General features: G+C 54.8%; 119 protein-coding genes, 4 tRNA genes and 6 pseudogenes (2 of these 129 running past the window's edge). 76 read left to right on the top strand and 53 right to left on the bottom strand.

Features of this window, described 5'->3' with window-relative positions:
• Positions 1-510, bottom strand: the 5' end (the start) of a protein-coding gene (gene dctP / locus ACZ1HF_RS18755; protein ID WP_472658933.1) for a TRAP transporter substrate-binding protein DctP. It extends 714 nt beyond the left edge of the window; 510 of the gene's 1224 nt are visible here — the first part of the coding sequence; the start codon lies at positions 508-510; its stop codon lies off the left edge, out of view.
• A gap of 206 nt (positions 511-716) precedes the next feature.
• Between dctP and ACZ1HF_RS18750 the strand changes: the two genes are divergently transcribed.
• The 3 genes and pseudogenes from ACZ1HF_RS18750 to ACZ1HF_RS18740 all read left to right on the top strand — a co-directional run bounded on the left by ACZ1HF_RS18750 (position 717) and on the right by ACZ1HF_RS18740 (position 2701).
• Positions 717-851 carry a hypothetical protein gene (locus ACZ1HF_RS18750; protein ID WP_472658932.1) on the top strand — a complete coding sequence of 45 codons (135 nt, stop codon included), beginning with the start codon at positions 717-719 and terminating at the stop codon, positions 849-851.
• A 26-nt stretch (positions 852-877) separates the two neighbouring features.
• A complete protein-coding gene (locus ACZ1HF_RS18745) occupies positions 878-1366 on the top strand; it encodes a RidA family protein (protein ID WP_472658931.1) in 489 nt (162 codons plus the stop codon).
• Between the two features lie 367 nt (positions 1367-1733).
• Positions 1734-2701 (top strand): annotated as a pseudogene (locus ACZ1HF_RS18740) (IS481 family transposase).
• On the opposite strand, the gene ACZ1HF_RS18735 reads toward ACZ1HF_RS18740, so the two are convergent.
• The 5 genes from ACZ1HF_RS18735 to ACZ1HF_RS18715 all read right to left on the bottom strand — a co-directional run bounded on the left by ACZ1HF_RS18735 (position 2698) and on the right by ACZ1HF_RS18715 (position 5479).
• On the bottom strand, positions 2698-3051 hold the full coding sequence (locus ACZ1HF_RS18735; protein ID WP_472659090.1) for an EexN family lipoprotein: 354 nt from the start codon (positions 3049-3051) through the stop codon (positions 2698-2700). The pseudogene ACZ1HF_RS18740 and the gene ACZ1HF_RS18735 sit on opposite strands and share 4 nt — an antisense overlap.
• Complete coding sequence (locus ACZ1HF_RS18730; protein WP_472658930.1) at positions 3026-3241, bottom strand: MerR family transcriptional regulator; 216 nt, start codon at positions 3239-3241, stop codon at positions 3026-3028. The genes ACZ1HF_RS18735 and ACZ1HF_RS18730 overlap by 26 nt, the downstream gene beginning before the upstream one ends.
• A 50-nt stretch (positions 3242-3291) precedes the next feature.
• Positions 3292-4068, bottom strand: a complete 777-nt coding sequence (locus ACZ1HF_RS18725) for a hypothetical protein (RefSeq protein ID WP_472658929.1) — start codon at positions 4066-4068, stop codon at positions 3292-3294.
• Positions 4065-5243 carry a tyrosine-type recombinase/integrase gene (locus tag ACZ1HF_RS18720; protein WP_472658928.1) on the bottom strand — a complete coding sequence of 393 codons (1179 nt, stop codon included), beginning with the start codon at positions 5241-5243 and terminating at the stop codon, positions 4065-4067. The genes ACZ1HF_RS18725 and ACZ1HF_RS18720 overlap by 4 nt, the downstream gene beginning before the upstream one ends.
• A 146-nt stretch (positions 5244-5389) precedes the next feature.
• Positions 5390-5479: transfer RNA gene (locus ACZ1HF_RS18715), tRNA-Ser, on the bottom strand.
• A 455-nt stretch (positions 5480-5934) separates the two neighbouring features.
• Between ACZ1HF_RS18715 and sucC the strand changes: the two genes are divergently transcribed.
• From sucC to ACZ1HF_RS18635, 16 genes and pseudogenes are all read left to right on the top strand, one after another.
• Positions 5935-7128, top strand: coding sequence for an ADP-forming succinate--CoA ligase subunit beta (gene sucC, locus ACZ1HF_RS18710; protein WP_472658927.1), 1194 nt, complete (start codon positions 5935-5937; stop codon positions 7126-7128).
• Positions 7125-7655 carry a hypothetical protein gene (locus ACZ1HF_RS18705; protein WP_472658926.1) on the top strand — a complete coding sequence of 177 codons (531 nt, stop codon included), beginning with the start codon at positions 7125-7127 and terminating at the stop codon, positions 7653-7655. Before sucC ends, ACZ1HF_RS18705 begins: the two co-directional genes overlap by 4 nt.
• 200 nt (positions 7656-7855) lie before the next feature.
• Positions 7856-9136 (top strand): glycosyltransferase family 87 protein, encoded by a 1281-nt coding sequence (locus ACZ1HF_RS18700; RefSeq protein ID WP_472658925.1) that lies wholly within the window; start codon positions 7856-7858, stop codon positions 9134-9136.
• Positions 9133-9978 carry a glycosyltransferase family 25 protein gene (locus ACZ1HF_RS18695; RefSeq protein WP_472658924.1) on the top strand — a complete coding sequence of 282 codons (846 nt, stop codon included), beginning with the start codon at positions 9133-9135 and terminating at the stop codon, positions 9976-9978. The genes ACZ1HF_RS18700 and ACZ1HF_RS18695 overlap by 4 nt, the downstream gene beginning before the upstream one ends.
• A gap of 136 nt (positions 9979-10114) precedes the next feature.
• Complete coding sequence (gene sucD / locus ACZ1HF_RS18690; protein ID WP_472658923.1) at positions 10115-10996, top strand: succinate--CoA ligase subunit alpha; 882 nt, start codon at positions 10115-10117, stop codon at positions 10994-10996.
• Between the two features lie 35 nt (positions 10997-11031).
• Positions 11032-11724 carry a hypothetical protein gene (locus ACZ1HF_RS18685; RefSeq protein ID WP_472658922.1) on the top strand — a complete coding sequence of 231 codons (693 nt, stop codon included), beginning with the start codon at positions 11032-11034 and terminating at the stop codon, positions 11722-11724.
• Between the two features lie 50 nt (positions 11725-11774).
• A complete protein-coding gene (locus ACZ1HF_RS18680) occupies positions 11775-12239 on the top strand; it encodes a DUF805 domain-containing protein (RefSeq protein WP_472658921.1) in 465 nt (154 codons plus the stop codon).
• A complete protein-coding gene (locus ACZ1HF_RS18675) occupies positions 12236-15187 on the top strand; it encodes a 2-oxoglutarate dehydrogenase E1 component (RefSeq protein WP_472658920.1) in 2952 nt (983 codons plus the stop codon). Before ACZ1HF_RS18680 ends, ACZ1HF_RS18675 begins: the two co-directional genes overlap by 4 nt.
• Before the next feature lie 3 nt (positions 15188-15190).
• A pseudogene (gene odhB / locus ACZ1HF_RS18670) lies at positions 15191-16715 on the top strand (2-oxoglutarate dehydrogenase complex dihydrolipoyllysine-residue succinyltransferase).
• A gap of 28 nt (positions 16716-16743) precedes the next feature.
• On the top strand, positions 16744-17184 hold the full coding sequence (locus ACZ1HF_RS18665) for a hypothetical protein (protein ID WP_472658919.1): 441 nt from the start codon (positions 16744-16746) through the stop codon (positions 17182-17184).
• Positions 17181-17573, top strand: a complete 393-nt coding sequence (locus ACZ1HF_RS18660; protein WP_472658918.1) for a hypothetical protein — start codon at positions 17181-17183, stop codon at positions 17571-17573. The genes ACZ1HF_RS18665 and ACZ1HF_RS18660 overlap by 4 nt, the downstream gene beginning before the upstream one ends.
• Positions 17570-18115: a L,D-transpeptidase family protein gene (locus ACZ1HF_RS18655; protein ID WP_472658917.1), complete on the top strand. Its 546-nt coding sequence runs from the start codon at positions 17570-17572 to the stop codon at positions 18113-18115. The genes ACZ1HF_RS18660 and ACZ1HF_RS18655 overlap by 4 nt, the downstream gene beginning before the upstream one ends.
• A 6-nt stretch (positions 18116-18121) precedes the next feature.
• Positions 18122-18511, top strand: coding sequence for an MAPEG family protein (locus tag ACZ1HF_RS18650; protein WP_472658916.1), 390 nt, complete (start codon positions 18122-18124; stop codon positions 18509-18511).
• 72 nt (positions 18512-18583) lie between these two features.
• Positions 18584-19972: a dihydrolipoyl dehydrogenase gene (gene lpdA, locus ACZ1HF_RS18645; protein WP_472658915.1), complete on the top strand. Its 1389-nt coding sequence runs from the start codon at positions 18584-18586 to the stop codon at positions 19970-19972.
• A gap of 96 nt (positions 19973-20068) precedes the next feature.
• Complete coding sequence (locus ACZ1HF_RS18640) at positions 20069-20572, top strand: hypothetical protein (protein ID WP_472658914.1); 504 nt, start codon at positions 20069-20071, stop codon at positions 20570-20572.
• On the top strand, positions 20542-20901 hold the full coding sequence (locus tag ACZ1HF_RS18635; RefSeq protein WP_472658913.1) for a hypothetical protein: 360 nt from the start codon (positions 20542-20544) through the stop codon (positions 20899-20901). The genes ACZ1HF_RS18640 and ACZ1HF_RS18635 overlap by 31 nt, the downstream gene beginning before the upstream one ends.
• A gap of 18 nt (positions 20902-20919) precedes the next feature.
• Here the strand turns inward: ACZ1HF_RS18635 and ACZ1HF_RS18630 are convergent, their stop codons facing one another.
• Together ACZ1HF_RS18630 and ACZ1HF_RS18625 are read right to left on the bottom strand one after the other, a co-directional pair.
• Positions 20920-21585, bottom strand: coding sequence for a GntR family transcriptional regulator (locus ACZ1HF_RS18630; protein ID WP_472658912.1), 666 nt, complete (start codon positions 21583-21585; stop codon positions 20920-20922).
• A 41-nt stretch (positions 21586-21626) separates the two neighbouring features.
• Positions 21627-22313, bottom strand: a complete 687-nt coding sequence (locus ACZ1HF_RS18625) for a M48 family metallopeptidase (RefSeq protein WP_472658911.1) — start codon at positions 22311-22313, stop codon at positions 21627-21629.
• 167 nt (positions 22314-22480) lie between these two features.
• On the opposite strand from ACZ1HF_RS18625, the gene ACZ1HF_RS18620 reads away from it, so the two are divergent.
• Both ACZ1HF_RS18620 and ACZ1HF_RS18615 read left to right on the top strand, forming a co-directional pair.
• Positions 22481-22816, top strand: coding sequence for a TIGR02300 family protein (locus tag ACZ1HF_RS18620; protein ID WP_472658910.1), 336 nt, complete (start codon positions 22481-22483; stop codon positions 22814-22816).
• A gap of 90 nt (positions 22817-22906) precedes the next feature.
• Positions 22907-22982: transfer RNA gene (locus tag ACZ1HF_RS18615), tRNA-Ala, on the top strand.
• Positions 22983-23152: 170 nt separating this feature from the next.
• On the opposite strand, the gene ACZ1HF_RS18610 is transcribed toward ACZ1HF_RS18615, so the two are convergent.
• Positions 23153-24598, bottom strand: coding sequence for a M35 family metallo-endopeptidase (locus ACZ1HF_RS18610; protein ID WP_472658909.1), 1446 nt, complete (start codon positions 24596-24598; stop codon positions 23153-23155).
• Positions 24599-24928: 330 nt separating this feature from the next.
• On the opposite strand from ACZ1HF_RS18610, the gene ACZ1HF_RS18605 reads away from it, so the two are divergent.
• Positions 24929-25291 carry an Arm DNA-binding domain-containing protein gene (locus tag ACZ1HF_RS18605; RefSeq protein ID WP_472658908.1) on the top strand — a complete coding sequence of 121 codons (363 nt, stop codon included), beginning with the start codon at positions 24929-24931 and terminating at the stop codon, positions 25289-25291.
• Positions 25292-25423: 132 nt separating this feature from the next.
• On the opposite strand, the gene ACZ1HF_RS18600 is transcribed toward ACZ1HF_RS18605, so the two are convergent.
• Positions 25424-25499, bottom strand: a tRNA-Thr gene (locus tag ACZ1HF_RS18600).
• A gap of 130 nt (positions 25500-25629) precedes the next feature.
• Between ACZ1HF_RS18600 and ACZ1HF_RS18595 the strand changes: the two genes are divergently transcribed.
• The gene (locus ACZ1HF_RS18595; RefSeq protein ID WP_472658907.1) at positions 25630-25935 is read left to right on the top strand and encodes a hypothetical protein; all 306 of its coding nucleotides are present in this window, start codon (positions 25630-25632) and stop codon (positions 25933-25935) included.
• 104 nt (positions 25936-26039) lie between these two features.
• Complete coding sequence (locus ACZ1HF_RS18590; protein WP_472658906.1) at positions 26040-26696, top strand: hypothetical protein; 657 nt, start codon at positions 26040-26042, stop codon at positions 26694-26696.
• Positions 26697-26851: 155 nt separating this feature from the next.
• Here ACZ1HF_RS18590 and ACZ1HF_RS18585 read toward each other — a convergent pair whose 3' ends face one another.
• The 3 genes and pseudogenes from ACZ1HF_RS18585 to ACZ1HF_RS18575 form a co-directional block, all read right to left on the bottom strand.
• Positions 26852-27634, bottom strand: a complete 783-nt coding sequence (locus tag ACZ1HF_RS18585; protein WP_472659089.1) for an ATP-binding cassette domain-containing protein — start codon at positions 27632-27634, stop codon at positions 26852-26854.
• Positions 27634-28700: pseudogene (locus tag ACZ1HF_RS18580) on the bottom strand (ABC transporter permease). The gene ACZ1HF_RS18585 and the pseudogene ACZ1HF_RS18580 overlap by 1 nt, the downstream one beginning before the upstream one ends.
• Positions 28701-28805: 105 nt before the next feature.
• A complete protein-coding gene (locus ACZ1HF_RS18575) occupies positions 28806-29825 on the bottom strand; it encodes a substrate-binding domain-containing protein (protein ID WP_472658905.1) in 1020 nt (339 codons plus the stop codon).
• 182 nt (positions 29826-30007) lie between these two features.
• Here ACZ1HF_RS18575 and ACZ1HF_RS18570 point away from each other — a divergent pair, with 182 nt between their 5' ends.
• Entirely contained in the window at positions 30008-31207 is a 1200-nt protein-coding gene (locus ACZ1HF_RS18570; RefSeq protein WP_472659088.1) for an ROK family transcriptional regulator, read from the top strand.
• A gap of 96 nt (positions 31208-31303) precedes the next feature.
• On the opposite strand, the gene ACZ1HF_RS18565 is transcribed toward ACZ1HF_RS18570, so the two are convergent.
• Positions 31304-31756, bottom strand: coding sequence for a phage regulatory CII family protein (locus ACZ1HF_RS18565; protein ID WP_472658904.1), 453 nt, complete (start codon positions 31754-31756; stop codon positions 31304-31306).
• Between the two features lie 268 nt (positions 31757-32024).
• Here ACZ1HF_RS18565 and ACZ1HF_RS18560 point away from each other — a divergent pair, with 268 nt between their 5' ends.
• Positions 32025-32615, top strand: coding sequence for a thymidine kinase (locus ACZ1HF_RS18560; RefSeq protein WP_472658903.1), 591 nt, complete (start codon positions 32025-32027; stop codon positions 32613-32615).
• Positions 32616-32664: 49 nt separating this feature from the next.
• On the opposite strand, the gene ACZ1HF_RS18555 is transcribed toward ACZ1HF_RS18560, so the two are convergent.
• The 9 genes and pseudogenes from ACZ1HF_RS18555 to ACZ1HF_RS18515 form a co-directional block, all read right to left on the bottom strand.
• Complete coding sequence (locus ACZ1HF_RS18555; protein ID WP_472658902.1) at positions 32665-33612, bottom strand: 2-hydroxyacid dehydrogenase; 948 nt, start codon at positions 33610-33612, stop codon at positions 32665-32667.
• Entirely contained in the window at positions 33612-33950 is a 339-nt protein-coding gene (locus tag ACZ1HF_RS18550) for a tRNA-binding protein (RefSeq protein ID WP_472658901.1), read from the bottom strand. Before ACZ1HF_RS18550 ends, ACZ1HF_RS18555 begins: the two co-directional genes overlap by 1 nt.
• Positions 33947-34765 (bottom strand): pyrroline-5-carboxylate reductase, encoded by an 819-nt coding sequence (proC, locus tag ACZ1HF_RS18545; protein WP_472658900.1) that lies wholly within the window; start codon positions 34763-34765, stop codon positions 33947-33949. Before proC ends, ACZ1HF_RS18550 begins: the two co-directional genes overlap by 4 nt.
• Positions 34766-34800: 35 nt before the next feature.
• Positions 34801-35304, bottom strand: a complete 504-nt coding sequence (locus ACZ1HF_RS18540; protein WP_472658899.1) for a type III secretion system chaperone family protein — start codon at positions 35302-35304, stop codon at positions 34801-34803.
• A 175-nt stretch (positions 35305-35479) separates the two neighbouring features.
• Entirely contained in the window at positions 35480-36526 is a 1047-nt protein-coding gene (locus ACZ1HF_RS18535) for a HesA/MoeB/ThiF family protein (protein ID WP_472658898.1), read from the bottom strand.
• Positions 36526-36984, bottom strand: a complete 459-nt coding sequence (gene dut / locus ACZ1HF_RS18530; RefSeq protein ID WP_472658897.1) for a dUTP diphosphatase — start codon at positions 36982-36984, stop codon at positions 36526-36528. The genes ACZ1HF_RS18535 and dut overlap by 1 nt, the downstream gene beginning before the upstream one ends.
• Positions 36981-38173, bottom strand: a pseudogene (coaBC, locus tag ACZ1HF_RS18525) (bifunctional phosphopantothenoylcysteine decarboxylase/phosphopantothenate--cysteine ligase CoaBC). The gene dut and the pseudogene coaBC overlap by 4 nt, the downstream one beginning before the upstream one ends.
• A gap of 57 nt (positions 38174-38230) precedes the next feature.
• A complete protein-coding gene (locus tag ACZ1HF_RS18520; RefSeq protein WP_472658896.1) occupies positions 38231-39031 on the bottom strand; it encodes a ChaN family lipoprotein in 801 nt (266 codons plus the stop codon).
• A gap of 17 nt (positions 39032-39048) precedes the next feature.
• Positions 39049-39930: an RNA polymerase factor sigma-32 gene (locus tag ACZ1HF_RS18515; RefSeq protein WP_472658895.1), complete on the bottom strand. Its 882-nt coding sequence runs from the start codon at positions 39928-39930 to the stop codon at positions 39049-39051.
• Between the two features lie 93 nt (positions 39931-40023).
• Here ACZ1HF_RS18515 and cobU point away from each other — a divergent pair, with 93 nt between their 5' ends.
• From cobU to ACZ1HF_RS18490, 5 genes and pseudogenes are all read left to right on the top strand, one after another.
• A complete protein-coding gene (gene cobU, locus ACZ1HF_RS18510; protein ID WP_472658894.1) occupies positions 40024-40554 on the top strand; it encodes a bifunctional adenosylcobinamide kinase/adenosylcobinamide-phosphate guanylyltransferase in 531 nt (176 codons plus the stop codon).
• A complete protein-coding gene (locus ACZ1HF_RS18505; RefSeq protein ID WP_472658893.1) occupies positions 40554-41126 on the top strand; it encodes a histidine phosphatase family protein in 573 nt (190 codons plus the stop codon). The genes cobU and ACZ1HF_RS18505 overlap by 1 nt, the downstream gene beginning before the upstream one ends.
• 59 nt (positions 41127-41185) lie before the next feature.
• Positions 41186-41866: a glutathione S-transferase gene (locus tag ACZ1HF_RS18500; protein WP_472658892.1), complete on the top strand. Its 681-nt coding sequence runs from the start codon at positions 41186-41188 to the stop codon at positions 41864-41866.
• 68 nt (positions 41867-41934) lie between these two features.
• Positions 41935-43436 (top strand): annotated as a pseudogene (locus tag ACZ1HF_RS18495) (YifB family Mg chelatase-like AAA ATPase).
• 126 nt (positions 43437-43562) lie between these two features.
• Positions 43563-44567, top strand: a complete 1005-nt coding sequence (locus ACZ1HF_RS18490; protein WP_472658891.1) for an SUR7/PalI family protein — start codon at positions 43563-43565, stop codon at positions 44565-44567.
• Positions 44568-44598: 31 nt separating this feature from the next.
• Here the strand turns inward: ACZ1HF_RS18490 and gshB are convergent, their stop codons facing one another.
• From gshB to rsmI, 3 genes are all read right to left on the bottom strand, one after another.
• Positions 44599-45534 carry a glutathione synthase gene (gene gshB, locus ACZ1HF_RS18485; protein WP_472659087.1) on the bottom strand — a complete coding sequence of 312 codons (936 nt, stop codon included), beginning with the start codon at positions 45532-45534 and terminating at the stop codon, positions 44599-44601.
• Between the two features lie 111 nt (positions 45535-45645).
• Positions 45646-45999: a YraN family protein gene (locus ACZ1HF_RS18480; RefSeq protein ID WP_472658890.1), complete on the bottom strand. Its 354-nt coding sequence runs from the start codon at positions 45997-45999 to the stop codon at positions 45646-45648.
• Entirely contained in the window at positions 45996-46859 is an 864-nt protein-coding gene (rsmI, locus tag ACZ1HF_RS18475) for a 16S rRNA (cytidine(1402)-2'-O)-methyltransferase (RefSeq protein ID WP_472658889.1), read from the bottom strand. The genes ACZ1HF_RS18480 and rsmI overlap by 4 nt, the downstream gene beginning before the upstream one ends.
• Positions 46860-46957: 98 nt before the next feature.
• On the opposite strand from rsmI, the gene ACZ1HF_RS18470 reads away from it, so the two are divergent.
• Genes ACZ1HF_RS18470 through ACZ1HF_RS18455 form a run of 4 tightly spaced genes read left to right on the top strand, consistent with a single transcriptional unit; the run spans position 46958 to position 52998 of the window.
• Positions 46958-48142: a penicillin-binding protein activator gene (locus ACZ1HF_RS18470; RefSeq protein ID WP_472658888.1), complete on the top strand. Its 1185-nt coding sequence runs from the start codon at positions 46958-46960 to the stop codon at positions 48140-48142.
• The gene (locus ACZ1HF_RS18465) at positions 48102-50924 is read left to right on the top strand and encodes a [protein-PII] uridylyltransferase (RefSeq protein ID WP_472658887.1); all 2823 of its coding nucleotides are present in this window, start codon (positions 48102-48104) and stop codon (positions 50922-50924) included. The genes ACZ1HF_RS18470 and ACZ1HF_RS18465 overlap by 41 nt, the downstream gene beginning before the upstream one ends.
• The gene (murJ, locus tag ACZ1HF_RS18460) at positions 50921-52462 is read left to right on the top strand and encodes a murein biosynthesis integral membrane protein MurJ (RefSeq protein ID WP_472658886.1); all 1542 of its coding nucleotides are present in this window, start codon (positions 50921-50923) and stop codon (positions 52460-52462) included. The genes ACZ1HF_RS18465 and murJ overlap by 4 nt, the downstream gene beginning before the upstream one ends.
• A gap of 5 nt (positions 52463-52467) precedes the next feature.
• The gene (locus ACZ1HF_RS18455) at positions 52468-52998 is read left to right on the top strand and encodes a hypothetical protein (RefSeq protein ID WP_472658885.1); all 531 of its coding nucleotides are present in this window, start codon (positions 52468-52470) and stop codon (positions 52996-52998) included.
• A 29-nt stretch (positions 52999-53027) separates the two neighbouring features.
• On the opposite strand, the gene ACZ1HF_RS18450 is transcribed toward ACZ1HF_RS18455, so the two are convergent.
• On the bottom strand, positions 53028-53720 hold the full coding sequence (locus ACZ1HF_RS18450) for a rhomboid family intramembrane serine protease (RefSeq protein WP_472658884.1): 693 nt from the start codon (positions 53718-53720) through the stop codon (positions 53028-53030).
• 75 nt (positions 53721-53795) lie between these two features.
• Here ACZ1HF_RS18450 and trpS point away from each other — a divergent pair, with 75 nt between their 5' ends.
• The 3 genes from trpS (at position 53796) to ACZ1HF_RS18435 (ending at position 56927) form a co-directional block, all read left to right on the top strand.
• Positions 53796-54833, top strand: coding sequence for a tryptophan--tRNA ligase (gene trpS / locus ACZ1HF_RS18445; protein WP_472658883.1), 1038 nt, complete (start codon positions 53796-53798; stop codon positions 54831-54833).
• A 220-nt stretch (positions 54834-55053) separates the two neighbouring features.
• Positions 55054-55485, top strand: coding sequence for a hypothetical protein (locus ACZ1HF_RS18440; protein ID WP_472658882.1), 432 nt, complete (start codon positions 55054-55056; stop codon positions 55483-55485).
• A 575-nt stretch (positions 55486-56060) separates the two neighbouring features.
• Entirely contained in the window at positions 56061-56927 is an 867-nt protein-coding gene (locus ACZ1HF_RS18435) for a branched-chain amino acid aminotransferase (RefSeq protein ID WP_472658881.1), read from the top strand.
• Positions 56928-56952: 25 nt separating this feature from the next.
• Here the strand turns inward: ACZ1HF_RS18435 and ACZ1HF_RS18430 are convergent, their stop codons facing one another.
• Positions 56953-57915, bottom strand: coding sequence for an MBL fold metallo-hydrolase (locus ACZ1HF_RS18430; RefSeq protein WP_472658880.1), 963 nt, complete (start codon positions 57913-57915; stop codon positions 56953-56955).
• A gap of 148 nt (positions 57916-58063) precedes the next feature.
• Here ACZ1HF_RS18430 and ACZ1HF_RS18425 point away from each other — a divergent pair, with 148 nt between their 5' ends.
• The 4 genes from ACZ1HF_RS18425 to rimI all read left to right on the top strand — a co-directional run bounded on the left by ACZ1HF_RS18425 (position 58064) and on the right by rimI (position 60227).
• Positions 58064-58519, top strand: a complete 456-nt coding sequence (locus ACZ1HF_RS18425; protein WP_472658879.1) for a universal stress protein — start codon at positions 58064-58066, stop codon at positions 58517-58519.
• 82 nt (positions 58520-58601) lie between these two features.
• Positions 58602-59162: a NifU family protein gene (locus ACZ1HF_RS18420; RefSeq protein ID WP_472658878.1), complete on the top strand. Its 561-nt coding sequence runs from the start codon at positions 58602-58604 to the stop codon at positions 59160-59162.
• Positions 59152-59805 carry a tRNA (adenosine(37)-N6)-threonylcarbamoyltransferase complex dimerization subunit type 1 TsaB gene (gene tsaB, locus ACZ1HF_RS18415; RefSeq protein ID WP_472658877.1) on the top strand — a complete coding sequence of 218 codons (654 nt, stop codon included), beginning with the start codon at positions 59152-59154 and terminating at the stop codon, positions 59803-59805. Before ACZ1HF_RS18420 ends, tsaB begins: the two co-directional genes overlap by 11 nt.
• On the top strand, positions 59802-60227 hold the full coding sequence (gene rimI / locus ACZ1HF_RS18410) for a ribosomal protein S18-alanine N-acetyltransferase (protein WP_472658876.1): 426 nt from the start codon (positions 59802-59804) through the stop codon (positions 60225-60227). Before tsaB ends, rimI begins: the two co-directional genes overlap by 4 nt.
• A 166-nt stretch (positions 60228-60393) precedes the next feature.
• Here the strand turns inward: rimI and ACZ1HF_RS18405 are convergent, their stop codons facing one another.
• The 4 genes from ACZ1HF_RS18405 to ACZ1HF_RS18390 all read right to left on the bottom strand — a co-directional run bounded on the left by ACZ1HF_RS18405 (position 60394) and on the right by ACZ1HF_RS18390 (position 62910).
• Positions 60394-60861 carry a hypothetical protein gene (locus tag ACZ1HF_RS18405; RefSeq protein ID WP_472658875.1) on the bottom strand — a complete coding sequence of 156 codons (468 nt, stop codon included), beginning with the start codon at positions 60859-60861 and terminating at the stop codon, positions 60394-60396.
• Positions 60848-61537, bottom strand: coding sequence for a transglutaminase-like domain-containing protein (locus ACZ1HF_RS18400; RefSeq protein ID WP_472658874.1), 690 nt, complete (start codon positions 61535-61537; stop codon positions 60848-60850). The genes ACZ1HF_RS18405 and ACZ1HF_RS18400 overlap by 14 nt, the downstream gene beginning before the upstream one ends.
• 277 nt (positions 61538-61814) lie before the next feature.
• Positions 61815-62165, bottom strand: a complete 351-nt coding sequence (locus ACZ1HF_RS18395; RefSeq protein WP_472658873.1) for a hypothetical protein — start codon at positions 62163-62165, stop codon at positions 61815-61817.
• A gap of 37 nt (positions 62166-62202) precedes the next feature.
• Positions 62203-62910: a DUF599 domain-containing protein gene (locus ACZ1HF_RS18390; protein WP_472658872.1), complete on the bottom strand. Its 708-nt coding sequence runs from the start codon at positions 62908-62910 to the stop codon at positions 62203-62205.
• Between the two features lie 89 nt (positions 62911-62999).
• Between ACZ1HF_RS18390 and ACZ1HF_RS18385 the strand changes: the two genes are divergently transcribed.
• The 4 genes from ACZ1HF_RS18385 (at position 63000) to ACZ1HF_RS18370 (ending at position 67836) form a co-directional block, all read left to right on the top strand.
• A complete protein-coding gene (locus ACZ1HF_RS18385; RefSeq protein ID WP_472658871.1) occupies positions 63000-64433 on the top strand; it encodes an FAD-linked oxidase C-terminal domain-containing protein in 1434 nt (477 codons plus the stop codon).
• A 68-nt stretch (positions 64434-64501) separates the two neighbouring features.
• Complete coding sequence (locus ACZ1HF_RS18380; RefSeq protein ID WP_472659086.1) at positions 64502-65587, top strand: FAD-binding protein; 1086 nt, start codon at positions 64502-64504, stop codon at positions 65585-65587.
• A gap of 4 nt (positions 65588-65591) precedes the next feature.
• Positions 65592-66908, top strand: a complete 1317-nt coding sequence (glcF, locus tag ACZ1HF_RS18375; RefSeq protein WP_472658870.1) for a glycolate oxidase subunit GlcF — start codon at positions 65592-65594, stop codon at positions 66906-66908.
• A gap of 88 nt (positions 66909-66996) precedes the next feature.
• Positions 66997-67836, top strand: a complete 840-nt coding sequence (locus ACZ1HF_RS18370; protein WP_472658869.1) for a trypsin-like serine peptidase — start codon at positions 66997-66999, stop codon at positions 67834-67836.
• A gap of 1 nt (position 67837) precedes the next feature.
• Here ACZ1HF_RS18370 and ACZ1HF_RS18365 read toward each other — a convergent pair whose 3' ends face one another.
• Positions 67838-68203, bottom strand: a complete 366-nt coding sequence (locus ACZ1HF_RS18365; protein WP_472658868.1) for a hypothetical protein — start codon at positions 68201-68203, stop codon at positions 67838-67840.
• 277 nt (positions 68204-68480) lie between these two features.
• On the opposite strand from ACZ1HF_RS18365, the gene ACZ1HF_RS18360 reads away from it, so the two are divergent.
• A complete protein-coding gene (locus ACZ1HF_RS18360; protein ID WP_472658867.1) occupies positions 68481-68951 on the top strand; it encodes an Hsp20 family protein in 471 nt (156 codons plus the stop codon).
• A 78-nt stretch (positions 68952-69029) separates the two neighbouring features.
• Here the strand turns inward: ACZ1HF_RS18360 and ACZ1HF_RS18355 are convergent, their stop codons facing one another.
• Positions 69030-69881: a hypothetical protein gene (locus ACZ1HF_RS18355; RefSeq protein WP_472658866.1), complete on the bottom strand. Its 852-nt coding sequence runs from the start codon at positions 69879-69881 to the stop codon at positions 69030-69032.
• A gap of 109 nt (positions 69882-69990) precedes the next feature.
• Here ACZ1HF_RS18355 and miaB point away from each other — a divergent pair, with 109 nt between their 5' ends.
• From miaB to ACZ1HF_RS18330, 5 genes are all read left to right on the top strand, one after another.
• Positions 69991-71298 carry a tRNA (N6-isopentenyl adenosine(37)-C2)-methylthiotransferase MiaB gene (gene miaB, locus ACZ1HF_RS18350; protein WP_472658865.1) on the top strand — a complete coding sequence of 436 codons (1308 nt, stop codon included), beginning with the start codon at positions 69991-69993 and terminating at the stop codon, positions 71296-71298.
• A 216-nt stretch (positions 71299-71514) separates the two neighbouring features.
• Complete coding sequence (locus ACZ1HF_RS18345; RefSeq protein ID WP_472658864.1) at positions 71515-72066, top strand: OmpA family protein; 552 nt, start codon at positions 71515-71517, stop codon at positions 72064-72066.
• Positions 72067-72080: 14 nt separating this feature from the next.
• Positions 72081-72392, top strand: a complete 312-nt coding sequence (locus tag ACZ1HF_RS18340) for a hypothetical protein (RefSeq protein ID WP_472658863.1) — start codon at positions 72081-72083, stop codon at positions 72390-72392.
• Positions 72393-72534: 142 nt separating this feature from the next.
• Complete coding sequence (locus ACZ1HF_RS18335; protein ID WP_472658862.1) at positions 72535-73545, top strand: PhoH family protein; 1011 nt, start codon at positions 72535-72537, stop codon at positions 73543-73545.
• A gap of 154 nt (positions 73546-73699) precedes the next feature.
• Positions 73700-75178, top strand: a complete 1479-nt coding sequence (locus ACZ1HF_RS18330; RefSeq protein WP_472658861.1) for a hypothetical protein — start codon at positions 73700-73702, stop codon at positions 75176-75178.
• Between the two features lie 72 nt (positions 75179-75250).
• Here ACZ1HF_RS18330 and ACZ1HF_RS18325 read toward each other — a convergent pair.
• Positions 75251-75327, bottom strand: a tRNA-Arg gene (locus ACZ1HF_RS18325).
• A gap of 111 nt (positions 75328-75438) precedes the next feature.
• Here ACZ1HF_RS18325 and ACZ1HF_RS18320 point away from each other — a divergent pair.
• The 8 genes from ACZ1HF_RS18320 to ACZ1HF_RS18285 all read left to right on the top strand — a co-directional run bounded on the left by ACZ1HF_RS18320 (position 75439) and on the right by ACZ1HF_RS18285 (position 79847).
• Positions 75439-76032, top strand: a complete 594-nt coding sequence (locus ACZ1HF_RS18320; protein WP_472658860.1) for a TetR/AcrR family transcriptional regulator — start codon at positions 75439-75441, stop codon at positions 76030-76032.
• Positions 76033-76139: 107 nt separating this feature from the next.
• Positions 76140-76817: a PspA/IM30 family protein gene (locus ACZ1HF_RS18315; protein WP_472658859.1), complete on the top strand. Its 678-nt coding sequence runs from the start codon at positions 76140-76142 to the stop codon at positions 76815-76817.
• A 31-nt stretch (positions 76818-76848) separates the two neighbouring features.
• Positions 76849-77133: a hypothetical protein gene (locus tag ACZ1HF_RS18310; protein WP_472658858.1), complete on the top strand. Its 285-nt coding sequence runs from the start codon at positions 76849-76851 to the stop codon at positions 77131-77133.
• A 108-nt stretch (positions 77134-77241) separates the two neighbouring features.
• Positions 77242-77514 (top strand): hypothetical protein, encoded by a 273-nt coding sequence (locus tag ACZ1HF_RS18305; protein WP_472658857.1) that lies wholly within the window; start codon positions 77242-77244, stop codon positions 77512-77514.
• Complete coding sequence (locus ACZ1HF_RS18300) at positions 77397-77882, top strand: lysophospholipid acyltransferase family protein (RefSeq protein WP_472659085.1); 486 nt, start codon at positions 77397-77399, stop codon at positions 77880-77882. The genes ACZ1HF_RS18305 and ACZ1HF_RS18300 overlap by 118 nt, the downstream gene beginning before the upstream one ends.
• Entirely contained in the window at positions 77879-78826 is a 948-nt protein-coding gene (locus tag ACZ1HF_RS18295) for a phosphatidate cytidylyltransferase (RefSeq protein WP_472658856.1), read from the top strand. Before ACZ1HF_RS18300 ends, ACZ1HF_RS18295 begins: the two co-directional genes overlap by 4 nt.
• Complete coding sequence (locus ACZ1HF_RS18290; protein ID WP_472658855.1) at positions 78826-79209, top strand: hypothetical protein; 384 nt, start codon at positions 78826-78828, stop codon at positions 79207-79209. The genes ACZ1HF_RS18295 and ACZ1HF_RS18290 overlap by 1 nt, the downstream gene beginning before the upstream one ends.
• Positions 79206-79847: a CDP-alcohol phosphatidyltransferase family protein gene (locus ACZ1HF_RS18285; RefSeq protein ID WP_472658854.1), complete on the top strand. Its 642-nt coding sequence runs from the start codon at positions 79206-79208 to the stop codon at positions 79845-79847. The genes ACZ1HF_RS18290 and ACZ1HF_RS18285 overlap by 4 nt, the downstream gene beginning before the upstream one ends.
• On the opposite strand, the gene ACZ1HF_RS18280 is transcribed toward ACZ1HF_RS18285, so the two are convergent.
• Entirely contained in the window at positions 79841-80152 is a 312-nt protein-coding gene (locus tag ACZ1HF_RS18280; RefSeq protein WP_472658853.1) for an ETC complex I subunit, read from the bottom strand. The two genes, ACZ1HF_RS18285 and ACZ1HF_RS18280, sit on opposite strands and share 7 nt — an antisense overlap.
• A 125-nt stretch (positions 80153-80277) precedes the next feature.
• Between ACZ1HF_RS18280 and uvrB the strand changes: the two genes are divergently transcribed.
• The 4 genes from uvrB to ACZ1HF_RS18260 all read left to right on the top strand — a co-directional run bounded on the left by uvrB (position 80278) and on the right by ACZ1HF_RS18260 (position 84110).
• Positions 80278-82461 (top strand): excinuclease ABC subunit UvrB, encoded by a 2184-nt coding sequence (gene uvrB / locus ACZ1HF_RS18275; protein ID WP_472658852.1) that lies wholly within the window; start codon positions 80278-80280, stop codon positions 82459-82461.
• A gap of 82 nt (positions 82462-82543) precedes the next feature.
• The gene (locus ACZ1HF_RS18270) at positions 82544-83242 is read left to right on the top strand and encodes a hypothetical protein (protein WP_472658851.1); all 699 of its coding nucleotides are present in this window, start codon (positions 82544-82546) and stop codon (positions 83240-83242) included.
• A gap of 7 nt (positions 83243-83249) precedes the next feature.
• The gene (locus ACZ1HF_RS18265; protein WP_472658850.1) at positions 83250-83618 is read left to right on the top strand and encodes a PIN-like domain-containing protein; all 369 of its coding nucleotides are present in this window, start codon (positions 83250-83252) and stop codon (positions 83616-83618) included.
• Positions 83619-83777: 159 nt separating this feature from the next.
• The gene (locus tag ACZ1HF_RS18260) at positions 83778-84110 is read left to right on the top strand and encodes a hypothetical protein (protein ID WP_472658849.1); all 333 of its coding nucleotides are present in this window, start codon (positions 83778-83780) and stop codon (positions 84108-84110) included.
• Here ACZ1HF_RS18260 and ACZ1HF_RS18255 read toward each other — a convergent pair.
• From ACZ1HF_RS18255 to ACZ1HF_RS18235, 5 genes are all read right to left on the bottom strand, one after another.
• On the bottom strand, positions 84107-84388 hold the full coding sequence (locus ACZ1HF_RS18255) for a TFIIB-type zinc ribbon-containing protein (protein ID WP_472658848.1): 282 nt from the start codon (positions 84386-84388) through the stop codon (positions 84107-84109). The genes ACZ1HF_RS18260 and ACZ1HF_RS18255 overlap by 4 nt on opposite strands.
• A 95-nt stretch (positions 84389-84483) precedes the next feature.
• Positions 84484-84891 carry a universal stress protein gene (locus ACZ1HF_RS18250; protein WP_472658847.1) on the bottom strand — a complete coding sequence of 136 codons (408 nt, stop codon included), beginning with the start codon at positions 84889-84891 and terminating at the stop codon, positions 84484-84486.
• A 103-nt stretch (positions 84892-84994) separates the two neighbouring features.
• Positions 84995-87274 carry a glycosyl hydrolase family 28-related protein gene (locus tag ACZ1HF_RS18245; protein WP_472658846.1) on the bottom strand — a complete coding sequence of 760 codons (2280 nt, stop codon included), beginning with the start codon at positions 87272-87274 and terminating at the stop codon, positions 84995-84997.
• A 188-nt stretch (positions 87275-87462) separates the two neighbouring features.
• The gene (locus ACZ1HF_RS18240; protein WP_472658845.1) at positions 87463-87867 is read right to left on the bottom strand and encodes a DUF4864 domain-containing protein; all 405 of its coding nucleotides are present in this window, start codon (positions 87865-87867) and stop codon (positions 87463-87465) included.
• A 59-nt stretch (positions 87868-87926) separates the two neighbouring features.
• Positions 87927-89507, bottom strand: a complete 1581-nt coding sequence (locus ACZ1HF_RS18235) for a lysine--tRNA ligase (protein WP_472658844.1) — start codon at positions 89505-89507, stop codon at positions 87927-87929.
• A 119-nt stretch (positions 89508-89626) separates the two neighbouring features.
• Between ACZ1HF_RS18235 and ACZ1HF_RS18230 the strand changes: the two genes are divergently transcribed.
• Both ACZ1HF_RS18230 and ACZ1HF_RS18225 read left to right on the top strand, forming a co-directional pair.
• Positions 89627-90049 (top strand): tellurite resistance TerB family protein, encoded by a 423-nt coding sequence (locus ACZ1HF_RS18230; protein WP_472658843.1) that lies wholly within the window; start codon positions 89627-89629, stop codon positions 90047-90049.
• A gap of 87 nt (positions 90050-90136) precedes the next feature.
• Positions 90137-90670 carry a hypothetical protein gene (locus ACZ1HF_RS18225; RefSeq protein ID WP_472658842.1) on the top strand — a complete coding sequence of 178 codons (534 nt, stop codon included), beginning with the start codon at positions 90137-90139 and terminating at the stop codon, positions 90668-90670.
• A 3-nt stretch (positions 90671-90673) separates the two neighbouring features.
• Here the strand turns inward: ACZ1HF_RS18225 and ACZ1HF_RS18220 are convergent, their stop codons facing one another.
• Together ACZ1HF_RS18220 and ACZ1HF_RS18215 are read right to left on the bottom strand one after the other, a co-directional pair.
• Positions 90674-91654: an NAD(P)H-quinone oxidoreductase gene (locus ACZ1HF_RS18220; protein WP_472659084.1), complete on the bottom strand. Its 981-nt coding sequence runs from the start codon at positions 91652-91654 to the stop codon at positions 90674-90676.
• 2 nt (positions 91655-91656) lie between these two features.
• The gene (locus ACZ1HF_RS18215; protein ID WP_472658841.1) at positions 91657-92349 is read right to left on the bottom strand and encodes a COQ9 family protein; all 693 of its coding nucleotides are present in this window, start codon (positions 92347-92349) and stop codon (positions 91657-91659) included.
• Positions 92350-92452: 103 nt separating this feature from the next.
• On the opposite strand from ACZ1HF_RS18215, the gene rpsU reads away from it, so the two are divergent.
• Both rpsU and ACZ1HF_RS18205 read left to right on the top strand, forming a co-directional pair.
• Entirely contained in the window at positions 92453-92659 is a 207-nt protein-coding gene (gene rpsU / locus ACZ1HF_RS18210) for a 30S ribosomal protein S21 (protein ID WP_472658840.1), read from the top strand.
• 226 nt (positions 92660-92885) lie between these two features.
• A protein-coding gene (locus ACZ1HF_RS18205; RefSeq protein WP_472656335.1) for an IS630 family transposase occupies positions 92886-93846 on the top strand; the annotation gives its coding sequence in 2 pieces (ribosomal slippage) (positions 92886-93230 and positions 93232-93846; 960 coding nt in all).
• A 128-nt stretch (positions 93847-93974) separates the two neighbouring features.
• Here the strand turns inward: ACZ1HF_RS18205 and ACZ1HF_RS18200 are convergent.
• The 3 genes from ACZ1HF_RS18200 to ACZ1HF_RS18190 all read right to left on the bottom strand — a co-directional run bounded on the left by ACZ1HF_RS18200 (position 93975) and on the right by ACZ1HF_RS18190 (position 95118).
• Positions 93975-94109, bottom strand: coding sequence for an aa3-type cytochrome c oxidase subunit IV (locus ACZ1HF_RS18200; protein WP_472658839.1), 135 nt, complete (start codon positions 94107-94109; stop codon positions 93975-93977).
• 65 nt (positions 94110-94174) lie between these two features.
• Positions 94175-94633, bottom strand: a complete 459-nt coding sequence (locus ACZ1HF_RS18195; RefSeq protein WP_472658838.1) for a DUF6173 family protein — start codon at positions 94631-94633, stop codon at positions 94175-94177.
• A 23-nt stretch (positions 94634-94656) separates the two neighbouring features.
• Positions 94657-95118, bottom strand: coding sequence for an Lrp/AsnC family transcriptional regulator (locus ACZ1HF_RS18190; RefSeq protein WP_472658837.1), 462 nt, complete (start codon positions 95116-95118; stop codon positions 94657-94659).
• Positions 95119-95224: 106 nt separating this feature from the next.
• Here ACZ1HF_RS18190 and ACZ1HF_RS18185 point away from each other — a divergent pair, with 106 nt between their 5' ends.
• Both ACZ1HF_RS18185 and ACZ1HF_RS18180 read left to right on the top strand, forming a co-directional pair.
• A complete protein-coding gene (locus ACZ1HF_RS18185) occupies positions 95225-95473 on the top strand; it encodes a DUF6356 family protein (protein WP_472658836.1) in 249 nt (82 codons plus the stop codon).
• Positions 95474-95596: 123 nt separating this feature from the next.
• Positions 95597-96256, top strand: a complete 660-nt coding sequence (locus tag ACZ1HF_RS18180) for a class II glutamine amidotransferase (RefSeq protein WP_472658835.1) — start codon at positions 95597-95599, stop codon at positions 96254-96256.
• Here ACZ1HF_RS18180 and ACZ1HF_RS18175 read toward each other — a convergent pair.
• Both ACZ1HF_RS18175 and ACZ1HF_RS18170 read right to left on the bottom strand, forming a co-directional pair.
• Positions 96242-97276 (bottom strand): MBL fold metallo-hydrolase, encoded by a 1035-nt coding sequence (locus ACZ1HF_RS18175; protein ID WP_472658834.1) that lies wholly within the window; start codon positions 97274-97276, stop codon positions 96242-96244. The genes ACZ1HF_RS18180 and ACZ1HF_RS18175 overlap by 15 nt on opposite strands.
• The gene (locus tag ACZ1HF_RS18170; protein WP_472659083.1) at positions 97273-98979 is read right to left on the bottom strand and encodes an acyl-CoA dehydrogenase; all 1707 of its coding nucleotides are present in this window, start codon (positions 98977-98979) and stop codon (positions 97273-97275) included. The genes ACZ1HF_RS18175 and ACZ1HF_RS18170 overlap by 4 nt, the downstream gene beginning before the upstream one ends.
• A 136-nt stretch (positions 98980-99115) precedes the next feature.
• On the opposite strand from ACZ1HF_RS18170, the gene ACZ1HF_RS18165 reads away from it, so the two are divergent.
• Complete coding sequence (locus tag ACZ1HF_RS18165; RefSeq protein WP_472658833.1) at positions 99116-100057, top strand: L-threonylcarbamoyladenylate synthase; 942 nt, start codon at positions 99116-99118, stop codon at positions 100055-100057.
• Here the strand turns inward: ACZ1HF_RS18165 and ACZ1HF_RS18160 are convergent.
• Complete coding sequence (locus tag ACZ1HF_RS18160) at positions 100054-100629, bottom strand: YqgE/AlgH family protein (protein ID WP_472658832.1); 576 nt, start codon at positions 100627-100629, stop codon at positions 100054-100056. The genes ACZ1HF_RS18165 and ACZ1HF_RS18160 overlap by 4 nt on opposite strands.
• 114 nt (positions 100630-100743) lie before the next feature.
• On the opposite strand from ACZ1HF_RS18160, the gene ACZ1HF_RS18155 reads away from it, so the two are divergent.
• A complete protein-coding gene (locus ACZ1HF_RS18155) occupies positions 100744-101559 on the top strand; it encodes a protein-disulfide reductase DsbD domain-containing protein (protein WP_472658831.1) in 816 nt (271 codons plus the stop codon).
• On the opposite strand, the gene ACZ1HF_RS18150 is transcribed toward ACZ1HF_RS18155, so the two are convergent.
• The 4 genes from ACZ1HF_RS18150 to ACZ1HF_RS18135 form a co-directional block, all read right to left on the bottom strand.
• Positions 101556-104954, bottom strand: a complete 3399-nt coding sequence (locus tag ACZ1HF_RS18150) for an efflux RND transporter permease subunit (RefSeq protein ID WP_472658830.1) — start codon at positions 104952-104954, stop codon at positions 101556-101558. The two genes, ACZ1HF_RS18155 and ACZ1HF_RS18150, sit on opposite strands and share 4 nt — an antisense overlap.
• Before the next feature lie 3 nt (positions 104955-104957).
• Positions 104958-106412: an efflux RND transporter periplasmic adaptor subunit gene (locus ACZ1HF_RS18145; RefSeq protein ID WP_472658829.1), complete on the bottom strand. Its 1455-nt coding sequence runs from the start codon at positions 106410-106412 to the stop codon at positions 104958-104960.
• An 88-nt stretch (positions 106413-106500) separates the two neighbouring features.
• Positions 106501-107043 (bottom strand): molybdenum cofactor biosynthesis protein B, encoded by a 543-nt coding sequence (moaB, locus tag ACZ1HF_RS18140; RefSeq protein WP_472658828.1) that lies wholly within the window; start codon positions 107041-107043, stop codon positions 106501-106503.
• Positions 107044-107298: 255 nt separating this feature from the next.
• Positions 107299-108081, bottom strand: a complete 783-nt coding sequence (locus ACZ1HF_RS18135; RefSeq protein WP_472658827.1) for a uracil-DNA glycosylase — start codon at positions 108079-108081, stop codon at positions 107299-107301.
• Between the two features lie 156 nt (positions 108082-108237).
• Here ACZ1HF_RS18135 and ACZ1HF_RS18130 point away from each other — a divergent pair.
• From ACZ1HF_RS18130 to plsY, 4 genes and pseudogenes are all read left to right on the top strand, one after another.
• A pseudogene (locus ACZ1HF_RS18130) lies at positions 108238-109189 on the top strand (aspartate carbamoyltransferase catalytic subunit).
• A 110-nt stretch (positions 109190-109299) separates the two neighbouring features.
• Positions 109300-109782, top strand: coding sequence for a hypothetical protein (locus ACZ1HF_RS18125; RefSeq protein WP_472658826.1), 483 nt, complete (start codon positions 109300-109302; stop codon positions 109780-109782).
• A gap of 79 nt (positions 109783-109861) precedes the next feature.
• The gene (gene pyrC, locus ACZ1HF_RS18120) at positions 109862-111166 is read left to right on the top strand and encodes a dihydroorotase (protein ID WP_472658825.1); all 1305 of its coding nucleotides are present in this window, start codon (positions 109862-109864) and stop codon (positions 111164-111166) included.
• Positions 111159-111366: the start of a glycerol-3-phosphate 1-O-acyltransferase PlsY gene (gene plsY, locus ACZ1HF_RS18115; protein WP_472658824.1), read on the top strand. Its footprint extends 410 nt past the window's final position; 208 of the gene's 618 nt are visible here — the first part of the coding sequence; it begins with the start codon at positions 111159-111161; its stop codon lies off the right edge, out of view. The genes pyrC and plsY overlap by 8 nt, the downstream gene beginning before the upstream one ends.

The following is a 111366-nucleotide window of genomic DNA, read 5'->3' as shown; positions in this document are numbered from 1 at the left end:
TTCTAAGGGGTCACGCAGCAATCGGTTCGATTCCGGGCTATATAGGAAATGATACTGCGCAGCCCGACTTGGAAACATGTAGGCATAATCAAGCACATTCAGATAGGGCGCACCGCCAGCAGAGTTCTGCGTGGAGGCTGTGTAAATATCAGTAATCCCAAGCTGCGTTGTATCTACACAAGACAATTGATCGCACGCCTGGTTATTTCCAATAAATTCAATGCGGATCTCGCCCTCTGTGCGCTCTTCAAGATCGCGTGCAAATTCAAGACTTCCGGCGCGTTCAATGAGAAGAGTGTCAGCGTTGAACTCCGCGGCACCAAATCGCAATGTATGTTTGGCCGGTTTTGCATATCGTTTCTCGTAAGTCGTCTCAGTCGCTTTTGCCAGAGAGACAAGGCTGACAGTGCCACCCAATGTCGTCGCTGCCATCATGGTAGAGGAAAGCCCATACTGCTTGGCCAACCTCATAAAATCGCGGCGAGATATCTGGTTTGAGTTTATGGGCATATGATTTTCTCCAATTCGGTCGCAAGTCTATTACAAGCAGCACAATTAATAATTAATGAGACTTTTTGGCTCAATAATTGAATTTCAAGTCACTAAGCTTTCTAAGTGAATTCCCGGTGCGCATAACCGATAATTCTGCATATCAGGTATGCAGAACTTACATATCGGCTAAGCCCAGCTTCTACGTGATTGCGGGCGAAGACTACATGACGCCCACTGAGCTGCAGCGCCAGTTCGCCGAAAAGATCGGCGCGACAGCCCGCGAAGTTGATGCCAGCCACGCGGTCGCCGTCTCCCAACCCAAATTCGTCGCCGACATGATCATCGAAGCCGCGAAATAGAACACATTCAACAGAGAGGACTGACAATGAAAAAGCATCTGATTGCAGCAACCGCCGCGTTCGTAACTCTGACCGGCGGCATGGCACTGGCCGATGAGGCGCGTACCGGTATTTATCCGCAAGGCAACGTTCCAATCGCCCCATACACGCCAGGCATCAAGACAGCCAATGGCTTTCTATACGTCGCCGGGCAAATCCCCTATGTGAACGGTGCCGTGCCAGCCCATGCGGCTGATGGCGAAAACGACATGCAGGATCAGGCCAAGATCGTGATGGAAAACATCAAGGCCGTACTGGATGAGGCGGGATATGATTTTAACGATACGGTGCGGGCGACGGTCTATCTCTCCGATATCTCCCTCTATGGGGCGTTTAACGAAGTTTACGGCACCTATTGGGGCGAAGGTGATATGCCGCCTTCCCGCGCCGCCATGGCTGTAAAGGAGCTTCCGGGCGGCAAACCCGGTGCACCTATTCTCGTCGAGGTGTCCATGGTTGCCTATAAGGCAGACTAAACCGGGCCAGTGGCGCTGCCGATCCCGGGCGGCGCCACAAATTGCCTCGATATGCAACGGCCACATTGGCAATTTGATCAGAGCTGCAAGTCACTAGCTACTCATAAGCTGAGCCTTTGCACCGTCTATCGATTGTGCCAGAGCCTCGATCTCATTTACGACATCAACAATATCCCGATCGGGACTATTGCATTAAGGCCCAGCAGGCCCGAAGCTGCAAAAGTGGCCACACTGCTGATAACCTATATTTTGTCCGAAAAACGAACGTTTGATGGCCCTAACTAGGTTGTCCCAACTCACTGTTTGCTAGGTGTTTAGTCCCGGCATGTGGTGGTCTACTGATTTGTGACCATCAGAAGGGTGAACTATGGGACAAATTCTTCACGGGAGCGCCAAGACCACGCACGCCGTCCGAGCTCTCATACAGCGATCGCAAGCTTCGAACGCGGCGCTGAGTCGGGAACTGGGCATCAACGTCAAGACCGTCGCAAAGTGGCGCAAGCGTGACAGCGTTCAAGACGCTGCTATGGGGCCGAAGGAAGCCCATTCCACGGTTCTCAGCATCGAAGAGGAAGCCGTCATCGTCGCGTTCCGGCGGCACACGCTGCTGCCTCTGGATGATTGTCTCTATGCGCTGCAGCCCAGCATTCCGCATCTCACCCGATCATCATTGCATCGGTGCTTGCAGCGGCATGGGATCAGCCGTCTTCCAGATGTCGAGGGCGACAAGCCGAAGAAGAGGGCGACAAGCCGAAGAAGAAGTTCAAACGTTACCCGATTGGCTATTTCCACATTGACATCGCAGAAGTACGCACTGGAGAGGGGAAGATCCGTTTGTTCGTGGCCATCGACCGAACCTCCAAGTTTGCCTATGTCGAGCTGCATGAGAAGGCGGGCAAGATGATTGCCGCCCAATTCCTGCGCAATCTAATTGCCGCCGTGCCATACAGGATCCACACGATCCTGACGGATAACGGCATCCAGTTCACCAATCGCAAACAGGACACATCCGCATTCGAGCACATCTTTGATCGCGTTTGTCGCGAGCACGAGATCGACCACCGCCTGACAAAGGTGAACCATCCGTGGACGAACGGCCAGGTTGAACGCATGAACCGGACAATCAAAGAGGCGACGGTCAAGCGATATCACTATGACACACATTCACAGCTTGAAACGCACGTCACCGACTTCATTGCAGCCTACAATTACGCACGCCGATTGAAGACGCTGCAAGGCCTCACACCATTCGAATACATCTGCAAAATCTGGACAACCGAACCGGAACGCTTCAATGTCGATCCGACCCACCACATGCCGGGACTAAACAACTAGTCTCCGAATAATCGGTCGGCGGCATCAAGATTTTGATCTCGTGTCGCTTGGTTAATTGCTAGGCGAGCGTTCACGCAATTTGCCTCATCCTCCGAGGCGTCTCGCACTTCGCATTCTTTCAACATTATCGCCCGTTCTTCGGGGTTATCGACGTAGTATTGCACTGATTTGTTCTCTTCGTCCTTGCAGCCGGTAAGAATCAAAGCGGTAGCGATATGCACGCATGTATCCTCCGCCCAGTGCGAAACACGCCGGGTTCTCTTGCAAAATGTTTTGTTATTTGGTGCGTTAGCAACTGCGTTGATTTGTGACCGACCGCACGGCTTAACCGAAGCCCTGCAACGGTTCATTGGTCTGAACACGATTGGCATCAATCCAAGTGTTTAGATCAGCACCATGATATTTTACGCGACGGCCAAATTTTACGAACGGAGGGCCAACGCGTTTGTGTCGCCACTGCGCACGCTTGGCACGGGTGGCAATAACATCCAGTTCACAATCGCTGTCATCATAAAGTCGTTCATTGTCAAAGATTCTCATTGTGCAATATCCAACTCCTGATGATGTTCGCTTTGTTTGACTATTGCACGCTAGGTTTCGTCTGTCCTTACGTAGGTTAAACTGAGCTCGCAGAATTTCATCATGTGCTCAGTTTCATCAGTGAATTTCTGCTTGAGTTTCGTCACAGCACCCGAATAATCAGGATCCCTCAAATTGCAGCTCACAGCTGCGCGTGCAGGCTCAAAATAGTCGGTTTTTAGGCCGATAGATTCAAAAATTTGCATTAAAGCATCGCAATAGTGAGATGTTGGTCCCTCACAGTCTTTCGAAGCGGTTACCGTTATGTCAGTGTAGTGTTCAAACGTTGCTCTTAATGCTTTTGCGACATAAATCGCCCTCGTATTTTGCCGATCGGATTGCAAGTCTAGCAATGAGCGGTAGTGTTTTGCTATATGCTTGACATCAGCCAGTTCCAGTTCGAGGCGCTGCTTGGTTGATAACATTCTTTTATCAACGGGTGGCGGTAGATTTGAAAGCGTATTTTGCGCTTTGAGAATAGCCATTTCTGCTGCGCCTAGACCCTTGATTGTCTGTCGTAATTTAGAGCTGTCAACCTCGCGTGGTTCAAGTTGAAAAAGAGGAAGATTGGTATCGTAAATCAGACTCGCGGCCTTGTGGCGCTCATCAAACAACAGTTCGATGCCTAGAATTTTTTCAAGTAAGTTATTCAAACGATTTATTATTTGAATATTTCGATGGTCATATTCATTGTCTGCGTGCAACGTCCTACACGTGATGAGGCCGTCTTCAATCCAACTTGTAGGCTCTTCAAAACCAATTGGTATGGGAAACTTTCTATCGGTCATCTTTGACTTCTGGCCACAAATTGCGACCATTCAACCATTAGAGTTCTACGCTTTGCCAATAGGTCTGACCGCGCATATGCTCTCTCGACATCAGAGCCTATTTTGTGTGCTAAACATAGCTCTGCGACTTCTCTTGCTACATTAGGTTGCTCTGAGGCCCAATCCCTGAATGTCGAGCGAAAGCCATGAACGGTGATACCTTCGACGTCCATCCGACGTAGCAGCATCAGCATTGCCATATTACTCATTGGTCTATGGCGCTTTTGGCCCTCGAAGACGACCTTGGAACGCAAGGCTTTTAATGGTTCCACTACCGCCAACATTTGCGGGGTTAGGGGTACACGATGTTCTTGGTCTGCCTTCATCCGTGACGCGGGAACAGTCCATAGCTGTTGCTCAAAGTCGAACTCATCCCAAGTGGCGTTCAATGCTTCACTTGTACGACTTGCAGTCAAGCAGGTGAACATGAGCGCTTTCGCTGCCATCGCGTCCTTGGTGGACAGCTCGGCATAAAAGGCAGGCACGTCTTTCCAATGCATGGCTTTGTGATGCTGCACCTTCTGCTTGACTTGCGGCAGTACGCGGGCGTCACGGATCGTCGTGACGGGGTTCTCGCCATCCCTGAAGCCCTTTGACTTGGCGACATCAAGCACTGCCTTCATCCGCTGTGCGAGACGCTTGGCCGTCTCATGCTTTCCAGTCCATACTGGCAGCAACACTTGTAACACTTCGGGCTGGCCAATTTCCGACACCGGCAACCGCCCAATCTTGGGGAAGGCGTATTCCGCCAAAGTATTGATCCACTGCTGGCCGTGCTTTGGGTTCTTCCACGTCGGCAAGCGTTCGATATGGACCTGACGTGCGATCTCCTCAAAGCAAGGTATCTCCTGCCGCCCGTTGTAACGCGGATTGATTCCCCGCTTCGCCAACCGCCGATATTCCAACGCCCGGTCACGCGCCTCATTCAACGTAACGACATCAGCACCACCAAGGCCAAAGTCGGTACGCAGGGGCTTGCCTTCACGATTGCGTTGGCCCTTCACAGTGACACGGACAATCCAGCGCCGCGCGCCAGATGGATCGACCACAAGGTACAAGCCGCTTCCGTCGCCGTGGCGACCGGGGCCGAGGGTCCGGACCAAATTTTTCGTCAGCTTTCCGCTAAGTGCAGCCATGAAAATACCACGATTTCTACCACGCAATGAATAGAAACGAGTCTAATCGAAGAGAAATGAAAAGCAAAATGAATGCGAATATATCAACAACAACAGCCCCATAAGGGGTTGAGTGACTACCAACAGAACTGAATGAAAATGGTGGGTGGCGGAGACGAAGGGATTCGAACCCTCGAGACCCTTCCGGGCCTACTCCCTTAGCAGGGGAGCGCCTTCGACCACTCGGCCACGTCTCCACGGGCGGGTCTATCAGTAAAAAGAATGTAAGAACAAGCAAAAATCTGTAGCTTACGACGTTAAGCAATCGGGTCTCTATGATGCGAACAGTACAGGAAGAGGGCATCATCTGTGTACTGCAATGCATACTGATCTGAACCATGGTCAATTCTGGCAAAAAGCATCGCCTAAAAGTCTCGAACACAAACTGGCCAGATGCTCCCTGGCAGGTCGGCAAACTACTAAGCAAGCAGCAGGTCAGCGAATGACTTGTCTGGCTATCTAAATTTACCGAGCAGGTTAGTTTCAACTTTAAATAAAACGCAAATCACAGTGAATACCTTTATTTTGTGATCACACAAAATTTTACTGTGATCACAAATGTTGGATTTCTTGCATACCTTGTGAAAAACCCCTTTGTCTCAAGTCTGTAACATGGCACGAAGTGTTAACTGCCTCAAACAGGAGACCTCCCTTGAACATACATGAATATCAGGCGAAGGCTCTTCTTCGCAGCTATGGCGCCCCTATATCCGATGGCCGCGCCGTTCTTAAAGCAGAGGATGCCAAAACTGCCGCTGGTGAACTTGACGGACCTTTATGGGTCGTCAAAGCACAAATTCATGCAGGCGGGCGCGGCAAAGGTACGTTCAAAGAGGCCGATGCAGGTGAAAAAGGCGGTGTGCGCTTGACCAAATCCGTCGAGGAAGCCGCTGATGAAGCCAAGAAAATGCTGGGGCGCACGCTGGTCACGCATCAAACCGGCCCTGCAGGCAAGCAGGTCAACCGCATCTATATTGAAGATGGATCAGGGATCGAGACCGAGCTTTACCTTGCCCTTCTGGTTGACCGCCAAACCTCGCGCATCAGCTTTGTCTGCTCCACCGAAGGTGGCATGGATATTGAAGAAGTCGCGGCCAGCACGCCTGAGAAAATCCTGAGCTTCTCTGTTGACCCGGCCACAGGATACCAGCCTTTCCACGGTCGTCGTATCGCCTTTTCGCTTGGCCTTAAGAGCGCGCAGATCAAGCAATGCGTCGCGCTGATGGGCACGCTTTATAAGCTCTTTACCGAAAAAGATATGGAAATGCTGGAGATCAACCCGCTGATCGTAACCGATGCGGGTGATCTGAAATGCCTTGATGCCAAAATGGGTTTTGATGGCAACGCCATCTACCGCCATGCGGACATCGCAGCCCTGCGCGACGAGACCGAGGAAGACCCCAAAGAGCTTGCCGCCTCCAAATTCGACCTGAACTACATCGCGCTGGATGGCGAGATCGGCTGCATGGTCAACGGCGCGGGTCTTGCGATGGCGACGATGGACATAATCAAGCTTTATGGCGCGGAGCCTGCCAACTTCCTTGATGTCGGTGGCGGTGCCACAAAAGAGAAAGTGACCGAGGCTTTCAAGATCATCACGTCGGACCCGAACGTCAAAGGCATTTTGGTGAACATCTTCGGCGGCATCATGCGCTGCGATGTCATTGCCGAAGGCGTGGTGTCAGCGGTGAAAGAGGTCGGCCTGAAAGTGCCGCTGGTGGTCCGTCTGGAGGGCACGAATGTCGAAGAGGGTAAAGCGATCATCAACAACTCTGACGTGGATGTAATCGCGGCGGATGACCTGAAGGATGGAGCACAAAAGATTGTGAAGGCGGTTAAAGGGTGATTGCCATAAAACACTCAGCCGTCACTTTGTTGGTCGCGCTAAGCATCTCGGGCTGCAATACAACGACTGAGACTTCTCAAGTAGTTGATAGCAATGAAGTGCTCAGAGCATTTACTTACGAAAGTGAGCTGCCGAGAGTTGCACGTACTTGTGTTGATGCAATCAGCAATGGCCCTCGCTCAATTGCCAAACTAAGCAGCCATGGCTACTCGAAAATATCCAGCGCAGATAATGACATAACCTACGCTTTGGTTTCGCAAGCTACCGGACCTTTTTCACAAGGCCAAAAGATCGCTGTCGGACACAGGAAAACGACCTCCCGATCCCAATGTACGATCACCTTTTCAGGCAGGGCCGGTTACATCCTCTACAAGCAATTCATTTCTGAGATCAAAAAACTTGGGTTTGAATCTCAGACATCTGAGGATGGCCCGACGCTCAAACGCGGCAACCAGTATTTAAGAATTAGCGGTGGAGGCCGCAACAAAGACAGAGAACCGCAATTCCTACTGTGGCAAGAATTGTAGTCTTTCGACTTTTCAAAAGTCTACAGGACGCAAAAAAGGAACCAACAACATGCCCATTCTCATAAACGAAAACCGCAAAGCCATCTGTCAGGCCTCCGCCTGCCTCGAACTACCTAGAGAACCACAATAAGGATTATCGCAAAGCGCAACTGACCAGAGCTACTTTTCCCCAAACAACCGCAAGACAGGTCAAATACCAAGTGAGTGATATCTTACAAAAACGATTTGGGCAGCTGGTTATCGCTGGCTCTGTTGTGCTGATCTCACTTCAGCTTTTTGCGGTCGCGCGCGGATGGCAGTTTTACCAATATGACTTCCGTGCTTTCTATCTGGGTGGCTTATTGTTCCTTGAAGGGCGTGATCCCTACGATTTTGCTGCACTGGTAGCCAAGTCGACGCAACTTGGTCTGGCAGATAACAATCATCCGTACCTCTACCACCCTCTCATGTTGCGTGTTTTTGCCCCCTTTGCATTGCTGCCGTATCCTGTCGCCTTTGGTCTTTGGCTTGGTCTGCAAGTGTTGTCACTTGGGGTGATCATCTGGGCTTGCCTGCGGTATCTCGCGATACCTGCCGCGATCCTTTTCCCGCTGCTTGCTGTGGGACTTAACGGAACGGTCGCAGCCGACCTGCGGGCTGGGCAGTTATCCTTGATCCTGACCGCATTGATCTGCCTTGCCTTTTGCGCAATGCAGGCTGGACGTCCATGGCGCGCTGCATCGCTTGTTGCTATAGCAACGGTACCAAAATTCTGGATTGCACCAATGCTTGGTCTGCTTGTAAACCGCCTGTCGGGCCGTGCCGTGACCGTCTTGATCTTTGCTATTGCCCTTGTTTCGGCCCTTATGGCCCTGTCATACATGCTTTCGCCCGCACAATTTGCCACAGCCACCAACGCAGCGCGCCAAATCATGTCCACTGAAGGGCCGGATATGATGCAACACGGCTCGGCGCTTAATGCGCTGCACAGCCTTGGTGCAGTTCTGGGGCTCTCCCCTGCAGTATCCCGCGCCATCTGGTATGGCTTTGTTGCTGTCGTCATCGTGATAAGCCTAACGGTCTGGCTGCGTGTATTGCGCGCAAACGCGCCTATATCCGGTGAAATTTTTGCGCTGATTACCCTGAGCACCTGTCTGGTGGCACCACGCCTGATTGTCTATCAATGGGTCGTTGCGCTGCCCGGCCTTGCCTTCTGTGTGGCCAGACTTGGTCTGAAAGCACGCCTCGCATTACTTGGCTGCGCACTGGTGCCGACCCTCTATATCGGGCGCTATGCGCTGGACCATTCACTAGAGGCACCTGCAACAACACTTTTCGATGTTGTTTTCTACTTCAGCAACCTTTGGATTATATTCGCAGCTTGGCTGATAGCAGTAACAGCAACATTGAACTCTGGCAGAACCGAACCCCATGCCGTTAAAACGCCCTTTGAGGACAACAACTCCGTTATGACGAACCGGACGGCGGCGGGGGTGTTATGATGCTGCACGCCGAAATGATCAACCTAGCCCGCGCGGATGAGCGCCGCGCACGGATGCGTGAAACGCTTGCCGAGGCTGGCGTTGACGCAGCCTTTCACCCTGCCTTCGATCTTGACGAGCATAATCACGAGGACATGCTGCACCACTGTCAGCCGGACGGCCCGTGGGGGATTTTTCACGACAGCAACATGGCCATTACCATTAGTCACGCGCAGGTATGGGAGCGTTTTCTGTCTACTGACGCGGACTTCTGCCTCGTGATGGAAGATGACGTCTTTCTTTCGCCTGATCTCGGAGCCTGGCTTGATGACCTCAGCTGGTGGCCGCAGGACGCCGACATCGTCAAGCTGGAACGCTGGCGGGCGCAGCAACTGCGCATTCTGCTACAAGACAAAGGCATCATGCATCGCAGACGTCACATAAAGCGCCTTTTGTCGCGCCATGTAGGGGCTGCTGGCTATATACTTACGCGGCAGGCAGCAACGGTGCTTCTCGCGCAACGTCCCTTCGCGCTGACCATCGACAACTTGCTGTTCAACTTCAACGCTTCGCCCGCAGCCCGACGGATGACGGTTTACCAGATTGATCCGGCTTTGGTTGTGCAAGGCAATGAGCCTGCGCAGCGACAACCCAACACTGCGCATCGCCCGCGACCCACCGGCATGGCACTGCTACGCCAGAAACTCAAACGCGGTTACTATGAAATCGCCTATCCGCCCTCCACTCTGATCAAGGCTGCCACCGGTCGCGCCCGTCTGCAGCAGGTAGCCTATCTCGCCGAGGTCACGGATGAACAGAGCACCCATATCTGTCCAGAGCAAATCGCCAGAAGGAGCGCCTGATATGATGCGCTTTCACCCGACTCTCGCCTCTCAGCAGCGTTTCAACATCACTCATTCCGCTACCGAAAGCAGCGGCAACTGTCTCAGAGATGGCATCGTTGCCATCATCATCAAGAAATAAGTCAAAGGAAGCATTATGGCCATTCTCATCGACGAAACCACAAAAGTCATCTGTCAGGGCTTCACCGGCTCGCAAGGGACGTTCCACTCGGAACAGGCCATTGCCTACGGCACGCAAATGGTGGGCGGCGTGACACCCGGCAAAGGCGGGCAGACGCATCTGGAACTGCCGGTGTTTGACAGCTGCCATGAAGCCGTTGAGAAGACCGGCGCCAATGCCACCGTCATCTACGTCCCGCCGCCCTTCGCAGCGGATTCTATCCTTGAGGCAATCGACGCCGAAATCCCCTTCATCTGCTGCATCACCGAAGGTATCCCCGTGCTCGACATGATGAAAGTCAAGCGCGCTTTGGAAGGGTCATCCAGCCGCCTCATTGGCCCCAACTGCCCCGGAGTCATCACGCCGGATGCCTGCAAAATCGGCATCATGCCCGGCCATATTCACAAACGCGGCAGCGTGGGTGTCGTGTCGCGCTCCGGCACCTTAACTTATGAGGCTGTGAAGCAGACCACAGATAGCGGTCTTGGCCAATCGACCGCTGTAGGGATCGGCGGCGACCCCATCAAGGGAACCGAGCATATTGACGTCTTGGAAATGTTCCTGGCCGATGACGAAACGCAAAGCATCATCATGATTGGCGAGATCGGCGGCTCTGCCGAAGAAGAAGCAGCGCAATTCCTGGCCGATGAGAAAAAGAAAGGCCGCTGGAAGCCGACCGCCGGGTTCATCGCAGGCCGCACGGCCCCTCCCGGTCGTCGCATGGGCCACGCCGGTGCCATCGTTGCGGGCGGCAAGGGCGATGCGGAAAGCAAGATCGAAGCTATGAAGGCCGCAGGCATCGTTGTCGCCGAAAGCCCCGCTGGGTTGGGCGAGGCAGTGCTTGAAGCGATTGGGTGATGCAGCACGTGCACATATTGGTAGGATAAGCTGAGGTGCTGAGAGACATAGAGACCATAAGCACCCGGTTGCGCCAGTCTGTGGCGTTGGCTCTTTGCGTTGTTTTCATGACGTTGGTGGCATCTTTGGCCGTCGCTGCGTCGCCCGCCGAAGATATTCGGCAAGCCTGCGCGCTTGACCGGGATCATGATGCGCGGGTGGCGTATTTGACGGGTGCTGGCTGGACCCAGCTGACCAGCGCAAATGATCAAAAAGCCGCAGCCAAGCATCTGTCCCTGATCCGTATTGCACGCCAATTAGGCACCATTTCCGAAGGGGCAAGCCTGCCGGTTCAGGACAGCATTGATCTGGCCTTGTCCCAAACCATCGAACTGATCAGCCATATCACGAACCCCGAAACAGGTATTCGGGCGGCTATTCTGACCAAGGACACCGCCCATGCCCTGTTGTTTGAACTGACCATCGCGGGAACCCCCAGTAATCTGGATTGCGAATTCGTGGGCTCCACCATGGACAATGAAGGGCTCGTCACGAGCCTGACAACCGACGCGCCCCAGATCATGGGCACCACGCTGACCCGCCATGTGGTCGAGGACACTACTCCAAACGCTCCGCTGCCCCGCAGCTATGGCTATATGGACCTGATCACCACCCCGCTGCCCGGCACCCTGCCAGACGCCGCCAAGACATCTGACCTGATCTTCACTCTCACAACTTTCCTGGAATAGACACGCAGCGCCATGATTGACCAAACCCGAAAACCAACATCAAGGGCACCATGCTAACCCCGGTCCAAGCCATAAAAATCTGCCTGCGTAAATACGCGACCTTTTCCGGAAGGGCTTCGCGCAGTGAGTATTGGTGGTGGACCGCAGCAGTTATACTTGCCTCGATTTTCGCAATTTCGCTTGATAGATTACTGTTTCCCGCAACCCTTGAAGCGGAAGTCGCGTATTATCCGATCTGGGACACGTTCTTTCTTGCCATCTTGCTGCCCGACATGGCCGTTACATCAAGACGCCTGCAGGATTTCGACACATTCGGCGAATGGTATCCGATACTCGCAATACCTGCCGCAGCACTTTCGATCATCGGCAATGACGGTAGCTTTCCGTATCAAGCTCTTGCGCAGATCAACTACGGACTAATCGCGGTACAACTGGCGATTGCTCTCATCTGCATACGCCCCTCCCAACCCGGCCCCAACGAATACGGTCCCAACCCAAATGAGGTCCCACAATGACCGAACATAGCCCCAACGACCAATTCCATGCCTCAAGCTTTATGCAAGGGCATAACGCGGAATATCTCGAACAACTCTACGCCCGCTACGCCAATGATCCAAACGCAGTTGACGATGGCTGGCGCGCCTTCTTCAAAGAACTTGGCGACACAGAGATGGACGTCAAACGGGAAGCAACCGGGCCGTCCTGGGCACGCACCGACTGGCCGCCGCAGCCCAATGACGATCTGACCTCTGCACTGGACGGGCAATGGGCAGAACCATCTGCTGTTGCCGAGAAAATCACTGCCAAGGCGAAGACGCTTGATGCAAATGTCTCGGACGATCAAATCCGCCATGCGGTGCTGGACAGCATCCGGGCCATCATGATCATCCGGGCCTATCGTATCCGTGGCCATCTGGTAGCCGATCTGGACCCGCTGGGTATGCGCGATGACACGCCGCATCCTGAACTGGACCCCAAGAATTATGGCTTCACCGAAGCCGATATGGATCGGCCAATCTTTATCGATAACGTGTTGGGGCTGGAAACCGCCTCGATGCGCGAAATCATCGCCATCGTCAAACGCACTTATTGTGGCACGTTCGCGCTGCAATACATGCATATCTCTAACCCTGAAGAGGCCGGCTGGCTGAAGGAACGTATCGAAGGGTTCGGCAAGGAAATCGCGTTCACTCGCGAAGGTCGCAAAGCCATCCTGAACAAACTGGTCGAGGCGGAAGGGTTCGAGAAGTTCCTGCATGTCAAATACATGGGCACAAAACGCTTTGGTCTTGATGGCGGCGAAAGCCTTGTTCCGGCAATGGAGCAAATCATCAAGCGCGGCGGTAGTCTTGGGGTGCAGGATATCGTCATCGGCATGCCTCACCGGGGCCGTTTGTCGGTGTTGGCCAATGTGATGGCCAAACCTTACAAGGCGATTTTCAATGAATTTCAGGGCGGCAGCTTCAAGCCCGAAGATGTGGACGGCTCTGGCGATGTGAAATATCACCTCGGCGCCTCATCGGATCGGACATTTGACGGCAACACCGTCCATCTCAGCCTGACGGCCAACCCATCCCACCTTGAAGCGGTCAACCCGGTTGTTCTTGGGAAAGCCCGCGCCAAGCAGGATCAGAATAACGACCCGGATCGCACGTCGGTTTTGCCGATCTTGCTGCACGGTGATGCGGCATTCGCCGGTCAGGGTGTTGTCGCCGAGGGCTTCGGTCTTTCGGGTCTCAAGGGCCACCGCACCGCTGGGACGATACATATCATCGTCAATAACCAGATCGGCTTTACGACGGCTCCGCATTTCAGCCGCTCTTCACCCTACCCCACCGATATTGCGCTGATGGTTGAGGCCCCGATCTTCCACGTTAATGGCGATGACCCGGAGGCTGTGGTTCACGCCGCCAAGGTCGCCACCGAATTCCGCCAGAAATTCCGTAAGGATGTGGTGATCGACATAATCTGTTATCGCCGTTTCGGCCATAACGAAGGTGATGAACCTATGTTCACCAACCCTTTGATGTACAAGAAGATCAAGGGCCACAAGACAACACTGAGCCTTTATACCGAACGGCTGGTCAGGGATGGGCTTATCCCCGAGGGCGAGATTGAGGATATGAAAGCGGCGTTTCAGGCTTATCTGAATGATGAGTTCGACGCCGGCAAGGATTACAGGCCTAACAAAGCCGATTGGCTGGACGGGAAATGGTCCCATCTCGACAAACGCGGTGAGGAATATCAACGCGGTGCCACGGCGATTTCTTCGGACACATTGGTCGAGGTTGGCAAGGCACTCACGACGACGCCAAAGGATTTTCCGCTGCACAAGACGGTCGGCCGCCTTCTGGACGCCAAGACCAAGATGTTTGAGACCGGCACAGGCTTTGACTGGGCAACCGCTGAAGCCCTGGCGTTCGGCTCCTTGTTGACCGAAGGCTACCCGGTACGTCTTGCAGGGCAAGATTCGACCCGTGGCACGTTCAGCCACCGCCACTCGGCGTTCATCAATCAGGACACCGAGGAACGCTATTACCCGCTGAACAACATCCGCGCGGGCCAGTCGCAATACGAGGTCATAGACTCGATGCTCTCGGAATATGCGGTGCTTGGGTTTGAATATGGCTACTCGCTGGCCGAGCCCAACGCGCTGGTGCTGTGGGAAGCCCAGTTCGGCGATTTCGCCAATGGCGCGCAGATCATGTTCGACCAATTCATCAGTTCTGGCGAAAGCAAATGGCTGCGGATGTCCGGCCTCGTCTGCCTGCTGCCCCATGGGTATGAGGGTCAGGGACCCGAACACTCGTCAGCGCGCCTTGAACGGTTCCTGACCATGTGCGGCGGCGACAACTGGATTGTGGCCAACTGCACGACCCCCGCAAACTACTTCCACATCCTGCGCCGCCAGATTCACCGGTCATTTCGTAAACCGCTGATCATGATGACGCCCAAATCACTGCTTCGCCACAAAATGGCGGTCTCTAGGGCCGAGGAATTTACCGAAGGCTCCTCGTTCCACCGCGTCCTTTGGGACGATGCGCAACAAGGCAATTCCGACACAAAACTGGTGAAGGACAACAAGATCAGGCGGGTCGTCATGTGCTCGGGCAAGGTTTACTATGACCTGCTCGAAGAGCGCGACGCACGCGGCATCGATGACATCTACCTGATGCGCGTCGAGCAATACTACCCCTTCCCGGCACAATCAGTCGTCAAGGAACTGGAGCGTTTCAAACAGGCCGAAATGGTCTGGTGTCAGGAAGAGCCGAAAAACCAGGGTGCATGGACCTTTATCGAGCCCAATATCGAATGGGTTCTCACCCGCATCAAGGCCAAACACCACCGCCCCACCTATGCCGGACGTCCCGCCGCAGCCTCGCCTGCGACGGGTCTTGCCAGCCAACACAAAGCCCAACAATCCGCGCTCATTGATGACGCGCTTACCATCGAAGGAAAGTAACCCATGTCCGAGATCCGCGTTCCCACTCTGGGTGAATCCGTTACCGAGGCCACCGTCGCCACATGGTTCAAGAAACCCGGCGATACAGTCGCCGTTGATGAAATGCTGTGTGAGCTGGAAACCGACAAAGTCACCGTCGAAGTTCCTTCGCCAGTCGCAGGCACCCTGACCGAAATCGTCGCCGCCGAGGGGGAAACCGTTGGCGTTGATGCACTTCTGGCGCAAGTCAGTGAAGGCGACGCCGGCTCCGACGCAGCCCCCAAAGCCAAAGAGGCCGCGCAGGACGACAAAGCCACTTCTGCCGGGGCGCGCACCGCTGATGCACCAGAGAAAAAAGCGGGGGCCCTTGTCGACATCATGGTGCCGACCTTGGGCGAAAGCGTGACCGAGGCCACTGTATCCACTTGGTTCAAACAACCCGGTGAGGCGGTGCAGGCCGATGAAATGCTGTGTGAGCTGGAAACCGACAAAGTGTCGGTGGAGGTCCCAGCCCCTGCCGCTGGCACCCTGCAGGAAATCATCGCCAGCGAAGGCGACACGGTTGCCGCAGGCGGCAAGCTTGCCACTATGACCTCTGGCGGGGGCTGCTGCGGCCACTGCCCCGCAGTCTGACGCGCCCGTCCCTGCCTCGACCCCGGTGTCAAAGGACATCGAAAATGCACCGTCGGCCAACAAGATCATGGCCGAGAAGGGCGTTGACCCGGCTTCCGTCACTGGCACCGGTCGTGATGGGCGCATCATGAAAGAAGATGCGCTGAAAGCTGCAACCGCGCCAGCCCCTGCCCCTGCAGCGCAAGCCCCTCGCGCGCCTGTATCTGCGGATGACGCGTCGCGCGAAGAACGGGTGAAGATGACCCGCCTGCGCCAAACCATCGCGCGCCGCCTGAAAGACAGCCAGAACACCGCCGCCATGCTGACCACCTATAACGAGGTCGACATGGGCGCCGTCATGGACCTGCGCAACGAATACAAAGAGCTGTTCCTAAAGAAACACGGCGTCAAGCTGGGCTTCATGTCTTTCTTCACCAAGGCCTGCTGCCATGCCCTGAAAGAAGTGCCCGAGGTCAATGCCGAGATTGACGGCACCGACATCGTCTACAAGAACTACGTCCATATGGGTATCGCCGCAGGCACACCAACGGGCCTTGTGGTGCCAGTGATCCGCGACGCGGATTCAATGTCCTTCGCGGCTATCGAAAAAGCCATCGCCGAAAAGGGCGCCCGAGCGCGGGACGGCAAACTGTCCATGGCCGAGATGCAGGGCGGCAGCTTTACCATCTCCAACGGCGGCGTCTACGGCTCGCTGATGAGTTCCCCCATTCTGAACCCGCCCCAGTCCGGCATCCTCGGCATGCACAAAATCCAGGACCGCCCGATGGCCATCGGCGGCCAGGTGATGATCCGCCCGATGATGTATCTGGCTTTGAGCTACGACCACCGGATTGTGGACGGCAAAGGCGCGGTGACGTTCCTGGTGCGGGTTAAGGAAGCGTTGGAAGATCCACGGCGGCTGTTGATGGATTTGTGAGGCCAGTTAGTCACCGATGAAAAACCGCATGTATTTCGGGCTTTTTGGCTTCTTACTGGGAGCTTATCTTGGGGCATCGACAGGAATTGCCTCAGGCGGCAGCGCAAGAAATGGGTGGCTGGTTTTTGGATGTCTTGGGGCAATAGTATTTTTCTTCATGACTTTTGCTTTCAGCGGGTCGGGTGACAAAGACGTAACGTCAGAACCTCATTTAGCTGAGCCGGTTGGAGGAACTCCTAAACCCCAAACCTTTTCCAATTTGGACGAAATGGCGCGGGCGTTGGATGGGTATCTATCAAAATTTGAGGGGATCGATCGGGAAGTCGCCCTCTATCAATTTGTGTTCAACAATCAACTGGCAATGAAAAGCTTTAGTTATGAAGAGATTATTGAGAAACTTCGTAGTCCCGTGTCAATTTCAGAACTGGAGAAGTCTATTTTGCTAGCTGATCGTATTACGCGTCAATGACCACCCGCATCCCCCTTTCGACCTGGCTCTACCGGATCATCATCGTTTTACTGATCGCGGCGGCCGTCAAGGGCGGGCAATTTATATGGGAGCAGACCGCGTTGCTTTCCGACCAAACCAACGCCGCTATCCTATGGACCGCCCGTTTCACCACTATGTCCGAGCCTATAACGCTCGCTGTGTGCGCGGTCGCGATGCTTGTGCGGTCGGGCGCAGTAGTCTGGCTTCTGACGTTACAACTCTTCTCATCGGCTGTCCCGCTGCTGATCACAAGTTGGGCAGACACAGCCGTTTTCACAATGATCCTCATCACCCTGCTTGCCCTCATCGTCATTGGCGTCATAGTCTTCACTTACCTTATCCGAAAAGGGGAGCTTCGACGCCCATGATCCGCCTCCTCAAACTTGCCGCGCTCCTGCTGCTTATCGCCTTTGGCACCGCAGCCTATACGCAAGTCATGCAACATGTTGCCGCTGGCCCGCCGCCGCCCTTGGCCCCTGTTGCACAACAAGCTGACGCTATCTTCGTGGACAAAAGCGATCGGCGGTTGGACCTGCTCAAAAATGGTAAGGTGATCCGCACTTACAAAGTTTCCATGGGCCGCAACGCTTTGGGCCACAAGACGCAGGAAGGTGATCATCGCACCCCGGTCGGCACGTATACAATCGACTGGCGCAACCCTAATTCAATCGCGCATCTCAGCCTGCATATTTCATACCCCAACGCACAGGATATTGCTGCCGCACAAGCCAAAGGCGTCTCGCCCGGCGGCGACATCATGATCCACGGCATCCTCAATGGCTGGGGTTTCGTTGGCCCCTTGCAACGCCTTGTGAACTGGACCCAGGGCTGTATTGCCGTGACAGATGCCGAAATGCGCGAAATCTGGTCGCTGGTTCCAGATGGCACACCGATTACCATTCAGGATTGATCCCACATGACCCCAGAACTCTATGTCCTTACCCTTGCGGGTCTGTTGCAGGCGGTGCAATTCATGCTCATGGCAATCCCTGCAAACCTTCAGCTTGGCGCATCAAAGACCGCTGGGCCCCGCGACACGCCGCTAGAGTTGACGGGGGCAGCAGCCCGCCTGAAACGCGCCATGGACAACCATTTCGAAGCGTTGATCCTGTTCACCATGGCCGTGGTCGTTGTGACCTATAGCGACCAGACAAGCTGGGTCACGGCCACCTGCGCGCATCTCTATCTGATCGCGCGCATTCTCTATGTGCCCGCCTATGTCAGCGGCATCCCCTATCTGCGTTCCGCGATTTGGATGGTTGGGTTTGCCGCGACAATAACTATGTTCATCGCAGCTTTGGTGTGACGACAGTCTTACAAAAGTCCTATAAAAGTCCGACACAATTCCGATGCTCAAATTTCCCTTAAGGAGACCCCAATGTCCAACTATGACGTCATCGTAATCGGCTCTGGCCCCGGCGGCTATGTCTGCGCTATTCGCTGTGCACAGCTTGGACTCAAGACCGCATGTGTCGAAGGGCGTGAGACCTTGGGCGGGACATGTTTGAACATCGGGTGCATCCCCTCCAAGGCGTTGCTCCATGCCAGCCATCAGTTGCACGAGGCCGAGCATAATTTTGCGAAGATGGGCCTGAAAGGCAAAGCGCCGTCTGTCGATTGGAAACAGATGTTGACCTACAAAGATGAGGTGATCGCGCAAAATACCTCGGGCATCGAATTCCTGTTCAAAAAGAACAAAATTGATTGGATCAAAGGTTGGGCCTCGGTCCCGGAAACGGGCAAGGTCAAGGTTGGCGATGATATCCACGAGGCCAAACATATCGTCATCGCCAGCGGGTCTGAGCCGTCCTCTCTGCCGGGGATCGAGATCGATGAGAAGGTCATCGTGACCTCTACCGGCGCGCTGGAATTGCCGAAAGTGCCAAAGAAGCTGGTGGTGATTGGTGCAGGCGTCATCGGGCTGGAACTCGGCTCGGTCTATGCCCGCCTGGGCGCAGAGGTGCAGGTGATCGAATTCCTCGACGCCATCACCCCTGGCATGGATGCCGAAGTGCAGCGCCAATTCCAGAGGTTGCTGACCAAACAGGGACTTAGCTTCACCCTTGGCGCCGCCGTGCAAAGCGCACAGAAGAAGGGTGCCAAGGCAAAGGTGGTCTATAAACTGCGTAAAGATGACAGCGAACACACTGTTGATGCAGATGTGGTTCTGGTCGCCACAGGCCGCAAACCGTTCACCGACGGGTTGGGCCTTGATGCGCTTGGCGTCGAGATGTCCGAACGCGGTCAAGTCAAAACCGACGCGCATTGGGCCACGAATGTCAAAGGTATTTATGCCATTGGCGACGCTATCACCGGCCCCATGCTGGCCCATAAGGCCGAGGATGAGGGCATGGCCGTGGCCGAAGTCATTGCGGGCCAAAAAGGTCATGTGAATTACGACGTCATCCCCGGCGTGATCTATACCCACCCCGAGGTCGCCAATGTCGGCCTCACCGAAGAACAGCTGAAACAGGCAGGCCGCAACTACAAGGTCGGCAAGTTTTCCTTCATGGGCAACGGTCGCGCAAAGGCCAATTTCGCCGCTGATGGCTTTGTCAAAATCCTTGCGGATAAGGATACTGACCGCATCCTTGGGGCGCATATCATCGGACCAATGGCAGGTGATCTGATCCACGAGATTTGCGTCGCAATGGAATTCGGTGCAGCCGCCGAAGATCTGGCGCGCACTTGTCATGCGCATCCGACCTATTCAGAGGCCGTGCGTGAAGCTGCGCTGGCCTGCGGAGACGGCCCAATTCATTCTTAAACCCTGAATTCGCCCAGATTTCGCCTTTCTGACGCCAAGTCCCGCCTGTTTGTTCACACGAGGGGACATGACGTCTAACAAAGGGGAGATCCGGGCGTGAGAGCGGCAGGTTTTGCCATAGCTTTAAGCGTTATCGCCATGTTGGCGAACCCGGCACATGCTTTGGTGCGTGTCGGTCAGGAAAGCATGTCCTTTGTTACCGAGACCAAAAACCTCAACAAAATGCAGCTATGCCATCTGTATCAGCAAAGCTCTGCGTTTGGGTTGGGTATATGGATGACATCCAAAACTTACACATTATCGAATGGTTGTGACAGTAGCACATATCTTGAAGTAACATCTGACAAACTGGCTGCAGCCAAGCTGGCCGGGTGGATTCCGCAAGACATACCGGACAAGCCACAGTTTACTGTCCTACAAACGATAAAAGGCCACCTTGGGTTAATTCTGGCAATTCTGGCTGGAATAGTTCTGCTGCAACGCCTCACAGCCTCCAAATCCAAAGAAAAGATGAGCCAGAGTGTTTTCCGAAAAGATACACCAATCGAAGAACGCATCGGGTGGGTCATATGTCAGGCAGTCAACGACGGGGGGAACTGATCCCGGACCACGTAGAAACCGTGCGGCAGGCCTATCGGCAAATGACGCTTGAATACCTGCGAACTGAAGACGCCGTTCATATGATGGTACAAAACGATGGTGTGCCTACCAAACGCCAGTTTCGCATGCTGGCCAAAGGTTTGAGCAGGGAAGAACGTGAAAATATCATGCTGTCAGCCTTCCTGATCCTCGGTAACAGCGGCAATTATTCCCGTCGGGAAGAGATATTCTTGCGCAACCTCGCCCAAAGCATGAGCCTGAGCACCGATGAGGTCTACGATCTTGCGCAATCTACTGAAATGCCAAGCAGCAATTGGGCCCCGACCTGAGCCTTGCCGAACTGATCTTTACTGGGCTAGCATCCGCAAACCTTGCGTCACATCCGCCCGCACGGCCACACGCAACCCCGGTTCATCCCCGGCTTTCAAGGCCGCAAGAATAAGCCTGTGATGCTGCGGCGGCTCTGTTCGGCGCAAGCGACCATAGAGACTGCGCATAGTCGGCCCCATCTGCAACCAGACTGTCTCGGCCATCGCCAGCATTGCCGGGGCCTGTGCCCGCAAATAAAGGGTCCGGTGAAATTCCAGATTACTGCGAATATAGCCAACGGCATCCTGTTTTACGATCATTTGCGCTATGGTACCGTTTATCGTCTGAAGCCGCTCAATCAGCGCCAGATGCGCCCGTGGCAAGGCCCGCGCGGACAGCTCGGGCTCAAGAAGAGCGCGTAAGGCCGCAAGTTCTTCAATCCGGTCATTTGACAACTCGGGCGTAGAAACGCGCCCTGAAGATGACAAAGACAACGCCCCCTCGGCCACAAGACGCCGCACAGCTTCCCGCGCGGGGGTCATTGAGACGCCGAACTCTTTGCCAATACCGCGCAAGGTCATGGCAGCACCTGGCAAGACCTCGCCATGCATGATCTGACTGCGCAAGCGGCGATACACCGTTTCATGGGCCGAGCCAGCGGAAACGCTGCTTGCTGCCTCAGAGGGTCTGGATTGGATCAACATGGGCTTAATGTGATCATGCGTAAACAGAAGGTCAACAGGCCTTAGAACTGATAGCGATGCAGTTCTGCCCCATGATCGCGCAACCATTTCCGCGGCGCACGATAGCTCGGCAACAAGCGCTCCACCCCGGCCCAGTAACGGGCGGAATGATTCATTTCAACCAGATGCGCCACCTCATGGGCTGCCACGTAATCCAGCACATCCGGCGGCGCAAGGATCAGCCGCCAAGAATACATCAGATTGCCATCGGACGAACAGGACCCCCAGCGCGACCGCGTATCGCGTAAGGTAATCCGCCCGAAATCCCGCCCCAGCGCCTGAGCATAGCGCATTGATGCCTCTGCCAGCCGGTCCCGCGCCAGCGTTTTCAGAAAAGCCCGCACTCGTGCGGGCGCCTTCTCGGCCCCGAATGGCACCTCAAGGCGGCCCTCAAGCAATTGCACGCTGCGTCTGTCCGCTTCCACGATCCTGCGCAAACGCCCTTCAACCGGGATCACCTCCCCCAGCTTAACATCCACAAACCCCGGTTGATTTTGCAAATGTTTGCGAATCCAAGCCTCCTTTTCTGACAAAAACGCCTGCGCTTCCGAGATATGAACGCGTTTCGGCAGGGTCAGCGACACTTTCCCATCAAACCCGGATACACGCAGCGACAGCCTGCGCGCCCGAGGCGAGGTTTTGACCGTCACATCAATCGCCGGATTACCCAGTTTAAGGATTTGCGCCATGAACCCTGCCATCCTTCTCTACCCTTGCAAAACCAAGCCTAAACCCCTAGGTGCGGCCTTGAAAGCGTGCAAATGAACGCGTTCTGCAGGAAAGCCTTTGACACGCACGGATGTGTATGGCAACTGGCGCAAACCCTGCGCTCAGACCGAATTGTGAGAGGACGACCATGCCCAAAGATGAATGGGGCGTAAAACGGATATGCCCAAGCTGCTCGACCCGTTTTTATGACCTTAAGAACGACCCTATGACCTGCCCATCTTGCGCCCATGAGTTCACGCTCGAAAGCCTGACTGGCAACAAATCCCGGACAATGCGTGCGGACAAACCCGACGCGCAGAACAAGGAAAATGATGCTGTCGAGGATACAGATGTGGTTCTGGACGATGACGAAGAAGATGCAGATGTAAGTATCAGTGACGATCTTCTGGAAGAGGATGAGGATGACGACACAGTCAGCCTTGACGATATCGCAGACGTTGCCAAAGACGATAATGACGATTGATAGCTATCAGCGTTTGCGATCATGTTTTTCCACTTGATCTGATCGCATACGCCACATAGATAGCAAAGCGCAGTGTGAAAACACTGCAACGGGGCCTTAGCTCAGCTGGGAGAGCGCCTGCATGGCATGCAGGAGGTCAGCGGTTCGATCCCGCTAGGCTCCACCATACCGCGCTTGTCACAGACCGCATAATGTGACCCTTTTGGCCAGAACTTTGACCCTCTTTGCAAGACAGATTAATTTTTCCCGGCACAGCAGAGACTGCCGCCACCGTGGCAAACCCGTTCGTTCATGAAGCACGTCGCGAAGCTTTCAAAATATCCCATACGAATGGGATCAAGCGGTCGGTGCGAAGGACATAACGTAAGCGCCATAGTTATCTGCATTCATCCGCGCGAGGTCTGGTCTGCGCCGGGCTAACCGTTTTATCCGTCTTATCCCGTAAACTTCATCATTTTCGTCTGCGCCGGTGACCGGGTCCTGCGTCAGTTTAGCGACCCCAGCCAGATGAGCGACCTCATGAATGATCGTAACGCGCCGTGCTTCGTGCCATCTGCGTCTTCGACTTTTCAGTTTGGGCAACCGGAACCATCTAGGGCACAGCGCGATCTTGTGGGGGCGCGGTTCTGCCTTGTTGCGCAGGGGGGCCACCGGGTCGACTGCAAGCGTGCGAAAGGCCAAGCCCAGCGTCCCCTGCTCGGCACAGCACATGTGCAGCTTATCAATCTTGGGATCCTCGCTTTTCATCTTGTTCAGCGCGACATTCCCACCTTTGCCCGCAGCTCTGATCCAGCGCTGGACGGGATGTAAGCTTTTGGACTTCAGGCGGGCTTTGTTCTTTAGCGCACGACAAGCTTTCCGGCCCGGTGGGCTACACTCAAAGGACTCAATGGTCAGAACATTCATACGATCCTGTGTCACCGTCCGACCAGAAATGCGTGCACCGCGAAATATGTCAAAGATCCGGTCAATGAACCGCTTGACCAGCCTGAATGGCGCTGTGGGATCACCGCCGTCGTAAGGGCCAAACCAGATAATTTCAGGGCCAGAGTTCCAGGCGATGCGGCGCTCTGCCTCGGGCATCGCGGCAAGGGCTTTCATGCGTTTGCGAGCCTTCACACTCGCCTTTCCCGACAGCCTTGCCAGTTGTTTGACATCATCTTTTGTATTGGGCGAATAGACAATTGAGAGAACAGTTTTCTTTCTTTTTCCCGGTGTCTTGGGTCGCTTTGGCTGGGGCGGTCGGCGTGGACCTGCGAAAAGCGATATATCAACCCGACGGTTTAAAGCGCGGTTTGCACGCGCGGTTCTGTCTGTCCTTTCGATCATGTTCGGCACAACTTGCTGCTTGTTCCCACGCGATCCAACAAACAGCGCAACCGCAATGCCCTTTCGAGGCTTGCAAGTATTTGTTTTTGGTCCTACGTGGAACTGATTTTCATCAAGTATCGCTGAGGTCAGACCTCGATCTGCCAGTTGGCGCGACAGCTCCTGCGCGACGCTATACGCGCGTGCCATCGCGCGTTGGAAATAAAGCTCCGTTGGAATGTTGCGCCAAGTGGCCGAATGACCAACCAGCTTGACGCATCGGATAGGGGTCGGGCCAGAATGCGCCTCGGCAATCCTGCGCGAAATCGTGGTGATCATCTCATAATGGGCGGGCTGCAATTCCGTCTCGAACGATTTGAATGCACTTAGTCGGTAGTGAGGGCCGTCTTTGTTTGGGGTGGTCTCATGATCCGGATGGAGGCCCCTGTCCAAAAGGTTCATGGAATATGACATCGCTGTCCTCTTTTCTGAGCCTCCGACACCTGCGCCCAATGTCCCACAAAAGCGGTGTCCCCGACAATCGCTCGGATGAGGTAGAGTTTTGGATTGGCCCCTGATCGAAAGGGGCTGCGCAGGTTGTATGCGGGAAAGCCAGAATTCGGCGATACGTCTTCGGATATCAGAATGGTGCCGCTGAGAGGCACCGCTCAACATTTCCATAGTAGAACATAGAGAAACTAAATATATGTTCTGTATCAGCTATTTGGAAATCACGCTCTACATTGAAAATCATAGCTGAACATACTTTCGCTATTTGAAAGGTGGGCTATAAAAGGTGGGCTGGTGATCTATAACACGCTCAATCAGATGAAAGCCAAAAACCTTGCGGCGGGCAAGTATGCCGACGGACAAGGCCTCTGGTTGATCAAACGTAGCAAGAATGCGGGCAAATGGATACAACGCCTGTATACTGACAGCAAACGCCGGGAAATGGATCTGGGGCGGTGGCCAGACGTCTCTATCTCGGAAGCGCGTGAAAAAGCTGCGCAGGCCCGCAAAGCGCTTCGAGATGGTGTTGACCCTATTCAGGCTAAACACAGCGCCAAGCAACGTATGCATCGCCTCAACGTCGCCGACGCGATTGATAGCTGTTTCAAGGCACGACAAGCGGAGCTTAGGAGCACCGCGATGCCCCGGTTGCGATGAAGCCCCGAGGAGATGAAAGCGTAGCATTGAAGAATTAAGCTGAATAGTGTTTTTGCAAAGGCGGGCCAAACGGGGGTCTGAAAATATAGTGTATTAAAATTATCTATAAAAACAATATATTATGATGTTTTATGGTGCCGCTGAGAGGACTCGAACCTCTGACCCACGCATTACGAATGCGTTGCTCTACCAGCTGAGCTACAGCGGCGGCGGCTTGCTGTTTAGCGGTAAGGTCTAGTTCACGCAAGCGTTTTGCGGTGGGCGTGACGTCTAGATTTCGCCGTATTTTTAGCGGATAATGCGCGACATCACGGTATTGAAAGCTTTGCCACTGCATCATGATATATGCGATTTTTCATAAGATTCAGCTTTTCATTTTTGCGTTCAGCCTTGGTGTGTCAGGCGTTGTCAGTGCCGGGATATATGCGGGCCGTATTGATCGCACTGTTCTACAACAGAAATACGCAGAATTCACGCTGAGCTATATCAGAGAGAACCCGCAGAATATTCGTGAGGTGCTGCAAGCATTGCTCAGGGCAACCGATACGTTGGAACAACAGGGCAACACCACAGAAACCCCAAGCGACGCTCCAAGGTCCGGCAGTCTTGAGGCTTTGCGCCGGCGTCAGTTGCAAAACCCGTAGCCTTACTCTGCGATGATATGGGACATTCGTTTTTCGTATTCGTGGTTGCCATGAAAATAGGCAGGCAAACGGGTAGTGGGCGCACGTAAAGTGGGAGAGAATAAATGAACGATCATGTTTGGGTGAGCAAAGCAAGTTCCGATACACAAAATGAATTAGGGTTCGGGTGGCCGGATGGGAAGTTCGATCTTGATGATGAAGTGAAGGTAATTAATGCTCTAATTTCGGATGCTCAAAAGGGTCTTCCACTACCAGCGGGTCGTTTTCCGGCTTTGTTGGAAACGCGCGTCGACATGGGGCGTGAGAAAGAAGAAGCACATGGCCGAAAGCTGCCAAAGCGCTTGCCCCATTATGTAAGGTGGACCTGTCCGGTAATTTCCAAAGATGTGGCCGAGGTTCTTCAGCGCTATGATTTAGGATCAACAAATCTCTACCCGGTTGAGATGTTCCGCCGCGATAGAGAAACAACCTATGATCAGGAGTTCCTGATACTCAATTTGGGTGCATCTAAACCAACGGTGGTTGTGGATCAATCAGAAGGGCTAAAAGAGCATCCGTTCCGCCCAGGTTTCTATAAACTCCGTACGATTAATGAAGACTCTATCTCAGTCACACGCACCTCGATGGAGGGGCCAGATGCCTGGATCGATCCTGCGTTACTTGGGGGTGCGTTCTTCGTCAGTGACCAACTCCATCAAGCACTGGCAGATGCAGGGTTAGCTGACCCACTGCGGTTCGTCCGTTGCCGCGTTATCGATTGAAACTCTTTTTAAGGTTATGCAAAGGCCTATTTTCTGCGCGCACGAAAGCCTGCGCAGAAACTGGGGGCGGCCCTACGATTTGGATTGAATGTAATAGGCAAGGCAGGTTTCATATCCTACCGATCACTCATTACCGTGAATAAGGCATTTTGATCTTACTCGGCCTCGGCCATGGCAGTGGGCGGTGTTTTCGCGCCAGTCATGAAGGCCACGGCATCTGACATCGTATAATCCTTCGGATCAATAACACACAGCCGTTTGCCAAGACGATGCACGTGAATGCGGTCTGCCACTTCGAACACATGGGGCATGTTATGGCTGATCAGAACAATAGGTATCCCGCGGGACCGCACATCGAGGATCAGTTCCAGCACACGGCGCGATTCTTTGACGCCAAGGGCCGCCGTCGGCTCATCCAGAATGATCACTTTTGACCCAAACGCAGCAGCACGAGCCACAGCAACGCCCTGCCTTTGACCACCTGACAGGGTTTCGACCGCCTGATTGATGTTTTGAATTGTCATCAGCCCAAGCTCACTCAGCTTATCGCGGGCAAATTTTTCCATCTTTGGACGGTCGAGCTGACGTAACCATTTGCCCATAAGCCCCGGTTTGCGCAATTCGCGTCCCATGAACATATTATCCGCGATGGACAGCGCAGGGGACATGGCAAGGGTCTGATAAACCGTCTCGATCCCTTCCTTGCGGGCATCAGTCGGGGAGGTGAAGTTGACCTTGCGCCCCTCCAGCGTCACCTCGCCCTCATCCGGGATGACAGCCCCTGACAGGACCTTGATCAGAACGGATTTGCCAGCACCATTATCCCCGATCACAGCAAGGATTTCGCCGGGATAGAGATCAAAGTCGCATTTATCCAACGCGGTGACTTTACCATAGCGTTTCACAAGCCCGCGCGCTTTGAGGATCGGCTCCACCATCAGGCTGACACCTCTCTGATCCACTGGTCCACCGCGACAGCGCCAATAATCAGCGCGCCGATCAGCAGGAAGGTCCATTGCGCGTCCGCCCCGGCCAGCCGCAGCCCAAGGGTAAAGACCCCGACAATAAGCGCACCAAACAGGGCACCAAGGATCGAGCCTCGCCCCCAAACAGAGATATGCCGCCAATCACAACAGCTGTGATGGACTCAATATTGGCCAATTGACCCGATGTCGGTGAAACAGATCCGATCCGCCCAATCAGCGCCCAGCCTGCAAAACCGCAGATCAAGCCAGACAGAGCGTAGACTGAAATCAGCACGCCTTTGACATTCACGCCTGACAATTGTGCAGCCTCCGGGTCATCACCCACCGCATAGACATGCCTGCCCCAAGCCGTTTGTCTAAGCGCATAGGCCAGCACGAGAATAAGTAAAACCATGAAGATCACGCCAACCGTGAAAACCGCACCGCCTACGTTATACTTGGTTGCAAAAAACTGGAGAAGCGGGGCATTCGCCTCAATCTCTTGGGCACGAATGGTCTCGTTCGCGGAATACAGAAAATTTGTTGCCAGAACGATCTGCCACATACCCAAGGTTACGATAAATGGCGGCAGCCTCATGACAGCAACCAGCCAGCCGTTGATGAAACCGCACCCCATACCCGTCAGCAAACCCAGAATGATCGACAGCTCAACCGGCAATCCATAGCGGAATGTGAATTGCCCCATGATAACGGAAGAGAAGACCATGATAGCGCCGACAGATAGATCAATCCCGGCCGTCAGGATCACAAGGCTTTGCGCCGCTGCGGCAATACCAACGATCTGGACCTGTTGCAGGATCAATGTCAGAGCAAAAGCAGAAAGAATTTAGACCCCAGCAAGAGGCCGAAACCGATAATCGAGCTGACCAGCACGAATAATGTGAATCAGCTCAGGGTTCACATGCAATGCATCCTGAATTCTTGCCAGTGCGCCCTTCTTTGTATCAGTAAACTCTGCAACGGTTTCGTCGCGATTAGCCTGCACAACGGCTTCAAAATCATCGGTCTCGCCCGACATCATGTTCCCCTTTTCATGACCGTTGGCAGGTTCGCCCTACGCTTGATCAAGGGGCAAGCCAACGCCTGCCCCTCTTCTATCATGATTTATGCGTTTGATCGAAGATCAACCCCAGCAGAGCTTGGTGCCTTCTTCAACCGAAATGCTTTCAACACCTTCAGCCGGCTGATCCGTGACAAGGGCAACGCCGGTGTCAAAGAAATCCTTTCCGGGGGTGTTGTCCGGCAAGGTGCCATCGGCTGCAAAAGCTGCAATCGCTTCGATACCTTTCGAGGCCATCAGCAGCGGGTATTGCTGCGAAGTCGCACCGATCACGCCATCCGCGACGTTTTGCACACCGGGGCAGCCACCATCGACAGAAACGATCAAAACGTCCCCTTCCCGTCCAATGGCCTTAAGCGCCTCATAAGCGCCCGCCGCAGCCGGCTCGTTAATAGTGTAAACGACATTGACTTCAGGATCGACGGCCAGCAGGTTCTCCATCGCCTTGCGGCCACCTTCTTCATTACCGGCTGTCACGTCATTGCCTATGATGCGTGCATCATCCTCGTCACCCCATTTGTTGGGATCACCAAGTTCAATTCCAAACCCCTGTAGGAAGCCCTGATCGCGCAGCACACCCACTGTGGGCTGACTGACAGCGAGGTCAAGCATCGCAATTTTTGCATCTGCGGCTGCATCGCCCAGCGATGCCGCAGCCCATTTGCCAATCAGTTCACCCGCAAGGAAGTTGTCAGTTGCAAAGGTAGCATCTGCCGCGTCAATCGGGTCAAGCGGCGTATCAAGCGCGATGACCAACAACCCCGCATCGCGGGCTTGTTTGACGGCACCAACAATGGATGACGTGTCAGAGGCCGTCAGCAAAATACCGGAAGCCCCATCCGCAATACAGGTTTCAATCGCAGCAACCTGCGTTTCATGGTCCCCATCGACCTTCCCGGCATATGACTTCAAACTGATCCCAGCGGCATCAGCCGCAGCCTTGGCGCCTTCACGCATTTTTACAAAAAATGGATTGGTGTCAGTTTTTGTGATCAAGCATGCAGAAGTACCGTGCCCGTCGGCAAAGGACGCACCGGCGGATGCAATGAACGCAAGCGCTGTTCCTGTCAGCAGTTTTTTCATGAATTCCTCCCAGAATCTTGTGGCCAGAGCGCTTGCTCCGGCAAGTGAAACAGCCAGTTTTCAGCCGCAACGTCCATCCAAGAAACGCGATTCGAGCACACCTGTCAATTAATTAGTTAACTTTCTTTATTAATCGAAATGATATATTTCATGTCCCGGAGGAGCCGTCTATGGTCGCCGGAATGGAAGATGCAGTCGTCAGATCGTTCAGCACCGGGCTGAGCCAGAAAGGTGTGCGCAACCACAATGAACGCCTGCTGCTTTCGTTGGTGCAAAGACATGCTGAATTGTCTGGCAGCGATCTTGCGCGGCTAACTGGTTTGTCACCGCCGACGATCTCGGCCATCTTGCGACGCCTCGAAAAAGACGGGCTTCTGGAACGCGGGATACCTACGCGCGGCAAGGTCGGCAAACCCTCCATTCCGATGCGTCTGTCCCCCAATGGCGTGTTTTCCTTTGGCCTCAAGATCGGGCGCAGATCTGCGGACCTGTTGCTGATGGATTTCACAGGTGTAATCCGGCATGAACGGCAGATCACCTATGCCTACCCTGTGCCGCAAGAGGTGTTTGCCTTCCTTGCACAAGGGGTCAACGAAATCGCAAGCGCGCTCTCGGCGCAAGATGTGGCGCGCATCTGCGGTATCGGTATCGCAGCCCCGTTCGAGATGTGGAATTGGCACAACCTGATCGGGGCTTCCTCAAAAACCTTCATGTCGTGGAAAGACGTCAACTTCCATGCCGAGATCGGGCGCTTCACGGACCTGCCGCTCTCGATCATGAATGATGCGACCGCCGCCTGTCAGGCTGAACATATCTACGGTCGCGGCAAGGAATTCCGCGACTACGCCTATTTCTTTGTCGGTGCCTTCGTGGGTGGTGGTATTGTGCTGAACCATTCCGTGTTCGAAGGCCGGCAAGGCAATGCCGGCGCGTTGGGCTCCCTGCGCAGTATCGGGCCCCATGGCGAAAGCCGGCAACTGATAGACATGGCCTCGATCCACTTGCTGGAGTCCCGCTTGGAAGAGGTCGATATCGACCCGTCTTTGCTTTGGCAAACCCCACAGGACTGGAGCGAAATCTCGCGCTACGTCGAGCCTTGGCTTGGGCAAACCGCTCAGGAACTCGCAAAGGCGAGCCTTTCCACATGCTCTGTCATCGATTTCGAAGCCGTCCTGATTGATGGTGCTTTTCCAGCGGAAATTCGGACCGAGCTTGTCGAAAGGGTGCGCCGCTATCTGGCCAATCAGGATACAAGGGGGCTGATCCCCCCGCTTATCGAAAACGGGCATATCGGCGGCAATGCCCGCGCCATCGGCGCCGCCTGTGCCCCGGTGTTTTCGCAATTCCTGCTAAACACCAATGCCGGGCTGGCGATAGTTTAAAGGGAGATTCAAGGGCCAATTAGCCAGCACAAATCCAAGCTATCATGGTGTTGAAAAATCGGAAAATCCCACAAAACCAACAAATATAGGCGCCGCTTATGTGCTTTCTTCTTCCAGATGCAGTTTCATTTCGACCAGCACTCTTTGCAGGTTGAGCGTTTCCGACAACATGCGCTTGGCCTCGTTGGCCGTGATAACCCCGTCCTCAATGGACTGGTTATATTCTGACATCAGCACCGCAAATCGCTGCGCCAGAGTCACAACATCCGAATTCACATTGGTGGAATTGCGCCGCACCCCATCATCAAGGCTGAGGGTATTTCCGTTGACCTCGGCCAAAGCCGTGGTGATATGGGGAAAGCTTGCAACCGACTCGAGCGCTGCGACCGCATCGATTGGCATAAAGCGATCCGCATGTTCCACTGCGCCTGAATAATAGCGCCCCAATGTCGCTTTAGATCGGCCAGTGATTTCGCAGGATTTTTCAACGCCGACATCCTTCACCAAAGCTTCCGTATGCTTTTTCAAATAATTATGCGTAACGTTCATTAACCGTCCCTTTTATTTTTCGCACCGTCCACACAGGGGAAAGCATAGCAATCTTTCCCCTAATCCCAATGACATAAAACTCTTACACCATATTTGTCTCAAGAGTCTTGAGGCAATCACCAACCGGTTTCTGTGCTGACGGTTGGTTTCGGGTGGGGGCTTTTGCACATCTCTCCCTCGTCGGGTCGGCACCTGACGAACATAGTGCATCTTCACACATAGCCCCCACCCGCTTGCACGCCGCCAAAGCTGGCGATAGGCAATGGCCATGGCTAAACTCTACTTTCACTATTCGACAATGAATGCAGGTAAATCGACCCTGCTTCTGCAAGCCGCCCATAACTATCACGAGATGGGGATGCAAACCTATCTACTGACCGCCGATTTCGACACCCGTGCAGGCGAAGGGCAGATCGGCTCACGTATCGGTATTGCACAACCGGCTGATGTCTATGGCAAAGACGATAACCTCTTTGATATGATTGCAAATCGCTTGGATAAGGGGCCCATCGCCTGCGTGATGGTGGATGAGGCACAGTGGATGTCACGCGATCAGGTCTGGCAAGTGGCGCGCGCCGTCGATGATATGCATGTCCCCGTAATGTGCTATGGCCTGCGCGTGGATTTCCGTGGTGAACTTTTTCCCGGTTCTGCCACTCTGCTGGCGCTCGCGGACGAAATGCGCGAGGTGCGCACCATCTGCCATTGCGGCAAGAAGGCCACGATGGTTATCCGCAAGGATGAGCAAGGCCGCGCCATGACCGATGGCAATCAAGTGCAGGTTGGCGGGAACGAGACCTATGTATCACTCTGCCGTCGCCATTGGCGCGAGGCCGTGGAAGGCGGGCGCGACAGGTAAGAATGATCTGAACCAATTCAGTTTACACGCCCGATTTTAATGGCACCCCTCACACCGGGTTAGGCAGCGCTTTCCCATCAAAAAACGCATTCAGATTGTCGAGTGCCATGTGACCCATCGCTTCCCGCACCTCCAGGGCTGCTGTGCCAAGATGAGGTAGCAATGTGACATTTTCCATCTGCATCAGCGCCGCTGGCACCTTGGGCTCGAACTCGTACACATCAAGCCCAGCGCCTGCGATCTGCCCGCCCTGCAATGCTTGTATCAAAGCGGCTTCATCAATGACATCGCCACGTGAGATGTTGATCAGCATCGCATGGCGCTGCATCGCAGCCAGAAAGTCCTTACCGATCAGATGGCGGGTCTCTGGCCCACCCGGCGTGGCGATGATCACCACATCGGCCACAGCAGCAACCGAGGCCGCGTCTGGCAATTGCTCCGCCCCCGCCACATCCTTGGTTGATCGGTTATGATACACAATCCGCATCCCAAACCCGTCTCGGCAACGCTTGGCAATTGCCTGCCCGATCCGACCCATACCGATAATGCCCACAGTCTTGCCGCTGATATGCAACCCAAGCATTTGCGTCGGTTGCCAGCCCGTCCAGAGACCGGCACGCAGCATCCGTTCCCCCTCGCCTGCGCGTCGGGCTGTGGACAGCATCAGTGTCATGGCAATATCCGCTGTGGCATCCGTGACAGCGCCCGGCGTATTGGTCACGGCGATCCCGGCACCTTTGGCGGCAGCAACATCAATGTGGTTATACCCCACACCGAAATTGGCAATGATCCGACAATGCGGGTCTGCAGCAGCAATCGCGGGTCCGCTGAACTGATCCCCTAGCGTCGGCAGCACAGCATCATAGGCGTTCAACGCCTCCGTCACCTCGGCCCCGGTCATCGGGTCAGTAGTATCGCGCAGCGTCACATCATAACGCGCATGGGCCGCGTCAAGCACGGTCTCTGGCAAAGCACGGGAAATCAGCAAACGCGTCATCAATACATCCTTCCGCCAATGGGCGCATCCTTGTCCGGGACCAACAGCACGACCTCATCGTCTTGATCTGGAACACCCAAAACAAGTACTTCGGATATGAATTTGCCAATCTGACGTGGTGGAAAGTTCACCACAGCCATAACCTTTTTACCCACCAGCATTTCGGGCTGATAATGCTTGGTGATCTGGGCTGAACTTTTCTTCTCCCCCAAAGCGTCACCAAAATTGACCCAAAGCTTGATCGCTGGCTTACGCGCCTCCGGGTAGGGTTCGGCACGAATAATCTGGCCCACCCGAATGTCAACCGCCAGAAAGTCGTCAAAACTGATCTCGCTCATGGTGCTTTGCCCAATTCGCGACCGCGATCAGCGGCAGCGGCCACAGCTTTTGTCAGCAAGGTCGGGAAGCCTGTGTCTTTGTCCATCAATACCTCTAATGCCGCAGCAGTGGTGCCACCGGGGCTTGTCACATTTACCCGCAATTGCGTGGGCGTTTCGTGTGCAACTGCGGCCAGATGACCTGCCCCGGCCACGGTTGCCTTGGCAAGCTGCATGGCAAGATCAGCGCGCAACCCCTGCGCCTCGCCCGCCGCCGCCAGCGCTTCGATCAGATGAAACACATAAGCCGGACCCGAGCCCGAGACGCCTGTAACTGCGTCAATCTGATCTTCGTTGTCCAATCGCACAACCTGCCCAACCGCGGATAAAAGCGTCTCTGCAAGATCCAGATGATCCGATGTGACGCACCCGTTTCCAACAGTCGCCGTAATACCCCGCCCCACCGCCGCCGGAGTGTTTGGCATGGATCGGATGATAGGGGTGTCAGCCCCCAGAACGTCTTCGAAGTAAGCGATGGAACTGCCCGCAGCGATAGACAAAAACAGCGTACTACCACCGCCCAATTCCGCCAAACGCGGCAAGGCGTCGCCCATCATCTGCGGTTTGACAGCCAGTAAGACAATCGCCGGTTCAGCAGGGATATCCCCATTCAGCCGCACATTTTGCGCCTTCACCCAGTCAGACGGTGCGGGGTCCAGCACCGTCACGGCGTCAGCTGCAACGCCTTGCGACAACCACCCTTCCAGCAAGGCCGATCCCATCTTACCACAGCCCAGCAGCACCAGACCGCGATCATTGATCAGCGATAAATCCATAAAGTTGCGTCCCTTATCTTATTTAGGGGCGCAGACTAAGCGCGGCCATAGGCCTCTGCAATGGCGACTTGCATTGCATCTTTCGGGGTTCGGTCCCCCCAGCATACCAATTGAAACGCGGGGTAAAACCGCTCTGAAGCAGAAACAGCGGCATTCAGCATACCGCCCACCTGATCAGGCCCGGCACCTGCGCCGCCTGCAAGCAGCAGGCCGTAGCGGTAGACCATCAGTTTCTGCGCCTCCCAATACGTGAACGCACCTGCCCAGCACGTATCATTCGCACGGTTCAGTATCTCATAGAGTGCGGGCAGTTTTTCGTCCGGGGGTTCCAGCTCAAAAGTTGCAACCATACGGAGCGTTTCGTCATAGCCCGACCAGGCCAGCGTTATCGAATACGTCCGCCATTGCCCCTCGATCGCCATGGCGATCTGGTCTTCTGCGATACGATCAAAATCCCACTCATGATGTTCTGCGAGCGTTTCCACCAAATCAATCGGGTGTAAATCCTCGGTCTCAAGGTAATGTTCCAGATTAGACATGCTCGGCCCCTTTTTATAAGGTCGTGCCCAGAAGTTTGCCTCCCACCAGACACTGGGTCCACTTCAAAGGATCGCTTTCTGAAATGCCATCCCTACCACATATGGTGTGCCGGATTGAGCGGTCTGTAAAGCTCTAATTTGGGTTTACCCACAACAGATTGTGGTTCAGCATATTTCAGCCGCTATTTTTGTCACTGCATATAGGGCAATCTGCCCTGCGTTTGACCTTGACGATGCGCGTGTCTGCATAAAGCGCATCGTAGATCAGCAGACGGCCTGATAATGTCTCACCTGCGCCGCAGATCCACTTGATCGCCTCCACCGCCATCATCGAGCCCACGACACCAGGCAAAGCCCCCATCACGCCTGCTTCGGCACAACTCGGTGCCAGCTCCGCCGCCGGGGCTTGCGGGAAAACACATTGATAGCAAGGCGCGTCTGCGGCCGGATGATAGAGGCTGATTTGACCTTCCCATTGAGTGATCGCGGCCGAAATCAAAGGCAACCCCAGCGCCACACAGGTCTTGTTGATAAGATAACGTGTGTCGAAATTGTCCGTGCCATCAAGGATCAGGTCATAATCACCTAACAGTTCTGTTGCGATACCTTCGTCCAGACGTCGGTTATAGGGACGCAGGTTAATAAACGGGTTCTGCGCCTTCAGCACTTCAACCGCCGAGAACACCTTGGCCTGCCCGATCCGCCCGTCCGTGTGGATCACCTGTCGTTGCAGGTTGGAATTCTCTACCACATCATCATCGATAATCCCGATTGTCCCAACACCTGCCGCCGCCAGATATTGCAAAGCAGGCGCACCAAGCCCGCCAGCCCCGACCACCAGAACGCGCGCGTTCTTCAAGGCCTTCTGTCCCGGGCCACCAATTTCACGCAAGATGATATGACGGGCGTAGCGGTCAAGCTCTTCGGGTTTGAAGCTGTTGTCCGATGTTACCGACTGCTGTTGTGGCGCAACACGGGCGCGCAGGCGTTGCAGCAATGTGCGGTAAGACAAAACAAGACCAACGACCCCAGCAAGGATCAACCAATTCTTGAGGGACCCGCCCGTGGCCTCCCGCAATGGATTGCCCGCAGGCAGCGTCACCTGAAAAAACAACACGGCCACAAAAAGCACCACCAGAACGCTGATCCGCGCCCTATGGCTGACACCCATAGCCCGCCCCACGAAATAGAGCCCGGCAGCGACAAGAAGAACCAGAAACATCAGCCCTGCCCGGTCGAGCCGAAACCGCCAGCCCCGCGCACTGTATCGGTCAAGGTGCCTGTCAGCTCAAACTGCACCTGCACAACCGGAGCCACCACCATCTGCGCAATACGGTCGCCATGGGCAATACGAAACGGCGCATCACCCAGATTGATCAGGATCACCCCCAAAGGCCCGCGATAATCGCTGTCAATCGTACCGGGGGCATTGGGTAAGGCAATGCCGCTCTTCAAAGCCAGCCCCGAGCGCGGCCTGATTTGCACCTCAAACCCCTGCGGGATTTCCAGATGCAGGCCGGTCGGGATCAAAGCACGCGCGCCTGGCTGTAGAACAACTTCAGCACGATCCGCAAAATTCGCGCGCAGATCAGCCCCCGCAGCTCCGGCGCTTGCATAGACAGGTAGGCCCAGGCTTATGTCAGCCTCGTCTGCCCAGACAAACCGTAATACGGTCGTCATGCCAGCGTATCCGCGATCAGAGCTGCCAAACGCGCTGCAACCTGGTCCTTGCTCAAACGCGGCCATTCCTCGGCCCCGCCCTTGGTGATCAGAGTCACGTGGTTCTCGGTCCCGCCCATGATGCCAGTCTCGGGCCGCACATCGTTGGCTACAATCCAGTCGCAGCCCTTGCGGGCGCGTTTGGCTGTGGCATTCGCCACCACATCATCTGTCTCGGCCGCAAACCCGATTACCAGTTCGGGACGTCCCGTTTTCATCTGCGAGACCGTCGCCAGAATGTCGGGGTTTTCAGAAAATTTCAGTCGCGGCGTACCGTCAGATCCCTTCTTCAACTTTCGATCCGATCTTTCGGCGATGTACCAATCCGCCACTGCGGCGGCAAATATGCCAACCTCTGCCGGTAACGCGTCCTGCACGGCCACCAGCATTTGCTGAGCCGTCTGCACCTGAACGACCTGCACGCCCGCAGGTGGTGCCACATCCGCAGGGCCAGTTACAAATGTCACATCCGCCCCTAACGCCGCCAGTGCGCGCGCAATCGCTGTGCCCTGCGCGCCAGAAGATCGGTTGGCGATATAGCGCACCGGATCAATTGGCTCATGGGTTGGACCAGACGTCACAAGCATATGCCTGCCTTTCAACGGCCCATCTGCGAGCGCCGCCTCAATCGCAGCGACAATCGCCAACGGCTCTGCCATGCGGCCCGGCCCGTATTCGCCGCAAGCCATATCGCCCTCATCCGGGCCGGCGGTCAGAATGCCGTCGCTTTGCAAAACCGCCAAATTCCGCTGCGTTGCCGGATGTTCCCACATCCGTACATTCATCGCAGGGGCTATCAGCACGCGCTTGTCCGTCGCCATCAAAAGCGTCGAGGCCAGATCATTCGCGTGCCCCCTGCCATCTTCGCCATCAAATCCGCCGTGGCCGGGGCCACGACCACCAGATCGGCAGCGCGGGACAGCTCGATATGGCCCATCTCGGCCTCATCAGTCAGATCGAACAGATCACGGTAGACCTTTTCAGCCGCCAGCGCAGAGGTGGAAAGAGGCGTGACAAATTCTTCCGCCGCACGGGTCAGAACCGGCGTCACATGGCCACCCCGTTCCCGGATACGTCGGATCAGATCAAGCGACTTGAAAGCCGCAATACCCCCGCCGATGATCAGAAGTATACGTTTGCCGGCAAGCATGAGACCCCTTTCCCAAACAATATCTTGATGTCTAAGGGCAAAGCCTGTTTTGGGCAATCAGTTGCTGTCAAACGCGGCACAGGGATCACCGCTAGAGCTGCTTATCGCGCCAGTAACAGTCCAAAGATCATAGGGCGGCGCGTCCACATCCCCGACCAGTTGGCCTACTGACAAAACTCGAACATCAGGATCAGCCTTCGCAATATAGCGCGGCATCCCCCAATCCTTGCGGGCATGGCCATTTCCGGTGATCACCACGACTGGCCCGCCGGTGATCGTCAAGGCCTCTAATGCTGTCTGTGCAAAACTGGCATCCCGCAGGCGCTGCGCCTCAACCATACCAGGCAGCATCTCTGGCGGCAGAGCATTGCAATGCGCGTCTGACTGCAACTCTTCACGCCGGATTTTCTCATCCGCAGGCAAAGGCTTCGTCAGGCCAAAATCAGCGGCTCTTTCACCAAATTGCGCAGCTGCCCCGCTGTCAATCGCTGCTTTTATCACATCGCGGTCAACAGCCGCCCCAAACAACCGCGCCTCAGGCGCGGCCGTAAAGATCGGATAGTACAGCCTGAAATTCGGCCATGGGCTGGACGACCAACCCAGCGCAATATCCAGTTGTTCCAGATTGGCCCTGCCCACAGTCTGCGCATTGGCAGCCTGAAATGCATCTAGCATCTCGAAGACCAGCGCTTTTGGTTTGAGCGCAGCAACAGCTCGCGCCTGATTAGCGTGGTGGATCGGATTGTCGTGAAGTTCCCCCAAAATAACAATATCAGCGTCTGGTAAATCACTAAACGCCGAGAGAGGGATTTCCTCGGCGTTCAGTTGGGAGGCAGCACAGAAAACCGCGACACCCATCAGAAAACATACTGCCCTTAAAGAGCCAGAAAATGTCTCACTTCTTTCGATTCCGTTTCCAGCGACTTGCGCATTTTGACAAATGCCGCTGCCTCCAACTGACGCACACGTTCCTTGCTGAGACCCAGTTCATTGCCGAGGCATTCCAGCGTTCGCGGAGCATCGCGCAGTTTGCGTTCGCGCACAATAAATCTTTCCCGTTCATTCAGATTTTGCATCGCCGACAGCAACCATTCGCGCAAAGTGTCCATATCATGGGAATGTTCGACCAATTCTGCAGCCTGCGGACCTTCATCCTCAAGCGCATCAATCCATTCACGCCCTTCGTCTTCAACAGATTGAGTCGCATTCAATGAATAATCCGCCCCGGAAAGACGACCCTCCATCATTTCAACATCATGCAATGGTACACCTACTTCAGTTGAAATCATCTGAAGCAGTTGATGTTTATCAAGTGCCTCACCCCGCGCGGCGGCCTCACGCTCCAGCCGTGCCTGAACACGACGCATATTGAAAAACAGGGATTTTTGCGAAGATGTCGATCCTGTGCGCACCATTGACCAGTTGCGCATCACATAATCCTGAATAGATGCCTTGATCCACCAGACCGCATAAGTTGAGAATCGAACACCGCGATCCGGGTCGAACTTATCGGCCGCTTTCATCAGGCCAAGCCCGGCCTCTTGGATCAGATCATTCATTGGCGCACCATAACGCTTGAACTTTGCGGCCATGGAAATCGCCAATCGCATATAAGCGGTAATCAGGCGGTGCAGTGCGGCTTCATCCCTCTGATCTCGCCACGCATAGGCCAATCTGAGTTCCGTTTCGGCGTCCAAAAGCTCGGCACGCATGGCTGTGCGGGATAGTGACTGTTCAGATCTTACGTCTAATGGCATATGCAAACCCCCGGTCGATTGTTGCTTGGCCTTTTATTGATCTATGTGATTGTTACGCAGCGGAACTTGAATCGGATCAAAGGAAATCTTGGGGTGTCTAAAATTCCTTCTCTGTCTATCGTGATCGGTGGTGCGGCCTCCGGCAAATCAAGTTTTGCGGAGCATCTCGTGATCACTCAAAACACGCCCCGTATTTACATCGCAACGGCGCAGGCTTTCGACGCAGAGATGAGCGATAAAATCGCCCGCCATCAAAGACAGCGGGACGGCGCAGACTGGCAAACCATCGAAGCACCGCTTGATCTGATCGGCGCATTGTCCAAGGCGCCGCCGGAAGCAACAGTATTAATCGATTGCATAACGCTTTGGCTCAGCAACCTGATACTGGCCGAAAGGAATGTAGACACTGAAGCAGACGCATTGCTGACAGCACTTCAGACGAGCCGCTCAAACATCGTCATCGTGACCAATGAGGTCGGCCTTGGCATTGTGCCCGACAACGCCCTCGCCCGCCGGTTCCGCGAGGTGCAGGGGCGGTTGAATATCCGTCTTGCACAGCAAGCTGATCTGGTCGTCAGCGTTACTGCCGGATTGCCGCTAGTGCTCAAAGGTAGTTTGTCCTGATGCGTTTCTATTGGGTCCGCCATGGCCCCACCCACGCCAAAACCATGATCGGTTGGACAGACCTGCCAGCAGACCTTGGCAACACAGCCCAGCTGACCCGCATCAAAGCTCACCTGCCCCATGCACCCATTATATCTTCTGACCTGACGCGGGCGTGCCAGACAGCGCAGGCCCTAACAGGCCAGCGCCCCCACTTGGGCAAAACAGATGCGCTGCGCGAAATTCATTTCGGCGCTTGGGAAAACCTCAGCTTCGATCAGGCCGAGGCACAGGACCCCGCCCATATCCGCGCCTTCTGGGACCAGCCCGGCGATATCGCCGCGCCAGAGGGCGAAAGCTGGAATATGCTGCAGGGTCGCGTCTCGGACTGGGTGGACAGCACTGTTCAGACCCGCCCGTCAGAGGCTATCATCGTTGTTGCGCATATGGGCAGCATTCTCAGCCAGCTTCAACGCGCCCTGGACGTGTCCGCCTATGAGGTTTTTTCTCACAAGATCGACCCGCTCTCTGTGACGGAACTGATCTGGCAAGACGGCGCATGGCATGTGGAACGCATCAATTACCATCCCTGATAGAAAACCGCACAAATCATCATTTCCTCAATTGAGGCCGACACCGTAACATTTCCCCTATGACTTATGACCTTCTTATCGGCGATCGTTCCTATTCCAGCTGGTCCCTGCGCGGCTGGCTGCTTTTTGCCAAGTTCGATATTCCCGTGCGCGTTCATAACACAAGACTTTACGACACGCGATTGGCAGAAGACCTCAAACCATACGCCCCGGCCCGCACGGTTCCCGCTGTGCGCCTGCCAGAAGGCGGCATTGTCATGGACTCGCTGGCGATTGCAGAAACCCTGGCTGAACGCCACCCAGATGCAGGGTTCTGGCCCGCAGAGACCAACGCCCGCGCCTTTGCCCGCAGCATCACCGCCGAGATGCATTCCGCCTTCTCTGCCCTACGCAGTGCCTGCCCGATGAACCTGCGCCATAGCTTCAAAAGCTTCCCCGTGTCCGAGGCAGTCCAGAACGACCTGACCCGGATCGAAGCCCTGTGGTCACACGCCCGCAGTCTGGCAGGTGAAGGCCCATGGCTGTTCGGATCCTACAGCATTGCCGACGCTTTCTACGCCCCCGTCGCCACGCGCATGGCCACCTATGGCCTGCCTGTAAGCCGCGAAGCGCAGACCTACATTACCACCACAATCAGCGACCCAACTTTTTTGGAATGGCGCTGTCGCGGCCTGCCGGATACCCCTCAATCCGCCTATGATATGCCCTACGATATCGCCGATTGGCCGGGGCCGGATTGATCCGCCATTAACCAAACCTCAACCAAAACACCCCAAGGCTAGCCGCGTATATCGCCGGAGCCTTAACCATGATCGCACGCACCTACACGGTTGCCTTTGAAGGGATTGATGCCCGTTTGGTCGAAGTCCAATGCGCTGTGACCGCTGGCTTGCCCTCTTTTTCTATCGTTGGGTTGGCAGACAAAGCCGTCAGTGAAGCGAAGGACCGTGTGCGCAGCGCGCTGACTGCCATGTCCATCGCTATGCCCTCCAAACGCGTCACGGTAAATCTATCGCCCGCTGATATGCCCAAAGAGGGCTCACATTTTGATCTGCCCATCGCGTTGGCACTGCTGTCAGCGCTTGAAATTCTGCCCCATGATGCTGTTCAAGGAACACTGGCCTTGGGCGAGCTGTCTTTGGACGGCTCCCTTGTTCCGGTCATCGGCACCCTGCCTGCGGCATTAGCCGCGGCTGAAGAAGACTGCACCCTGATTTGTCCCGATCAATGCGGTCCCGAAGCTGCATGGGTCGAAGCCACCCGCGTCATCGGTGCGAAATCGCTGCAAGCGATTATCCAGCATTTCAACGGACACGCCCTGATAACACCTGCTGCCCCCGGCCTGATCAACCGGCCAAACCCGATCAAAGACCTGCGCGATGTCAAAGGGCAGGAACGAGCCAAACGCGCGCTGGAAATTGCTGCCTCCGGACGTCATCACCTGCTGATGGTCGGCACACCGGGGTCCGGCAAATCCATGCTGGCCGCACGCCTGCCGGGCATCATGCCCCCCTGTCCCCCGAAGAAGCGCTGGAAACCTCGATGATCCACTCGCTGGCCGGGCTTCTGGATGAGGGCGGCATTTCCCGCGAACGTCCCTTTCGCACGCCGCATCACACGGCCTCTATGGCGGCAATTGTTGGAGGCGGGCGCGGTGCAAAACCCGGAGAGATTTCGCTGGCCCATAATGGCGTGCTGTTCATGGATGAGTTCCCCGAATACCCCCGCGCCGTTCTGGAAACCCTGCGCCAGCCAATCGAAACCGGCGATGTTGTCGTTGCCCGTGCCAATGCCCATGTGAAATACCCGTGCAAATTCATGCTGATCGCCGCCGCAAACCCCTGCAAATGCGGATATATGACCGACGCTACCCGCGCCTGTTCCCGTGCGCCGGGCTGTGGCGAGGATTATATGGGCAGGATTTCCGGCCCCCTGATGGACAGGTTTGATTTGCGCATCGATGTACCGCCCGTCTGCTTTTCCGACCTCGACCTGCCCGCATCAGGTGAAAGCTCTGACCAGGTCGCAGCCCGTGTCAGTGCCGCGCGGGACATCCAAACAACCCGCTTCGCAAACCGAGCCGAGGCCCGCGTGAACGCCGATGCTGAAGGGGAACTTCTGAAAGACATCGCAACACCCGATGCCGAAGGCCGTGCGCTTCTGACCAAAGCCGCCGAGCATTACCGTCTCTCTGCCCGCAGCTACCACCGCATCCTGCGCGTCGCCCGCACAATCGCTGATCTAGACGATGCAGAAAACGTCCGCAGCCCGCATGTGGCAGAAGCACTAAGTTACCGGGTGCAGGGGTAAGGGTGTGGCGCGCAGATAATAACTGAAAATCTAAGTATTATATATACCGTTAAGCTGTTGTGAAATCATATCTAGGCTATACGTGACTTACTTCTTCGACCTATTCAATTTCGCGGATTATAAACAATGAATATAAATAAGCGCGCACTTTATTACGCCGTAAGCCGTTATTTTCGAATACTTTTCTCAGTCATAGTTTGCGTGTTTGCAGCGATGATAATTTCAGGGCTGATCTGGAGTGATAGTGACGGGCATTTCACACATCGCGCCGGTGGTTTTCTTTTTGTAATTATGTTTCTGGCACCATTATTCGCTTTCGGCATAATTGCTATGTCCATCGCCTTATTTGTTCTCGATCGAGCAGTGCTTCGTAGTGGCGGAATGTCTACCAAACAATCGCTTCTGCTGTTGTTAATGCTTGCGGCCAGTTGTCTTATTGGATTTCTCTCGCCACTGCAGGGCGCGCTTTCTCTATCTCTCTTTCTATATTGGTTTATGACAGGGCGGGTCGCTGGACGCCCCGGATGGTCAATATTGCATTTTTGGCGAACGAAATGGGATGAAAAACTCTACCTGATCTTTGTGATAATACTTCTCACGCCAGTCGTTAAGTCCATCGCTTTAAATTTGTATTATGCGCGACAGCCTTGGGAACCGGGCACACCTCCTTTTCAGGTTAGGTATGAACGCGAAATGACGTCCGGTATGAAGCAAGCGTTATACAGGTTTCCCGATGCGCAGTCTTGTCTGGAACAGGACGCAGATGCTGGGCAACGCGAAGACATTCTTCGGATGGACTGGGATAAAATCCAGACCAATAGCGAGGCAGAGGTCTGTACATTCAGATTGCTTCAACAATGGGGCGGCGTGTCCGAAGCGCAAAGTTGGCTGGAAGCGCAAGGGTTTTATTTTGGAGAAACCTACAGCTCAAGTAACCCCGATATTTCAAGGGACGGCATGCAAAGGGTCGACGGCTATTGGTCAATAAAAGACTCTGGCCCCCGGTTTCCGACATCGGGCGTCATCAAGCGCATTTTTCATGCAACGCCGTATAGGATGAGCGTGAGTACCACTTTCAGCCAGGATGGACGAGACCTGTTATATATTCAGTTTCACTATGCCACATTATAACAGACGACCTCGCTTTGATGGCAAAGCGCCGTTAGCCCAGTTTTGCCTCAATCGCCTGCCAAATCTTCTCGGCCACGTTGATCCCGTCGAACCGCTCTAGCTCCTGAATGCCGGTGGGCGAGGTTACGTTGATCTCGGTCAGCCAGCCACCGATTACATCGATGCCAACAAAGACCTGACCGTGATCCTTTAAATCCTTGCCGATGCGCGCGCAAATCTCCAGATCACGATCCGTCAAGCCAACCTTTTCAGGACGACCACCCACATGCATATTTGACCGGGTTTCCCCCGCAGCAGGCACACGGTTGATGGCGCCCACAGGGTCCCCATCGATCAGGATCACACGCTTGTCGCCCTTCGCGACATCTGGCAAGAATTTTTGTACGATCAGGGGTTCACGGGAGAATCCGGTAAACAGCTCATGCAGGGAATTTAGGTTGCGATCATTTGGATCCAGCCTGAAGACACCTGCCCCACCATTGCCGTAGAGCGGCTTGAGGATAATGTCCCCGTGTTTGGATTTGAAGGCTTTCAACGTGTCGATATCGCGGGCGATGGCCGTGGGCGGTGTCAGGTCGGGATAGTCTAGAACCTTCAGCTTTTCCGGCCAGTTGCGGACCCATGCCGGATCATTGACCACCAAAGTGTCCGGGTGGATACGGTCCAGAATATGGGTCGTCGTTATGTAGCCCATATCAAATGGCGGATCCTGCCGCAGCCAGACCACGTCCCAATCGGCCAGATCAATCTCGGTCTTTTCGCCCAATGTGAAATGGTCGCCTTCAACCCGTCGCACGGTCAGCGGCCACCCTTTCGCCAGTACATGGCCCTCTTGATAAGACAGGGCATCAGGCGTGTAGAAAAACAGCTCATGCCCTCTGCTCTGCGCCTCTTCAGCGATGCGAAAACTGCTGTCGGCATTGATGTCGATCGCATCAATCGGGTCCATCTGGATGGCGACTTTCAGGGCCATACGTCATTCCTCCAAATTCTGGCCCACAAATTCTGGCCTCCAATTTCTGGAATGTCTTACATGACCGGTCCTCTCTGCTCTTGCAATCCGCAAAGCGTCAAAAGATCACGCCGCGAAGGCGTTCTGGATCACATTCACTTCACCAACACTATTGACCAGCGCTACGTCAAAGCGCGTATCCGTATCTTGCCCGTTCGCTTCCCCTGCAAGGAACTCAGCGGCCGAGCCGTAGATGCGACCCATCTGCCGTCGGGACAGACGTTCTGCGGCACGACTATGGGATTTGCTTTGCTTGACCTCAATGAAGACGACCGCATCGCCTTGCCGCATAATCAGGTCGATTTCCCCACCCTTCCCGCGATAGCGATGCGCCGCAAACTTGTATCCATTCCGCAGATAAGTTCTTGCAACACTGCGTTCCGCTTCCAACCCTGCGTGATATCCAGTCTGCCCGCTCACGTATTCTTCCCCAGTTTCAAGGCCGTCTGATAGACCTGCCGCCGAGCAAGCCCAGTTTGTTCAACCACATTGGCAACAGCATCTTTTAGGGTATCAGTTTTCAGCGCATTCAGAAGCATTTCTTCCAAAGAATTTTCATCAATTTGTTCCTTTTCGCCGCGCTCAACCAGAATGACGATCTCACCCTTGAGCGTGCGGTCTTTCAAGGCCTCTTTCAATGCCTCAAGGCTGCCGCGCATCACTTCCTCAAATTTCTTGGTCAATTCCCGCGCGATCACCGCCTGCCGGTCCCCGCCATAGACTGTCACCATATCATCCAGCATTTTGTGAACACGCTTGGGGGATTCATAGAAAACAAGCGTTCCCGGCACCTCTTTCAACTCTTTCAGATAGCTCCGCCGTGCACCGGATGCGTTGGGTGCAAACCCTGCAAAGAAAAACCGATCCGTCGCCAGCCCCGACACTGTCAAAGCCGCCAAAACAGCAGATGGGCCGGGGGCCGCGATCACCTGATACCCGGCTTCAGAGACCGCGCGACCTAACTGATACCCCGGATCAGCAATCAATGGCGTTCCTGCCTCGGACGCATAGGCCACTGACTTGCCGTCCGCCAAAGCCGCCAGCAGACGCGGGCGCTGCGCCTGACCATTATGGTCGTGATAGGGGATCAACGGGCGTGCGTCCAAGGTGATTCCATGAATATCCATCAGCTTGCGTAATGTTCGGGTATCTTCCGCAGCAATCACATCCGCTGAGGCCAAAATATCCAACGCCCGCAATGTGATATCGCGGGCTGCACCAATAGGTGTCGCAAGAAAATAAAGCCCCGGCGCCAGATTTACGCGATTTGCAGCCGTCATGATATATCCTGTCCGGAGTGCGTTTACTTGAACCCGCAGAAAACGTAACCTTGCGCCAAATCTGGCCAAGCCAGTGGGGAGCTAAGGAGATTTCTGCAATGATGTTCAACTGTTTTTTCAAGACCCGCAAGAGTATGCGTGTCGGAGCCGCGATTTTAGGGCTGGTCGCCCTGACGGCCTGCGACGCACCCATTACACCGGCTGCCGGTGGCGGTGGGGATGATGACACAGTCTCGAAAAATGCCATGAAGGTAGCACTTCTGGTGCCATATGGCTCCAGCACACCGGGGGATGAGGGTCTGGCCCGCAGTCTGGAAAACGCTGCGCGTCTGGCGCTCTCGGATCTGGGGCGCAAAGATATTCAACTCAAGGTCTATCGCACGGCTGGCAATGCAGGCACAGCCGCTGCTGTCGCAAACAGAGCCGCTGCGGACGGGGCGCAGGTCATTGTCGGACCACTCAGATCAGGCGCTGCTAACGCGGCTGCAGTGGCTGTGCGGGATGATAATTTGAATGTCTTGTCTTTCTCGAACAATGCTTCCATCGCCGGAGGCAACCTGTTCATTCTGGGCAATACATTCGACAATATCGCCACCCGCCTAATGAAATATGCGGGTGCGAAAGGACGTAACCGCGTCGTGGTGGTCAGTTCTGACACACCTGTTGGCCAGATCGCACAAGGCGCTGTACAAAAGGCCGCTTCGGGATCAAGCGCAAGCGTGGTGGCCACCAGCAATTTCACGTTTTCTCAGGAAGGTATCGTCGCATCCATTCCCCAGATCGTCTCGACGGCGAAATCATCCGGAGCAAATGCCGTACTTCTGACTGATGACAGCACCGGGGCGCTGCCTTTATTGGCGCAATTGCTGCCCGAGCAGGGCCTGAACCCAGCCGAGACAAAATATCTGGGCCTCACACGCTGGGACGTGCCACGTGACACACTGAACCTGCCCGGTCTGCAGGGCGGCTGGTTCGCCCTGCCCGACCCAAATCTGAACGCCAAGTTCGTTGGACGATATCAGGCACGCTATGGTCAGGCCCCGCACCCTTTGGCCGCACTTGCCTATGATGGAATTGCGGCTGTCGGAGCATTGAAGGCGAAAAAACTGAACATATCCACCCGCAGCCTAACGCAATCCTCTGGTTTTGCCGGGGTGAACGGGGTATTCCGGTTCCGGGCAAATGGCACAAACCAACGCGCCCTTGCGATTGCACAGGTTACTAACAGTCAGGTCCAGATAATTGACCCTGCTCCAAAATCCTTCGGCGGCTTCGGTTTCTAAGCCTGAGAGACAGCTTGATGAGATCTGGACGCCGGGCGATCTGATCTGCCCGGCGTCTGATATTTTTGATGCAACGGATGTGTTTGCGCGGCTTGACGCGCTGCTCGATACGGCCACAGACGCCAAAGCTGTGCGACAGGCGACTGTAACGCTGCTAAGTGAGACAGCCAAAGTGGGTCGCGCCAATATTGCGACTGCGTTTGAGCAAAAGCCAAAGGATGCCTATGCACTGACGCGGTCCTACACGTATTTGACCGATGGTCTGGTGCGCGCCACCTTTCATGTCGCCCACAAGCATCTGCACCCTCTGTCGAACCCGACCGAGGCGGAACGTCTGGCTCTGATGGCTGTCGGGGGATATGGTCGGGGCGAAATGGCCCCTTTCTCGGATGTGGATCTGCTGTTTCTGACGCCCTACAAGATCACCCCCTGGGCCGAGAGCGTGATTGAAAGCATGCTCTACATCCTGTGGGATCTGAAGCTAAAAGTCGGCCATGCCAGCCGTACCGTGAAAGATTGCCTGCGTCTTGGCAAGGAAGACTACACCATCCGCACCGCCCTGTTGGAACACCGGCAGATCGATGGGGACGCAGGCTTAGCCAAAGAACTGGACGAACGCCTCTGGAACGACCTGTTCAAAGGGACAGCTGCCGAATTCGTCGAAGCCAAGCTGGAAGAACGCGCAGAGCGTCTGAAAAAACACGGCGGTCAGCGCTATATCGTCGAGCCCAATGTCAAGGAGGGCAAGGGCGGGCTGCGAGATTTGCAATCGCTTTACTGGATTGCCAAATACGCACGCGGCGTCAAAACCGTGGCCGCTTTGGTCGAACTCGGCGTGTTCACGCAAGATGAGCTGGACGATTTCCGGGCGGCCGAAAACTTTCTCTGGGCTGTCCGGTCCCATATGCACCTGATTGCCAACCGCGCAATGGAACAGCTGACCTTTGACGTGCAGGTCGATGTGGCCGCACGCATGGGTTATCAGGATGGCGGCGGCAGGCGCGCGGTCGAGCATTTCATGCAAGCCTATTTCCGCCACGCCACCCGCGTAGGTGAACTGACGCGCATCCTTGTCACCGATCTGGAAGCGCAACACGTCAAGCCGGAACCAAAGATCATCGGCTTTCTGCGCAACGCGCGCCGCAAAAGGTTGAAGGCGAACTATACGCTTCGACAAAACCGGCTGGATGCGGTCGATCCGGACGAATTCTTGTCCGATCCGCTCAACATTCTGCGCCTATTTGAAGAGGCGCTTCGCACCGGCTACCTGATCCACCCGGACACGATGCGGCTGGTCTCATCGAACCTTGATCTGATCGACGATACCGTGCGGTCCGACAAAGAAGCTGCCAAGATCTTTCTTGGCACGCTTCTGAAACACGGCAACCCGGAACGTGCGCTACGGCGCATGAATGAACTTGGGGTGCTTGGCGCATTCATCCCGGACTTTCAGACCATTGTTGCGATGATGCAGTTCAATATGTACCACTCTTATACTGTGGATGAGCACACAATCCAATGTGTGTCTGTGCTGGCTCAGATCGAGCGGGAAGAGCTGGTGGAAGAGCTGCCGATTGCGTCAGGCATTCTAAAGGAAGGGGTGAACCGCAAACTGCTTTATGTAGCTCTGCTGCTGCATGACATTGGCAAGGGGCGGGCTGAAGATCACTCTATCCTTGGCGCACGCCTGACCCGTAGCATCGCCCCCAAGCTGGGCCTGAATGCTGAGGAAACCGAGACCGCTGAATGGCTGGTCCGCTATCACCTGCTTATGTCTGACATGGCCCAGAAACGTGACATCGCAGACCCGCGCACCGTGCGTGACTTTGCTAAGGCGGTGAAGACCGTCAAACGGCTGGACCTGCTAACCGTGCTGACCGTCTGCGACATTCGCGGGGTCGGGCCAGATATCTGGAACAACTGGAAAGCCGCTCTGATCCGCGCGCTTTACCGGCAGACACGGCGCGGGTTGGAAGACGGGATGGAGGCGCTCAACCGCGAAGAACGCGGTGCTGGTGCCAAGAAAAACCTGCGTGCCGCCCTGCCCGATTGGGACGCGAAGGATATCAAAACCGAAATAGCACGCCACTACCCACCCTATTGGCAGGGTCTGCATGTTAAGGCGCATGTTGATTTCGCAACGCTTTTGCGTGGGCTTCAGGCCGACGAAATCCGCACCAGCCTGACGCCGGATGAAGACCGTGATGCCACCCGCGTCTGCTTCACGATGAGCGACCACCCTGGTATTTTCAGCCGCATGTGCGGCGCGCTGGCGCTTGTTGGGGCCAATGTTGTGGATGCCAGAACCTATACGACGAAAGACGGTTTTGCGACCGCCGCCTTCTGGATACAGGACATCGAAGGCCATCCCTATGAGGCCCACCGCCTTCCGCGCCTCAAATCCATGATCGAGAAAACCCTGAAAGGCGAAGTGGTCGCCCATGATGCCTTGAAAGACCGCGACAAGATCAAAAAGCGGGAACGTGAATTCATCGTGCCGACCTCTATCACCTTCGACAATGAAGGCTCTGAGATTTACACGATCATCGAGGTTGACACCCGCGACCGCCCCGGCCTGCTGTTTGATCTGACCCGGACGCTGGCCAATGCCAATATCTACATTGCCTCCGCTGTGATCGCGACCTATGGCGCGCAGGTGGTTGATACGTTTTATGTGAAGGATATGTTCGGGCTGAAATTCCACTCCAAATCCAAGCAGGACGGAATCGAGCGCAAGCTGCGCGATGCGATTTCCAAAGGCGTGGAAAGGGCCAATACATGACCCAATCGATCCGGCTCTTGCGCGGGTTTGCGACCGTGGGCGGCTGGACATTGCTCAGCCGTGTTCTGGGTTTCGTGCGCGATATTCTGATTGCGGGCTTTCTGGGGGCAGGCCCCGTGGCCGAGGCGTTTCTGATCGCCTTCTCGCTGCCCAACATGTTCCGCCGCTTCTTTGCCGAAGGTGCGTTCAACATGGCCTTCGTGCCCATGTTCTCCAAGAAGGTCGAAGCCGATGACAACGCACATGAATTTGCCCGGGATGCGTTCACAGGACTTGCAACGCTGCTGATCGTGTTCACAATTCTTGCGATGATTTTCATGCCCGTACTGGTCTACGCCATGGCATCTGGGTTTGCCGCAGATGATCGGTTCGATCTGACGGTTTTGTTTGGCCGCGTCGCCTTTCCCTATATTCTGTTTATCTCGCTGGCAGCCTTGCTGTCTGGTGTCCTGAACGCGACAGGTCGGTTCGTTGCGGCTGCCGCAGCGCCGGTTCTGCTGAATATTCTGTTCATTGCTACGCTTTGGGTGACATGGGTGCTAGAAGGTGACATGGGACTGGCCCTGGCATGGACCGTGCCCATCGCCGGCATTGCGCAAATGGCGTTGGTTTGGGTCGCGGCATCACGTGCCGGTTATCGCTTGCTGCCCGAGCGCCCGCGCCTGACACCAGAGCTGAAGCGCCTTGCTATCATCGCGGCCCCCGCGGCGCTCGCGGGCGGTGTGGTGCAGGTGAACCTGCTGGTTGGTAGGCAGGTTGCCAGCTATTTCGAGGGCGCCATCGCATGGCTGAATTATGCAGACCGTCTTTATCAACTGCCTTTGGGCGTGGTTGCCATCGCCATCGGCGTGGTACTGTTGCCTGACCTGTCGCGCAAGCTGCAAGCCGGTGACGCGAAAGGTGGCCAAGACGCCTTCAATCGCGCCGGAGAGGTCGCGCTGGCCCTGACGCTCCCTTGCGCTGTAGCGCTGATGGTCATCCCGATGCCGATGATCTCGGTTCTGTTCGAACGGGGCCACTTTGGGCCTGACGACACAACCGCAACCGCGTTGGCGGTGGCCGTGTACGGCGCGGGGCTTCCGGCTTTTGTGCTGCAAAAAGTGTTCCAACCGCTGTTCTTCGCGCGCGAAGATACCAAACGACCATTCTATTTCGCCCTCGTCGCCATGGTGGTGAATGCCGCCATTGCCATCGGATTGTCCCCCGTTATCGGTTATATCGCCGCCGCTTTTGGCACGACACTGGCGGGTTGGGTCATGGCGTTCCTGCTTTGGCGCTATTCCCGCCATTTCGGAGAGCCTGCAACATTTGATCCCCGCTTTCGCAAACGTGTCCCCCGGATCATCTTTGCCTCTGCGGGCATGGGGGTCGTGCTGTATCTTGTGTTCATAGCGCTGCTGCCATTGTTCGGCGTCGCAGGCTGGCGCTATCTGGCCCTTGGTCTCATCGTCGTGCTGGGCGCAATCTCCTATGGAATTATCGGCCAGAGCATCGGGGCCTTCAGCCTTGGTGATTTCAAACGAGCCGTGAGAAGATAAGCCGTATGGCCTTCAGTGACCCTATAAGAAAAGCACAACGGTCCGCAGTATCCATTTTACTGGCCGCATTCGTAACGCTAGTATCAGGCCCTACACCTGCGGAAACATCAGCACATATCTGCACTCCATGGACCTACGATCCAGATGGCGGTTTCGAAGGCGGGGAGGCAACCGCCACAACAAGTTGCAAAGCCACAGACCCCAGTGATCCGAACATAGAGCTATCCGTGTTATGCACCGACCCCTATTTCACCGTGCGTTATTTCAATTCCCATGCAAATGGTGAGGCCCAGCGCCCGGACGCGGTTTTCAAATTCAACACCAGAGAGATCACCGTCTATCCGATTTTCGAAAGCGCACTGAACGATTGGGCTTTCTATTTTCCATCCTTTGACACGGCCCACCCACTTCTGTCGTCCTTGTCAGAAGAAAGCTATGTGGACATATCCGTTCGCCCTGACCTTACGACTGTACGGGTGCCCCTTGAGGGCTCGGCAAGCAACATCCAGAAAGTCATCGAAGCCTGTCTGAAGTGATCCACCGTTGAAGGCCTAGACAGCCAAGCTCAGGACCGTTGCCGGATCTTTGCCAGAACCCGCGACCAGCCACCGGGACTGACAAGGAAGGACAAGCTGAACCCTGCGGCAAAGCCCGCTACATCGGCGATCCAGCCATAGCCACCGCCGAACAGGACGCCGAACACTAGTTGCAGGCCCAACAACAGCCCAATCAACGTAAACGCCCGCATGGAGTTCGCCCCCACCCCCGCAAGTTTCACCCAAAGCAGGAAGGTGAACGCCCCGATCAATCCGTAAGCCGCCGGATAGCCTCCGTAAAGCGCGACCCGCGTGTCGATCACCGTGCCATACACAATCGCGCCGACAATAGAAGATATGAAGAACACCGCCAGAAACGACCATGTGCTGAACACCTCGCCCACGGCTTTGCCGATAGCCAGCACGATAACAACCGCAAAGGCGGCATGCATAAAAGAGCCATGGATAAACGGATAGGTCACAAACCGCAGCAGATCACGAGCCTCAAACGACCCTCTGGTAATCATCTGATCCCACACGGGATCAATGAATGCGAAATCCCGGATCGCATTGATCCGCCACCCCACTGCCTGTGATCCACCCAGAATACCGCTATCTGCGGCCTGAAATACCAGCTCGACCAGCGCGATAATCGCAGCCAGCACAACGACCACTGGCGGCAAGGGATTGAACGGGGACACATTGGCGTTCGGGTTATACATTGGACTGCTCTGGTTGACCTCAGTTACCCCCATGGGTAAGCGACATGCACATATAAATCCAGACGGAGAACACAAATGACCGAGGTGGCCCATACACCCCGCGATTTCACGCCACGGGTTTTCTCGGGCATCCAGCCTTCGGGCGGCCTGACCCTTGGCAATTACCTTGGTGCCATCAAGCGCTTTGTCGATATGCAGAAAGGTGACTTCGAAACCATCTACTGCATGGTCGATCTACATGCCATCACCGTCTGGCAAGACCCGGCCACACTGGCACGCAACACGCGCGAGCTGTGCGCAGGGTTCATCGCCTCCGGCATCGATCCCGAACAATCGATCCTGTTCAACCAAAGCCAGGTGCCCGAACATGCGCAGCTGGCGTGGATTTTTAACTGCGTCGCCCGCATGGGCTGGTTGAACCGTATGACGCAGTTCAAGGACAAGGCCGGCAAAAACCGCGAAAACGCCAGTGTCGGGCTGTTCGCCTACCCCGCCCTGATGGCGGCTGACATTCTGATCTATCACGCGACGCATGTGCCCGTGGGCGAAGATCAGAAGCAACACCTTGAGCTGACCCGCGACATTGCCGAGAAGTTCAATCATGACTTCAAAACGCCATTCTTCCCGATCACCGAACCCGTGATCGAGGGAACCGCCACTCGCGTGATGAGCTTGCGGGACGGCTCCAAGAAGATGTCGAAATCGGATGCCTCCGATATGTCCCGGATCAACATGACCGACGACGCAGACGCAATCGCGCAGAAAATCCGTAAGGCCAGAACCGACCCGGACGCCCTGCCGTCTGAACCCGATGGCCTGGGCGACCGGCTTGAGGCGCGCAATCTGGTCAATATCTACGCAGCCTTGTCGGACCTGTCCGTCGAGGATGTCTTGCGCGATGTAGGCGGCAAGCAGTTCTCGGAGTTCAAGCCGATACTGGCCGAGCTGGCGGTTGCAAAACTATCCCCCATCTCGGGCGAAATGGCCCGGCTGATGCAGGACCCCGCCGAAATTGATCGCATCCTTGGCCGTGGTGCAGAGCGGGCACGCGCGATAGCCGCGCCAGTTCTGGCCCAGACTTACGAGATCGTCGGCATGGTGGCATCAAAGTAGGCACTGCGGCCAGATTGTTACAGGCCTCGGGCGAACTTAGGTGGCCGTCCACGAAACCGGTAGCAGGCCAATTGAAGTGTCGGGAACAAATTGGCATCTACTTAATGGGATTGGCTGCGACCGGATTAAGCGCTTGCCAGAACGCGCTTTGAACCTTGACTTATTTGACCTTAATCCCCCTAACATATGCATGGCACCAAAGTATAATTAAGGAAGTAATATGACCGGGTTTATTAAATTTTTCTTCACGCTGTTTTTGGTTTTGGGAATAGCAGGTTGTTCTGGAACAGGCACCACCAAGACAAGTGAAATTAATACGTTAATCAAGAATGCAGATGGTAATACGGCGATTGTGGCGCGTAGTACCGGATTTGCGGGCAGCGCCCCAAGAATATTTGTTCTTTTGGACGGAAAACAAGTTGCGTCCTTAGGGAATAATGAAGTGGGGGATTTCAAAGCAAGCCCCGGCAAACATACCCTGGAACTAAAATTTGAAGGCATTTCGTTGGGCCTTGAGACGAACAAGCTTACATATGTCAATGACCCTTCAAAAACGCAATTCTTCGTAATTACGCTAAGGCAGAATTTCCTTGGCGCAAAACTCACAATATCTGAAGTTTCGCCAAGCTCCTTTGCCGGATCTGTGCGTTAAGAAACCAACAAGACTGACAAGTCAGATTAAACTGGCGGACACCGATCTTGTGCTCGGGGTCCGCATAACCTGATCAGGAAACCCTGCATCGCCAACCATTTGCGCTCTGCCATAGGGTCATGCCAAGCCGCACTTTGGCGCGGGCCTTTTTTCAGACACTAAGCCCAATATTATCAGACGCGCTCCAATCATGGGTGATCATATTTCAGCGCATTTGTCATAAACTCGCGACAAATCTGTCAAAGGACAGATTCAACAGGCGCATAACATAATGGGTATGGGTGTTTCCCCTACATCCTTCTGTGCCTCTACGGCACCGCTGCTAAGACAAATGCCATCGTCCCAATGGCAAACCACCCTGGTGGTGGATCGCTCAGCAGCCTCCTGAAGCAGGTTGTGCAAGTCCCGGCCAACCTACTCTCATGTCCCTTGCGTCCCCGGTCTTTCAACCGGGGACGATTTTGCAAAGGGCAATGACAGCGCACACCCGGTTCAAAATTCCACGCAGTCTATCCCGAAAACCGGTTCCCACTTTTCAGATTGCGCTCTACTGTATGCCCAATCCGGAGGGCATAATGGCAACTGGCATCAATATCCGCACATATTTCAACGGCACCTGGCATGTGGGTGATGTACCTGTCATGAACGCTGCCGATCACGGGTCATGGCTGGGCAGTACCGTCTTTGATGGCGCGCGCTACTTCAATGGCGTTGCCCCTGATCTTGAGGCCCATTGCGCCCGCGTCAACCGCTCGGCCGAGGCGCTGATGATCACACCCACCGTCAGCACAGAAGATATGGTTGCGCTGACATGGGAAGGGTTGAAAGCCTACCCAAAAGATGTGGCGGTCTACATTCGCCCTATGTATTGGGCGCTGGAAGGTGGCGATCTGGGGATCGTGCCCAAGGAAGGCGCCACAGGCTTTGCCATATGCCTAGAGGAAATCCCGATGGCCCCGCCCTCGGTGGCAACAACACTGACCACCACCCGCTTCCGCCGCCCCGTGCTGGAGGACGCCGTGGTCAATGCCAAGGCGGGCTGCCTCTACCCCAACAACGCCCGTATGCTGGCCGAGGCTCGTGCCAAAGGCTACGGCAACGCGCTTGCCGCCGACGCGCTTGGCAATGTGGCCGAAACCGCATCCGCCAATATCTTCATGGTCCGGGATGGGGAGGTCTTCACCCCCATCGCCAACGGCACGTTTCTGGCCGGCATCACCCGCGCCCGCCACATCACTAACCTCGCGGCCGAGGGCGTAAAGGTCCACGAAACCGTGCTCAGCTTCGACGATTTCCATCACGCGGACGAAGTGTTTATGTCCGGCAATATGATGAAGGTCACGCCAGTCAAAGAATTCGACGGCACCCACTACCAAATTGGCCCTGTCACCAAACGCGTGCGCGAAATGTACTGGGACTGGGCGTTGAGCAGTGGCGTTTAGGATGGGTGGCTTTCCCTATTTGTCATTAAACCAACGGCATCGGGACATAGCGAAACCCGTCCCCCAGTCGCAGTATTCGCCCTACGCCGGGAAAGGGGAAGTGGTAGCCTGCGATCAACAAGTACTCCTCTGCGGCGCGTGACAGCAGGCGTTTGCGGGTCTCGATCGCAAGCGGTTTGTTCAGGTCCGCGCCAACGGTCCAATCCGGCCGTTCTAGCCCGGTGATATAATGAACAGCTGTATCGACCAGATGTAGCATCCGCTGACCCCGGCTTTCGAGCATCACGGCGAAATGCCCATGGGTGTGCCCCGGGGCCGCAACAGCCGTGACACCGGGGGCGATCTGATCCCCATCACTATAAGATTTGATCCTATGGCTTATGGGCAAAATATGACGTCGACATTCGCGGACCATCTCACGCAGCTGCGCGGGGGCCTGATCAGGGCTTTGCGTCCAGAATTCAAACTCGATATCCGGCAATAGATGCTGTGCTGCCGGGAAGGCCTGTTCATCATTTACCGTCAGACCACCCACATGATCCGGGTGCCCATGGGTCAGTAGAACAATATCAATATCGGCAGGCGCAAGACCAAGCGCCTCAAGCGAGCGGATCAGGCGTCCATTATCCGGCGTATTGCCGTGCAGCGTAACATCACCCATGCCTGTGTCGATCAAAATGCGGACGCCCTCGGTCTCGACCAGCATGACCTGCAGAGGCATCGCAGCCATCTTGCCGGACATGCCGTAGCTTTGCAGCAGTGCGCCGACCTCGTCCTTTCCGGCATTCGCACCAAACATGCCAACGCCCATGGAAAAGCTGCCATCGTCAATCACCGTGACCGCCATATCTCCCAGCGAAAACTGACGTATGGCGCGCATCGGCATCATGCCATCTGCGTTGGCCGGACCGCTGGGATGTAGCAGAAGACTGGCCCCGAGCCCCGCAAGGACGTGCCGCCGCGAAAGCTTGTTTGCGACATGGATCATATGACGTGCTCCGATCTTTTGCTCACGCTATGGGAGCGCACTAGCAAGACCAAGCAAAAGCAAAACCCGCACACGTGCATGTGATATGAAACCGACTGTTGCACGTGGCCACAGCTTGCGCCATGATCTGCCCTCGGAGGGTTAAGCCATGCGTAAATTTCTTGTCGTTCTGGACGACAGCCGTGAATGCCTGAATGCCATGCGGTTTGCCGCCATGCGCGCCGCACGAACAGGTGGCGGTGTCGAGATACTTGCGGTGATCCCCCCAGAAGAGTTCAACCACTGGATCGGCGTTGGCGACATTATGCGTGAAGAAGCGCGCGAACGGATCATGGCGCATTTCGAGGTCTTTGCGAAATGGATGCGCGACAAGCAGGGCATTGATCCGGAACTGGTCATCCGCGAAGGGGAACCAGTGCCTGAAATTCTGGCGCAGGTCCGCGAAGACCCGGAGGTCGGCATTCTGGTTCTGGGGGCAGGCACCGACAAGAAGGGCCCCGGTCCGCTGGTAACAGAGCTTTCGCGCAATTCAGGCAATCTGCCCGTGCCGCTGACGATTGTGCCGGGTGAATTTACCAAGGAACAGCTCGAAGCGATTTGCTAAATCCTGTTTAGAATTATTCTAAAAGGTTGACAGAAGCGACCTTCAGGCGCATATCTGAGAGGAACGATAAGGATTGTGCCCCATGTTTATTCAAACCGAATCCACACCAAACCCGGCAACGCTGAAATTCCTGCCCGGACAAACAGTGCTTGGGACGGGAACCGCTGATTTTCCTGCGCCCGATACAGCAGGAAAATCGCCGCTTGCCGCACACATCTTTGCGGTTGAGGGCGTGGCCGGTGTGTTTCTGGGCAATGACTTTGTGACAGTCACGAAGGCCGAAAATGTTGATTGGGACCATATCAAACCGGCCATTCTGGGCGCAGTGATGGAACATTTTCAATCCGGCCAGCCTGCGATTGAGGGCGAGGCAGAGAATTCCGGCCATGCGGAACATACCGGCGAAGATGCCGAGATCGTCAGCCAGATCAAGGAACTGCTGGACACCCGCGTGCGCCCTGCTGTGGCGCAGGATGGCGGTGACATAACCTTCCACGGCTTTGATCGCGGCATTGTCTATCTGCATATGCAGGGCGCTTGCGCCGGATGCCCCTCGTCCACTCTGACGCTGAAAATGGGTATCGAGAACCTGCTGCGCCACTATATCCCCGAGGTGGTAGAGGTCAGGCCCGTTGCCGCCTGACACGCTTGTTCTTGCCTTTGACACATCGGCCGCGCATTGCGCGGCCGCTTTGCTATGCGGTGACACGGTTTTGGCAGAGCGCTTTGAGCCAATGCAAAAGGGACAGGCCGAACGGCTAATGCCGCTGCTTGAAGACCTGTTGGAAGAGGCAGGCAAATCATGGGCCGATCTGGACTGTATCGGCGTCGGAACGGGACCGGGCAACTTCACAGGCATCCGCATCTCGGTCAGCGCCGCGCGTGGTCTGGCGCTTGGACTTGGCATTCCAGCGATTGGTGTATCCGCTCTTGACGTGCTGGCCTCCGGCGCGACAGGGCCTGTCATAGCCAGCGTGGATGCACGGCAAGACAAGATATATTGGCAGGTCTTCAAAGACGGGACACCGATAAGCGACATCAGGATCGGCGCTGTGGATGAATTCACTTTCTCCGCTGGGCCTATCAGCACCATCGGCCATGCCGCTGGCGACATCGCACAGCATGTCGGTGGGCAAGCCCTTACGTTTGACCCGCAGCAATTTGCCCAAACCCTGGCGCGTGTCGCATTAAGGCACGGAGATACAGGCACCCGCCCTGCCCCGCTTTATGTGCGACCGGCAGATGCGGCCCCGCCACGCGATCCGGCTCCGAAAATTCTGTCATGACGCCCGACGCATTGGCCGCATTGCATGGGGTGTGCTTCACCACACCGCGCCCTTGGTCGGCTGAGGAATTTTCCAGCCTGCTGGGGAGCGAGACCACGTTCCTACTAAGCGAACCGGACGGGTTCCTGCTGGGCCGTCTGGTGGCGAGCGAGGCAGAGCTGCTCACATTGGCAGTGGCCCCAGAGGCGCGCAGGCAAGGTATCGGCAGCAGGTTGGTCGCAGCGTTTCAGGATCATGCCCGCAACGCAGGTGCAAACCGGGTCTTTCTGGAGGTCGCCAAGTATAACAAACCGGCTTGTCAGCTGTACCAAACTGCGGGGTTCGAACAGATTGGCAGGCGGAAGAATTACTACAAAAGACCTGATGGACAGACAGTGGATGCGCTGGTTCTGGCTATGCCCGTAGAGAGATCAGGCCGTTAAATCCTGCGCCTCATCTAAGAGTCCGAATGCACGACCCGTGTAGAATGTCGGGCGCTCTTGACCCTAACACCTAGCAAACATGGCCCATCGTCCACCGTTGGGACGCAACTGTCGTTTAAGCCAATCAACATAATTACCGGTTTCAGCATATCGCGACAGATTGCGATCAACACTCCGCATAGTCAAAATCTGCTTCGACGAACGTGCGCAAGCGTTGCTGTCTATGGGCATAGAAGCGGCGGGCGAATGCCGCGACTACAGGCGTAAGGATTCCAGCATCGATCTTCACGCGATCTAAATACCGCGTTCCGCCATCAACAGGTTCGACTGTAATCATGTGATCCCAGATCGGTATAAGCCAGCCACGGCCGTTATCGCGTATACGATGCATTCGGCCCTGATCTGGCATTATTTCAATACCGATATCCTGCCACCCAATTGGTAGAAATCCCATAAAATACTTCTGAACTCTATACCGGCCCTCAGACCAACACTCAGGAAACGTATCCGGGTCGACGGGGTGAAAAGTCATCATGCCTTTGGCGACGAACAGTAAGAGGCGCGGCTGAAGAACATGGTCCCACACAACTTCGGTTTGCGCCGGCAGAATTGTTTCCAATTCAATGGTTTTCATTGCGCACCGCTTCAACCCGGCGATTTATCCCGCCGATCAGATGTCGATAGATCCACATTCGCATACCGTCTGGCCGATTTCTGTATTTTTCACTCTCATAATAGGCGGACGGGTCGTCCCAAGTGCCGTGATCATCGATCAATGCGGCCATCTGTTGATAAACCTCATGATCTAGGTTCAGGTCGGCACTGGCGTCGCCATCCTCTAGCGCGACCGAATAGCCCACCGACCAGCCCAGGCGTTTGATTTTTGCCTTGGCCGCATTGAACAACGCCTGATCATTTATGAACGTGTCGATCCGCCGCCAGCGGCCCTCGATTTCTACCTCAATCCACGAATGGGAGATTTCTTTGGGCATCAGCCAATAGGCGAGACCTGTAAAAAAGCCCTTCTGGATGTCCTTCGTGATCAGCGAGAAGTGGATGCGCGCCGGAATGCTAGAAGCCTTGCACAGGGCAAGCAACAGCGTCGCCTTTGTGTTACATTGCCCGTAACCCAGCCGGATCGTGTCCGACGCTTTCACAAAGTCACCGTCCACCGGGAAGCCAAACCGGACATCATCGCGCACATAGTGGAAAATTCGGTCGAGCTTGCCGCGCGCCGTTGTCTCGGATTGAGTCAAACGAGCGGACAACTCTTTGATGGTCGGGTGATCGTAATCAGCAAGATTATTCATAGAAGTAGATTACCAAGCCTTGATTTCCTTCGCATTGAGGCAAGTCAACGTTTCATTTCTGGATCAAGACCCAATTGGCCAAGGGCCACATGACGAACTGGCACTCGGTTTTCTTGAGGCCAAAACCCAAGTCTGTTAAGCGCGCTAACCCGCCATAAGAATAGCGCGCAGCGTCGGGTAAAATGGGCTTGAACCGGACATTAACAATTTCGCCTTAGATCAAGACCATAACTACAACGCCAAGCCTGTCTGGTACTATACTCTGCCAATCGGCGCCCTAGCGCAGTTTCACTGTATAGGTCTGGTCAGACCAGCCATGCACGCTGTCATGGGCGCGGATGATCACCTCGGTTACGCCATCTGGCACGACGACGCCTGACAGAGACCGGGTAAAGGGCTGCTCGTTCTCGTGGGGATGGTGCAAAGTGCGATAGCCCAACTCTGTCCCATCCGGGGTATTGACGGACCATCCATCCGCATAATGATCCCAGCCGGTATCGGCATGGCGGATCGTGACATCAAAGCTCCAGCTATCGCCGGACTGGCGCGCATTGACAGCCTCAATCTTCGCCTGACCTGCAAAACCAGGCGTGGCCAGAAGGCACAGGATCATCAGGATACGTCGCATAACTCTCTCCTACTACACTGCGCCCCAATATAGAGTTTTATGGCTCCGAGCGCAGCCCGCTCTGCAAAATTTCTCGGGGACGTGATGAAAACTCCCTATCCCAAATCAACCAAGAGACCGCGCATACCGCTAAAAGAAGGGCAATCGGCCCTAAAAGCCACGCCAAAGTGCCTAAAGCGTAGTAGATAGAGCGCAATCCACGGTTGAAATTCCATGCCGCCCGGATGTTCATTTCAGCAGCCTGGGCCGCACGGGGATAGGCTTGAGAATTGGATATATCGTTGGGCACGGCCGCCATAAGAACGGCGCAATAACCGAACAGGCGGTTCGCCCAGACAAATTTGAGAAACCCGTGGGTTAGAAACAGCACCACAACCATTAGTTTGACCTGCCAGATCAGCGCCGGACGTTCCTGCAAGCTGAAATCGACCGCCACACCGGATAACTGCTCAGTATTGCCGATCAACGCCAACACGCCACCAATCGCAATCATGCAGCCTGATGCAAAGAAAGCCGTACCTTGCCGCAGGTTAGACAGGATGGTCGCGTCAAAAATGCGCGGCTCGCGCGTGACCATCTCTTTCATCCAATCCCGGCGGTAGTCAGCCATAAGCACTGTCACAGACGGGCGTGATGCCCCGGGATGCTCGATCCACCAACTCAGACCGAGCCAACTGATCAACAACAAAAGCAAACCTGCGCCATCAAACGGGCTAAACAGGGAAAGGCTATCAAATAATGTCATGGGCGGACGGTATCGCGAAGGATAAAAACTTGCCATATCCAAAAATTGGTTATATTATTTTACCAATTTTAAGATTATGGAGCGCTGTCATGGAAATGCCGACCCCAGACACAAAGATCATGAGCCGTAAAGCCAGCATCGTTGAACGCTTTCAGGCAGTCCTGCCCGCTGATGCGGTGATCCATGAAGAGGCAGGCACCCGCGCTTACGAATGTGACGCCTTGACCGCCTATAAATGCCCGCCACTTTGCGTGACCCTGCCGCGCACAACGCAAGAGGTCTCGGACATTCTGAAAATCTGCGATGAGGAAAGAGTTCCTGTTGTCCCACGTGGCTCTGGCACGTCGTTGGCTGGCGGCGCGCTGCCCACCGCGGATTGCGTGATTTTAGGCGTGGCGCGGATGAATGATGTACTTGAGACGAATTACGACGACCGCTACATCCGCGTCCAAACGGGCCGGACCAATCTGAGCGTAACCGGCGCGGTTGAGGCTGATGATTTCTTTTATGCACCCGACCCGTCCAGCCAGTTGGCTTGTGCGATCGCTGGCAATATCGCAATGAATTCCGGTGGCGCCCATTGCCTGAAATATGGCGTGACGACGAATAACCTGTTGGGTGTAAAGATGGTGATGATGGACGGCACTGTGGCCGAAATCGGCGGCGCGCATCTGGACGCTGCAGGATATGATCTGCTGGGTTTGATCTGCGGCTCTGAAGGGCAGCTTGGGATTGTTACCGAGGCTACACTGCGCATTTTGCGCAAACCAGAAGGCGCGCGGCCCGTTCTGATAGGCTTTGACAGCAACGAGGTAGCTGGTGCCTGCGTCGCCGACATCATCAAGGCAGGCGTTTTGCCAGTTGCTGTTGAGTTCATGGATCGCAAAGTCATTCAAGTGGTCGAAAACTATGCACGCGCAGGCTACCCAGATTGTGAAGCATTGTTGATTGTCGAGGTTGAGGGTTCGGAAGCTGAGATCGATGAACAGCTTGGCGTGATTTTGCAGATTGCACGCAAGCATAATCCGGTGGAGTTGCGTGAAAGCAAATCGGCTGAAGAAAGTGCTGCGATCTGGCTGGGCCGGAAATCAGCTTTTGGCGCTATGGGTCAGATCAATGATTACATGTGTTTGGATGGCACGATCCCGGTCTCGTCCCTGCCGTTCGTGCTGAAGCGGATTGGAGAATTGTCCAAGCAGTACGGGCTTGACGTGGGCAATGTGTTTCATGCGGGCGATGGGAACATGCATCCGCTCATTCTGTTTGATGCCAACAAGCCCGGTGATCTGGAACTGTGCGAGGCCATGGGGGCAGATATCCTGCGCCTGTGCGTTGAGGCAGGTGGTTGCCTGACAGGTGAGCACGGGGTGGGTATCGAAAAGCGCGATTTGATGGTTGATCAGTTTTTACCAGAGGATCTGGAGATCCAGATGGCGGTGAAGGATGTGTTTGACCCGAAATGGCTGTTGAACCCGGCAAAAGTGTTTCCACTTGCGGCCAGTGCGCCCCGTCGCGCAGCCTGAGCAAACGTGCAATTTTTCATGCGAAAAATTTTATCGCCTTCGGCGAGAGTATTTGGGAAACAGTGATGATAACACCAGAAAATGAGGCTGAGCTGTCCGAGGCCATTCGAAGTGCTGACGGCCCTATTCGGGTCGTAGGAGGCGGCACACGCGGTTTTGTTGATAACCCAACGCTGACAACAGGCAAGCTGTCCGGTGTCGAGCTTTATGAGCCCGGTGCGCTGACGCTTGTGGTGAAGGCCGGCACACCCGTGGCCGAGGTTGAAGCGACACTTGTGGCTGAAAACCAGCGCTTGCCATTTGAACCAATGGACCATCGCGAGCTTCTGGGCACGAAGGGCACACCAACAATCGGCGGTGTTGTCGCGGCAAATGTGTCGGGGCCCCGCCGAATACAGGCAGGTGCTTGCCGCGATAGCTTGATTGGGGTGCGGTTTGTGGATGGGTCGGGAACATTGTTGAAAAACGGCGGCCGCGTCATGAAAAATGTGACGGGCTATGATCTGGTTAAGCTGATGGCCGGATCATACGGAACTTTGGGCGTGCTGAGCGAGGTTTCGTTCAAGGTGCTTCCTGCAGCAGCCACCACTGCAACCTTGATCCTAAAAAACTTGTCGGTGACACAAGCCACAGAGGCGATGTCGGCGGCATTGGGATCACCGTTCGAAATATCCGGCGCGGCGCATGATGTGACCAAAGGCGAGACCTATATGCGGCTGGAAGGCTTCGCGGAATCAGTGCTCTACCGCACAAAAAAATTAAGCGAATTGCTTGAAAGTTACGGTGAAATCACAGTTCTAGATGATCCCGAAGCCAGTGCCAATCTTTGGTCCGGCCTGCGCGATGTCGCGCCTTTAGCCGGGCAGGCAGGGGACATATGGAGGATTTCAGTCAAACCTTCGGATGGTGCTCGGGTATCAGAGGCCGTTGGCGGTACGCAATTTCTGGATTGGGGCGGTGGCTTGATCTGGGCCTGCGTACCAGTGGGCGTTGATATACGCAGCAAACTGGCCGGTGTCTCGGGCCATGCGACCTTGATACGCGGTAGGGGAACCCGGTTTCATCCTGAACCGGACCCTGTCACCAAGATAGCTGCCGGATTGCGCGCCAAGTTCGACCCGCGTGGCGTTCTGGACCCCGGATTGATGGGATAGACTTATGGAAACGACCTTCACTCCGCAACAGCTCAAAGACCCTGCGATCCAGCGATCTAATGACATTCTGCGGTCCTGTGTGCATTGCGGGTTCTGCACGGCGACTTGCCCGACCTATCAGGTGCTGGGGGATGAACTCGACAGCCCGCGTGGGCGGATTTATCTGATCAAGGATATGCTGGAAAATGATCGCGTCCCTGACGCTAAGACCGTCAAGCATATCGACCGTTGCCTTAGTTGCCTTGCCTGTATGAGCACTTGTCCTTCGGGCGTGCATTACATGCATCTTGTGGATCACGCGCGGGACTATATCGAGCAGCACTATAACCGATCATGGTCTGATCGCGCGCTACGATGGCTCCTGGCGCGCATCCTGCCCTATCCGATGCGGTTCCGGCTGGCGCTTCTGGGGGCCAAGATCGGCAGGCCTTTTGCCCGACTAATGCCCGATGCGCGCTTGCGCGCGATGCTTGAGATGGCCCCCAAAACCATCCCACCGGTTTCGCTCAATGATGACCCGCAGGTGTTCAAGGCACAAGGCCCGCGCAAGATGCGTGTCGCGTTGATGACGGGTTGCGCACAAAGGGCGCTCAACACGGATATCAACGACGCCACGATCCGATTGTTGACCCGTTTGGGGTGCGATGTGGTAATCGCACAGGGGCAAGGTTGTTGCGGTGCGCTGACGCATCATATGGGCAAGACGCAGGAAAGCCATGCGACTGCAGCGCGAAACATCACCGCTTGGACGCATGAGATGAAAGAGGGCTTGGATGCCGTCGTTATCAACACTTCGGGGTGCGGCACGACGGTCAAGGATTACGGTCATATGTTCCGCAATGAACCGCTGGCAGAGCAAGCCAAAGCGGTATCAGAGATTGCCATGGATGTCTCGGAGGTACTGATGAAGCTTGATCTGCCTGACGGTGCAGATAAGGGTCTGAAAGTCGCATATCATGCGGCCTGTTCCCTGCAACACGGCCAGCAGATCAAGACCTACCCGAAAGATCTGTTGAAAAGTGCGGGCTTCACCGTGCTTGAACCTGCTGATCCACACCTGTGTTGTGGCAGCGCAGGCACATATAACTTGATGCAGCCCGAGATTTCACAGCAGTTGAAAGACCGGAAGGTCAGGACGTTGGAAGCGAAAAACCCGGATATTATTGCTGCGGGAAATATCGGCTGCATGATACAGATCGGTTCTGGCACTCAGGTGCCTATTGTTCATACGGTCGAGCTTTTGGACTGGGCGACCGGCGGGCCGCAACCACCTGCCCTGACACAAAACCAACACCACGATAAGGTTCCGATCTTGCGGTAGAAGATGTTGTCGTTTGCCGCACGCGGCATCGCCCTATTCTTGCCTTAAGTCTTGAGTAGTAAATAAATTATTACGTGCTGGAGGTTCTATGCGGCAATTCTTGGCTGTGATTTTCCTACTCTGTCTGAACCTTCCGGCTGCAGCCGAGGAAGGCACAGCCTCAGCGCTTAAATCCCTCGACTCCTTTGATGCTACTAAGGCTTGGCAGGGGGTTGGTCGAATAAATATCGGCCGATCAGGGTTTTGCACTGGCACACTGATTGCTCAGGATTTGGTTCTGACTGCCGCCCATTGCCTGTACGACACACATACTGGCCTGCGGGCGAAAGATCAGGAAATCGAATTTCTGGCAGGGTGGCGCGGTGGCCGCGCATCAGCGTATCGCAACGCGCGGCGCACAGTCACGCTGCCAAGCTATGTCTACAAAAGTCGCGAACATGTGGACAGGGTCGCCACCGATCTGGCGCTGATCCAGTTGGATCAACCGATCCGAAACCCCTCGATCAAGCCATTTCAGACTGGGCTCGAATATGCCCAGACTGGCCAGGAATTACAGGTTGTGTCTTATGCCAAAGACCGGGCCGAGGCCCCGTCTCTGCAAGAAACCTGCCATGTGTTGGCCCGCGATCCGGGGGTTTATGTAACCTCTTGCGATGTAGACTTCGGAGCCTCCGGCTCGCCGGTGTTCATCGTAGAGGATGGCGTCCCTCATATCGTATCGGTCGTTTCTGCCAAAGCGGAATGGCGATCAAAGAAAGTCGCCCTTACAGCAGGTCTTGATCCACACCTGAATGAATTGATTGAGCGGCTTAGAACCGAAGATGGCGTGTTCAATCGGGTCGAAAACGGCGGTGCACGGCGCATAACGCTGGGGACGCAGGAAAAATCCTCAACATCAGGGACAGGTGCTTTGTTTATCAAGCCCTGAATTAAGTCCGAATACCAACAAAAGCAGCCAGTCGCGACATCAGATCAGGCATCGCGTGTTGTGGCAACTTGAAAAGCACCCCACATCCATCTTTGGAACGGATAATTGAACAACTCATATCTACAAAGCCCGATGCATATTTCATAATCTCATTACGCAGTGCATTTGCCTGACCGGGGCTTCCCACATTGACTCGAAGTTCAGCATTACTTTTCTTGTACAAAGGCTGTGGTTTGAACTTTTGATATCGCATCGCGGGGTTTAAAAAGAGCGGCTGCAACTTGCCGGGCTTTAGCTTCGAAAATGGCCTATAATCTGACACGCCTATAGTATGAGCGCGGTGTGATACAGATTTCTCCTGATCCATTTTTTGTCCAATCCTGTTGTGTCTGTTTTTAATTTATGAATTCAGGATGACATTGGTTGCGCTCAGTTCAAATAATATTGATTGCGCAAAAAAGCTTCGGATACGTAGAGAAGTTGCGCAGAAAGTTGCTACTCAGTCTCTTGAAACATCAAAACCGGCTTCCCAAATCTTCAATGTCTGGATGCCAAATATGGGTTCAGACGTTTCAAACCAAGGCAGCCTGTCCATTGTGGAAGGATGCCGGAACCGCAACATTGCTTTTTCGAAAGGATGCAACATGCGTGCTTATGATTTTTCCCCACTTTACCGTGCCACTGTTGGCTTTGACCGCGTGGCGGACATCATGGATCGAGTTCTGTCGAGCGAGGTAAACGCCTCGACCTATCCGCCTTATAATATTGAGAAGCTGGGCGATGATGCCTACCGTATCTCTATTGCTGTCGCTGGCTTTAGCGAGGCTGACCTGTCACTTGAACAACGTGAAAACGCCCTGATCGTAGCAGCCAAAAAGGCTGATGAGGCAGAGGAGCGTACTTATCTGCATCGCGGAATAGCCACGCGTGCGTTCGAGAAACGTTTCCATCTGGCGGATCATGTTCGCGTAACCGGTGCGACCCATGCGGACGGAATGCTGCATGTGGACTTAATGCGCGAAGTCCCCGAAGCGCTGAAACCCCGCCAGATCGAGATCGCCGGTGCCAAGACGATTGAAGGCAAAAAGGCCAAAGCCAAGGCAATCGAAGCCTGATCTTATAGCGTTTCGCAAAATGCTTTAGAAGGCATGGCCCAAGGGGCCATGCCTTTCAGTCGATTAGGGGCAATACCACTAAAACCATTGCCCCGGCTCCATCAGACCCAATTCCATCAATTGTGTGGAATTCCATTGAAACGGCATAGAGTTTCGCCACCAAAAATGTGGGATATCGTGTTTTGAGCCGGGATTTGTCGCCAACGCTTTTGCGGTGCGGAAAGAGCAGATCGCAGCCGAGACGTTGTTGTGCCAAGGGCAGGAATAGGTGTTATATTCCTCGATATTAAACGTGTGATTGTCGCGTAGCTGCAAGCCTTTCACGGATTTGAACAGCCCAACCCTGTCGATCCGGCGGCGGTTCCAGGGGATATGTTCCTCAAACCGCCAGCGCAAACCACCGAACAAATCTTGCTGCCGGTCCCGCGGCTGCCATTCCTCGTCTGGGCGGCTCAGGGCGTAATATCCTGCGCTGTCCATATGGGCAGTCTCGCGTGATACGGCGTTTGGATGCGCTCCAAGATCGTTGCTGTAGAGATCAACCACAGAGGTGATCATCGCGTGGCGCCGTTCTTCACTGTGGAAGGCAATCAGCTCCCGCACGGTCCGGGTCTCGCAGAATGGGTAGTAAAGATATTCGGTGTTATAGCAGTAATGCAGCCACAGGCCGGGGCATGTCCTGATTATGGCATTCATCACCATAGCCAGGGCGTTGGCTTCGTTCATGTCGTGGGTGACAAGATGCAGGGTGTCATCCACATCTGCCAAAAGCTCATCTGTCCCTACAACTACGATTTCGACAAAGCCTACGGTCTGGCAATGGGCGATCGTAGACGCAACCTCTGCTGCATCTTCCAACAGCACAATCGCCACGGGGCCTTTTACAAGCGGTGCGGCGGCGGTAAATGCTTTAATCGACCTGTAGTGCATTGAGCTTTATGCCTTTGACGAACGTGTCGTAAATTCAGCCATAGCGACATGAATTGCAAGATCGGACCACCTGCGTTAAGTCCCGCAGATACGCAAGAAGGTATATCTCATGGCGGATCCAAAGAAACTGTTTATAAAAACCTATGGCTGTCAGATGAATGTCTATGACAGTGAACGCATGGCTGAAGTGCTGGGCGCTGAAGGGTATGAGCAGACACAGGCCATGGAAGAGGCCGACATGATCTTGCTCAACACATGCCATATCCGAGAGAAGGCGGCAGAGAAGGTCTATTCCGAACTTGGTCGTCTGCGGCCGTTGAAAGATGAGAAACCCGATCTGAAGATCGGAGTGGCAGGTTGTGTGGCACAAGCCGAAGGCGAAGAGATCATGCGCCGCCAGCCGCTGGTTGATCTGGTTGTTGGCCCGCAAGCCTATCACCGCTTGCCCAGCCTGCTGGCGAAGACCGGGACGGGACAGTCCGCGCTGGACACAGACTTCCCCGAGGAAGACAAGTTCGATCACATGCCGGCACGACCCAAGGCAACCGCAAGACCCACTGCCTTTCTGACCGTACAGGAAGGATGTGACAAGTTTTGCGCCTTTTGCGTGGTTCCTTATACGCGTGGTGCAGAAGTCAGCCGCCCTGCCTCGCGTGTTCTGCGCGAAGCGCAGAATTTGGTAGATCGCGGCGTGCGGGAAATCACGCTGTTGGGCCAAAACGTCAATGCCTATCATGGTCATGAGAAAGGCCTTGCCGGGTTGATCTGGGCCTTGGCAAAGATCGACGGGCTGGACCGTATCCGCTTCACCACCAGCCATCCCAACGATATGGACGACGCCTTGATTGACGCCTTTGGCACCTGTGACAAGCTGATGCCATACCTACACCTACCCGTTCAATCCGGATCAGATCGCATTCTGAAGGCAATGAACCGCAAACATACAGCAGACATTTACCTGCGTCTGATTGAGCGTATCCGCACAGCACGCCCGGACCTGTTGCTGTCAGGCGATTTCATTGTCGGCTTCCCCGGCGAGACAGATCAGGATTTCGAAGACACGATGTCTCTGGTGCGCGAGGTACATTACGGACAGGCCTATTCCTTCAAATATTCACCACGCCCCGGCACACCAGCAGCCGAGAAAGCAGCCGTCGACGATAGCGTTGCGCAAGATCGCTTGCACCAACTGCAGGCGCTTCTGTCAGAGCAGCAGTACCAGACACAGGCCAGCATGGTTGGCCGCACCGTCAAGGTTTTGTTCGAGAAAACCGGCAGGCAAGAAGGGCAGTTGATCGGAAAATCCGACTATCTGCACGCTGTTCATGTAAATGCGCCCACCACGGATATCGGCACCATACAGACGGTCCAAATCGTTGAAAATGCAACCAATTCCCTTGCGGGGCAACTGGCTTAAAGTCGTTTAATCTTGCGAAAACCTGTTTGCCTAAACGTCTATGTAAAATTCTCTTTTAATTACAATGTGGCTTGATACAGTCTTGTTCAGGTCACTGTCGCATAATTCCTTGGAAGATCGGCAAGATTGCATTAGAGCGACATAACAAAAAGGGGGGCTGTGATGATTACAAAACTACACAATATGCAAATAATGCTCAGGGGTTGTGGGGCAGCTATGGCGATATTTGCGCTATCAGCCGTTAGCGCCGCTGCGCAAGACACTTCGTCTGGAAATGACGCCTTGGTAGAGAAAGAACGCAAAGTCACTGGCGAAAGCTACGTCCCCACCATTTGGGTTGACCCGGACGGGTGCGAACATTGGGTGATGGATGATGGCTTCGAAGGTTTCATGAGCCCGCATTTGCAACGTGATGGTCGCCCTGTGTGCGGCCGGGCCAAAACCTGTGCAGTATTTTCATCCGATCAGCTTTTTGCGACGGATAAAGCAGCAATAAATGCTGAAAACCGTAAGCGCCTTGAGCAATATTTCAAGTCTCAGCGAGCTGCAACTTATGTCATTGAGGGCCATACGGACAGTCGGGCAAGTGACGCTTACAACAACGCTTTGGCGGAGCGCCGGGCACGTGCGGTTGCAGCGGTTGCGCGGGCGTCAGGGGCCAAAATATCCGCAGTGCGCGGTTTCGGTGAACGTGTGCCAAAAGCTTCGAATGACACACCGGAAGGGCGGGCTGCAAACCGCCGTGTCGAAATTCGCTGCGTCCAGTGATCAGGAGAGGTTTGATGAAACTATTCAAAATTATGACGATCACTGTGATGATGGGGGCTTTGGCTGCCTGCTCTGATCTAGGGGAAGCCAATAAGGGTGATAAAACCCGTGACTTCGGGCGCGGCAAGAAGAGCTTGGCTGATCTTCAGGCGGGCATCTGGGTCGATCCAAATGGATGTGATCACTGGATCATTGATGACGGTGTGGAAGGCTACCTTTCCCAGCGGCTTGATCCAAATGGCAAACCGGTCTGTTCTGGCGTTGCTCCGCCAAATACCGCAACCGGCGCATATAAAGCCGGCACAGATATCGACGACCCGATTTAAAATCAGGGCATGGTGAATAAAGAGGCTGCAGATATGATCTCTGCGGCCTTTTTTGTGTCAAACGCGTGAAGTTTTCCCGCTTGCGCTTGCAAGCCGACATCCGAATTGGCACCATATGTAAAATTTCATTACGGAGCCCCTATTGACCCTTAGCGACCTGACCCCGCCAGATGCGGACATCACCGGACACGAGCTTTTGCTGGAGTATCCCGATAACAGGTTGCTGATTGATCTCTGTGGGGAATTCGACCGAAACTTGGCTCAGATAGAACAGGCACTTGGCGTGCAGATCATCCGGCGCGGCAATCAGCTGGCCGTCATGGGGGAGGCACGTGAGGCCGGTGCGCAGGTTCTGAACGCGCTTTATGTGCGGCTTGAGGCCGGGAAAACGGTTGAACCTGCGGACATAGATGCAGAGCTGCGCATGGGGGGCTCCGACAAGGGCACAGGCACGCGTGATGGCGATCAGCTTGAGATGTTCAAGGGCGGTCAAATCGAAATCAAAACGCGTAAGAAAACGGTCGAACCGCGCACGCAAGCACAAAAAGCCTATGTAACTTCTGTTTTCAGTCATGAACTGGCCTTTGGCATCGGCCCTGCCGGGACCGGCAAAACCTATCTGGCCGTGGCTGCGGGCGTGTCGATGTTTCTGGCAGGTCGGGTCGATAAGATCATCCTAAGCCGCCCCGCCGTCGAAGCTGGGGAACGTCTGGGCTTTCTGCCAGGCGATATGAAGGACAAGGTCGATCCGTATATGCAGCCGCTTTATGATGCGTTGAACGACTTTCTACCGGGTAAACAGACGACCAAACTAATTGAGGACAAACGGATTGAAATTGCACCGCTGGCCTTCATGCGGGGTCGGACGTTGTCTAACGCCTTTGTTGTTCTGGACGAGGCGCAGAATGCAACGACCATGCAGATGAAGATGTTTCTGACCCGTCTTGGGGAAGGATCGCGGATGGTGATCACCGGGGACCGCACGCAAGTTGACCTGCCCCGGGGCGTGAAATCCGGTCTACGCGAGGCAGAAGAGCTTTTGAAGGGCGTCAAAGGCGTCTCGCTCAACTATTTCACATCCAACGATGTCGTCCGACACCCGCTGGTTGCCCGGATTATCGAAGCCTATGACAAGGTAGAGCCGAAGGAATAGAACATGCACCGAGCAAGTTTGACTTTGCTCGCCAGGCAGCTCTGAACCGATGGCGAATGTGTGACGAAATTGACACCCAATGAGATGAGTACCTGTCCCAATTTCGCCCGATTTCTCTGTTGAAAGATTGCGAACAATAGTCGGAGAGTGTTTCTTGTCTTTTGATTGGCCTGCATTACCAGACATTAAATATAGATTATGGCGCCTGCGGCGTCTCATTGCGGTTGGTGTGATGGTTCCGCTTGTTGCATTTGCCCTCACCAGCCTTATTGGCATCGGCATTTTAGCAGGCTCGCTAATTGCACTGATCTTTGTCATGGTGATCTTGTGCGCCCTTATAGCAGCCCACGCCACTCTTTTCCCGAACGCGAATGAAGAAACGCTCGCGGTGTCGGGCCTGCTGACCTTGTTCATCCTGATCGCGCCGATCATTTCGGGGTCATTGTTTGGCTGGTTTTTGTTTCTTGTTTTTTCCATATGGTTCTTGTGGTCAGGGCAAAACCGAATTTTGACATTGCTGTTGAAAACCAAACCGCACCACCCTGTGTTAAAATCCAAGGTGAAAGTTCGCGCGCCCGTCGACGTTGCAAGGAACTATTTCCCGCTACGCCCTGAGCACACATGCGGTCAGTACCGCTGTGGCCCTGTCGACTCCGAAGGCCATTTTCCCGTTTGGTTCGACACCCGGGACGTTGATGTTTTAGGGATACAAGACGCTTCCGATACTCACGGGTTGGATCTTTACGAATTTGCCGATCAGCAAAACGAAGAACTGACGGCTATGTTCGCCGAGGTTGATGAGCATCTTGAGGAGCCCCCAAGCTTTTACGCGACTATCGAAGTTGATGAACCGAACCACCAAAAGACGCAAGCATTCTATAAAGACAGTGCCAACGGGATTGACCTTCAATCGATCACAGAACACCACTTCAAAGCCTCAATGCGTGGGTGTGTCGTCACAGAAATTGACACGCCAAAAGGCTTCCCTTGGGGGCAAAGCTTTCTTATGTGGATGAACGACTTCCAAAAGGACGGGCTTATTTACCTACGTGACCTGGTCGAAGAAAAGGAAAGCAAGTCCCTGAGGGCAACCCATCGCTGGTCGCTTCAAATGCTTGCCGCGAGGCAGGTGATGACGCGCTTTGCAAGACGTGCAGCGGGCGGGCATGACAATGGCTCAAAAGACACCCCTGCCCACGGTGCCGAGCCCGAAATATCCGAAGATAAATTGAAGGCGCTCTTGACACGTCTGGGCCCGGATTATGAAACAGATGGGTATTCATCCGGCCCCATGCCTCTTGTCACGTTGGAAGAATTTTTCGACGGCAACAGGGATCATGGATCTTTTCAAGGTGGTTCCGTGGAAAAAGCCTGGCCCATATTGGACGCACTTCGCGCCCGGGCCGACATGGCGGACATCCGCATGGGTGTGACACAATGGGAGGGACCTTCGACGTGGCCGTTGGCTGAGTATGTGTATTTTGTCACATCCGCGCAAGTTGCTGACGTCAAGCAATGGCTCAACGAGGGCGGCATCATGGTTGATGAGCTGGCGGAAGGCGGCGAACATCGCGAACGCGAAGAACTGCATGTGCCAGAGGGATACAGAGTTATCTGGGCCTGGATCGATTAGCGCTTAGCCAAGCGGACAGGTCACGCCCGACGTCTAAAAGACGAACACCCCTCGTCACTTCACAAAACAAACTGGCGATCCCTGAAGGACTCGAACCCTCAACCTGCTGATTAGAAGTCAGCTGCTCTATCCAGTTGAGCTAAGGGACCGCTCCGCCCGTTTTGCGATGCCATTCGCTTAAAGGCAAGACCTGCGATCGGCCCCCTTCCCTTTTTTGCACCAGGCGCTTAAAATTGAACATGGTTCATAAAGAGGCGGACATGGCAGGTAAGGTTGAGCAGAAGCGCAAAGAGCTGACCCGAAGACTGATCGATATCGGTGAAGCGCGGATAGCGGCGGGCGGGATCGAGCAGATCAAGGCGCGTGATCTGGCAAAAGAAGCAGGATGTGCTACCGGCGCGATCTACAATGTGTTTGGTGATTTGAACGACCTTATCATGGCTGTGAATGGTCGGACTTTCATACGTCTGGGCGCGCATGTCACAGCAGCTGTGGACAAACAGAAAGGCGATGATCCTGTCGAAACTTTGATCATCATGTCCCATGCCTACCTAAATTTTGCACAACAAAACACGCCAGCCTGGCGCACCCTGTTTGATCTGGAGATGTCGACAGATCAGAATGTCCCTCAATGGTATTTGGCCGAACTTGAGAAACTATTATCAATCATCGCCACGCCTCTGACCCGAATCTTCCCTGAAATGACTCGTGAAGACATCATGCTCATGACCCGCGGGCTGTTTTCTTCCGTGCATGGAATCGTCCTTTTGGGTTTGGAAAAGCGCATTTCAGCTGTTCCGACAACCAAATTAGAAAAAATGATTACCTTAATTCTCAGGAACTTAGCCAAATAGCTGCAATCTTTCCTGAACAGTGTTCATTTTATTATTGAACATCGTTCAGGAATCTCTATATTGAATTTATGAACAGCGTTCAAAAACACTTCATGTAGGAGAGATAGATGTTTGGAACTTTGAGAACCCTTGTGGTCGGTGCAAATGCCCGTGCCGAGGAACGGGTTCGCGACACTTACGCCATTGAGCTGATTGAGCAGAAAATCCGCGAAGCTCAGGTCTCGCTAGGCGCGGCCAAGGCAACGCTGGCAAGCCTGATCCAACGCCATCGCGCGGAAGATCGCCAACTCAAATCGGTCGAAACCCGGATCGCAGATCTGACAAAACGGGCAGAGGCAGCGCTTAAAGACAAAAATGAAGAGCTTGCCATGCAGGCTGCTGATGCAATCGCTCAGCTTGAAAATGAACTGGAGATGCGGCGCAAGACTGTGGACCGACTTGATACGCGCATTCTGCAATTGCGCCAGTCAGTTGAAACGGGTCATCGACGGATTGTGGATCTGAAACAGGGCGCGATTACCGCTAAGGCCGTTCGGCATGAACAATCGATCCAATCCAGGCTGAACACGACACTGACTGCCCAAAGCAGCGTTGCTGAAGCAGAAGAGCTTATTGCACAGGTGCTTGGCAAGGATGACCCCTTCGAGCAGGCGGAAATATTGTCTGACATCGAACATGACCTCAGCCACGACACATTGACGGACCGTATGGCCGCACAAGGCTATGGCTCGGCCACAAAAATTACTGGCACAGACGTTCTGCAACGTCTCAAAGCCAAGAAATAACCCTATCCAGACAACGCGAAGGAAATATAAAATGGAACAGACATTCAAAAGCGATAACGCCCTGATTATGCTGGTCAATCTGGCTGGAGTAATCATCGCCTACGGCATGCTTGGCCTAAGCCTTTACATGTCGCCTGACGTCCCTCTTTCAACCAAGGGCTATTGGGGCATTGGCATCATGATGTTGACTCTGAGCCTCGTGAATTTTGTGAAATATCGCTTCGATGAACACATCAGCGAGGACCGTATCCAGAGATTGGAGCAGGCACGTAATGAGAAACTGCTTGAAGAGTTTGTGACCGACAAGGCCGCATAAGTCCTGCTTCCAAGGGCCGCATCCCGTTTGCCGCGGGGTGCGGTTTTTCCTTCACAAATCCAGATACTTCGGCGCACTATACCCGTTAATCCAATCCAAAGGTTTCCCATGCGTGCCTATCTTGCTACCCTTGTTGGGCGAATGATTGCCCTGTTTGCGCATTTTGTAACTGCGCCGCGCGCCATCTGGCGCGGAATCGAGCCCAGCCCACACCAACGCATCTATTTCGCCAATCACACCAGCAATGGCGACCTGCCTCTGATCTGGACTGTGCTACCCCTGCCCTACGACGCGAAACACGCCCTGTCGCTGCGGCAGATTATTGGCTCAAAAACAAACTGCGGGCTTTCATCGGCCGCGAGGTCTTTCGCGCTGTGTTGATCGACCGGCGCGCAGATCAGCGCACAGAAGACCCGATGGAGCTGATCATAGAGGCGATGAATGAAGGATCATCAGTCATTATTTTTCCTGAAGGCCAGCGCAACCATTCGGATGAGCAGCTGTTGCCCTTCAAGGCCGGGATTTACAACATGGCCACGGCGCGACCCGATATTGATCTGGTACCGGTCTGGATTTCCAACCTCAACAAGGTCATGCCAAAGGGCGAAGTTATCCCGTTGCCACTGATTTGTACGGTCACATTCGGCGACCCCATCCATGTGCAGGAAGGTGAAACCAAGGATGGTTTCATTGCCCGCGCGCAAACGGCCCTGCTGGAGCTGGCCGACGCTACGGAGGCCCCGGTATGAGCAGCGCATTACAAGACTTCTTCCTGCTTCTGGGCGGCATTCTGGCTTTCCTGACTGTAGCCACACTGATCGGGGCTGCCTTGCGCACCCGGGTTGCCCCCGATGGGTCTAACCCCGCGATCGAGAACCTGAACGCCCGTATCAACGCATGGTGGGCAATGGTGGTTCTGATGGCCCTGGCCTTCATCATCGGGCGCACCGGTGTGATCCTGCTCTTTCTGGCCTGTTCGTTCGCGGCCCTGCGGGAATTCCTGACGCTGACCACCAAATCCCGCGCCGATCACTGGGCACTTCTGGTGGCGTTCGCTATTGTGCTTCCCCTTCAATACTACCTGATCTGGATAGACTGGTACGGCATGTATTCGATCATGATCCCGGTCTACGCGTTTCTGATCATGCCAATCATCGCGGCCCTGCGCGGCGAGTCGAAAGATTTCCTGATCCGTGTCGCAGAGACCCAATGGGCACTGATGATCTGCGTCTTCTGCGCCTCGCACGTTCCGGCACTGCTGACGCTGGACATCCCCGACTATGCAGGCCGCAACGTCTTGCTTATCGCCTTTCTGATCGTCGTCGTACAGCTTAGCGACGTGTTGCAATATGTCTGGGGCAAACTTCTGGGCAAACATCAGGTCGCGCCAAACCTGTCACCCTCCAAAACATGGGAAGGCCTGATTGGCGGCGTTCTCAGCGCCACGTTGATCGGCACGCTATTGTACTGGATCACACCATTTTCCCCTTTGGAGGCCGCAGGTATGTCTTTTGTCATAACCTTGATGGGCTTTTTCGGCGGGCTGGTGATGTCAGCAATCAAGCGGGATCGGGGGATCAAGGATTGGGGTCATCTGATCGCAGGTCACGGCGGTTTCATTGACAGACTGGATTCGGTCGTCTTCTCCGCACCGATCTTCTTTCATATCGTCCGCTACTACTGGACCGTTTGATGGGCCCGCTACGCGCCATTGCCGCCAGCGGATATGCCCATGTTGGCGTGGCTTTCGTGCTGATGGGCAGTTGGGCCGTCTTTGCCAATAGCGCGCATCCGTTGCCTGACGCGATTACGGCGGGGTTGGTGCAAGGCACGCTGTCGGGCTGTATCACTTTGGTGCTGAAGTCAGTGATTGAAGCAATTTCGCAAAGGTTTACAGGTACGAAAGCCCTGTGGTTGCCGCCGGTGACAGCGGGCGCAATCTCGGCCACATTGCTAACGCTGATCCACTCGCTGGCGGGCACGCCAGAGCTGTTGACGACGATAGCTCTGCCGTGGACTGTCGCCACAAGCTATTCCGCCCTTTATTCCTACACTATCTGGAAGGCAAAGACATGACAGATGCCCCGAACCGACGGCCTATCAAAACCCGCAGTGCAGGTTGGGCGCAAAAGTTGGCAAAACGCCTGTCTGCATCGAACATCACACCCAATGAGATATCGCAAGGTGCCATAGCCTTCGCCGCGATTGCTGGTCTGGCATTCTGGAGCGCCGGTTTTGTTGACGGGATCTTCCGTATCCCGCTCCTGATTATTGCAGCTTTGGGATGCCAACTGCGGCTGATCTGCAACTTACTTGATGGGATGGTCGCAGTGGAAGGCGGCAAATCAGCCCCTGACGGACCCTTCTGGAATGAAGCACCGGACCGCATCGCCGACATCCTGATCTTCGCAGGTTTGGGCTATGGTATCGGCCTGCCAGCTTTGGGCTGGGCTACTGCTGCCTTGGCTGTACTGACCGCCTATATTCGGGAGCTGGGGCGTGCCGAAGGGGCTGGCAACAACTTCGCAGGCCCTATGGCCAAACCTCACCGCATGGCAACCGTCACCGTTGCAGCTATTTTGGCAGTGTTCGAGCCGTTTATAACGGACACATCCGTGGTGCTTACAATTGCATTGTGGGTTGTCATGCTCGGCACAGCAGCAACAGCGCTAAGACGCGCAAATGATATGATCACTTATCTGAACGCTCAGTGAGTCCAAACACCCCGGCGGTTCGTTGCAAAATTTTCGCCATACCCGCCGGGACGGATCACCGGTTTGCGCTTCTTAGGCTCGGTCACGACGACGTCGATACCTTTGTCCTTTGCATAGTCCAGCGCTGCCTCTTTCGTCTCAAAAGTCAGCTTAACCTGCGCTTGCGTATCGTTTGACGATGTCCATCCCATCAACGGATCAACCTCGCGCGCCTGTTCAGCTACAAATTCCAGAACCCAGGATTTTGTCTTCGCTGTTCCCGACTGCATCGCGGTTTTAGCTGGCTGATAGATGCGTGCGCGCATGGATAGTTCTCCTCAAAATCATCTTTCTTATCCGCATCCTGACACCCTTTGGCAAGAGCCCATTCGTCACGGCTTGAACAAGAACAAAAAAGGATCATCTTAGGGTTAAGTTAAGGAATCGCCCCATGCACAACAATTCCCCCGAAGCTATGCCCGCTGTTGCCCCACCTGTGCCGCATGAAAAGCTCGAAGGCGGCATTCGCTTCCGAATGGACACAGAGTTCGAGCCCGCAGGCGACCAACCGACGGCCATTAAGGAATTGACTGCTGGTATCCTGTCCGGCGAACGTGATCAGGTTCTGCTTGGTGCAACCGGCACTGGTAAAACTTTCACCATGGCCAAACTGATCGAAGAAACCCAACGCCCCGCCATTATTCTGGCCCCGAACAAAACCCTCGCCGCACAGCTTTACGGCGAGTTCAAAGGTTTCTTCCCGGACAATGCTGTCGAGTATTTCGTCAGCTATTACGACTACTATCAGCCCGAAGCCTATGTCGCGCGCTCGGACACATTCATCGAGAAAGAAAGCCAGATTAACGAGCAGATCGACCGAATGCGCCACTCTGCCACGCGGGCACTACTGGAACGTGATGATGTGATCATCGTGGCCTCGGTGTCGTGCATTTATGGCATCGGGTCCGTAGAAACCTACAGTGCCATGACCGTTGATCTGCATGCAGGTAAGGAATACGACCAGCGCAAGGTTATGGCCGACCTTGTTGCCCAGCAATATCGCCGTAACGATCAGGCGTTTCAGCGTGGATCTTTTCGGGTGCGTGGCGACAGCCTAGAGATATGGCCAGCTCACTTGGATGACCGCGCATGGCGATTATCCTTCTTCGGCGAAGAACTTGAGACGATTGTGGAATTCGACCCGCTCACCGGCCAGAAAACCGATGATTTTGAGCGCGTCCGCGTTTATGCCAACAGCCACTACGTCACGCCACGCCCAACCATGCAGCAGGCGATCAAAGGCATCAAATCCGAGCTTACCATTCGCCTTAAACAGCTGGTGGACGAAGGCAAATTACTGGAAGCCCAGCGCCTTGAGCAGCGCACTAATTTCGACCTCGAAATGCTGGAAGCCACCGGCGTCTGCAACGGGATCGAGAACTATTCGCGCTACCTGACAGGTCGCGCGCCGGGCGAACCGCCCCCCACCTTATTCGAGTTCATCCCGGACAATGCCATCGTTTTTGCCGATGAAAGCCATGTGAGCGTGCCGCAAATAGGCGGCATGTATCGCGGTGACTACCGACGCAAATTCACCTTGGCCGAACACGGCTTCCGCCTGCCAAGCTGCATGGACAACCGCCCGCTGAAGTTCGAGGAATGGGACGCCATGCGTCCGCAATCCGTCTTCGTCTCTGCCACCCCCGCCGCATGGGAGATCGAGCAGACAGGCGGTGTTTTTGTTGAACAGGTCATTCGCCCGACGGGGCTTTTGGACCCGGTGATCGAAATCCGCCCGGTTGAGACGCAAGTCGATGACGTGATGGACGAAATCCGCCGCGTATCTAAAGCCGGATACCGCACATTGGTAACAACCTTGACCAAACGCATGGCCGAGGATTTGACCGAATACCTTCATGAGAACGGCATCAAGGTCCGCTATATGCATTCCGATATCGACACGATTGAACGGATCGAAATCCTGCGCGACCTGCGGCTTGGTGCCTTTGACGTGCTTGTTGGAATTAACCTTCTGCGCGAAGGTCTCGACATCCCCGAATGCGGCCTCGTGGCCATTCTGGATGCCGATAAAGAGGGCTTCCTGCGATCTGAAACTTCACTGATCCAGACCATTGGCCGCGCTGCGCGAAACGCGGATGGCAGGGTAATCATGTACGCTGACCGCATTACCGGCAGCATGGAGCGCGCGATGCACGAGACAGAACGTCGCCGTGAAAAGCAAATCGCTTATAACAAGACCCATGGCATTACGCCGGAGACTGTCAAGAAAAACGTCGAAGACGTGCTGGCTGGTCTGTATAAAGGTGACGTCGATATGAACCGCGTGACCGCCACAGTCGAAAAACCGCTTCATGGTGCCAACCTCGAAGCCGTGCTGGACGGCCTGCGAACCGATATGCGCAAAGCGGCCGAGAACCTAGAATTCGAAGAAGCAGCCCGCCTGCGCGACGAGGTGAAACGGCTGGAAACCGTTGATTTGGTCGTGTCAGACGACCCTCTTGCACGGCAATATGCGGTAGAGAAAGCGGTCGGGGAGACAGCTAAAATGGCGGGCCGGTCAACGGCTGGCAGGCCGGGACAGCGAGGTGGCGTAAAACGGCGGGGGAGGAAGTAATATTACATCAAATTTACATTAAATGGCTTTCTCAAATGGAAATTCATATCATAGAAGGTTAAGATACTCGTAGGAGGGTTTTGTGCCACTTGATATAAAAATACTTGGCGAAGGAGTTTATTCCCCACGCGAGGCGGCCCGTTTGATTGGGAGTACGCCACAAGAGATATTGCGCTGGACGCGCGGTAGTGGATCAAACGAACCACTTTGGTACGCGTACTACAAAGCAATCGACGACGCCACTGAACTCAGCTTTTCAGACCTAATTGAATTGCGAGTAGTCAAAGCATTTCGCTGTGCTGGACTATCGCTGCAAAGCATTCGCTTTGCCATCCATTTCGCACAGAATAAGTTTAACGTAGAGCGCCCACTATCAACACTGGGCTTTAAAACTGACGGTGAAGAAATACTTACCGATGCCTTAGAAAAGGATGGAGAGTACATAAGCCTGTCAAAAAAAAGACCCGGTCAAAAAGTTTTTGCTGAAATTGTAAACCAGTCACTTGTTGATCTGGAATATGAGAATGATCACGTCGCGCGTTGGAGGCCAAAATTTGCATCGGGTGTGGTCATTGATCCACGCCGATACTTTGGCGATCCGCTTCTGGACAAGTTTGGCATCTCCACTCGAACTCTATTCGATGAGTTCAACGAATTTAGAGATATCTCTTACTTATCAAAAGTATACGAAATTCCAAAACTCGATATTAAAAATGCAATTAACTTCGAGACTACCTTAGATAAGCAGTTAGAAAACGTTGATGGTAAAGGTCCTATTTGACCACAATATGTCACCCGCTCTGGCACGCGGATTGCACGAAATAATCTCGTTGGACGAGCATGAAGCGTGCGCTCTTAGAGATAAGTTTGCGCCTGATATTTCCGATGTTGATTATTTTAGTGCACTTGGCCGTGAAAAAGGATGGATTGTAATTTCCAAAGACCTGAAAAACTCTCGAAATAAGGTTGAGCGCGAAGCAATACTTCGGAATAAGTTAATTGCATTTTATTTATCACCTGCTCTGCAGAAAAAGCATATTAGCGCACAAGCCGCGTCGATACTTTGGCATTGGAATAGCATTCTCGATAAAGTAAATTCGAATGAAAAAGGATTATTTCAATTACCAGAGAATAAAGGTAATTTTCGTCAATTGTGAATGATTACACTAACCTCTTGGCTAAATAGTTTCACGTATTGTTTGATGTAAGGAATCTTATAATTCTTTGCTATAGTGTTTTATTTTAAATCATCTCCTTAACCAAACCTTTAACAGAATCACGCAACCCTCCCTGCCAACAAATTCAGGGAGGTTTCGATGACCCAATCCGACCCGCTTGCCTTGCGCCACGGTGCGTTGGTCAGCCACGTCTGGACCCTGATCGCCGAAGCGCGCCAGGTTGCGAAGGCGGGACCAAGCGTCGATCAGGCCGCAATACAACTGCGGCGCCTTCGACACCAGCGGACACGTGTAATGGCCGCCTACCGCGACGAAATGGCCCGTCAGGATTTCCCGACACCAACGATAGATGGCTGGTTCAAACCCATTGAAGACACGCTGACAAAGGCAGAAACCTATTTCAGCACGATTGTCGCAACAGATAATCTGGCATTTCGTCCGAATGGTTCTGAAGTCAGAGTAACCGCCTAGAAATCAAAGATTTCCCCTAACAATCCACCAACAAGACCTTCTTTCTTACGGCCCTTGCCACGACGCCGATCACGCGTATCTTCTTCATAGTACCCGTCGTCATAATCATCATATCCACCTTGCGGCAAAGGTGGCGGGGCGGCGGCAGCGCTGCGTTCGATGATTTTATCCAGCTCACCCCGATCAAGCCAGACCCCGCGACATTGTGGGCAATAGTCAATCTCCACCCCGCTGCGGTCTGTCATCACCAAATTCGCCCCATCTACCGGACATTTCATTGCCATAGCTCCCTAAATAAACCTGCCTTATATATGGGATCGCCCACGCCGATCTCAATCGGGTGGGCGGCAAATTGCTTAGGTTTCCGACAAGTTTAGCGCACGACATGCACCGCACATTGAGCGTAGCGGACAACGCGTGCCGCCGTCCCCCCCAGAAAATAATCCTGCACACCCGGTTTATGGGACGCGACTATGATGCAATCCGCCTTGTGGGAGGTGGCATAATCCAGAATAGTCCGCGCCGAGTGACCACGCGCCACATCCACAGCACCGCCCGGCACGCCTGCGACCATCTCACCCAAGCGTTGCTTGATTTCCTTCAGCGTTTTTTCCATATGGTCCGAGGGAAGGTATTGCGTGGCATAACTTGGTACTTCTTCAATCACATGAAGAAGGGTGATCTTGCCATCTGTATCCATAAGCGCCTTGGCCGCAGCCAGCGACCGATCCGGGCTATGATCAGGATCAAACAGAACGGGAACAATGATATTTTTGTACATGGTATGTCTCCTTCAAACCCAAGGCTATCAGGCACCACACCCGGCGGCTTTGATCCAAATCAGAAAATGCCCCATAGCCATCAGGCCATGGGGCAATCCTGTCTTATGATGGATTATCGACACGACCAGTCACGGTGACGCGGCCCTTGACTGCGCGTGGCCAGACCAACTGAGCTTGACCATTGGTAGGACCCTGCTCAACATTTGCATACGGCATGACGTAATCAACTGCATTTGCCGCCGTCCGGATTGGCCCCTCAGCCGTGATAGCCGTGACCTTCCGCAAACGTCCACCAAACGGCATCCAGTCAGAGAAATCACAGGTCCATGTTCTCGCCGGCGTCGCCTGATCGAAATTCAACGTCATCGGGCTTGCGGTCCATTGATTGATGGCATGGAACGTGTTGGCCGTGAAGTTGATGTTGCGCATACGCCCCATATTTAGCCCGGCAATGCTGTCATCAACTGCATCGACCCGCTCAACCTGAGCATCGAAAGCTTTGAAAGTATTACCGCTTACATTCAGACCGTTGACAAAATGATCTGGCCCGTAGGGTTTGATGACGATCCATCTGAACCAAGGGGCAACACGGGATACCAGGAAAAGATTGCCGACAATCGACAATGATCCGAAGCTGAACTCGCTTGAATGCTCCGGCTCTGCATCATGTTCATTGTTCCATTCGATGAATGTGTTGTCGATGTAGTTGCCGTTGATCACCAAATTGACATTCGTGTAGGTCAAAATCAGCCCCGGCAAGCGTATTCCGTTTGAAAGGCCATCTCCATGGAACCAGTGATTTCCAAGAATTGTATGCCCCTTACCACCCATCACAGCGAAATGCGCGAAGCGAACGCACCTGTTATTGCGGATCTTGGCATCATTGGCATTCACATTAAATGCGATTGATGTCCTGTCCTGCGCGGGTAGGGATTGCTCATTTGACAGAAACTGGCAGCGATCAATCAACATCCCCTGACAAGCCCGCCCGATCGAGGTGATCCCGCGATCCTTTGGCTTGGTGAAAAACACGTCCCGGAAATGCCAGATCAAACCTTGCTTCGACAACATCACAGCGCTGGCAACACCGTCGCATTTGATGTCGATATCCGAGAGAACGAATTGCGACATCGACTCAAAGCCGCTGAAATCCAGCATGTATTTGAACCGCTTGAACGTAAATGTCTGCGTTCCACGCGCGCCCCACAGACCGGCGCTCAGCGTTAATGTCTGCGCGGCGACATTCTTTTCAGTTACATAGACTTCACGTCCGACACCGTCGCCGATGACAAGGCTACCAACGGGAATATTGGCCACATTGGTCACATCGGTCAGCTGGTACTGGTTGCTGGTCACATAAGTCGCTTGCGAGGTAACTTCTTCTGTATCCCAAGCACTGCTATTGATGGCATCAAACTGACCGTTACGGATCACCCGCCGGGTACTGAACGTTGTTCTGTCCGGAACGGCTGCCTGCATATCAATCGGTGCGCTCAGCCCAATACTGCGTCCGCATAAATCTAGACTTTCATGATCGGAATAGGTGATTAACGCCTGAAACGCCTTTTTGAACGCCACCACTTCGTCACCAAAAGCACTGACATAGGCATCAAAATCAAAGTTCTTGCGCAACCCAAGACGCTTGTCATCCGGCATCGTCACCGTACCGATAAACCGCACAGAACTTTCGAAAGTCACATTCTGAGCAAGGTAATAGGTCCCCTCTGGAACGATAACTTCCCGCCCGTTAGCCGCAGAATCCGCAGCCTCGAAAGCCTCGGAATTATCAGTAACCCCATCACCTACAGCGCCGTAATCCAGCACATCGATAGTTTGCAGACCTTCACGCACAAAGGCATCAGTCACATCTTCAATTTCGATGTCATCCACCCGCACGATGCCGCCAGTCGATCCCGTCAAATCGATCCCGAAATGTCCATACGTTGCATTCGGCCCCCAGACCATATCAACCCCGGGCCTTTGGCCGCTGCCGACAACAGCACTGACTTCGACAATCTGACCATAGCCTGTGACGGCTTTCTCAGGCCCGACCCTGATGGCATCTGCAGGCGCACCACCCGCATAAGCCGAGATACGCACCGATGGCAGGCTGCCAGACACCACCTTGATACGTGCCCTGATCTGCAGATAGCAGCCCGGTGCCAAAGGCGTTCTTACTTTGTAACGTACAGATTGTGTCGCTTCAGTTTTCAACAACTCCAGACAGCCGCCGAAATCCTGATCCGCAGGTACATAAGCCGCAGTCGCAAAATTGTCATAGCTGCGCGAGTTCGGCCGCCCATCCTCACGAGACCACACATCCAGACCATCCGCAAAAGGGGACGGCATTAACAATGTCCCATCCGTAATCGCCATGTTCATCAAAAGCCCTTTCCAAATCCAATAAACAGGCGTGGCTGGCGACCATCAGGGCAGCATAAGACCGCGCCCCGAGGTTGACCTCAGTTCATAAACTCATGTTGGGAAACTGCCGGACACGCCGTCCTGACCGGGCAAATATCTAGTTAAAAGGTATTAAAGTGCCGTTAACCCTGCGCGCGTTGCACGGCTCAGGCCCCGACGTCGGGCGCAGCCAGAACCTGCACCCCATTGATCTGCCAACCATTTTCCGTCTCGACCATCAAATACTCTAGTACGTAAGGTATGCCTTGCGCATCCTTGACCAAGACCTTTTGAATTATACGGCCGTTGGTGTCGCTCAAATCAAGAAACTGCACGTCGGACGGGCGCCAAACCATCGGATATCCGTTCTGCACCATCTGTCCAAACCGTTCAGGTGTGCCGAATATGCCTTTGATGTTGGGCGAAGCGAACGTGAACGCTGCCGCAAAGTCATCTTTCAGGAAGGCATCTATCTGGCTTTGGATCGTGTTTTCAATCGCCTCATTACGGTCTGCCGCGATTGCGGCATGGCTCAGAAAAACTGCCCCAAGTAATGCAAACAGGATTCTCATTATGATGCCCTCCGCTGATCTGTTAAAGTTAGCTCAGCGAAAGGATCAGTCAATTTCGCCTACGCAGCAGCCAGCTCCCCAGCCAACCCTTTTTCGATCAGAGCAACCGTCTCATCCACACCGTAGAGCGCAATAAACCCGCCAAAACGTGGTCCCTGGGAGGCCCCAAGCAACACCTCGTAAAGTGCTTTGAACCAGTCGCGCAGCGGATCGAACCGCTCCCGTCCGCAAGCAAAGACGATGCCCTGCAACTCCTCCGCGTCTAACCCGCCATCCCAGGCTTTCAGTTGATCGCGCAGGTCTTCCAGGGCTTCTCGCTCCAGATCGCTGGGTAGACGATACACTTTTTGAGGCTTCACAAAGTCATTGTAATAGCGCACCGCGAACCCCGCCGCCTGATCAAGGTCAGGATGCGTCTCGGGCGATGCGTCCGGGGCATAACGCTGGATAAAGCCCCAAAGCTGGGACTTTTCCTCAGCATTTGCGACTGAAGCCAGATTAAGCAGCATCGAAAACGGAACCACCATATTCGACGCGGGTACATCAGCCCCATGAATATGAAACACAGGGTTCGTACAGCGCTGCGCTGCATCCTGACCAGCATAGGCCCGCAATTGCTGGTGATATTCATCCACAGCCTTCGGGATCACATCAAAATACATCCGCTTCGCGGTCTTGGGCTTCTGATACATGAAATACGACAGCGACTCGGTTGAGGCATAGGTCAACCACTCGTCAATCGTCAGACCGTTGCCAGACGATTTGGAGATCTTGCCACCCTCCTCATCCAAGAACAGCTCATAGGTGAAATGGTTGGGCTTACGCCCGCCCAATATCTCGCAAATCCGGTCATAGATCGGTGTATTGGTCGAGTGATCTTTCCCATACATCTCAAAGTCTACGTCCAAAGCCGCCCAACGCGCGCCGAAATCCGGCTTCCATTGCAACTTCACATTCCCGCCCGTAACGGGCAGCGTCATCTCGCGCCCGTCCTCATCATCAAACGTCACCGTGCCGTTGGCCGCATCAACATGTTTCATCGGCACATAAAGAACGCGCCCGGTCTCTGGATGGATCGGCAGGAAAATCGAATAGGTTTCACGCCGCTCATCGCGCAGGGATTTTAGCATCACCTTCATGATGTCGTCATACCGCTCCGCTGCGCGCAGCAATACCGCATCAAATCGCCCATCACGGTAGAACTCGGTTGCGCTGATAAACTCATGCTCAAACCCGAACGTGTCAAGAAACCGCCGCAGCATCGCATTGTTATGATGGCCAAAACTCTCATACTCGCCAAAAGGATCAGGCACAGATGTCAAAGGTCGCTGCAAATGCTCTGCCAAGGCCTCCGGGTCCGGCACATTACCCGGCACCTTGCGCATCCCGTCCAGATCATCCGAAAAACAGACCAGCCGGGTCGGAATGTCCGAAATCACCTCAAACGCCCGACGCACCATCGTAGTACGCGCAACCTCTCCGAATGTCCCGATATGAGGCAACCCGGACGGGCCATATCCTGTCTCAAACAGCACATACCCTTTTTCGGGTGGGGCTTTTTCATACCGTTTGAGCAATGCGCGCGCCTCTTCAAAAGGCCAAGCTTTCGAATTCATCGCTGCATCGCGCAAATCAGACATAGAGTTCTTCCAAATTCATCACCGGCATCCCATATGCAGGTTAAGCCCTGCTACCTATTGTGCAGCTTCGTCCACGTCAATATTCTGCACTGCAACCTAGACATTAATCCGGAGCCCAAATGCCCCAGTCCCCTCTCCCTCTCTCGGCCCAAGACAGCTTGGTTGCCGTTATGATCGCCGTCTCCATGTCTGACGACAATATTCGCACATCCGAGCTGGTCACGATCCAGCAAATGGTTAACTATCTTCCAGTCTTCGCAAATTACGATGTAGACCGGATCAAATCCGTCGCCCGGATCACGTTCGATCTATTTGAGGAAGAAGACGGCCTTGACGCCTTGTTCGGCCTGATCCGCGAAAGTCTACCCGATAATCTGACCGAAACAGCCTATGCGCTGGCCTGCGACGTTGCCGCTGCGGACGGACATCTTGAACAGGTTGAACTGCGTCTGTTGGAAGAAATTCGGTATGAACTGAACATCGACCGTCTGCACGGCGCTGCTATCGAGCGTGGCGCGCGGGCACGACATATGACACTGTAAACCGTAACACTCCTCACCAAACAGTGCATGGCGCGATAAGATTTCCATGGCTAGGCTATCCCTACCAAGCTATGAAAGGACGATCTGATGACCCGCCTGTTTCACGCCATGTTACTGGCGTTCATCATTGTGACACCCGCCTTAGCGCAAGACGACCGGGTGTCAGAGCCACCAATGACCCTTGAACGTATGGCCGAGATCATCCTTGCCCTCGACCCCGAGGCTCAATCCGGCGGCACCCAGTTCCAGATGACGATTTCCGATATACCGGTGATCATAGTAACTGACCCTCGCGCTGATCGTATGCGCGCTCTGGTCCCAATTCGGGGGGCCGAGGGTATGACCGATGAAGAGCTGCTGCGCGTTATGCAGGCCAATTTTGATACCGCCCTTGATGCCCGTTACGCTATCGCCCAAGGCAGGTTATGGGCCACATTCATCCACCCGCTTTCGCCGCTTGAGAAGAACCAGTTCATCTCGGGGCTCGGACAAGCGGTCAACCTAGCAAAGACCTACGGCACCCTCTTTACCGGCGGCGCCATGCAATTCGGTGGCGGCGACAGCCAACCTCTACAGCGCCAATTAATCGATGAACTGTTGAATAAAGGCGAAGAACTTTAGGGGTTAAACCTTCAAAACAATCTTACCAATATGGTCTGAACTTTCCATCCGCGCATGGGCTTGTGCCGCATCGATCAACGCAAATTCGCTATCCATCACAGGCCCAACCCGACCCGCTGCAATCAATGGCCAGACCTGTTCTCGCAATGCCTGCGCAATGCGCGCCTTGGCCAGATCACTTTGAGGACGCAACGTCGACCCGGTAATTGTCAGCCGTCGCACCATTACCTGCGCAAAGTTCAACGCTACTTTGGGGCCTTGCAAAAAAGCGATCTGTACCAATCGCCCATCCATTGCCAAGGCCTTCACATTACGCGGCAAATACTCCCCGCCAACCATATCCAAAATCAGGTCTGCACCACCTTCCGCCCGCAACATTTCAACAAAATCTTCATCACGGTAATTAATCACCTTCTCTGCACCAAGCGCTAAACAGGCCGCGCATTTTGCATCCGATCCCGCAGTCGCAAACACCCGCGCGCCAAAAACATTTGCAAGTTGGATGGCTGTTGTTCCGATCCCCGATGACCCACCATGAACCAGAAACCGTTCTCCGGCCTTCAGCCCTCCTCGCATAAACACGTTAGAGAAGACGGTAAAATATGTCTCAGGCAATGCCGCAGCCTCGTCCAGACCCAGACCATCGGGCACTGGCAAGGCATGGGCCGCCGGTGTGACTGCATATTCCGCATACCCACCACCGGGAAGAAGCGCGCAGACCTTGTCACCCAAGGCCCAGCCAGACACCCCGGAACCAATAGCAACAACTTCACCCGAAGCTTCCAACCCCGGCAAATCCGACGCCCCCGGCGGTGGATCATAGGCCCCTGCCCTTTGCAACACATCGGGACGGTTTACACCTGCATAAGCCACTTTGATCACAATCTCACCCGCAGCCGGCTTCGGCACGGGGCGCTGCGTTTCCACCAACATCTCCGGCCCGCCAGGCACCGAGATTTCAACCGCCCGCATCATATCAGGCAGGCTCATTTCGCATCACTCCGAAACATTCCTGGCAAATTCGGATCAGGCATCTGCATCGGCGCGCGCACCTGCGACAACAGCCAATTTGGCCCCGCCAGCAACTTTGAGGCCACAGGATTCGCATTTATCTGCGCCTTAACCTTTTCAAACTGCATAACATTGGCAATACGCCTGTCCAGAAAATCCCAGCTGTCTTTATGTTCAACCGACGTATCGCCAAGCCAGAACAACACTGTCGCACCATAGACGCTGGAAAGGATTGCCCGTTTTGTATACCAGTTGTGGTCATCCGATCTGTCACCCAAGGCCGCCCAGATTGCATCAGATGTCCCCCAGATCAGCCCTGCCCCTTCAGGTGCATTTTGCGGCAACGCAAACAGTGCCGCACCGCGACGCACGGCTTCCTTGTGCCCGGCAATCGCCTCTAGGCGAAACCTGATACCAGCAGCCACCCGTTCGCTATAGCGCATCGACAGAAGGTTTTCACGCTTAAGACGTGCCTTCATTTCTGCGTCGCCCTTCTTGTGAAACGCAATCGCCAGATCAAGCGGACCGCGCGGGAAAAGCCCATGCGCCTCTGCCGGATCTGCCCCAGCATCCGTTATGGCCGCCGCAAAAGCCACCTCGGACCAACCGTCAAACGGCACATGGTCCAGCATCGCCTCCAATACCTTCAACTTCGTGGTCTCAGTCATATCACACTCCATCATTCTGCTGGTAGACAAGCTAGATCAGCTTTGTTATACGGCCACTTCCTGCAAATTTTTGCAATTTAACCTAGGAAGGTGGTGACACCACATGCAGGTAAGCGTTCGCGACAACAATGTCGATCAGGCACTTCGCGCCCTGAAGAAAAAACTTCAGCGTGAGGGCGTATTTCGGGAAATGAAGCTCAAGCAACATTACGAAAAACCGTCTGAGAAGAAAGCACGCGAAAAGGCAGAAGCCATTCGCCGCGCTCGCAAACTGGCCCGTAAAAAGGCACAGCGCGAAGGCGGAATGTAAGGTTAAGGCATTTCGTACCGGCGGGCTCATCCGCCAAACCATTAGACCCCCGTGGCCCCGCCCCGGGGGTTTGTTTTTTGCGCTTGAACTCTCTGCGCTCTGCTATCAGCAACGGTTCTTTGCAGGTCCAAATAGCTGCAACCTAAAGCGGTTTGCGTTTGATCTGAATCGAAGGGGGATTCACACGGAGCTGTTTGTGTGCTTCACTTCCTCTGGGAGGTGGATCATGGGCAAACCCTACTCTTTGGACCTTCGGGAACGGATTTGCGCTTACATTGCCAAGGGAAACTCAGCGCGTTCGGCTGGGCGGCTTTTTGGAGTTAGCGCTGCGACGGCGGTCCGTTTTGCGGCAGAGCATCGTGAACGCGGCGCGATAGCGCCCAAGCCTCAAGGCCGCCCGTCTGGTCAATTTGGCAAGCTTGCGCCGCACCGGGATTTTCTGCTGGAGATCGTGAAGGCCGAACCGGATATCACGCTCAAGGAACTGGCTGCTGCCCTCCTGCAAACACATGGCGTAGACGTTCAGCTATCGTCGTTGCACCGCGCCCTCCATCGCGCCGGGCTTTCATATAAAAAAAGGACTGATCGCGGCAGAGCGTGATCGGCCCGTGGTGCGTCAAGCCCGCCGTGACTGGATCACGCGCCGTCAGCCCCGCATGCGCCAGGAGCCGCACAGACTGGTCTTCATTGACGAGACGGCGGTGAAGACCAACCTCACACGCCTGCGCGGGCGAGCTCCAGTCGGGGAGAGGCTCTACGGCACCGCTCCCTTTGGCAGATGGGGGACGCAGACATTCATTGCCGGTCTGACGCAAGACGGGCTGATCGCTCCTTGGGTGATCAATGGTCCGATGAACGGACCTACCTTCGACACTTACGTCGACACACAGCTGGCTCCAGTGCTTGATCCCGGAACAGTCGTCATCCTCGACAACCTGTCCACCCACAAAAGCCCGCGCGCCGCCGAAGCCATGCGCAAGCGAGGCTGCTGGTTCCTGTTCCTGCCCGCCTACAGCCCCGACCTAAATCCGATCGAAATGGCCTTCTCCAAACTCAAAGCGCACCTTCGCCGCATCGGAGCAAGAACTTTCGATGCCTTGTTCGAGGCTCTTGGCGATATCTGCAACATGTTCAATCCAAACGAATGCTGGAACTTCCTCAAAGCCGCCGGATACGCCTCAGATTAAATGCAAAACGCTTTAGGCAAAATTTTCCCGCCCTTAACAGGCTTCCAAATGGCCCCAATACCTCCGCCGGAGGCACAGCGCCGCAGACGCATAAAAAACAAGCGGCCCGCAGGGTCAAATTCTGGGTCTCAAGAGTTAAAGATCGCCAGGAAAATCAAAATGCCGAAAATAGCGATAACGGAATATGTCGTAAATTTTACGAACCCTTCGAAAGTCTTTTCCTGATCTGTCGTGTCCATAGACCCATGTTCATGTTCCGCCATAGCGTTTCTCCATCAAACCTGTTTCCGTCCTGTTAGCGGATTCTTAGATGCGTGTCACGGGTCAGTTACGCCTCTTCCAGATCCGCAGCCAAACGGAACCCGATGCGATTTGGCTCTGGCTGATTGGTGTCTTTCGGCAAGGCCCGCAACATGACATTCAGCTGGCTGACATGCTGTATCTGCTGCGTTTTCATGCCTGATGGGTCAGATCCATAAAAGGTCAGCACATCCGGTGCGTAAAACCCCATCCCCTCGATCCGCATTACCCCGGCCCCACCACCGGTAAAGCCCATGGCGACCTCGTGATTATTGTCCAGCTGCTCCTCAAAATTCTTGATGTAGAGGATCAAACGCTCATATGCCCATTCCGCAGGGGATTTCTGCTCAAATGGTTTATCCGCCACCGCTTTTGGCAAAGGCTGCTGTTCCGGTGTCGGCGCGCAATCAGTCGTATGCACAACGCGGGCGCGCGGCATGGCAGCACCTTCTACAATTTCGGCAGTAGTTTTGATCGGGCTTGTCATACTTAAAACTCCTTTAACCAGTCTCAGAGCGGAATAGCAGTTGTTTCCTTGATCTCTTCCATAACGAAACTGGCCGAGATATCCGATACAGAAATGCGTGAAGTCAGACGTTTGTAAAACGCATCATAGGCCGGAACATCTGCAAGACGCACCCGCAAAACATAATCAAGATCACCCGTCATCCGATAAGCCCCCACCACTTCGGGCATATCGCGCAAAGTGCTTTGGAATCGCCTTAGCCAACTCTCTGCATGATCGCTGGTTCGGATTTGCACGATCGCTGTAAGCGGGCAACCGACACGTGCTGCATCCACCAAAGCGACTCGATTTGTGAGAACGCCGGAATCCTCCAGAATTTTGATCCTGCGCCAGGATGCATTGCGAGACAGGGAAACTTTCTCTGAAATCTGATCCACGGACAGCGTTGCATCTTCTTGCAGTAGTCGCAAAATTTTTCGATCAATTTCATCAAGATTTATACCCATTTTGGGATTACATCCTAATACACTATACGAATACAAGGATGTTTGGGACCGCATCTCGTCCTACTTCAGTTAATATGTCCCAAAACATTCCAATGAAAGAGCTTCTATGACCAAAGACATCAACACCGAGCAACGCGCTGGTTTTATCCATACGCTGCTCCTCAATCACCCTGCCTCAGTGGGTGAGACCTATTTCCAGCATATGCGCTTCGCCGCCAGCTTTGCGTTTTGGCTGGTCATCGCAGCATTCGCAGCAATGATTCATGCTATAATCCCTACGCTGTTTGAAACTACGGCCAGCAGCATTTTGCGCCGCCTGCATGCAAGAAACGAAGATCGCGGAGAAGTGCACTGATGTGTCGTTTGACTGGCTATATCGGCCCAGAAATACCACTCGAAAACATTGTGGTCCGACCCAAGCATTCCCTTCTAAACCAGAGCCAGCATGCAACCGAAGCCAAGCTGGCAGTTAACGGCGATGGATCTCGGAATCACCTGGTATGATACGGACACGAGCAAGCTGCCTGGGCTTTACCGTGACGTGTTACCTGCATGGGGCGATGACAACCTGGCCAGCCTGTGCCGCATGGTACAATCTCGCTTATTTCTGGCTCATGTCCGTGCTTCAACCGTGGGCGAAACCAGCCGCGAGAATTGCCATCCGTTCTCGCTTGGCCGCTGGTCTTTTTGTCATAATGGTCAAGTTCCTCATTTCGCGCGCATTCGCCGCGAACTGGAAGCCGCGTTGTCCGACGACCTCTACAATGCCCGACGCGGTACAACAGATAGTGAAATCCTGTTTCTGACCTTACTCGCAAACGGCCTTGATACAGACCCTGAAAATGCTGTGCATGCCATGATTAGATCCATCGGCCTTGCTGGCAAAGAAGGCCCAATCCGGCTCACCTGTGTCTTTTCTGATGGCCACGCGCTTTACGGCTTTCGCCACGCCTCGGACGGGCGATGCCCGACTCTCTATATTTCCAATGATCTCGACAATGGCGGCAGTGCCCTGGCATCAGAACCGCTCTGCGGCAGGGTCGAACACTGGCAAGCCATTGCACCGGATACATTATGCAGGATTAGCCCAAATGGTGCGTCTTATAGGGCGTTGAATACCAACCTAAGCGCCGCGTGACTGCCACCACCACGCACCATCTTCGCCCAAACTGCGCGTGATCCGTCCAGCCTGATGCAGATGGTTCAAATGGGCCACGCTTTCCACAAGCGCCAGACCATATTCACCCGCGCCAATCTCTCGCTTGAATAGCGGCGGAAAGCATTCATGCGCAGTATGTGGCGTTTTCAGATAATCCTCCAAACGTGCCAATGCCCCATAATGATTGTCGATCAGTTGCCGCATCCGCACGGGCAGCCCGGTGAAAGGCAGTTTATGACCAGGCAAGACCAACTGGTCCGCTGTTGCATATTGCGACAACCTCTCACACGCTTCCAACCAGTCTGACACCGGGTCGGCTTCGGGCTCTGTCGGATATACCCCCAGGTTTGGAGAGATCGAGGGCAGCAATTGATCACCCCCCAACACCAGCCCATCCGACCACAAAGTCGCGTGTTCTGGTGCATGGCCGTTGCCGATGCGCACGGTCCACTCGCGCCCACCTACCCGTAGCGCATCACCTTCCTTGATCCGCGTATAGCCTTGCGGCAAGGGAGCGACACAATCAGCAAAGTTGAAAGGTCGCTCCGCCGCCCGTTGGGCGTAAATAGCCTGGTCCATCCCCGCGCGTTTGTAAAATAGCAGTGCTTCCAGCGTCGGACGATCCTGCTCATCCAACAGCAGCATCCGCCCCATCAACCACGCCGTTCGCGTTATGATCAACTCTGCCCCGTGCTTGGTCTGAAACCACCCCGCCATCCCGATATGATCCGGGTGGTGGTGGGTCACAATCACCCGCCGCACCGGCTTGCCCGCCAAAGGGCCTGCGAAAAGCTTTTCCCAGATAGCCACCCCACGCTTTGACATGAACCCGGTGTCCACAAGCGTCCACCCGTCGCCGTCATCCAGCGCATAAATATTGACGTGGTCCAGCTTCATCGGCAAAGGTAGCCGTATCCACAGAATACCCGGCGCGACCTCAATCGCGGCACCTTCTTGCGGAATGTCTTCGAACAGGTAGACGAGCTTATCGCCGCTCAAGCCGCCAAATCCTCATCGCTTAGTGCGTACAGATCATCGGCCCCATTACGCACATTATCAGCCAAACCACCATGTTCCGATAGCAAACGCCGTATGTAGACCCCAGCCAGCTTGCCTCTTGCACTATCGATGCCAGCAGAGCGGGCAGCGCACAGATGATAGTAAGCGCCCAGCACCCGCGCAAACAGCCGCAGATATGACACAGCGCCCGCGAAGCGGTCGTTCATCGGCTGTTCGACCAGCCACTCGGTTGTCTCGCGCAGAGTCTCAGAGGCTGTGAATACGGGCCCAGCCAATTCCGGATGCTCTTTCTTGCAGCGTTCTGCATAGGCTTCCATATCGTCGATCAATGCATAAGCAGCCTCCCCGCCATCCATCATCTTACGCGCCACAAGATCCATTGCCTGAATGCCGTTCGTACCTTCATAGATTGTCGTCACCCGCACATCGCGTAGGAACTGCGCAGCGCCGGTTTCCTCGATAAAGCCCATGCCGCCATGGACCTGAATGCCTTGCTGCGCAACATCTATGCCCACATCCGTTCCAAACGCCTTGGCAATCGGGGTCAACAGGGCCGCGCGCGCTTTCCAGTCTTCTGATCCTGTCGCGCTGGCCATATCAATCGCTGCGGCACAAGCCGCTGAAATTGAGCGCGCCGCGAACACATCCGCCTTCATCTGCGCCAGCATACGGCGTACATCCGCATGACCGGCTATCGCGTCCCCAGCCGGGGTCTTACCTTGTTTGCGGTCCATCGCATAAGCCAGCGCATGCTGATATGCAGCCTCGGCGATAGCAACTCCCTGACCACCAACCCCAAGACGCGCGTTGTTCATCATGGTAAACATCGCCGCCATACCCTTATGCGGCTCCCCAATCAGCCAGCCTTTTGCGCCATCATATTGCATGACAGCCGTGGGGGAGCCGTGCAGACCCAGCTTGTGTTCCAGCGAGACAACCTTCAGCGTATTGGCCACACCAGGCTTGCCGCTGTCGTCGGGGATCAGTTTTGGCACCATGAACAGGCTGATACCTTTTGTACCCTCCGGGCTGTCCGGCAAACGGGCCAATACCAGATGACAAACATTCTCGCTGAAATCATTATCAGCCCAGGTGATATAGATTTTCTGCCCCGTCACGGCATATGTGCCATCACCATTCGGCACAGCCTTGGTTTTCAGGGCCCCAACATCTGATCCGGCCTGCGGTTCTGTCAGATTCATCGTGCCGCACCACTCGCCAGAAATCAGCTTGGGCAGATACAGCGCCTTGATCTCATCACTCGCGTGATGCTCCAGAGCTTCGATCTGGCCTTGGCTCATCAACGGGTTCAACTGCAATGACAAGCAAGCGCCACCAATCATTTCGTTCACCGCATTCAGCAGCGATTGCGGCAACCCCATGCCACCATATTCGGGCGAGGCCGCCATCCCGATCCATCCCCCCTCGGCGATAGCGCGATACCCGTCGGCAAATCCGGGCGAAGTACGCACGACCCCATTCTCAAGAACCGCCGGATGTTGATCCCCCACACGTTGCAGTGGCGCGATAACCTCGCTGGCCATCTTGCCCGCTTCTTCCAAAATGGCAGCCGTTGTCTCGGGCGTCGCTTCGGCGAACCGGTCTGTGGACGTGACTCCACCCAAATCCACCACATGATCAAACAAGAACTGATAGTCAGCAACAGGCGCGCGATAAGTCATCATTACTCTCCGGCATTCCCGCGCTTTGCATGGTTGCGCGGGATCGGTTAATGGGCATTGATAGTCAAACCGAATGTGACCCGGCTGTTTGCGGCCATCAACAGAAACGCAGCGTCATTCAAGGAAAAGGCTTTCAGTGACAGACCGCCTGACACAAGACCAGATCGCATCCGCCGCCGCCCTTCTGCGGGTTGGCAAGCTGGTCGCCTTTCCGACCGAAACGGTCTATGGTCTTGGCGCAAATGCGTTTGACAGCACAGCCGTTGCGAAGGTGTTTGAGGCCAAAGGACGGCCCAGCTTCAATCCGCTGATTGTTCATGTGGCATCTCTGGAAGAGGCCGAAAAACTCGCGCTTTTCGACGACACAGCCCGAAAGCTGGCGCGTGCCTTCTGGCCGGGATCGTTAAGCCTTGTCCTGCCAATACGGCCCGCAACACAGCTCTCGGATCTTGTCACCGCCGGGCTGGAGACTGTCGCGTTGCGGGTTCCAGCGCATCCACTGGCGCAAAAATTGTTGCAAAGCGCAGGTTGCCCTGTAGCAGCACCCTCGGCCAATCCATCAGGGCAAATCAGCCCAACCACGGCCGCTCATGTCTTGTCTGGGCTTGATGGCAGGATCGACGCTGTTCTGGATGGTGGCCCATGCCACGTTGGCGTTGAATCCACCATTGTGGGCGGCACGCCCCTACGCCTGCTGCGCCCCGGTGGCGTCAGCCTTGAAGCATTGGAGGGTTGTCTTGGCGCTACCCTGCCCATTGGTCCACCAAGTGCAACACCAAACGCACCGGGGCAACTCAGCTCTCACTATGCACCGAATGCCGCCCTGCGGCTGAATGCCGAAGCCCCGCAACACAACGAGCTTCTCCTTGGGTTCGGCCCCGTGAAAGACGCCACATTGAACCTATCCCCAGATGCCGATCTGATCGAGGCCGCAGCCAATCTGTTCTCAATGCTGCGCGACATTGACCGGATGACTGCAGACCAAGGCATACACCGAATAGCCGTCTCGCCGATCATCAACACGGGTCTTGGTCTTGCGATCAATGACCGCCTGTCTCGCGCTGCAGCACCGCGCTAGGCCCGCCCGCCCTCGGCAGATAAAAGCAGCGGATCGACCCCCATCGATTTCAGCGCCATCTGCCATTTCAGATCATCAACCTTGCCAAAGACGATCTCTGACGAAGGCTCACAGGTCAGCCAACCATTATGGCTGATCTCGCCCTCAAGCTGGCCCGGTCCCCAGCCCGCATAGCCCATCGCCATAATACAGCGTTCCGGTCCACGGCATTGCGATATATCTTCCAGAACATCCAGCGTTGCTGTCATGCCATAATCGGACCCGATCGACATTGTCGCGCTACTCTGCCCATAATCCGATGAATGCAGCACAAACCCCCGGCCACAGTCCACAGGCCCTCCCATGTGAACGCGTATCGGGCGCATATCAGGCGAGGGCACAATCTTGAGCTGTTTCAGCAAATCCGTAAATCGCACATCTGTCGTGGGCTTGTTGATGATAAGCCCCATCGCGCCATCATCACCATGCGAACACATAAAGATCACACTATGATCAAAGCGCGGATCGCCCATACCAGGCATGGCAATCAACAGTTTGCCGTTCAGATCAATGGAATCGCTGCTCTCGCCCATGATACTATGTTGGCCGCTGAGGCGCTCAGGATCAACCGTGACACATTTCCCATAGCGCAAACTCTCGCTGAAACGTGATTTCCTGTTTCAACGGTAATTCCTATTGTAGAGCGCATGGTCAAAAAATATCTCTTTCTTGGGCTCATTTTCGCGGCACTCGGGCTTGGCTCGACAACTGCGTCGGCGCAATCCGTGGAAAACGGGCTGGATGACATTGTCAAAGTGTCCTTCCTGCCCGGATGGCGCAATGCGGACAATCTGCATATTGCAGCCCTGCGCATTGCCCTTGCACCGGGCTGGAAAACATATTGGCGTGCGCCAGGCGACGGCGGCGTTCCGACCACCTTGACCTGGAAAGGCTCTGAAAATCTCGCTGCAGCCGAAATCCTGTGGCCACGGCCCAAAGTATTCCACACCTTTGGCTTGCGCTCCATGGGATATACGGACAACGTCGTGCTACCGATAGCTTTAAAACCCAAGTCAGACGGCGATATTGGCGTCAATGCACAGGTCAATTTCGGCGTCTGCGAAGAGATTTGTGTGCCGGTCCAGATAAACCTGTCCAGCATTCTGCCCGAAACGAATGGAGACCCGGACCCAGCTATCAAAGCGGCGTTAAAAAAGCAGCCTGATACTGGAGACCATGCCGCTACGTGCACCTTAGAGGCGACCGGAAAGGGCTTACAAGTAACTACGAACATGACGCTGCCGCCGTTGCCGGGAAAAGACGAAGCCATGGTGATCGAAGCGGCCAATCCCGCGATCTGGATTAGCGAGCCGGAACTGACGCGCAAAGGTGATCACGTTCACGCCACCGCGCGGATGCTGTCTCAACAAGGCAATGGCATTGATGTTCAGGCCAAGAACCTTCGTATCACGATTGTTACCAGTGAATCTGCCATCGAGATCAGAGGCTGTACCAACCGCTAGATTTTCTGAACGGAAAAACGTGTGATCATCGCAATGACCCAACTGATGACAGTCACCACAGCAACCCCTAGCACGAACAAAATAACTGCCGCCCCCATTTGAGGGGCCGTTTGCAACCCCGGCAACAGCGCCAGCAAGAAATCCGGCAAGCTGCCATACACCAAGACAGCGCCCAATGTCATCGCAAACAACACAAATATCAGGGCTGTCACTGCACCCAGCGCCACGCGCAAGCCCGGCACACTATGGCTGCCGCTGAAAATACGCTTCAAGGCGATCATCTGGCGTTTCACATCCGCTTGCATCGCGATCAGGGATGGTACAAGAAGCAACACCAGAAACACCCCAAAACCCAACCCATAGCAAAGCGTGATAACGGTGGGTTTGAGAAATTGCGCATGGGCCGACGTTTCAAACAAGAGCGGTGCCAGCCCCAGAACTGTGGTCAACGTAGTTAACAACACCGGCCGCAACCTGTCCGATGTCCCGTCAATAATCGCCGGGACCAAGCCCCGCTCCTGCGCATATTCATCCACTGTGGACACCAAAACGATTGAATCGTTTATGATAATCCCGGTCATGCCGATCAGTCCTACGACCGAAAACATGGACAATGGCACATCCCAAACTGCATGCCCGTAGATTGTCCCAATCAGCCCAAAGGGAATAACAATCATGATGACCAATGGCCGTGTCCAGCTTGAAAACACCCAGGCCAGTGTCAGAAAAATCCCGATCAGGCACAGTCCAAAGCCCAACGCGGCATCACTGAGAAATTCCCGTTCCTGCTCTGCCAACCCGGACAATTGCGACGCAATGCCGAAATCCTGTTCGACTTTAGGCAGGATCTCTTGGCGCAATTGCAGCATGATGTCCTCGGCCCGCTGTGGATCGTCTTCCGAGATGTCACCCGTGACCGAAACCAGCCGCAGCCCGTCTTCGCGACGTACTGTGGAAAATCCGGTTTGCGACGTCACTGTCACGATATCAGCTAACGGCACATAGTCCCCGTTGGCCGTGCGCAGGAATGTCCGGTCCATGAAATCCGCTGTCAGTTCTCCCAAAGGCAACTCAACCCGAATTTTCGCCGATCTCGGCCCTTCGGGATAACTTGCCGCCTCGATCCCGTTCAGCCTGTTGCGCAGCACTCGCCCCAGCTCATCAACCGTAAAGCCCAGCGCCTGACCTTGTGCGGTCAGATCCAGAATCAGTTCTTCCTTGTCATAGGCCAGCGTGTCCTCCAATGCGGACACTTCCGGAAATTGCGACAGCGCGGTTTTCAATGCCTCAGCCGCCGCCTTCAACACCTCGGCCTCGGCACCGTAGAGTTGCACATCCAGTGCATCACCGCCGGGGCCAGAGCGCCAACCACGGAAGCTGATAGTCTCCAGCATTGGGTGGCGGCGCACACTATCTTGCAAATCACCTACAAACTTGAAGGAAGAATAGGGTCGCATATCCGCGTCGATCAGCTCAATCGCGATAGAGCCCAGTTGATCAATATCTTTCGTATCTGCCCCTTCCAGACCACGCCCAGTACTACCGCCGATCTCGGCCAGAACGAAATCAATCGGATTTTTGCCATGCTCTGTCTCATATTTCGTGGCTAACTCATTTGTAGCTCGCTGCAATTCACGCATCATCTCAAGCGTATCTGCGCGGGAAGCACCCGGCAGCATGGCAAAATTACCCGAGATCGACCCCCGCTCCGGCGCATTGAAAAACCGCCAATTAACATCACCCCGGATGAACGAGGCAGCCTGTACGCCCAGCAATAAAACCGCCAGTCCCATAACCGGATACCGCACCTGCACTACAAATGCGATGAAGCGGCGGAAAATCGTATCACGGAACCAGTTGAAGCCCTTGGTCACAACCCGTGATGGCATATCATACCAATGTTTTTTAGCCGAGGCTGCCAGCGCATGGCTCATGTGGTTGGGCAGGATCAGGAAGCACTCAACCAGCGATGCAATCAGCACCACAATGACTGTAAATGGAATATCAACGATCAAATCACCGAACCGCCCGCCAATGGCAACAAGGGCAAAAAATGCAATGACCGTCGTGATCGTGGCCGAGAACACAGGTGCCGCCATACGCCGCGCCGCATTCTCGGACGCAACGACCGGAGTTTCCCCCAAATGACGTGCTCGGAAATCAGCGTGTTCGCCCACCACAATGGCATCGTCCACGACAATCCCCAACGTGATGATCAGCGCAAAAAGCGACACCATATTGATCGTCAGCCCCGCCATATACATCAACGCAATCGCACCAAGCATCGCTACAGGAATGCCCGCCGCCACCCAAAATGCGGTTCGCGCGTTCAGGAACAGAAATAATAGCAAGACAACCAGACCAAGCCCGACAAGGCCATTCTCCAGCAAAATATCCAACCGCCCGGTAATGGCTTCCGACCGGGTGCGGATCAGCTCTACAGTCGTCCCTTCGGGCAAGGTTGCCTCCAACGTCGCGGCGACCTGCTCTACACTGGTCTGAATGTCGATGGCATCCCCACGATCAGAACGATCGACCCGGATCGAGATCGCCGGATCGCTGCCAACAAAATAAGCGCGCTCCCGGTCTGTGCCTTCGACCGTAACTGTCGCCACATCCCCAATCGTCAGCTTCGATCCATCGGGGTTAGAGCGCAACACAATCGCGGCAATCTGATCCGCACTGCGCTTGGCCACACCTGTGCGTACCCGCGTATTGGCCCCATCCAGATCACCCGCCGGATCAGTGGAAACCTCCGCGTTAATCGCTGTTGCGATGTCGGACATGCTCACATCGTTCTTGATCAGCGCCAATGACGGCACCTCAACAATCGTCTGCGGCGCCGCAACCCCGCGAATGCTCGTGCGCGTGACCCCCGCAGAAAACAACCTTGTCACCATCTCATCTGCAAAGCGGCCCAGTTGTTCGACTGACACAGGCCCCGAAATCACAACATCCGTCACCCGGTCACGCCACGCCCCACGTCGCACAACCGGGTCTTCAGCACCATCGGGCAAATCACCTACCGCATCGACCGCCGCCTGCACCTCATCAGCAGCGCGCGACATATCCCAGTTTGGCTCAAACTCCAGCTCAATAGCAGCCAACCCTTCTTGAGCCTCAGAAGTCGAACTTGCTACGCCCTCCACTGCCAGCAAAGCTGGCTCCAGAAGCTGGACAACAGCCCGGTCCACATCTTCAGCCCCGGCCCCCTCCCATTCGACCGAGACACCGACACTGTCCAGGACCACGTCCGGAAAGAACTGCGTCTGCATCCGTGGCAAAGCCACAAGTCCAACAGCAATCAAAATAACCAGCAACAGATTTGCCGCCGTCCTGTGCCGTGTGAAATAGGACAAAAAACCGCCCGTGGTGGATCTGATCCTGTCGCGCATGGTTTAAGTGCCCATCCGCGATTCAAGCCGAGCAACCATCGCGGCAGGGACTTGCGGTTCGTTTAATTGCAAAAGCATCCGCGTTTTCACTTCGTCCGGCAAACCGCCATTGCCTTCTACAAAGGCAATCAGTTTGGCTCGCCGTAACGCGTCCAGTTCAATCAGTTCAGGCTCTTCAACCTGCAAGGCAGCGCCGGGACGCAAGGGGTTGACCTTGATCCCAGCCCCCAAGAACTGCGACCACTCGGTAACGATTTCGCGCCCAGCCAAATCAGCGGTGCGGATGATCACATCATCACCCTGACGCCGCAGCACCTCGACCTGTGCCTGCTCCAACCGGTTCTGCTCGGCCAGCACCAGAACTCTGTCTGCCGATACAGCCCCTGAGGGCACTAACGCGACCTGCTCCAAAGCTGGTTCTTCAATTGAAACTGTCACAAAATCACCAGGACGCAAACCTTTTGGCGCATCAAGCTCCGCAAAAAGCAGACGTCCGGTTGTCCCTTCCTGTACGGCCGCGCTTTCCCGCGTTAGCCGCCCTGACACAACCAGGTTGGTCCCTAATACATCAAGTATTACACTGACCGGCGCTTCAACCAACACTCCGTCGCGATCCAGAAGCCTTGTATACCGTGTCGTCGACACCCGGAACGACACTTCCAACGCTGCCGGGTCTACAAGCTCTGCCAGGCGCTCATTCAGGCTAAGCAGACCGCCCTCTACCACAGTCACATCCGACAAACGACCATCGAAAGCGGCAAAGATGTCTGTATCTGCAAGCAGTCGTTCGGCATTACGCAGATTGATCTTGCGCCGCTCAATCAGCGCCCCCACCTGATCCAGCCGCGCCTCGGCCTGCTGTACCGCTTGCCTGCGCGACAGAACTGCTTGATTGGCAGAGGATGCTGCCAGCTCTGCCGCCTCTACCGTTGCGTCCGTGCCGACACCGCGCTGTTTCAGGTCTTGTTGCCGCTCCAGCGCGCGGGCCTGCAAAGTCGCTTGATTTTCCGCCGCCGACAGCTCGTCCCGCGCCAGCACCAGTGACCGTTCAGCATCACGCAAATCCGCTTCTGCTTCGACCAAATCAGTGCGAGCGACATCAACCGCTGTCTGGGCATCTGACGGATCAATCCGCGCCAGAAAATCGCCTTTGCTTACCGCCCCACCTTCCTGAAAGGCAGGCGATAGCTTTACGACCCGTCCGCCTGTCGGCGCACGCAGTTCCAACGTGCGACGGCTACGGATTTCACCAAAACTGCTCAGTAACGGCACAATCTGCTGCGCCTCCACAGGCATCACCCGAACCGAGAATACACGTTCTGGCTCTGGCCGCGCACCACCATCACGCTCCATCCGCGCCTGAAGTGCAGACGAAACGGAATACCCCGCATAGATCAGCAGGGCGACCGTCAAGGCCGTCAAAAACAGGCCAACAAGGCTGCGGCGGAAAAAACGCATGAGACAAAAAAGCTCCGAAAATTACACTTTTGAATGTAGGTCTTTCATTAGTAAACGTCCAATTCTCGTGATTAAACGCATAAGGCTGTCATTTCCGTCGCAAATGTTCATCCAAACGGGGCATGATTTCCACAAAATTGCAGGGCCTGTGCCGGTAGTCGAGCTGTTTGAGCAGAATTTCGTCCCACGCGTCCTTGCACGCGCCCGGTGATCCCGGCAAAGCGAACAGATATGTCCCATTCGCCACACCCCCTGTTGCCCGCGATTGCACAGCCGAGGTGCCAATCTTTGCCATCGAGACATGGGTGAACACGATGCTGAACGCCTCGATCTCTTTCTCATAGACATCGCGATGCGCCTCGACAGTCACATCCCGCCCCGTCAGCCCCGTGCCGCCCGTCGATAGGATCACGTCAATCTCGGGGTCAGCACACCATGCACGCAGCTGCTCGGCAATCTGCGCCCGCTCATCCCGAATGATCTGCCGCGCTGCCACCAGATGACCTGCCGCCTCGATGCGCTCAACAAGCGTCTGCCCTGAGCGATCCTCCTCAAGCTTACGCGTATCGGAAACCGTCAACACGGCAATGCGCACGGGGACAAAATCTATTGTTTCGTCAATACGGCTCATGAATTCTCCTTCCCATTCAGGATGGGAGTCTCCGCCCATATCCACCATTGCTCCATAGTAAAGCAAGGTGACAGAACGCGCACAATTTTCCTTTTCCCCGTAGGCCAAGCTTCAGCCCGGCATGTTACCCGGATTGAAATCATATAACAGCCTGAAACCCGCGAATAACTCTCTATTTATACAATATGTCAGAGAGTTACCCTGCAAATCGGCCGGATTTAGATCAGCCTTAAAGGCAAAGCTCCAGTAATTTAATTACGTCAACAGTCCCGTCTCTCGTACTTTCGCCTGAAGCATCAGCAGATCATGCCACGCCTCGCGCTTTGCCACCGGGTTGCGCAGCAGATAGGCCGGGTGGAACATTGGCAGCGCAGGCTTACCCAGCGCTTCGACCCAATGACCGCGCAGTTTGGTGATGCCACGCCGACCCAGAAGCGCCTGACATGAAATATTGCCCATCAACACCAGAACATCCGGGTTTGCCAGCTCAACATGCCGCTCCACGAACGGCATCATCATCGCAATCTCTTCCGGTTTTGGGTCCCGGTTCTGAGGCGGACGCCAGGGCAGAATATTGGTGATATAGACAGGATTGGCAGCACCTGCCCGCCCGTGATCAATCGCGATCAGCATGGCGTCCAGCAACTGCCCTGCCCGTCCAACAAACGGCTTGCCCTGCATATCCTCATCCCGCCCCGGAGCCTCGCCGATCACCATAACCCGCGCCCTAGGTTGGCCATCCGAAAACACCAGATTGCGTGCCCCGCGTTTCAGCTCACAATATTCGTAAGAAGCCAAAGCTGCCTCCAGCGCTGGCAAATCCCCCGCTTTGGCTGCCATATCATGAGCAATAACAACGGGATCAGGCCCTTCCTGCTGAAGCAAGGGCATGTCCGCTACCACGGCAGCAGGCTTCGGCGCTTTCTCAGGCACCTCATAGCGATTGACCGGGGCCTCCCCAATCGCCTCGTTCGCCCCAAGATCGATCTGCCATTCCAGCAGAGCTTTAGCAGTGTGAAAGTCCGGCTCTGATTCCATGGGCACAAGCTATGCGGGCTTGCTTGGCAGGTAAATGCCTTGGAACGTCGGCAATTAACACCGCGCAGTCCAGAAAGGATGCCTTGCCCTGTCTTACGGCATATTGCCCCACCCCGGTGCCTGACCTATAAGCACCGAAGTCAATGAGGGGACCACATGACATTCCGCGCAAAACATCTGCTTGGGATCGAACATCTTGGCCCCGATGAAATTACGACACTGCTTGATCTGGCCGATCAATATGTCGATCTCAACCGCCGCGATGTGAAACATTCCGAGGTGCTTGCCGGCCTCACCCAGATCAACATGTTTTTTGAGGCGTCCACGCGGACGCAGGCGTCGTTCGAGATCGCGGGGAAACGCCTCGGTGCCGACGTCATGAACATGGCCATGCAGGCGTCCAGCCTCAAAAAGGGTGAAACGCTGATTGACACGGCCCTGACGCTGAATGCCATGCACCCTGACCTTCTGGTTGTCCGCCACCCGCATTCGGGGGCTGTAAACCTGCTGGCCGAAAAGGTGAACTGCGCTGTCCTGAACGCTGGCGACGGACGGCACGAACACCCCACGCAGGCGCTTCTGGATGCCCTGGACAATCCGGCGCGCCAAGGGGCGGTTGCACCGCCTGAGTATCGCAATCTGCGGCGACATCGCCCATTCTCGCGTGGCACGATCCAACATCTTGCTGCTGGGCAAGATGGAAAACCGCATCCGCCTGATCGGCCCACCCACCCTGATGCCATCGCAAATTGCTGAATTTGGCGTCGAAGTCTTCGAAAATATGAACGAGGGTCTCAAAGACGTCGACGTCGTTATGATGCTCCGTCTGCAAAGGGAACGCATGGATGGCGGCTTCATCCCATCCGAGCGGGAATATTACCACCGCTACGGCCTTGATGCCGAAAAGCTGTCACATGCAAAACCGGATGCCATCGTCATGCATCCCGGCCCAATGAATCGCGGGGTGGAAATCGACGGCACGCTGGCCGATGACATCAACCGCTCAGTCATTCAGGAACAAGTCGAAATGGGCGTCGCCGTCCGCATGGCCGCGATGGAGCTGCTGGTAAAAACCCGCCGCACCAAACCGCAAGGGGTGATGGTTTGAACAGTAACATCCCTTACCGAGAAGGCGAGATCACGCTCTGGGAAGGTCGCGCTGGGCAGGGTTTTCGATATGATGGGCTGCACTTTGTGTTCAGCTTCATCGGGGGCGCGATGCTGGCGATCATCGCACCCTCTTTCTTTATAGAGTGGGAGTTCAACGGATCTGGTTTTGTCTTTATGCTCGCCTATGCCGCGATGCTTTTCATTCTTGCACATATTATATTTTTCTTACTCGGCATTCCGTATTTTGACATCCTTCACCGCGCAGCGACACATTATAAAATCACAAATCAGCGGGCTATGATCCTCGATAGTTCTCCAATAAGCAGCGCCTTTGTGTATGAGCTCAAACCACCTTTAAAAATCAACCATGTGCCCAAATTTGACTCAATAACATTCGATACCCCAACGTATGGGAAAGCCAATCGGCAGGTTATGCCGATTGAAACTACATTTCGTTTCCCGGCGCTCGTGCGGTATTTCTTCCAGTTCACCCAGATGTTGAACACATCAGGGATCAGATATGTCGAAGGATCAGACGAAATCGCGAGACTTTTGCAAGACACGATCAAACACAATGGAAAGCAATCATGATGCCGGAGCCTTTCAGAAACGCACTGTATAGCCTCCAGCTTCTGCTTAAATCGCCTGATTTGGTAAGTGAATCTCTAGCATGACCACCTTGTTGACAAACGCCCGCCTGATTGACCCCGAACAGGGTACCGACGCTCTCGGCGCAGTGCTGATTGAAGACGGAAAAATCGCGCAAGTAATTGTTAACGAAGATGAAAAAACAGTTAACAGGTTTCGCGGCGAAACCATTCCGAACGTGCAGACCATCGACTGTCATGGAAAATGTCTTGCCCCCGGTATCATTGATATAGGCGTAAAGGTCTGCGAACCGGGCGAGCGTCATAAAGAGAGTTTTCGCACAGCGGGCCTTGCAGCAGCCGCTGGCGGCGTGACCACGATCATCACACGCCCCGACACTATCCCAACCGTCGATACACCCGAGACATTGCAATTCGCGCAACGACGTGGGGCCGAGATGTCGCCCGTCCGTATTGCTCCGATGGCCTCGCTGACCAAAAACCGCGCGGGCCGCGAGATGGTTGAAATGGGGTTCTTGATGGACGCAGGTGCTGTTGCTTTCTCGGACGGGGACAATGTGGTTACGGATAACAAGGTTCTGTCCCGCGCTATGACCTATGCCAGATCATTGGGCGCGCTGGTTATGGGCCATCCACAGGATCCAACGCTTAGCAAAGGCTCCGCTGTGACCTCAGGCAAATTCGCGTCGCTGAGGGGTCTGCCATCCGTATCCCCCATGGCTGAGCGCATGGGGCTGGAGCGGGATCTGGCCTTGGTCGAGACGACCGGCGTGCGCTACCATGCCGACCAGCTTTCCACCGCCGCCAGCCTGCCCGCACTGGACCGTGCCAAGACGCAAGGGTTGGACGTGACCGCAGGGGTCTCGATCCATCACCTGACGCTTAACGAGCTGGATGTCGGCGATTACCGCACCTTCTTCAAGGTAAAGCCGCCGTTGCGCAACGAAACCGACCGGCTGGCAATGGTTGAGGCTGTCGCTTCAGGGCTAATCGACGTGATCTGCTCCATGCACACACCGCAGGACGAGGAAAGCAAACGCCTGCCTTTTGAGGAAGCCGCATCCGGTGCCGTCGCCCTCGAAACCCTGCTGCCCGCCGCGATGCGCCTTTATCATGCGGACCAACTGGACCTGCCCACACTGTTTCGCGCCTTATCTTTGAATCCCGCAAAACGGCTGGGCCTGCCCGGCGGCACTCTTTCAGAAGGGGCGCCTGCTGATTTGATCCTGTTCGACCCCGACACGCCCTTTGTGCTGGATCGGTTCACGCTGCACTCGAAATCCAAGAATACTCCCTTTGACGGACAGAGGATGCAAGGTCGCGTGCTGAAAACCTTTGTGGCCGGGCGGGAGGTCTACAGTGCCTGAGATCACCAACAGCATGTCCGACCTGATCATTGTCGCGTTGGTTGCCTATCTTATTGGGTCGATCCCCTTTGGAATTGTCATAACGAAGCTCTTTGGCCTTGGAAATTTGCGCGATATCGGCTCTGGCAATATCGGTGCCACCAATGTCTTGCGCACGGGCAACAAGCTCGCAGCTTTCCTGACGTTGGCTCTGGATGCTG

It is taken from the genome of Litoreibacter sp. GN1-5, assembly GCF_055693805.1.
Note: the sequence above shows the minus strand (reverse complement) of the source record. Positions and strands in the feature narration are given on the sequence as shown.

Bases quoted from the DNA above. Each gene is read 5' to 3' on its own strand.
- ACZ1HF_RS18750 (WP_472658932.1), top strand. From the start codon at position 717: ATGACGCCCACTGAGCTGCAGCGCCAGTTCGCCGAAAAGATCGGCGCG.
- ACZ1HF_RS18745 (WP_472658931.1), top strand. From the start codon at position 878: ATGAAAAAGCATCTGATTGCAGCAACCGCCGCGTTCGTAACTCTGACC.
- ACZ1HF_RS18735 (WP_472659090.1), bottom strand. From the start codon at position 3,051: ATGAACCGTTGCAGGGCTTCGGTTAAGCCGTGCGGTCGGTCACAAATC.
- ACZ1HF_RS18730 (WP_472658930.1), bottom strand. From the start codon at position 3,241: ATGAGAATCTTTGACAATGAACGACTTTATGATGACAGCGATTGTGAA.
- ACZ1HF_RS18725 (WP_472658929.1), bottom strand. From the start codon at position 4,068: ATGACCGATAGAAAGTTTCCCATACCAATTGGTTTTGAAGAGCCTACA.
- ACZ1HF_RS18720 (WP_472658928.1), bottom strand. From the start codon at position 5,243: ATGGCTGCACTTAGCGGAAAGCTGACGAAAAATTTGGTCCGGACCCTC.
- ACZ1HF_RS18695 (WP_472658924.1), top strand. From the start codon at position 9,133: ATGATGCTGCACGCCGAAATGATCAACCTAGCCCGCGCGGATGAGCGC.
- sucD (WP_472658923.1), top strand. From the start codon at position 10,115: ATGGCCATTCTCATCGACGAAACCACAAAAGTCATCTGTCAGGGCTTC.
- ACZ1HF_RS18680 (WP_472658921.1), top strand. From the start codon at position 11,775: ATGCTAACCCCGGTCCAAGCCATAAAAATCTGCCTGCGTAAATACGCG.
- ACZ1HF_RS18675 (WP_472658920.1), top strand. From the start codon at position 12,236: ATGACCGAACATAGCCCCAACGACCAATTCCATGCCTCAAGCTTTATG.
- ACZ1HF_RS18665 (WP_472658919.1), top strand. From the start codon at position 16,744: ATGTATTTCGGGCTTTTTGGCTTCTTACTGGGAGCTTATCTTGGGGCA.
- ACZ1HF_RS18660 (WP_472658918.1), top strand. From the start codon at position 17,181: ATGACCACCCGCATCCCCCTTTCGACCTGGCTCTACCGGATCATCATC.
- ACZ1HF_RS18655 (WP_472658917.1), top strand. From the start codon at position 17,570: ATGATCCGCCTCCTCAAACTTGCCGCGCTCCTGCTGCTTATCGCCTTT.
- ACZ1HF_RS18650 (WP_472658916.1), top strand. From the start codon at position 18,122: ATGACCCCAGAACTCTATGTCCTTACCCTTGCGGGTCTGTTGCAGGCG.
- lpdA (WP_472658915.1), top strand. From the start codon at position 18,584: ATGTCCAACTATGACGTCATCGTAATCGGCTCTGGCCCCGGCGGCTAT.
- ACZ1HF_RS18635 (WP_472658913.1), top strand. From the start codon at position 20,542: ATGTCAGGCAGTCAACGACGGGGGGAACTGATCCCGGACCACGTAGAA.
- ACZ1HF_RS18630 (WP_472658912.1), bottom strand. From the start codon at position 21,585: ATGTTGATCCAATCCAGACCCTCTGAGGCAGCAAGCAGCGTTTCCGCT.
- ACZ1HF_RS18625 (WP_472658911.1), bottom strand. From the start codon at position 22,313: ATGGCGCAAATCCTTAAACTGGGTAATCCGGCGATTGATGTGACGGTC.
- ACZ1HF_RS18620 (WP_472658910.1), top strand. From the start codon at position 22,481: ATGCCCAAAGATGAATGGGGCGTAAAACGGATATGCCCAAGCTGCTCG.
- ACZ1HF_RS18610 (WP_472658909.1), bottom strand. From the start codon at position 24,598: ATGTCATATTCCATGAACCTTTTGGACAGGGGCCTCCATCCGGATCAT.
- ACZ1HF_RS18595 (WP_472658907.1), top strand. From the start codon at position 25,630: ATGATATATGCGATTTTTCATAAGATTCAGCTTTTCATTTTTGCGTTC.
- ACZ1HF_RS18590 (WP_472658906.1), top strand. From the start codon at position 26,040: ATGAACGATCATGTTTGGGTGAGCAAAGCAAGTTCCGATACACAAAAT.
- ACZ1HF_RS18585 (WP_472659089.1), bottom strand. From the start codon at position 27,634: ATGGTGGAGCCGATCCTCAAAGCGCGCGGGCTTGTGAAACGCTATGGT.
- ACZ1HF_RS18575 (WP_472658905.1), bottom strand. From the start codon at position 29,825: ATGAAAAAACTGCTGACAGGAACAGCGCTTGCGTTCATTGCATCCGCC.
- ACZ1HF_RS18570 (WP_472659088.1), top strand. From the start codon at position 30,008: ATGGAAGATGCAGTCGTCAGATCGTTCAGCACCGGGCTGAGCCAGAAA.
- ACZ1HF_RS18565 (WP_472658904.1), bottom strand. From the start codon at position 31,756: ATGAACGTTACGCATAATTATTTGAAAAAGCATACGGAAGCTTTGGTG.
- ACZ1HF_RS18560 (WP_472658903.1), top strand. From the start codon at position 32,025: ATGGCTAAACTCTACTTTCACTATTCGACAATGAATGCAGGTAAATCG.
- ACZ1HF_RS18555 (WP_472658902.1), bottom strand. From the start codon at position 33,612: ATGACGCGTTTGCTGATTTCCCGTGCTTTGCCAGAGACCGTGCTTGAC.
- ACZ1HF_RS18550 (WP_472658901.1), bottom strand. From the start codon at position 33,950: ATGAGCGAGATCAGTTTTGACGACTTTCTGGCGGTTGACATTCGGGTG.
- proC (WP_472658900.1), bottom strand. From the start codon at position 34,765: ATGGATTTATCGCTGATCAATGATCGCGGTCTGGTGCTGCTGGGCTGT.
- ACZ1HF_RS18540 (WP_472658899.1), bottom strand. From the start codon at position 35,304: ATGTCTAATCTGGAACATTACCTTGAGACCGAGGATTTACACCCGATT.
- ACZ1HF_RS18535 (WP_472658898.1), bottom strand. From the start codon at position 36,526: ATGTTTCTGGTTCTTCTTGTCGCTGCCGGGCTCTATTTCGTGGGGCGG.
- dut (WP_472658897.1), bottom strand. From the start codon at position 36,984: ATGACGACCGTATTACGGTTTGTCTGGGCAGACGAGGCTGACATAAGC.
- ACZ1HF_RS18520 (WP_472658896.1), bottom strand. From the start codon at position 39,031: ATGGGTGTCGCGGTTTTCTGTGCTGCCTCCCAACTGAACGCCGAGGAA.
- ACZ1HF_RS18515 (WP_472658895.1), bottom strand. From the start codon at position 39,930: ATGCCATTAGACGTAAGATCTGAACAGTCACTATCCCGCACAGCCATG.
- ACZ1HF_RS18505 (WP_472658893.1), top strand. From the start codon at position 40,554: ATGCGTTTCTATTGGGTCCGCCATGGCCCCACCCACGCCAAAACCATG.
- ACZ1HF_RS18500 (WP_472658892.1), top strand. From the start codon at position 41,186: ATGACTTATGACCTTCTTATCGGCGATCGTTCCTATTCCAGCTGGTCC.
- ACZ1HF_RS18490 (WP_472658891.1), top strand. From the start codon at position 43,563: ATGAATATAAATAAGCGCGCACTTTATTACGCCGTAAGCCGTTATTTT.
- rsmI (WP_472658889.1), bottom strand. From the start codon at position 46,859: ATGACGGCTGCAAATCGCGTAAATCTGGCGCCGGGGCTTTATTTTCTT.
- ACZ1HF_RS18470 (WP_472658888.1), top strand. From the start codon at position 46,958: ATGATGTTCAACTGTTTTTTCAAGACCCGCAAGAGTATGCGTGTCGGA.
- murJ (WP_472658886.1), top strand. From the start codon at position 50,921: ATGACCCAATCGATCCGGCTCTTGCGCGGGTTTGCGACCGTGGGCGGC.
- ACZ1HF_RS18455 (WP_472658885.1), top strand. From the start codon at position 52,468: ATGGCCTTCAGTGACCCTATAAGAAAAGCACAACGGTCCGCAGTATCC.
- ACZ1HF_RS18450 (WP_472658884.1), bottom strand. From the start codon at position 53,720: ATGTATAACCCGAACGCCAATGTGTCCCCGTTCAATCCCTTGCCGCCA.
- trpS (WP_472658883.1), top strand. From the start codon at position 53,796: ATGACCGAGGTGGCCCATACACCCCGCGATTTCACGCCACGGGTTTTC.
- ACZ1HF_RS18440 (WP_472658882.1), top strand. From the start codon at position 55,054: ATGACCGGGTTTATTAAATTTTTCTTCACGCTGTTTTTGGTTTTGGGA.
- ACZ1HF_RS18435 (WP_472658881.1), top strand. From the start codon at position 56,061: ATGGCAACTGGCATCAATATCCGCACATATTTCAACGGCACCTGGCAT.
- ACZ1HF_RS18430 (WP_472658880.1), bottom strand. From the start codon at position 57,915: ATGATCCATGTCGCAAACAAGCTTTCGCGGCGGCACGTCCTTGCGGGG.
- ACZ1HF_RS18425 (WP_472658879.1), top strand. From the start codon at position 58,064: ATGCGTAAATTTCTTGTCGTTCTGGACGACAGCCGTGAATGCCTGAAT.
- ACZ1HF_RS18420 (WP_472658878.1), top strand. From the start codon at position 58,602: ATGTTTATTCAAACCGAATCCACACCAAACCCGGCAACGCTGAAATTC.
- rimI (WP_472658876.1), top strand. From the start codon at position 59,802: ATGACGCCCGACGCATTGGCCGCATTGCATGGGGTGTGCTTCACCACA.
- ACZ1HF_RS18405 (WP_472658875.1), bottom strand. From the start codon at position 60,861: ATGAAAACCATTGAATTGGAAACAATTCTGCCGGCGCAAACCGAAGTT.
- ACZ1HF_RS18400 (WP_472658874.1), bottom strand. From the start codon at position 61,537: ATGAATAATCTTGCTGATTACGATCACCCGACCATCAAAGAGTTGTCC.
- ACZ1HF_RS18395 (WP_472658873.1), bottom strand. From the start codon at position 62,165: ATGCGACGTATCCTGATGATCCTGTGCCTTCTGGCCACGCCTGGTTTT.
- ACZ1HF_RS18390 (WP_472658872.1), bottom strand. From the start codon at position 62,910: ATGACATTATTTGATAGCCTTTCCCTGTTTAGCCCGTTTGATGGCGCA.
- ACZ1HF_RS18385 (WP_472658871.1), top strand. From the start codon at position 63,000: ATGGAAATGCCGACCCCAGACACAAAGATCATGAGCCGTAAAGCCAGC.
- glcF (WP_472658870.1), top strand. From the start codon at position 65,592: ATGGAAACGACCTTCACTCCGCAACAGCTCAAAGACCCTGCGATCCAG.
- ACZ1HF_RS18370 (WP_472658869.1), top strand. From the start codon at position 66,997: ATGCGGCAATTCTTGGCTGTGATTTTCCTACTCTGTCTGAACCTTCCG.
- ACZ1HF_RS18365 (WP_472658868.1), bottom strand. From the start codon at position 68,203: ATGGATCAGGAGAAATCTGTATCACACCGCGCTCATACTATAGGCGTG.
- ACZ1HF_RS18360 (WP_472658867.1), top strand. From the start codon at position 68,481: ATGCGTGCTTATGATTTTTCCCCACTTTACCGTGCCACTGTTGGCTTT.
- ACZ1HF_RS18355 (WP_472658866.1), bottom strand. From the start codon at position 69,881: ATGCACTACAGGTCGATTAAAGCATTTACCGCCGCCGCACCGCTTGTA.
- miaB (WP_472658865.1), top strand. From the start codon at position 69,991: ATGGCGGATCCAAAGAAACTGTTTATAAAAACCTATGGCTGTCAGATG.
- ACZ1HF_RS18345 (WP_472658864.1), top strand. From the start codon at position 71,515: ATGGCGATATTTGCGCTATCAGCCGTTAGCGCCGCTGCGCAAGACACT.
- ACZ1HF_RS18340 (WP_472658863.1), top strand. From the start codon at position 72,081: ATGAAACTATTCAAAATTATGACGATCACTGTGATGATGGGGGCTTTG.
- ACZ1HF_RS18320 (WP_472658860.1), top strand. From the start codon at position 75,439: ATGGCAGGTAAGGTTGAGCAGAAGCGCAAAGAGCTGACCCGAAGACTG.
- ACZ1HF_RS18315 (WP_472658859.1), top strand. From the start codon at position 76,140: ATGTTTGGAACTTTGAGAACCCTTGTGGTCGGTGCAAATGCCCGTGCC.
- ACZ1HF_RS18310 (WP_472658858.1), top strand. From the start codon at position 76,849: ATGGAACAGACATTCAAAAGCGATAACGCCCTGATTATGCTGGTCAAT.
- ACZ1HF_RS18305 (WP_472658857.1), top strand. From the start codon at position 77,242: ATGCGTGCCTATCTTGCTACCCTTGTTGGGCGAATGATTGCCCTGTTT.
- ACZ1HF_RS18295 (WP_472658856.1), top strand. From the start codon at position 77,879: ATGAGCAGCGCATTACAAGACTTCTTCCTGCTTCTGGGCGGCATTCTG.
- ACZ1HF_RS18290 (WP_472658855.1), top strand. From the start codon at position 78,826: ATGGGCCCGCTACGCGCCATTGCCGCCAGCGGATATGCCCATGTTGGC.
- ACZ1HF_RS18285 (WP_472658854.1), top strand. From the start codon at position 79,206: ATGACAGATGCCCCGAACCGACGGCCTATCAAAACCCGCAGTGCAGGT.
- ACZ1HF_RS18280 (WP_472658853.1), bottom strand. From the start codon at position 80,152: ATGCGCGCACGCATCTATCAGCCAGCTAAAACCGCGATGCAGTCGGGA.
- uvrB (WP_472658852.1), top strand. From the start codon at position 80,278: ATGCACAACAATTCCCCCGAAGCTATGCCCGCTGTTGCCCCACCTGTG.
- ACZ1HF_RS18265 (WP_472658850.1), top strand. From the start codon at position 83,250: ATGTCACCCGCTCTGGCACGCGGATTGCACGAAATAATCTCGTTGGAC.
- ACZ1HF_RS18260 (WP_472658849.1), top strand. From the start codon at position 83,778: ATGACCCAATCCGACCCGCTTGCCTTGCGCCACGGTGCGTTGGTCAGC.
- ACZ1HF_RS18255 (WP_472658848.1), bottom strand. From the start codon at position 84,388: ATGAAATGTCCGGTAGATGGGGCGAATTTGGTGATGACAGACCGCAGC.
- ACZ1HF_RS18250 (WP_472658847.1), bottom strand. From the start codon at position 84,891: ATGTACAAAAATATCATTGTTCCCGTTCTGTTTGATCCTGATCATAGC.
- ACZ1HF_RS18245 (WP_472658846.1), bottom strand. From the start codon at position 87,274: ATGAACATGGCGATTACGGATGGGACATTGTTAATGCCGTCCCCTTTT.
- ACZ1HF_RS18240 (WP_472658845.1), bottom strand. From the start codon at position 87,867: ATGAGAATCCTGTTTGCATTACTTGGGGCAGTTTTTCTGAGCCATGCC.
- ACZ1HF_RS18235 (WP_472658844.1), bottom strand. From the start codon at position 89,507: ATGTCTGATTTGCGCGATGCAGCGATGAATTCGAAAGCTTGGCCTTTT.
- ACZ1HF_RS18230 (WP_472658843.1), top strand. From the start codon at position 89,627: ATGCCCCAGTCCCCTCTCCCTCTCTCGGCCCAAGACAGCTTGGTTGCC.
- ACZ1HF_RS18225 (WP_472658842.1), top strand. From the start codon at position 90,137: ATGACCCGCCTGTTTCACGCCATGTTACTGGCGTTCATCATTGTGACA.
- ACZ1HF_RS18215 (WP_472658841.1), bottom strand. From the start codon at position 92,349: ATGACTGAGACCACGAAGTTGAAGGTATTGGAGGCGATGCTGGACCAT.
- rpsU (WP_472658840.1), top strand. From the start codon at position 92,453: ATGCAGGTAAGCGTTCGCGACAACAATGTCGATCAGGCACTTCGCGCC.
- ACZ1HF_RS18200 (WP_472658839.1), bottom strand. From the start codon at position 94,109: ATGGCGGAACATGAACATGGGTCTATGGACACGACAGATCAGGAAAAG.
- ACZ1HF_RS18195 (WP_472658838.1), bottom strand. From the start codon at position 94,633: ATGACAAGCCCGATCAAAACTACTGCCGAAATTGTAGAAGGTGCTGCC.
- ACZ1HF_RS18190 (WP_472658837.1), bottom strand. From the start codon at position 95,118: ATGGGTATAAATCTTGATGAAATTGATCGAAAAATTTTGCGACTACTG.
- ACZ1HF_RS18185 (WP_472658836.1), top strand. From the start codon at position 95,225: ATGACCAAAGACATCAACACCGAGCAACGCGCTGGTTTTATCCATACG.
- ACZ1HF_RS18180 (WP_472658835.1), top strand. From the start codon at position 95,597: ATGGATCTCGGAATCACCTGGTATGATACGGACACGAGCAAGCTGCCT.
- ACZ1HF_RS18170 (WP_472659083.1), bottom strand. From the start codon at position 98,979: ATGACTTATCGCGCGCCTGTTGCTGACTATCAGTTCTTGTTTGATCAT.
- ACZ1HF_RS18160 (WP_472658832.1), bottom strand. From the start codon at position 100,629: ATGGGCGAGAGCAGCGATTCCATTGATCTGAACGGCAAACTGTTGATT.
- ACZ1HF_RS18155 (WP_472658831.1), top strand. From the start codon at position 100,744: ATGGTCAAAAAATATCTCTTTCTTGGGCTCATTTTCGCGGCACTCGGG.
- ACZ1HF_RS18150 (WP_472658830.1), bottom strand. From the start codon at position 104,954: ATGCGCGACAGGATCAGATCCACCACGGGCGGTTTTTTGTCCTATTTC.
- ACZ1HF_RS18145 (WP_472658829.1), bottom strand. From the start codon at position 106,412: ATGCGTTTTTTCCGCCGCAGCCTTGTTGGCCTGTTTTTGACGGCCTTG.
- moaB (WP_472658828.1), bottom strand. From the start codon at position 107,043: ATGAGCCGTATTGACGAAACAATAGATTTTGTCCCCGTGCGCATTGCC.
- ACZ1HF_RS18135 (WP_472658827.1), bottom strand. From the start codon at position 108,081: ATGGAATCAGAGCCGGACTTTCACACTGCTAAAGCTCTGCTGGAATGG.
- ACZ1HF_RS18125 (WP_472658826.1), top strand. From the start codon at position 109,300: ATGCTGGCGATCATCGCACCCTCTTTCTTTATAGAGTGGGAGTTCAAC.
- pyrC (WP_472658825.1), top strand. From the start codon at position 109,862: ATGACCACCTTGTTGACAAACGCCCGCCTGATTGACCCCGAACAGGGT.